86 protein-coding genes and 12 pseudogenes are annotated in these 85,393 nt (G+C 68.5%); 63 read left to right on the top strand and 35 right to left on the bottom strand.

Going from position 1 to position 85,393, the window contains the following annotated elements:
* Together ACFYO0_RS09490 and ACFYO0_RS09485 are read right to left on the bottom strand one after the other, a co-directional pair.
* Positions 1-327, bottom strand: a pseudogene (locus tag ACFYO0_RS09490) (hypothetical protein); the annotation flags it as partial.
* Between the two features lie 720 nt (positions 328-1,047).
* Positions 1,048-1,254 (bottom strand): IS3 family transposase, encoded by a 207-nt coding sequence (locus ACFYO0_RS09485; protein WP_388672950.1) that lies wholly within the window; start codon positions 1,252-1,254, stop codon positions 1,048-1,050.
* Between the two features lie 199 nt (positions 1,255-1,453).
* Between ACFYO0_RS09485 and ACFYO0_RS09480 the strand changes: the two genes are divergently transcribed.
* The 3 genes and pseudogenes from ACFYO0_RS09480 to ACFYO0_RS09470 form a co-directional block, all read left to right on the top strand.
* Positions 1,454-1,999, top strand: a complete 546-nt coding sequence (locus ACFYO0_RS09480) for a winged helix-turn-helix domain-containing protein (RefSeq protein WP_388672948.1) — start codon at positions 1,454-1,456, stop codon at positions 1,997-1,999.
* Positions 1,924-2,559: a transposase gene (locus ACFYO0_RS09475; protein WP_388672946.1), complete on the top strand. Its 636-nt coding sequence runs from the start codon at positions 1,924-1,926 to the stop codon at positions 2,557-2,559. The genes ACFYO0_RS09480 and ACFYO0_RS09475 overlap by 76 nt, the downstream gene beginning before the upstream one ends.
* Positions 2,559-2,940, top strand: a pseudogene (locus tag ACFYO0_RS09470) (transposase); the annotation flags it as partial. The gene ACFYO0_RS09475 and the pseudogene ACFYO0_RS09470, both read left to right, overlap by 1 nt.
* 69 nt (positions 2,941-3,009) lie before the next feature.
* Here ACFYO0_RS09470 and ACFYO0_RS09465 read toward each other — a convergent pair.
* Entirely contained in the window at positions 3,010-3,438 is a 429-nt protein-coding gene (locus ACFYO0_RS09465; RefSeq protein ID WP_388672944.1) for a VOC family protein, read from the bottom strand.
* A 59-nt stretch (positions 3,439-3,497) separates the two neighbouring features.
* Here ACFYO0_RS09465 and ACFYO0_RS09460 point away from each other — a divergent pair.
* A pseudogene (locus ACFYO0_RS09460) lies at positions 3,498-3,788 on the top strand (zinc ribbon domain-containing protein); the annotation flags it as partial.
* Positions 3,789-4,141: 353 nt separating this feature from the next.
* Here ACFYO0_RS09460 and ACFYO0_RS09455 read toward each other — a convergent pair.
* Positions 4,142-5,036, bottom strand: a pseudogene (locus ACFYO0_RS09455) (helix-turn-helix transcriptional regulator).
* Between the two features lie 138 nt (positions 5,037-5,174).
* On the opposite strand from ACFYO0_RS09455, the gene ACFYO0_RS09450 reads away from it, so the two are divergent.
* A complete protein-coding gene (locus ACFYO0_RS09450) occupies positions 5,175-5,954 on the top strand; it encodes an NAD(P)H-dependent oxidoreductase (RefSeq protein WP_388672942.1) in 780 nt (259 codons plus the stop codon).
* Here ACFYO0_RS09450 and ACFYO0_RS09445 read toward each other — a convergent pair.
* From ACFYO0_RS09445 to ACFYO0_RS09435, 3 genes are all read right to left on the bottom strand, one after another.
* The gene (locus ACFYO0_RS09445) at positions 5,951-6,085 is read right to left on the bottom strand and encodes a hypothetical protein (protein WP_388672940.1); all 135 of its coding nucleotides are present in this window, start codon (positions 6,083-6,085) and stop codon (positions 5,951-5,953) included. The genes ACFYO0_RS09450 and ACFYO0_RS09445 overlap by 4 nt on opposite strands.
* A gap of 234 nt (positions 6,086-6,319) precedes the next feature.
* Entirely contained in the window at positions 6,320-6,697 is a 378-nt protein-coding gene (locus ACFYO0_RS09440) for a VOC family protein (protein ID WP_388672938.1), read from the bottom strand.
* A 206-nt stretch (positions 6,698-6,903) separates the two neighbouring features.
* The gene (locus tag ACFYO0_RS09435) at positions 6,904-7,173 is read right to left on the bottom strand and encodes a hypothetical protein (protein ID WP_388672936.1); all 270 of its coding nucleotides are present in this window, start codon (positions 7,171-7,173) and stop codon (positions 6,904-6,906) included.
* A gap of 220 nt (positions 7,174-7,393) precedes the next feature.
* Here ACFYO0_RS09435 and ACFYO0_RS09430 point away from each other — a divergent pair, with 220 nt between their 5' ends.
* Complete coding sequence (locus tag ACFYO0_RS09430; protein ID WP_388672934.1) at positions 7,394-7,588, top strand: hypothetical protein; 195 nt, start codon at positions 7,394-7,396, stop codon at positions 7,586-7,588.
* Positions 7,558-7,755: a hypothetical protein gene (locus tag ACFYO0_RS09425; RefSeq protein ID WP_388672932.1), complete on the top strand. Its 198-nt coding sequence runs from the start codon at positions 7,558-7,560 to the stop codon at positions 7,753-7,755. The genes ACFYO0_RS09430 and ACFYO0_RS09425 overlap by 31 nt, the downstream gene beginning before the upstream one ends.
* Positions 7,756-7,766: 11 nt before the next feature.
* Here ACFYO0_RS09425 and ACFYO0_RS09420 read toward each other — a convergent pair whose 3' ends face one another.
* Positions 7,767-8,180: a GNAT family N-acetyltransferase gene (locus ACFYO0_RS09420; protein ID WP_388672930.1), complete on the bottom strand. Its 414-nt coding sequence runs from the start codon at positions 8,178-8,180 to the stop codon at positions 7,767-7,769.
* A 41-nt stretch (positions 8,181-8,221) separates the two neighbouring features.
* On the opposite strand from ACFYO0_RS09420, the gene add reads away from it, so the two are divergent.
* Complete coding sequence (gene add / locus ACFYO0_RS09415; protein WP_388672928.1) at positions 8,222-9,262, top strand: adenosine deaminase; 1,041 nt, start codon at positions 8,222-8,224, stop codon at positions 9,260-9,262.
* Between the two features lie 728 nt (positions 9,263-9,990).
* Here the strand turns inward: add and ACFYO0_RS09410 are convergent.
* The gene (locus ACFYO0_RS09410; protein WP_388672926.1) at positions 9,991-10,941 is read right to left on the bottom strand and encodes a LysR family transcriptional regulator; all 951 of its coding nucleotides are present in this window, start codon (positions 10,939-10,941) and stop codon (positions 9,991-9,993) included.
* 622 nt (positions 10,942-11,563) lie between these two features.
* Here ACFYO0_RS09410 and ACFYO0_RS09405 point away from each other — a divergent pair.
* The 5 genes from ACFYO0_RS09405 to ACFYO0_RS09385 all read left to right on the top strand — a co-directional run bounded on the left by ACFYO0_RS09405 (position 11,564) and on the right by ACFYO0_RS09385 (position 15,766).
* Positions 11,564-12,577, top strand: coding sequence for an ArsR/SmtB family transcription factor (locus ACFYO0_RS09405; protein WP_388672924.1), 1,014 nt, complete (start codon positions 11,564-11,566; stop codon positions 12,575-12,577).
* Positions 12,578-13,141: 564 nt separating this feature from the next.
* Positions 13,142-13,339: a hypothetical protein gene (locus tag ACFYO0_RS09400; protein ID WP_388672922.1), complete on the top strand. Its 198-nt coding sequence runs from the start codon at positions 13,142-13,144 to the stop codon at positions 13,337-13,339.
* A gap of 84 nt (positions 13,340-13,423) precedes the next feature.
* Complete coding sequence (locus ACFYO0_RS09395) at positions 13,424-13,861, top strand: GntR family transcriptional regulator (protein WP_388672920.1); 438 nt, start codon at positions 13,424-13,426, stop codon at positions 13,859-13,861.
* Positions 13,862-13,865: 4 nt separating this feature from the next.
* The gene (locus tag ACFYO0_RS09390) at positions 13,866-14,795 is read left to right on the top strand and encodes an ABC transporter ATP-binding protein (RefSeq protein ID WP_388674204.1); all 930 of its coding nucleotides are present in this window, start codon (positions 13,866-13,868) and stop codon (positions 14,793-14,795) included.
* Positions 14,792-15,766, top strand: a complete 975-nt coding sequence (locus ACFYO0_RS09385; RefSeq protein WP_388672918.1) for an ABC transporter permease — start codon at positions 14,792-14,794, stop codon at positions 15,764-15,766. Before ACFYO0_RS09390 ends, ACFYO0_RS09385 begins: the two co-directional genes overlap by 4 nt.
* 442 nt (positions 15,767-16,208) lie before the next feature.
* Here the strand turns inward: ACFYO0_RS09385 and ACFYO0_RS09380 are convergent.
* Both ACFYO0_RS09380 and ACFYO0_RS09375 read right to left on the bottom strand, forming a co-directional pair.
* Positions 16,209-16,442 (bottom strand): annotated as a pseudogene (locus tag ACFYO0_RS09380) (helix-turn-helix domain-containing protein); the annotation flags it as partial.
* A 253-nt stretch (positions 16,443-16,695) separates the two neighbouring features.
* Positions 16,696-16,887 (bottom strand): hypothetical protein, encoded by a 192-nt coding sequence (locus tag ACFYO0_RS09375; protein WP_388672916.1) that lies wholly within the window; start codon positions 16,885-16,887, stop codon positions 16,696-16,698.
* 442 nt (positions 16,888-17,329) lie between these two features.
* On the opposite strand from ACFYO0_RS09375, the pseudogene ACFYO0_RS09370 reads away from it, so the two are divergent.
* From ACFYO0_RS09370 to ACFYO0_RS09355, 4 genes and pseudogenes are all read left to right on the top strand, one after another.
* Positions 17,330-17,676, top strand: a pseudogene (locus ACFYO0_RS09370) (SDR family NAD(P)-dependent oxidoreductase); the annotation flags it as partial.
* A 127-nt stretch (positions 17,677-17,803) separates the two neighbouring features.
* The gene (locus ACFYO0_RS09365) at positions 17,804-18,070 is read left to right on the top strand and encodes a hypothetical protein (RefSeq protein WP_388672914.1); all 267 of its coding nucleotides are present in this window, start codon (positions 17,804-17,806) and stop codon (positions 18,068-18,070) included.
* Positions 18,071-18,467: 397 nt separating this feature from the next.
* On the top strand, positions 18,468-20,126 hold the full coding sequence (locus ACFYO0_RS09360) for an alpha/beta hydrolase (protein ID WP_388672912.1): 1,659 nt from the start codon (positions 18,468-18,470) through the stop codon (positions 20,124-20,126).
* A gap of 784 nt (positions 20,127-20,910) precedes the next feature.
* Positions 20,911-22,101 (top strand): DUF5685 family protein, encoded by a 1,191-nt coding sequence (locus ACFYO0_RS09355; RefSeq protein ID WP_388672910.1) that lies wholly within the window; start codon positions 20,911-20,913, stop codon positions 22,099-22,101.
* 132 nt (positions 22,102-22,233) lie between these two features.
* On the opposite strand, the gene ACFYO0_RS09350 is transcribed toward ACFYO0_RS09355, so the two are convergent.
* Positions 22,234-22,476, bottom strand: a complete 243-nt coding sequence (locus ACFYO0_RS09350) for a transposase family protein (RefSeq protein ID WP_388674202.1) — start codon at positions 22,474-22,476, stop codon at positions 22,234-22,236.
* 155 nt (positions 22,477-22,631) lie between these two features.
* Positions 22,632-23,543, bottom strand: a complete 912-nt coding sequence (locus tag ACFYO0_RS09345) for an alpha/beta fold hydrolase (RefSeq protein WP_388672908.1) — start codon at positions 23,541-23,543, stop codon at positions 22,632-22,634.
* A gap of 113 nt (positions 23,544-23,656) precedes the next feature.
* On the opposite strand from ACFYO0_RS09345, the gene ACFYO0_RS09340 reads away from it, so the two are divergent.
* Positions 23,657-24,277: a TetR/AcrR family transcriptional regulator gene (locus ACFYO0_RS09340; protein ID WP_388672906.1), complete on the top strand. Its 621-nt coding sequence runs from the start codon at positions 23,657-23,659 to the stop codon at positions 24,275-24,277.
* Positions 24,278-24,477: 200 nt separating this feature from the next.
* On the opposite strand, the gene ACFYO0_RS09335 is transcribed toward ACFYO0_RS09340, so the two are convergent.
* From ACFYO0_RS09335 to ACFYO0_RS09325, 3 genes and pseudogenes are all read right to left on the bottom strand, one after another.
* Positions 24,478-24,942 carry an LUD domain-containing protein gene (locus ACFYO0_RS09335; RefSeq protein WP_388672904.1) on the bottom strand — a complete coding sequence of 155 codons (465 nt, stop codon included), beginning with the start codon at positions 24,940-24,942 and terminating at the stop codon, positions 24,478-24,480.
* Positions 24,860-25,447 carry a nuclear transport factor 2 family protein gene (locus tag ACFYO0_RS09330; RefSeq protein WP_388672902.1) on the bottom strand — a complete coding sequence of 196 codons (588 nt, stop codon included), beginning with the start codon at positions 25,445-25,447 and terminating at the stop codon, positions 24,860-24,862. The genes ACFYO0_RS09335 and ACFYO0_RS09330 overlap by 83 nt, the downstream gene beginning before the upstream one ends.
* A 356-nt stretch (positions 25,448-25,803) precedes the next feature.
* Positions 25,804-25,959, bottom strand: a pseudogene (locus ACFYO0_RS09325) (transposase); the annotation flags it as partial.
* Positions 25,960-26,098: 139 nt separating this feature from the next.
* On the opposite strand from ACFYO0_RS09325, the gene ACFYO0_RS09320 reads away from it, so the two are divergent.
* On the top strand, positions 26,099-26,536 hold the full coding sequence (locus ACFYO0_RS09320; protein WP_388672900.1) for a glutaredoxin domain-containing protein: 438 nt from the start codon (positions 26,099-26,101) through the stop codon (positions 26,534-26,536).
* A 204-nt stretch (positions 26,537-26,740) separates the two neighbouring features.
* Here ACFYO0_RS09320 and ACFYO0_RS09315 read toward each other — a convergent pair whose 3' ends face one another.
* Positions 26,741-27,781, bottom strand: a complete 1,041-nt coding sequence (locus tag ACFYO0_RS09315; protein ID WP_388672898.1) for an LLM class F420-dependent oxidoreductase — start codon at positions 27,779-27,781, stop codon at positions 26,741-26,743.
* Positions 27,782-28,022: 241 nt separating this feature from the next.
* On the opposite strand from ACFYO0_RS09315, the gene ACFYO0_RS09310 reads away from it, so the two are divergent.
* The 13 genes from ACFYO0_RS09310 to ACFYO0_RS09250 all read left to right on the top strand — a co-directional run bounded on the left by ACFYO0_RS09310 (position 28,023) and on the right by ACFYO0_RS09250 (position 42,583).
* Entirely contained in the window at positions 28,023-28,835 is an 813-nt protein-coding gene (locus ACFYO0_RS09310) for an ABC transporter ATP-binding protein (RefSeq protein ID WP_388672896.1), read from the top strand.
* Entirely contained in the window at positions 28,832-29,644 is an 813-nt protein-coding gene (locus ACFYO0_RS09305; RefSeq protein WP_388672894.1) for an ABC transporter ATP-binding protein, read from the top strand. The genes ACFYO0_RS09310 and ACFYO0_RS09305 overlap by 4 nt, the downstream gene beginning before the upstream one ends.
* Positions 29,644-30,534, top strand: a complete 891-nt coding sequence (locus tag ACFYO0_RS09300; RefSeq protein ID WP_388672892.1) for a branched-chain amino acid ABC transporter permease — start codon at positions 29,644-29,646, stop codon at positions 30,532-30,534. The genes ACFYO0_RS09305 and ACFYO0_RS09300 overlap by 1 nt, the downstream gene beginning before the upstream one ends.
* Positions 30,527-31,624 (top strand): branched-chain amino acid ABC transporter permease, encoded by a 1,098-nt coding sequence (locus ACFYO0_RS09295; RefSeq protein ID WP_388672890.1) that lies wholly within the window; start codon positions 30,527-30,529, stop codon positions 31,622-31,624. The genes ACFYO0_RS09300 and ACFYO0_RS09295 overlap by 8 nt, the downstream gene beginning before the upstream one ends.
* Positions 31,625-31,734: 110 nt before the next feature.
* Positions 31,735-32,976: an ABC transporter substrate-binding protein gene (locus ACFYO0_RS09290; protein ID WP_388672888.1), complete on the top strand. Its 1,242-nt coding sequence runs from the start codon at positions 31,735-31,737 to the stop codon at positions 32,974-32,976.
* Positions 32,977-33,087: 111 nt separating this feature from the next.
* Positions 33,088-33,765, top strand: a complete 678-nt coding sequence (locus ACFYO0_RS09285) for a TetR/AcrR family transcriptional regulator (protein ID WP_388672886.1) — start codon at positions 33,088-33,090, stop codon at positions 33,763-33,765.
* 203 nt (positions 33,766-33,968) lie between these two features.
* Positions 33,969-34,733, top strand: a complete 765-nt coding sequence (locus ACFYO0_RS09280) for an SDR family NAD(P)-dependent oxidoreductase (RefSeq protein ID WP_388672884.1) — start codon at positions 33,969-33,971, stop codon at positions 34,731-34,733.
* A 64-nt stretch (positions 34,734-34,797) separates the two neighbouring features.
* Positions 34,798-35,565: a crotonase/enoyl-CoA hydratase family protein gene (locus tag ACFYO0_RS09275; protein WP_388672882.1), complete on the top strand. Its 768-nt coding sequence runs from the start codon at positions 34,798-34,800 to the stop codon at positions 35,563-35,565.
* A gap of 7 nt (positions 35,566-35,572) precedes the next feature.
* Positions 35,573-36,763, top strand: a complete 1,191-nt coding sequence (locus ACFYO0_RS09270; protein WP_388672880.1) for a CaiB/BaiF CoA transferase family protein — start codon at positions 35,573-35,575, stop codon at positions 36,761-36,763.
* Between the two features lie 64 nt (positions 36,764-36,827).
* Positions 36,828-38,591, top strand: a complete 1,764-nt coding sequence (locus ACFYO0_RS09265; protein WP_388672878.1) for a class I adenylate-forming enzyme family protein — start codon at positions 36,828-36,830, stop codon at positions 38,589-38,591.
* A 1-nt stretch (position 38,592) separates the two neighbouring features.
* Entirely contained in the window at positions 38,593-39,762 is a 1,170-nt protein-coding gene (locus ACFYO0_RS09260) for a thiolase family protein (RefSeq protein WP_388672876.1), read from the top strand.
* A 147-nt stretch (positions 39,763-39,909) separates the two neighbouring features.
* Positions 39,910-41,055: an acyl-CoA dehydrogenase family protein gene (locus ACFYO0_RS09255; RefSeq protein WP_388672874.1), complete on the top strand. Its 1,146-nt coding sequence runs from the start codon at positions 39,910-39,912 to the stop codon at positions 41,053-41,055.
* Positions 41,056-41,392: 337 nt separating this feature from the next.
* Positions 41,393-42,583 (top strand): CaiB/BaiF CoA transferase family protein, encoded by a 1,191-nt coding sequence (locus ACFYO0_RS09250; RefSeq protein ID WP_388674200.1) that lies wholly within the window; start codon positions 41,393-41,395, stop codon positions 42,581-42,583.
* 444 nt (positions 42,584-43,027) lie between these two features.
* Here the strand turns inward: ACFYO0_RS09250 and ACFYO0_RS09245 are convergent, their stop codons facing one another.
* Positions 43,028-43,207 carry a hypothetical protein gene (locus tag ACFYO0_RS09245; RefSeq protein ID WP_388672872.1) on the bottom strand — a complete coding sequence of 60 codons (180 nt, stop codon included), beginning with the start codon at positions 43,205-43,207 and terminating at the stop codon, positions 43,028-43,030.
* Between the two features lie 330 nt (positions 43,208-43,537).
* Between ACFYO0_RS09245 and ACFYO0_RS09240 the strand changes: the two genes are divergently transcribed.
* Positions 43,538-45,658, top strand: a complete 2,121-nt coding sequence (locus ACFYO0_RS09240) for a molybdopterin cofactor-binding domain-containing protein (protein WP_388674198.1) — start codon at positions 43,538-43,540, stop codon at positions 45,656-45,658.
* A gap of 22 nt (positions 45,659-45,680) precedes the next feature.
* The gene (locus tag ACFYO0_RS09235; protein WP_388672870.1) at positions 45,681-46,136 is read left to right on the top strand and encodes a (2Fe-2S)-binding protein; all 456 of its coding nucleotides are present in this window, start codon (positions 45,681-45,683) and stop codon (positions 46,134-46,136) included.
* A 112-nt stretch (positions 46,137-46,248) separates the two neighbouring features.
* On the opposite strand, the gene ACFYO0_RS09230 is transcribed toward ACFYO0_RS09235, so the two are convergent.
* Positions 46,249-46,839 (bottom strand): hypothetical protein, encoded by a 591-nt coding sequence (locus ACFYO0_RS09230; RefSeq protein ID WP_388672868.1) that lies wholly within the window; start codon positions 46,837-46,839, stop codon positions 46,249-46,251.
* Positions 46,811-47,827, bottom strand: a pseudogene (locus ACFYO0_RS09225) (flavin monoamine oxidase family protein); the annotation flags it as partial. The gene ACFYO0_RS09230 and the pseudogene ACFYO0_RS09225, both read right to left, overlap by 29 nt.
* 234 nt (positions 47,828-48,061) lie before the next feature.
* Here ACFYO0_RS09225 and ACFYO0_RS09220 point away from each other — a divergent pair.
* Positions 48,062-48,541 (top strand): helix-turn-helix domain-containing protein, encoded by a 480-nt coding sequence (locus tag ACFYO0_RS09220; RefSeq protein ID WP_388674196.1) that lies wholly within the window; start codon positions 48,062-48,064, stop codon positions 48,539-48,541.
* Between the two features lie 285 nt (positions 48,542-48,826).
* On the opposite strand, the gene ACFYO0_RS09215 is transcribed toward ACFYO0_RS09220, so the two are convergent.
* Positions 48,827-49,402 carry a TetR/AcrR family transcriptional regulator gene (locus ACFYO0_RS09215; protein ID WP_388672866.1) on the bottom strand — a complete coding sequence of 192 codons (576 nt, stop codon included), beginning with the start codon at positions 49,400-49,402 and terminating at the stop codon, positions 48,827-48,829.
* A gap of 101 nt (positions 49,403-49,503) precedes the next feature.
* Between ACFYO0_RS09215 and ACFYO0_RS09210 the strand changes: the two genes are divergently transcribed.
* Positions 49,504-50,355 (top strand): SDR family oxidoreductase, encoded by an 852-nt coding sequence (locus ACFYO0_RS09210; protein WP_388672864.1) that lies wholly within the window; start codon positions 49,504-49,506, stop codon positions 50,353-50,355.
* A gap of 110 nt (positions 50,356-50,465) precedes the next feature.
* Here ACFYO0_RS09210 and ACFYO0_RS09205 read toward each other — a convergent pair whose 3' ends face one another.
* Complete coding sequence (locus ACFYO0_RS09205; protein ID WP_388672862.1) at positions 50,466-51,998, bottom strand: ISL3 family transposase; 1,533 nt, start codon at positions 51,996-51,998, stop codon at positions 50,466-50,468.
* Positions 51,999-52,720: 722 nt separating this feature from the next.
* Between ACFYO0_RS09205 and ACFYO0_RS09200 the strand changes: the two genes are divergently transcribed.
* The 6 genes from ACFYO0_RS09200 (at position 52,721) to ACFYO0_RS09175 (ending at position 58,578) form a co-directional block, all read left to right on the top strand.
* Positions 52,721-53,284: a DoxX family protein gene (locus ACFYO0_RS09200; protein ID WP_388672860.1), complete on the top strand. Its 564-nt coding sequence runs from the start codon at positions 52,721-52,723 to the stop codon at positions 53,282-53,284.
* A 47-nt stretch (positions 53,285-53,331) separates the two neighbouring features.
* Positions 53,332-53,691, top strand: coding sequence for a response regulator transcription factor (locus tag ACFYO0_RS09195; RefSeq protein ID WP_388672858.1), 360 nt, complete (start codon positions 53,332-53,334; stop codon positions 53,689-53,691).
* Positions 53,692-53,836: 145 nt separating this feature from the next.
* Positions 53,837-55,837, top strand: a complete 2,001-nt coding sequence (locus tag ACFYO0_RS09190; RefSeq protein ID WP_388672856.1) for a sensor histidine kinase — start codon at positions 53,837-53,839, stop codon at positions 55,835-55,837.
* A complete protein-coding gene (locus ACFYO0_RS09185) occupies positions 55,828-56,472 on the top strand; it encodes a response regulator (protein WP_388672854.1) in 645 nt (214 codons plus the stop codon). The genes ACFYO0_RS09190 and ACFYO0_RS09185 overlap by 10 nt, the downstream gene beginning before the upstream one ends.
* A gap of 159 nt (positions 56,473-56,631) precedes the next feature.
* On the top strand, positions 56,632-57,321 hold the full coding sequence (locus ACFYO0_RS09180; protein WP_388672852.1) for a hypothetical protein: 690 nt from the start codon (positions 56,632-56,634) through the stop codon (positions 57,319-57,321).
* A 1,014-nt stretch (positions 57,322-58,335) separates the two neighbouring features.
* Positions 58,336-58,578 (top strand): DUF5302 domain-containing protein, encoded by a 243-nt coding sequence (locus ACFYO0_RS09175; protein ID WP_388672850.1) that lies wholly within the window; start codon positions 58,336-58,338, stop codon positions 58,576-58,578.
* Positions 58,579-58,694: 116 nt separating this feature from the next.
* Here the strand turns inward: ACFYO0_RS09175 and ACFYO0_RS09170 are convergent, their stop codons facing one another.
* Positions 58,695-59,252: a helicase associated domain-containing protein gene (locus ACFYO0_RS09170; RefSeq protein WP_388672848.1), complete on the bottom strand. Its 558-nt coding sequence runs from the start codon at positions 59,250-59,252 to the stop codon at positions 58,695-58,697.
* A gap of 238 nt (positions 59,253-59,490) precedes the next feature.
* Complete coding sequence (locus ACFYO0_RS09165; protein ID WP_388672846.1) at positions 59,491-60,105, bottom strand: ester cyclase; 615 nt, start codon at positions 60,103-60,105, stop codon at positions 59,491-59,493.
* 92 nt (positions 60,106-60,197) lie between these two features.
* Between ACFYO0_RS09165 and ACFYO0_RS09160 the strand changes: the two genes are divergently transcribed.
* From ACFYO0_RS09160 to ACFYO0_RS09135, 6 genes are all read left to right on the top strand, one after another.
* Entirely contained in the window at positions 60,198-60,659 is a 462-nt protein-coding gene (locus ACFYO0_RS09160; protein WP_388672844.1) for a MarR family winged helix-turn-helix transcriptional regulator, read from the top strand.
* Between the two features lie 252 nt (positions 60,660-60,911).
* Positions 60,912-61,169 carry a hypothetical protein gene (locus ACFYO0_RS09155; RefSeq protein ID WP_388672842.1) on the top strand — a complete coding sequence of 86 codons (258 nt, stop codon included), beginning with the start codon at positions 60,912-60,914 and terminating at the stop codon, positions 61,167-61,169.
* A complete protein-coding gene (locus ACFYO0_RS09150) occupies positions 61,166-61,537 on the top strand; it encodes a fic family toxin-antitoxin system, toxin component (protein ID WP_388672840.1) in 372 nt (123 codons plus the stop codon). Before ACFYO0_RS09155 ends, ACFYO0_RS09150 begins: the two co-directional genes overlap by 4 nt.
* A gap of 779 nt (positions 61,538-62,316) precedes the next feature.
* On the top strand, positions 62,317-63,753 hold the full coding sequence (locus ACFYO0_RS09145; RefSeq protein WP_388672838.1) for a carboxylesterase family protein: 1,437 nt from the start codon (positions 62,317-62,319) through the stop codon (positions 63,751-63,753).
* Between the two features lie 112 nt (positions 63,754-63,865).
* Positions 63,866-64,888 (top strand): alcohol dehydrogenase catalytic domain-containing protein, encoded by a 1,023-nt coding sequence (locus tag ACFYO0_RS09140; RefSeq protein WP_388672836.1) that lies wholly within the window; start codon positions 63,866-63,868, stop codon positions 64,886-64,888.
* Between the two features lie 307 nt (positions 64,889-65,195).
* Positions 65,196-65,375 carry a hypothetical protein gene (locus ACFYO0_RS09135; RefSeq protein ID WP_388672834.1) on the top strand — a complete coding sequence of 60 codons (180 nt, stop codon included), beginning with the start codon at positions 65,196-65,198 and terminating at the stop codon, positions 65,373-65,375.
* Positions 65,376-65,403: 28 nt separating this feature from the next.
* Here the strand turns inward: ACFYO0_RS09135 and ACFYO0_RS09130 are convergent, their stop codons facing one another.
* Positions 65,404-66,234 (bottom strand): helix-turn-helix domain-containing protein, encoded by an 831-nt coding sequence (locus ACFYO0_RS09130; protein WP_388672832.1) that lies wholly within the window; start codon positions 66,232-66,234, stop codon positions 65,404-65,406.
* Positions 66,235-66,470: 236 nt separating this feature from the next.
* Between ACFYO0_RS09130 and ACFYO0_RS09125 the strand changes: the two genes are divergently transcribed.
* The 4 genes from ACFYO0_RS09125 to ACFYO0_RS09110 all read left to right on the top strand — a co-directional run bounded on the left by ACFYO0_RS09125 (position 66,471) and on the right by ACFYO0_RS09110 (position 69,210).
* Positions 66,471-66,866: an MmcQ/YjbR family DNA-binding protein gene (locus ACFYO0_RS09125; protein WP_388672830.1), complete on the top strand. Its 396-nt coding sequence runs from the start codon at positions 66,471-66,473 to the stop codon at positions 66,864-66,866.
* On the top strand, positions 66,863-67,231 hold the full coding sequence (locus tag ACFYO0_RS09120; protein WP_388672828.1) for an MmcQ/YjbR family DNA-binding protein: 369 nt from the start codon (positions 66,863-66,865) through the stop codon (positions 67,229-67,231). Before ACFYO0_RS09125 ends, ACFYO0_RS09120 begins: the two co-directional genes overlap by 4 nt.
* 496 nt (positions 67,232-67,727) lie before the next feature.
* Entirely contained in the window at positions 67,728-68,483 is a 756-nt protein-coding gene (locus ACFYO0_RS09115; protein ID WP_388672826.1) for an SDR family oxidoreductase, read from the top strand.
* Between the two features lie 40 nt (positions 68,484-68,523).
* Positions 68,524-69,210: a TetR/AcrR family transcriptional regulator gene (locus tag ACFYO0_RS09110; protein ID WP_388672824.1), complete on the top strand. Its 687-nt coding sequence runs from the start codon at positions 68,524-68,526 to the stop codon at positions 69,208-69,210.
* A 218-nt stretch (positions 69,211-69,428) separates the two neighbouring features.
* Here the strand turns inward: ACFYO0_RS09110 and ACFYO0_RS09105 are convergent.
* Positions 69,429-69,653, bottom strand: a pseudogene (locus ACFYO0_RS09105) (TetR/AcrR family transcriptional regulator); the annotation flags it as partial.
* Between ACFYO0_RS09105 and ACFYO0_RS09100 the strand changes: the two are divergent.
* The 4 genes and pseudogenes from ACFYO0_RS09100 to ACFYO0_RS09085 form a co-directional block, all read left to right on the top strand.
* Positions 69,628-69,747 (top strand): annotated as a pseudogene (locus tag ACFYO0_RS09100) (TetR family transcriptional regulator); the annotation flags it as partial. The pseudogenes ACFYO0_RS09105 and ACFYO0_RS09100 overlap by 26 nt on opposite strands.
* Positions 69,748-69,815: 68 nt before the next feature.
* Positions 69,816-69,938, top strand: coding sequence for a hypothetical protein (locus ACFYO0_RS09095; protein WP_388672822.1), 123 nt, complete (start codon positions 69,816-69,818; stop codon positions 69,936-69,938).
* 23 nt (positions 69,939-69,961) lie between these two features.
* Positions 69,962-70,225, top strand: a pseudogene (locus ACFYO0_RS09090) (hypothetical protein); the annotation flags it as partial.
* 73 nt (positions 70,226-70,298) lie between these two features.
* The gene (locus ACFYO0_RS09085; RefSeq protein ID WP_388672820.1) at positions 70,299-71,324 is read left to right on the top strand and encodes a cation:proton antiporter; all 1,026 of its coding nucleotides are present in this window, start codon (positions 70,299-70,301) and stop codon (positions 71,322-71,324) included.
* A 410-nt stretch (positions 71,325-71,734) separates the two neighbouring features.
* Here ACFYO0_RS09085 and ACFYO0_RS09080 read toward each other — a convergent pair whose 3' ends face one another.
* The 4 genes from ACFYO0_RS09080 to ACFYO0_RS09065 all read right to left on the bottom strand — a co-directional run bounded on the left by ACFYO0_RS09080 (position 71,735) and on the right by ACFYO0_RS09065 (position 73,706).
* The gene (locus tag ACFYO0_RS09080; RefSeq protein ID WP_388672818.1) at positions 71,735-72,019 is read right to left on the bottom strand and encodes a hypothetical protein; all 285 of its coding nucleotides are present in this window, start codon (positions 72,017-72,019) and stop codon (positions 71,735-71,737) included.
* Between the two features lie 139 nt (positions 72,020-72,158).
* Positions 72,159-72,566 (bottom strand): helix-turn-helix domain-containing protein, encoded by a 408-nt coding sequence (locus ACFYO0_RS09075; RefSeq protein ID WP_388674194.1) that lies wholly within the window; start codon positions 72,564-72,566, stop codon positions 72,159-72,161.
* Positions 72,567-72,598: 32 nt separating this feature from the next.
* The gene (locus ACFYO0_RS09070) at positions 72,599-73,069 is read right to left on the bottom strand and encodes a hypothetical protein (protein ID WP_388672816.1); all 471 of its coding nucleotides are present in this window, start codon (positions 73,067-73,069) and stop codon (positions 72,599-72,601) included.
* Positions 73,070-73,145: 76 nt separating this feature from the next.
* Complete coding sequence (locus tag ACFYO0_RS09065) at positions 73,146-73,706, bottom strand: hypothetical protein (protein WP_388672814.1); 561 nt, start codon at positions 73,704-73,706, stop codon at positions 73,146-73,148.
* A gap of 498 nt (positions 73,707-74,204) precedes the next feature.
* Here ACFYO0_RS09065 and ACFYO0_RS09060 point away from each other — a divergent pair, with 498 nt between their 5' ends.
* Complete coding sequence (locus ACFYO0_RS09060; RefSeq protein WP_388672812.1) at positions 74,205-74,621, top strand: SgcJ/EcaC family oxidoreductase; 417 nt, start codon at positions 74,205-74,207, stop codon at positions 74,619-74,621.
* Positions 74,622-74,901: 280 nt separating this feature from the next.
* Positions 74,902-75,267, top strand: coding sequence for an MFS transporter (locus ACFYO0_RS09055; RefSeq protein ID WP_388672810.1), 366 nt, complete (start codon positions 74,902-74,904; stop codon positions 75,265-75,267).
* A 126-nt stretch (positions 75,268-75,393) separates the two neighbouring features.
* Here the strand turns inward: ACFYO0_RS09055 and ACFYO0_RS09050 are convergent, their stop codons facing one another.
* Together ACFYO0_RS09050 and ACFYO0_RS09045 are read right to left on the bottom strand one after the other, a co-directional pair.
* Positions 75,394-75,558: a DUF6233 domain-containing protein gene (locus ACFYO0_RS09050; RefSeq protein WP_388674192.1), complete on the bottom strand. Its 165-nt coding sequence runs from the start codon at positions 75,556-75,558 to the stop codon at positions 75,394-75,396.
* Positions 75,559-75,637: 79 nt separating this feature from the next.
* On the bottom strand, positions 75,638-76,285 hold the full coding sequence (locus ACFYO0_RS09045; RefSeq protein ID WP_388672808.1) for a TetR/AcrR family transcriptional regulator: 648 nt from the start codon (positions 76,283-76,285) through the stop codon (positions 75,638-75,640).
* 116 nt (positions 76,286-76,401) lie between these two features.
* On the opposite strand from ACFYO0_RS09045, the gene ACFYO0_RS09040 reads away from it, so the two are divergent.
* Complete coding sequence (locus ACFYO0_RS09040) at positions 76,402-77,412, top strand: hypothetical protein (RefSeq protein WP_388674190.1); 1,011 nt, start codon at positions 76,402-76,404, stop codon at positions 77,410-77,412.
* 537 nt (positions 77,413-77,949) lie between these two features.
* Here ACFYO0_RS09040 and ACFYO0_RS09035 read toward each other — a convergent pair.
* Positions 77,950-78,495 (bottom strand): thioredoxin family protein, encoded by a 546-nt coding sequence (locus ACFYO0_RS09035; RefSeq protein ID WP_388672806.1) that lies wholly within the window; start codon positions 78,493-78,495, stop codon positions 77,950-77,952.
* Positions 78,496-79,084: 589 nt separating this feature from the next.
* Between ACFYO0_RS09035 and ACFYO0_RS09030 the strand changes: the two genes are divergently transcribed.
* Positions 79,085-79,705 carry a hypothetical protein gene (locus tag ACFYO0_RS09030; RefSeq protein WP_388672804.1) on the top strand — a complete coding sequence of 207 codons (621 nt, stop codon included), beginning with the start codon at positions 79,085-79,087 and terminating at the stop codon, positions 79,703-79,705.
* Positions 79,706-79,799: 94 nt separating this feature from the next.
* Here the strand turns inward: ACFYO0_RS09030 and ACFYO0_RS09025 are convergent, their stop codons facing one another.
* Positions 79,800-80,057 carry a hypothetical protein gene (locus ACFYO0_RS09025; protein WP_388672802.1) on the bottom strand — a complete coding sequence of 86 codons (258 nt, stop codon included), beginning with the start codon at positions 80,055-80,057 and terminating at the stop codon, positions 79,800-79,802.
* A 963-nt stretch (positions 80,058-81,020) separates the two neighbouring features.
* On the opposite strand from ACFYO0_RS09025, the gene ACFYO0_RS09020 reads away from it, so the two are divergent.
* Positions 81,021-81,764 carry a nucleotidyltransferase domain-containing protein gene (locus tag ACFYO0_RS09020; RefSeq protein WP_388672800.1) on the top strand — a complete coding sequence of 248 codons (744 nt, stop codon included), beginning with the start codon at positions 81,021-81,023 and terminating at the stop codon, positions 81,762-81,764.
* A gap of 522 nt (positions 81,765-82,286) precedes the next feature.
* Positions 82,287-83,594 carry an MFS transporter gene (locus tag ACFYO0_RS09015; RefSeq protein WP_388672798.1) on the top strand — a complete coding sequence of 436 codons (1,308 nt, stop codon included), beginning with the start codon at positions 82,287-82,289 and terminating at the stop codon, positions 83,592-83,594.
* Between the two features lie 158 nt (positions 83,595-83,752).
* Here ACFYO0_RS09015 and ACFYO0_RS09010 read toward each other — a convergent pair.
* Positions 83,753-84,199: pseudogene (locus tag ACFYO0_RS09010) on the bottom strand (transposase); the annotation flags it as partial.
* Between the two features lie 209 nt (positions 84,200-84,408).
* Between ACFYO0_RS09010 and ACFYO0_RS09005 the strand changes: the two are divergent.
* Positions 84,409-84,996 (top strand): DinB family protein, encoded by a 588-nt coding sequence (locus tag ACFYO0_RS09005; RefSeq protein WP_388672796.1) that lies wholly within the window; start codon positions 84,409-84,411, stop codon positions 84,994-84,996.
* Positions 84,997-85,393: the final 397 nt, after the last annotated feature.

Here is an 85,393-nt window from a genome sequence, read left to right as displayed (position 1 = left end):
GACGTTCTCGTCGCCATAGCCACCTTGATCAGTGGCGGGCGAGGACGGCTTTGTCGCCGGCGGTGCGGTGGAGGGCTGTGTCGACGGCGTATCGCCGTAACCTTCCGGCGTGTCCGAGTCGCCGCCATAGCCGCCGTCGTCCCCGAGCTCGCGGTCATCGCCAGAGGCGGAGCCGTGGGGAGCACCGTGCGATCCCTGCGTGCTCGCACGACTAGTGTTCACGGGAACCTCGGCGAGCGAATCCGCCAACGCCGGAATGCCATACAGGGGCACGATGCCCGTCGCGGCGACGGCCAGGACCAATCCCCTGCTCAGTTTCTGTCGCAATCTCGTCGTCTTCCTGCTCGTAGATAGGGCAAAAGCCGCCCGGAGTCGAAGGAACTGGTCCAGGACCGGACCGGGCCACAGCCCGTCGGCCGGTGCACTGACAACGGCTGATCGCTGCCGGACCGGCAGGTGCTGTGCGGGATCTGTACGTGTTGTACGCCGGGGATCGAGTGGGAACGCATGCCGCAGGAGTTGGGCCTCGGGTCGTGCATCACATGCCCGCGCCGGCTGCAGGGTTCCTCGTCAGCTCTTTCCCCTTCTCTTACGGTTCTGTCTCGTAATGGCTTCCCTTCTCCCATAGCCCGCCCTCCGCTTGATCTTCTGGCTGGTCCAGTGATGGGATCCGGTGAAGTGCCAGTACCGGCAGGACGTGCAGCGGTAGATACGGTTCGGGATTTTCTCCAGCAGTGGCTGCTCGACCAGCCAGAACCTCGCCTCGAATTCAGCACGGAACGCGCTTTACTGTCTCAGAGCATCGCGGCAAGATGATCATATCAGCCACGTTCCCTACGAGGCGCTATTAGAATCACATTTTCTCTTCACCAGAAGGGGGTAACCTGATAGTGCATCAGCAGGAATACCATCAAGCAGGTGACGCCCTTACGGATGAGTGATCGTCTGCTTTCATCCGCATGACGCCGGGCAGCGACTGACATGAATTGCGCTGATCGGGTGATGGTCCCGCACTTGGTCCGTGGCGCCCCCATTGGAGGAGCTGATTTAACGGGGTTTCAGGTTCGCTCGTTCGGCCGCTGCCTGCTCGGCGTGGTGCTTCTCCTCGGACTCGACAGGGCTGAGGAGGCCGAGCCGCTTCTCGATGCGCCGGCTGTTATAGAAGCCGTCGATGTACTCGAAGAGCGCGAGGTTGGTGGCCTCGGCGTGGGTGGCGAAGACGTGGCCGCGGACGCACTCGGTTTGGACCAGCATCCACAAATTCTCGGCGAGGGCGTTGACATTCACCGCGAATGCGCTCGTTCCCCGCGTTGACGATGGATGTGTGCGGTTGATCATCCGTTTCATCCCCGGTGCGGTGAGGCTTTCGAGTTCCTCGAGCGGCTTACTCAGGTTGAACTCGCGGAGCCTGGTAGCCCGTGACGGTTCTTGATCGTTGCGGTACGACGTCGTCATGCGGTACGCGCATGGGGGCGGGCTGACGCCCAAGCAGCAGGAAAGACGGGAGCGGTTGCGCCTTGAGGCGGCCGAGCGGTTCGCTCGCGGTGAGAGGACCGAGGCCGTTGCGAGGGAGCTTCGGGTGACCTCGCGGTCGGTGCGACGTTGGCGGCGGGAGTGGGAGCAAGGCGGCGTTGACGCCCTGCTCTCGAAGGGGCCGGCCTCGGTGGAACGTCTGAGCCGGTCCCAGTGGGAGCGGCTGGAGCGGGAGTTGAAGCGGGGCCCGCTCGCGCACGGCTGGGACGACGAGTTCCAGGGGTGGACGCTGAAGCGGGTCAAGCTGCTGATCGGGCGGATGTTCCACGTCGGGTACACGATCCAGGGCGTGTGGAAGCTGTTGCGGCGGCACGGCTGGTCCGCGCAGGTACCCCTGCGGCGGGCGATCGAACGCAACGACGAGGCGATCGAGGTGTGGAAGGCCGAGGTGTGGCCGCAGGTAAAAGGACCGCGGCGGACCTGGGCGCCCACATCTGCTTCGAGGACGAGGCAGGCCAGGGGCTGAGGCCGCCGAAGGGACACACCTGGGCACCGCGCGGAGCCCGGCCGGTGGTGCAGGTGCGCGGCCGCAACCGGGGACGGGTCAACATCGCCGGCGTGGTCTGCTACCGGGCCGGGCCCCGTTCCCGGTTCTTCTTCAAGCTGCACATCTGGCACGGACGCCGGGGCGGGCCGAAGGCGTTCTCCTGGCGCCAGTACCGCGATCTGATCGTCATGACCCATCTGCAGCTCGGCACCCCGGTGGTGTGGTGCAGGGACAACCTGAACGTGCACCTGGTCAAGGAGCTGGCCGACTTCGCCGAGGAGCACCAGGACTGGTTACAGATCTTCCAGCTGCCCTCCTCCGCTCCCGAGCTGAACCCGGCCGAGGGGATCTGGTCGCTCCTCAAGCGGCATCTGGCCGGCTTCGCCGCCGCCGACCTCCCACACCTCACCCGCGTCATCAAGCGGAAGCTCAAGAAGATCCAGTACCGGCCTCACCTGGTCGACGGCTGTCTACCACCCACTGGTCTGACCATGGACGACGACGCGATCAGATCATCGGACTCCGCGAGTTCAACCTGAGTAACCATCAGGTCGTCATCGACGTCGCCCCCCCGACTCATCGTCGTAGTCGGCCGGCCTCTGCCGGGCAACCGCAGCGACTGCAAGGCATGGGAGGAATTCGAGGCAAAGGCCGCAGTCGGCAACACCCTGACGATCGCCGACGGCGGCTATCCGGGCACCGAACTCGTGATGCCCCACCGCTGCCGCGCTGGCGAAGAACTATCCGACTGGAAGAAGGAACATAACCGCTCGCAGAAACACGTCCGTGCCCGCGTCGAGCACACCTTTGCCCGAATGAAGACCTGGAAGATCCTGCGGGACTGCCGCCTGAAGGGCAACGGCGTGCACCACGCCATGCTCGGCATCGCCCGGCTGCACAACCTCGCCCTCACGAGGTGACTCCCGCCCCATGCGAGATCAGAGAGGTCCAAGGGAAGCAACCTCCCACCTCGCCTGCTCGAAGGAGCCTCAGTCGATGCAGAACTCGTTGCCCTCGATGTCCAGCATCGGGATGCAGGCATCGTTGCCGTCGTACAACGTCTGCACGTGTACTGCGCCGAGCGGCTCCAGACGCGCGCGTTCAGCCTCAAGCGCGGCGAGACGCTCTTCACCCACGAGTCCGGTGCCGACCCGTACATCAAGATGCACCCGGTTCTTGACAGCCTTCCCCTCGGGGACACGCTGGAAGAACAGTCGCGGGCCCACCCCTGAGGGATCTATACAGGCGAACCATGAATCCCGCTGCTCAGGGGGCTGCGAACGCTTGAAATCGTCCCAAGTCGCAAACCCTTCCGGTGGCGGCGGTACGACGTACCCCAACACCTCGCACCAGAAGCGAGCGAGGCGCTCAGGTTCCGCGCAGTCAAAGGTGACTTGGAACTGCTTGATCGATGACATCGGCGCACCCTACCAAGGGACGCTGGTCCTCATTTTTCCAGGCGGACCTGCATGCTGTCGAAGCATGGGGCCGCACCGTGACACTGCTGACGTACAAGGCCGGCCGATACGGCGGCACCCTGGTCAAGGTTCCCGCTTCCGCGTGCGGCTTCATCACGCCCGGAAGCCGGGAGGACCAGGCCACGTTCGTATGCAAAAGCGCGGACTGCGGATGGTCGGGCAACGCCGACCACAACGCGGCCCGGAATATCTTGCACCTGTACCGGATCGGCCACACCGTGGTTATCCCGGCTGCTGGGAGAGCAGTCGTCAGGTGCACTCGTGGCGTCAAGCCCGCTGCTGCAAAGTAAGCGGGAATCTCCCTCCTGAGCTTGCGAAGGGGGAAGGGCACTTCAACGGATCGAATGCCTGGCCGAGGATGAATCCGCCCTCACAGCCGGCGAACACGTCAGCAGACCGGCGGCCGACGCCTACCGCAGCCGCGTTGCCGCCGCGAGCCGCGAGTTCACCGGCCGCGTTCTCACGAGCGAGCGGCAGGCCACGGACATGATCGGCAACCCGCTTCTGCAGATCCACCACGGCGACGGGTGGACCTGCGTTCTCAACCCCGCGACCGCCGCCTGCCAACTCAGAGGGGACGCGGACGACCCGATGGTAACGCCGGACACCGACGACTTCCCGGCGGTGGGTGGGCGTCGTTGAGTTACTCGCGGATCTGAGCGTTCACTGTGGGGTGCGCGTCAGGGTGTCCGAGCCCAGGCTCGCGAGCAGGTGCAGCCCGTCCTCGGCGGGGCTGCCGGGGGTCGCGGACAGCACCAGTAGCTCCATGCCTGATTCGTCCGGTAGTGCGAAGTTCTCCTGGTGCAGTTCCAGCAGTCCGACCAGCGGGTGCCGGTAAGCCTTGCGTCCGTGGGCGCGGGCGCGCACGTCCGCGCGGGCCCAGAGGCGGCGGAAGCGCTCACTGCCCATCGCCAGCTCGCCGATGAGCGAGGCGAGGCGGGGGTCGTCGGGGTACTTGCCGGCGGCCAGGCGCAGGTGCCCGACCACGTCGAGGGTGCATTTCTCCCAGTCCGCGTAAAAGCCGCGCTCGGCCTCCTCGAGGAAGATGTGCCGGGCGGTGTTGAGGCCTGGCATCGGCCGGCCGTAGAGGAGTCCGGCCAGGCGGTGTTGAGGCCTGGCATCGGCCGGCCGTAGAGGAGTCCGGCCAGGCGGTTTCCGGCGAGCACGTCCAGGCGGTGGTCCATGATCAGCGCGGGTGCGTCGGCGACCAGGTCTAGGGCGCGCAGCAGCTCTGGCCGGACCCGCCCGCCGGGCGCCTTGGCGCGGCGGCGGCGCTGCCGGGCGAGCCGGTAGAGGTGCCCGCTTTCGGTCTCGTCGAGGCCGAGGACGCGGGCGAGCGCGTCGAGGACCTGCTCGGAGGGCTGGGTCGCGCGGCCCTGCTCCAGGCGTACGTAGTAGTCGACGCTGACTCCGGACAGGTGCGCGACCTCTTCGCGGCGCAGCCCTTCGACCCGGCGGCGGCTGTCGGTGGGGATGCCGACGGCGGCCGGGTCGACCCGGGAACGCCGGGTCCGCAGGAAGCCCGCAAGATCGTCCATGCCCCCAGTATCGCCTCGGCGGCGCGCGTGAAGGTGGTCCTGCCGGTACCAGGAAGTCCCGTCCGACGGAAGAGGCGCCCCTGAACGCCAGGCGCCGCGGCGCCCAGAATCGAAGGCACCCGATCCGAAGGAGTCCCCATGAAGACGCTGATCGTCTACGCCCACCCGGAGCCGAAGTCGCTCAACAGCTCGCTGAAGGACCTCGCGGTGTCCACATTGGAGACCGCCGGGCACGAGGTACGGGTGAGCGATCTGTACGCGATGAACTGGAAGGCGGTCGTGGACGCCGCGGACTACGGCCCCGACGCCTCAAGTCCGCTGAAGGTCGCCCTGGATTCTGGTCGGGCCTTCGACGCCGGGACGCTCACCGGGGACGTCCTCGCCGAGCAGGAGAAGTTGCTGTGGGCCGACACGGTCATCTTCCAGTTCCCGCTGTGGTGGTACACAATGCCCGCGATCCTCAAAGGCTGGGTGGACCGGGTGTTCACCTATCACTTCGCGTACGGCGTCGGCGAGCACAGCGACACCAGGTACGGCGAGCGCTTCGGCGAAGGCACCCTCGCGGGCAGGAAGGCTCTGCTGTCGGTGACCGCCGGCGGCCCAGAGTCGCATTACGCCGCTCGCGGGATCAACGGCCCCATCGACGATCTGCTGTTCCCGATCCACCACGGCATCCTCTACTACCCAGGCGTCGAGGTGCTGCCGCCGTTCGTGCTGTACGGCACCGACCGGATGACCGGCGAGGACTACCCGGACGTCGCCAAGGCCTGGGAGCGGCGCCTGCTCACCCTGGATTCGACAGAGCCGATCGCGTTCCGGCGGCAGAACTTCGGTGACTACGAGGTCCCCTCGCTGCACCTGAAGGAGGGACTGGAGCCCGCGGGCCGCACGGGTTTCGGGCTGCACGTGCGCGGCTAACCGCCGGCGATGGACAGGACGAGCTGGGGCGCGAACCCAAGGAGCAGCCCGAGGGCCGTGGCGGCGGTGAGGGTGAGTGCCGCCGGCCCGGGGTGTGCGGGCGGGTTCCTCGGGCGCGCGATGGGCACCACGCGCGGGACGCCGATTGCTCCGCCCGTCTCCTCCGGCCCTGCCTCGCCGCTTACGGCACGTCCCGCGTCGGCTCGGTGGTGCGGGACGGGGCGCGGGTGCCGGTCAGCCTGGTGACGCCGATCCGGACGCCGGCCGTGAGCAGTCGGCGGCAGGCGCGGACTACGTCCGGGCCGATGCTGGAGACCGCCGCCCCGGCTCCATTCGGAGCCGGGGCGGTTTCTCATCGTGTGCGGTCAGGACCGGGGAGGGTTGCGGCACAGGCAGAACGGATGTCCGGCCGGGTCGATGTAGACCTGCCAGCCGTAGCCGGACTCGCCGACGAAGCTCTTTTGGAGGGTGGCGCCCAGCTTGATCACCCGGCGCTGCTCAGGCTCGAACTCGTCCACTTCGAAGTCGAGGTGAAACTGCTGCGGATGCTCCTGTCCCGGCCAGCCGGGCCGCTGGTAGTTCTCCACCCGCTGAAACGACAGCTCGACGCCGTCGTTGCGCAGGTTGACCCAGTCCTTCTGGCTGATGTCGGTGTTGATCTCCCAGCCCAGCAGCTCAGCGTAGAACTTGGCCAGCTTCCAGGGGTCGGGGCAGTCGAGAATGACATCGGTGAACGTCAGCATCCGATCATCATAAATCGCGGCGCTTGACGCCCGCGATGCATTAGTCGGTGCACCCCAGGGCTTAGTTCGGAGAAGTCGATATCCCGATCACCCGCCGCCGCGCGACGAGGCCGGCCGACGAGTACCGCGCCGTCACCCCGGAAGCATGGACGAATTCCTCAGCCACTTCGAACGCAGGAAACTCGCACTCGGGAATGTGGGCGGGCCTACGGAACGGATTGCCGCCACGAACACCCTTGCGTAAGCTGCCCTGTTCTCGTCTTGAACCCCATTGAACGACCCATCGCCCCGAAAAGATCCGGCACAACCTGAGCGATCGGATCGCCGAAGCCGAACACGAAGGCTGGTTCGGCGAAGCCGAAGGTCTCCGAGTCAGCCTCGCGGCTGCGGAGATCGCGCAACTCGATGCTCGGGCGGCGGGCAAGTCCCCTGTCTTCCTGGGGATTCCTGTAATCGACCAGATCTTCAGGCCGCACGAGCTGACGGTTCGTTTCGTCCGATCACCGCAATCAGCCCCACAGACTCGAGGCGGGTTACTGATCAGGGGGACCTACTTGGTCGGCTTACCGTGCCGAGCATCTGTGGGCGCTAATCGACCGGGGGAGCGCCAGCCTTCGATCGCCGTCGTGATCAAGACTGGGCAGTGCGATCTTCGTCATCCAGTTCGTGCGCGATGGCCGCGGCATCAAGGCCTTGATGGCCGCCGCAGAGCCGGCACCGCTTCAGCAGGGCGCGGGCAAGGTCTCGGGCCGGTGGGACGGCTACATGTACCTGCCCAGCGACCTGAACCCGCAGGACCTGCTCGACAGCAGGTACGGCGCCCCGTGCACCCTCGTCCTCGAGGGCTTCACCGATCCGACATGCTCGACTCGCTCGCCGGCTGGGGCATGAGGCCGCCGGTCGTGGTGGCCGACGCCGCCTACGGCACCGTTCCGGGGGACTGGCACCACCACGTCCCCCTCGTGACCGCCGCCCACGCCTTCCTCACCGAACAGCGCCTGCATGCGGGCTGGCCTGTGGTATGCCTTGCTTACGACCTGGGGAGCGATTACCGGTGACGGTTGGTGGGTCAGGGCCGCGAGACGTTGAGCGGCAGATCTCGGTGGAAGACGGCCATAGCCTGGCCGGGGCCGTTGTAGTCGTCGACGATCTTCGTATCGAAGCCGAGGCTGCGATGGAAGGCGATTGAGCCTGTGTTCTCGATTGACGTGATCGCCTTCAACTTCCGTGCACCGTGACGTTCCGCTGCTTCAGCGAACGCCGCGTACAGACGACGCCCGAGACCGGTGCCACGGGCGTCGTCCCGCGTGGCGATCAGATGCACGTACCCGGTGCCGTCTGGGGTGACGAACCCGAAGATGTACCCACGGATTCCGTCCTCGGCCCGGGCAACCAAGCACGTGGAACCGAACTCCTGCACCAGGGCCAGAAGGTGCAGCGACCGAAGGTCGCGTTCGCCCCAGCCACATGGGGATCGTCGCACTTCACATGCTCACCATCGGCATGGCCATAGAGTGATGCGCCATGCGAAGCCTGGCCGGTCTGCCGAAGGCCCATCTCCATTTGCATCTCGAGGGCGCGATGCGCCCTGCCACCCTCGCGGAACTGGCCGGTGAGCATGACGAACAACCGCCGGACCTGCGCGGCGACTTCGCGTCGTTCGAGGACTTCATGCCCTTGTACCGTGTCGCCGCGCGGCTGGTCCGCGAGGGCCCACGGGAGAACCTGCTGCGGCTGGTGCGGGAGGTAGTCGAGGACGCCGCCGCGGACGGAGCGGTATGGATCGAGCCACACGTGAACCCCCTGACTTATGAGGCCGATCCGCACGCCGCGCTCGACGTGTTGGACGCGGTGATCGACGAAGGCCGCCGAACAGCTGCCCGGCTGGGCATCGGCTTCGGCGTCGTGGTGTTCGCCCGGCGTAACGCCGATCCTTCCGAGGGCATCGAGACCGCCCGGCTCGCGGCCCGCCGGGCAGACAACGGGGTGGTCGCCTTCGGCCTTGCCGGGGACGAGGCCCGATATCCTCCGGAGCCGTTCGCCAGGGCCTTTGCCATCGCGCGGGACGCCGGGCTGATCTCCGCCCCGCACGCAGGCGAACTCGCCGGCCCGGCCAGCGTACGCGCCGCACTCGACGTCCTCAGCGCGCGACGCATCGCCCACGGCGTACGAGCGGTGGAGGACCCGGCACTCCTCACCCGCCTGGCTGCGGAAGGCGTAGTCCTCGACGTCTGCCCCACCTCAAACGTCGTCCTCGGAGTCGTGAAGTCCCTGTCCGCCCACCCCCTCCCACTGCTGCTGCAAGCCGGCATCCGCTGCACCCTCAACGCCGACGACCCCCTCCTGTTCGGCCCCGGCTTGCTGGAGGAGTACGAAACGGCACGCGCCGCCTTCGCCCTCAGCGACCACCAACTCGCCGCGATAGCCCGCACATCGATCGAGTCCTCCGGTGCCCCGTCCACCATCGTGGACCAAGCCATCACACTCATCCGCGACTGGCTGAACAACCCTGACCGTGCGAATACACCTGAGGGCCAAGAGGCGCTACGACTGACGCGCCCGTAAGCAGCCATCGGAACAAGCGGCCCGAGATTGCGCGACAACCTTTAGTGAGCTGGTCCGGACTATGTTCATTTCAGGTGCTTCCTTTTCCTCTGGCTCAGCCCCGCACCGCAGCTTGCCGACCTGGGGCGAATTCCGCGCCTCCTTTCGGTCTGGGCCGAACCCGGTGGTGGAGGCCCGACGATGCGGCCGTGTGGGGCGGGCGGCGGTCGGTGTCCGCTGCATTTGCCGGTGCTCGTCTTTCGGCCACATCCCGCCACATTGAGGCAAAGTCGCGTCCACGCTCGCCCGCCTGTCGCCGGAGCGGCTGGTCAGCAGCTACCGGGGAAGACCGCCACCCATGCGCCCGGTCTGCGGGCCCGCAGACGTCTTCGTGTACGCCGCCACCTGGCATGGTTCGCGCCGCGCCGACGGCGTCGGCCGCCCTGGACCCGGGCACAGCCATCTGGACGTGGGCGGCGGTGCGGGCATGGTCGTCTGGGCGGCCGACACGACCTGGCACGATCGGCGGGGGAGCGCCACCGGGAGGCCACCGTCGTGGACAGGGCTGGGCCTGCCTCCCTCGGGGATGCGAGCCGGCCGGGCATCCGGCTCGGTCGTGATACGGCAGCCCCCGTTCGCCCCTGTGAGCTCCTGGTCGTTCCTCAGCGTGCCAGTGCCGGGGGCAGTTGCGAGCACGCTTGCGTCCCAGGCCGAGAAGCTCTCTTGGCCGGGGAACGGGTCGGCCATGCTCAGCGGGACGGGCCGCGCTCCCAGCCGGGGGCGGCCATGGCGGCGGCCGCGGTCTCCCGCATGGCTTGTACGCCAGGGCGGTGGCGGTGCTGGGCCAGCCAGCCGAGGGCTGACACCGACGGGGACAGATCCACCACGTCGAGGTAGCGGACCCCCGGGCGGGGGAACAAGTCCCGGGCTGCCGCAGGCAGGAAGCACATTCCCTCGCCTCGGGCCACCGCGAGCAATAGCCCTTCCATGTCGGAGACGACGGGGCCGTAGCGCACGCGTGTGCCGTCCGGGCGCGGGTCCACCGCCCAGAAATCCCACCATTGCCGGGGCACCTCCGGGGGGACGTCCACGAAGGCGCGGTCGGTGAGGTCGGAGAGGGAGACTTCGGCCCGGTTCGCCAGGGGGTCGGTGGCCGGCAGGCAGGCGACGCGGGGTTCGGTGGCCAGTTCCAGCAGCTCGATGGTCGGCGGCACCGGCGGCCGGAGGAAGGCGACATCGATGTCGCCGGAGAGCAACTGCGCCAGGTGCTCGGTGAAGTTGAGAGTGCGGATCTCGACGGTGATGCGGGGGTGGTGGGCGTGGAGGTGCTCAAGGATCGCGTGGGTGTAGGGCATCGCCGCCTCCGCGCCGATCGTCCCGACCACCACATGCCCGGCGAGGGTACGAGCCCACTGGTCGGCGCGAACGCGCAGCTGGCCCATCGCCTCCACGGTGGCACGCGCCTCCACCGTCAGGGCACGGCCCGCATCTGTGAGGAACACCGTGCGACTGTCCCGCGAGAACAGGTCGACGCCCAGCCGCCTTTCCAGGTCCTGTATCTGACGGCTCAGCGCCGACTGGGTCATGTGCAGCCGCGCCGCCGCCCTGCCGAAGTGCAGCTCCTCGCTCAGCACCAGGAACAACCGCAGCTGATGGATGCTCGGCTCCGCTTGTCCCACCGAATCAGGCACAGCAGACATCCTCCACCTGCGGCCATAGTGACCACTGCATCGATCATGCGGATTTTCTCATCACTCGCCTCCCTGACAAACACGATCTCCCCGTATGACTCTGTGGGGGCCGCTCCGCCGACCGGGTTGACCACCGAGACGGGCAGAGTGGTCGCAGCTGTGGACCGAGGGGGGACGGAATGAAGACACGCCTGTTTTCTGGTGTGAACCGTGTGCTGCCCGCCGGCTTTCTTCCGGCCGACGGCGTTTGCGCCATCGTCGCGTCGGTGCCCTTGTTCCTGCCGGCCTTGCCGTCGGGCCATGATGACTGCGCCAAGGGCGACCCGGCGATAAGGCTGGTACGAACGCCGCCCAGCACCCGCGCACACCCGGCTCTTCACCAGCAAGGGCCCCTGGGCGGGCGGGACCGGAGACGACGTCCCGCCGGAGTGACGGCCGCTGCCGGACCGCACGGCCCGTAACTTCCGCTCTCGCGAGTCCGCACCGGCGGTCCATCGCCACGCCCACCACACAGGCGGCGAACACCGCTGTCCACGCAATCCGTTCCTTACGGCGACGGGCAGCCCGCGCCACCCAGAACACACCGGCCGGAAAACGTATCCCAACAGCGACCAACACACGGGGAGACAAGGTGCTGCGCATTCATTTCACGGACGGGGACCTGGCCCGCGTCCATCTGGCCCGGGAGCCGGATCCGGTCTGGGAAACCTTGCTGGGCCTGCACCAGCTGACCGCGCCACGTCGCGGTCTGCCGGTCTTCGCCCCCTGGCGGCGCAGCGCCCTCGCCAGGCTGGCCGAGGATCACCTGGCGGGCCCGGTCCGGATGCTCTCCGCCCTGGCACCCGCTTCGGCGGGCTACTGGCCAGACTTCCTGACCCCCGGCGCCTCGGCCGACGGCCTGGAAACCGCGCTGGAGGCATTGCAAGCCACCCCCCAGCTGCAGCTACGCCAGGAGATGAACCGGCTGGCCGGTACCCACCCGCTACCGCGCTGGGCACACCGTCTGGCCCGGGGCGAACGGAACCGGATGGAGGAGGTCGCGACGGCATTCCGGCTGGTGCACCGCACGATCATCACGCCTGACTGGACCGGGACGGCCAGGACCACCGAGGCCGACCGGGCCCTGCGGACACGCATCCTGCTCGATCGCGGCGTCCACGGACTGCTGGACTCCTTCCGCCCCCTGATGGACTGGCGGCCGCCCGTGCTGCACGTGCGCTACCCGGAGGACCGGGACGTCCACCTCGGCGGACGCGGCATGCGACTGATCCCCTCGCACTTCTGCTGGAACACTCCGATCGCCCTGGCCGATCCCACCCTGCCGCAAGTCCTGGCCTACCCCGTCGCCCACCCCCCGGCCTGGGCACCGGCGGTCACCCGCGACCGCCGCCCCGAGGCTCTGGCCACCCTGCTCGGCCGGACCCGCGCACGCGTGTTGGCCGCCATGGACACCACCGCCACCACCGGAGAACTCGCCCAACGCCTGAATATCTCTGCCCCCTCGGCGAGCGAACACATCGCTGCCCTCAGAGAGGCCAACCTCACGCACAGCCAACGCGCCGGCGCCCAGGTCATACACACCCTCACCCCCTTGGGCACCGCCCTTCTCCAGGGCGAACTCCCACCTCACGCCCCGGCCGGTTAAGAGGTCGCTTTTCCCGATGTTTCATCCCGGAATCGCTGTTTGGTCCCGGGATGCCGGATCGTGCCAGGAGACGGTCGCCTCGCCGATGAGGCAACGGGCCATCAGGTCGGACAGCAGCCCCACCACCAGATCCCGGCGCAGTTCCGGCACCGTCCCCCACGGACCGCTCTGGGGAGCTCAGCGCGGACGTCTTCGCACACCGCGACTCACCGTCCTCAACGACCCCAGCCTGCCGCTCCAGCAGCCGACACACGACGGCAGCAGCGTCCAGCAAGCCATCAACCCCGATGACCGGGACATTCCCTGCCGTCAACTCGTCTATGTGTGCAGTACGGCTTGCTCCTTGAACGCTGCATAAACCGGCTCAAAGGCTTCCGTGGAATCGCCACCCGATACGAGAAGACCGCCACCTCCTACGAAGCAGCCGTCACACTCGCGTCATTCCTGCTCTGGGCAAGATCGGTTTGAAGACGGACCCTAGAGGTCCACTCGGTGGTGAAGGTCCTCGGTCGGTGCTCCCGCACCTCCGGGGACCGTTCCATACACGATCGCGTACGGAGTGTGATGCCGCGGTCACCGTACGGCACCGATCGCGTAACCCGCCACATCGCGCAGCAAATCCTGCACAACCCCGCCTCCACGAACGGCGCTTCGGGCGTCGGCGCCGACTTCTGCTTCAACGGCCAGGTCAACGCGCACTCCCGCGACGCATACGGCGTCGAAGTGGACGCTGACGTGACGGAGGCCGCGGCCGGCGGCTGAAATCCTGCCCAGGAAGCCCTTCCGATTGCTGTTGACAACCACCCGCGCACCCCTCCATCATCATTCCACTAATCGAGTAGTGAAATGGTGGTGGTAATCGTGGAGTTCCGCATCAACAGGCGGAACGGAGTCCCCGCCTTCCAGCAGATCGTGCAGCAGACCAAGCAGGCCCTGCGGCTGGGCGTACTGGTGCCGGGCGACCGGCTGCCGACCGCCAAGGACGTCGCCGAGGTCAGCGCGGTCAACCCGAACACCACCCTCAAGGCGTACCGCGAGCTGGAGCGTGAGGGCCTGGTCGAACCGCGACCCGGCCAGGGCACGTTCGTACGCCGCACACTGGCCCGCCCCTCGGCAAGTACCGACTCACCGCTGTACGGGGAGCTGGTGGCGTGGGTGTCCCGGGCGGCCGAGGCGGGTCTGGAGCAGGAGGACGTGGCCGCGTTGGTCGCCTCGGCCATGGAGAAGCAGTACGCCGCCGGTAGTGAGACGGCGGCCACGACAACTAGGAGCACTGGTGAGTGACGGTATGTACGCGGGGGAGTCGGCACTTGAGGCGCACGGCCTGGGGATGCGCTACCGGCGGGGATGGGCACTGAAGGACTGTTCCTTCCGGCTCCCGGCGGGACGGATCTGCGGGCTGGTCGGCCCCAACGGGGCGGGCAAGACCACGCTGCTGAGCATCATGGCCCACGTCCTGGAGCCGACACAGGGCACGCTCAGCGTGTTAGGCGCGGCACCGGGCTCGGTGGACTCGGGGCGCACCTCGTTCCTCGCCCAGGAGAAGCCCCTGTTCCGCCGGTTCACCGTGGCCGAGACCCTGCGGCTGGGGCAGGAACTGAACCCCGGCTGGGACCAGCGCGCCGCCGAGGACATCGTCCGCGCGGGCAATGTGCCCTTCGACGCGAAGATCGGCACCCTGTCCGGCGGCCAGCACACCCGCGTCGCCCTCGCCGTCGCCCTCGGCAAGCGCCCCGACCTGCTGCTGCTCGACGAGCCGATGTCGGACCTCGACCCGGTCGCGCGCCAGGAACTGATAGGCACCCTCCTCGCCGAGGCTGCCGAGCACGGCACCACCGTCCTGATGTCCACCCACGTCCTGGCCGAACTGGAGAACGTGTGCGACTACCTCGTCGTCCTCTCCGACGGCGGAGTACGCCTCGCCGGAGACGTGGACGAGCTGCTGTCCGTACACACCATGGTCACCGGCGCCAAGGACGGCGAGGGCCTGCCCGCCTCCCTCGCGCACCACCCCCTCGTCGAGTCCCGGATCAGCGGACGGCAGTTCACCGCCCTGATCCGCCCCGATGGCCCGGCCACCGGCCCCTGGGAGACGGACAGCCCGAGCACGGAAGAACTCCTGCTCGCCTATCTCCGCTCACCCGACGCACCACCTCTGATCACCCCCACCGCCCAGGTCCAGGACCAGGCGTACAACACCCGGACGGTGGCAGCATGAGCTCTCTCACCAGCACCTCGACGACGACCAAGTCCACGGCCCCGGGCACCACGGGCACCGGCCGACTCCCCCAACTCCCCCAGCCCCTCAAGGGCATGACCTGGCTGGTCTGGCGCCAGCACCGGGCCGCGTTCTGGACCATCCTCGGCGCCTCCGCGCTCGCCGTGGCGTGCATCGTCTTCCAGCGCTCCCAGCTGCAGATCGACGGGTACACCCACATATCCACGGGACTCCGGCTGATACCGATCCTGCTCGGTGTCTTCCTCGGTGCCCCGCTGTTCGCCAGCGACCTGGAGAACGGCACCGCCAAGCTGGTTGTCACCCAGTCCGTGAGCCGGACCCGCTGGCTGACCACGAAACTGGCCCTGACCGCGCTGGTGGTCGTGGTGAGCACGGTCGCGCTGTCGGTCGCGTTCGGCTGGTGGTGGAGCCTCTACAAGTCCGAGGTCACGGCCACGGAGTGGATCTCCGAATCCACCTTCAACAACACGGGACCCGTGCCCGTCGCCCTCGCCCTCCTCTCCGTCTTCGGCGGGGTGGCGATCGGTGTGGTGCTGCGCCGCACGCTGATGGCCATGGTGGTCACCCTCGGTTTCACCGTCGTCGTCCAGCTCGTCTGGTCCCACTTCCTGCTGTCGCTCGGCAACGTCGTCACGAGCACGACGAGCAAGGGTGTCATGGCCGAAACCGCGATCCAGACGTTGCCCACAGGCGCGCACCGGATGGACGGGTCGAACCCGTACCTCACCGGCGACGGGAAACTCCTCGGCTGGGGCACCTGTGCGGACGCGCAGACGGAACAGGCACGTGAGCTGTGCCTGCAGAAGGCCGATGTCGTGGGCTGGTCGGTCGACTACCTGCCGATCTCCCAGATGAACGGCATGCAGTGGTTCGGCGCGTCGATCCTGCTGGCCCTGACGGCCGCCGTCACGGTGTTCCTCTTCTTCTGGGGCCGTAAGCGCCTCGCCTGAGACCCGCCCCCGGTCTGTGCGGGAGCTCGGACGGCTCGGGCGTACCGAGAAGTCACCGTGTGGTGGGCTCGCACCACCAGCACCAACGAGTGGCCAAGGCAAAGGGCGTTGACGCTCGACGGCGCCGGGCATCGCCGCTCTGCACGGAGGCATCGTGGCCAGGTAGAGCACAGGCGTCCGCCCGGCGCCCACGAGCGGCAACCCCTCGCCTTACCGTGGTGGCCGTAGGACGCCGAACACCACCGCTCTGTTGTGAGACGTCGAGGCCAGGGCCTCTTGAGGCGTCCGTCCGACAGCCCACGCGACCACCACCATGAACATCGGGGCCCACACCGCTCTCAGCGGAGGCCTCAACGGCCAGGGTCCAGAAAGGCGTCGCAGCCCTCACTCGAACAGTCCGGCGCGGTGTGGTCCCCGCTACTGGAGCTGTTAACAAGGAATTAGGGTCCAGGCAGGCCAGGCCGATCTCGTTGAACCGGTGGATCACGTCCCGGACGGTGTCCTCGCCGGCCTGCACCAGCTGCGCGATCACTGGCACCCGGTTCCCGTCGGCCGAGGCCAGCAGCATCATCGCCCGCCGGTAGCGCACAGAATTCGTGCTGCCCCGGCGCACGATCTGCTGCAGCTTCTGCCCCTCCTGGTCGGTCAGTCCGCGCACACGGACAGGCTCGGCCACCGCACCTCAAGCGGTCGGAACGGACATCACCACACATCCAACCGCCACGACCACCGACCCGGCGAACCTATACGGTCACAGCACTAGCTAGGTGGATCATTCCTTCGCGGCGTCGGTGCCCTGGCCGACTGCCGACGGAGTCAAGCTTATGGAATACCGGCCAGAATCCGGTGCGCCTGTGCACGCGTTCACGCAGCCCGTGGCCATGCCGGACGCTGTCCGGCATGGCCACGGGCTGGGCGGTTCGGTGATATCAGAAGTCCCGGTTGTCCGGGGTGTCGGTGATGCGAACGCTGCCGGGCTCGTCGGCCAAGGGCTCGCCGGTGATACGGACGCTGCCGGGCTCGTCGGCCGGCGAGGCGGCGGCGGGCCCCGCCGAGGCGAAGAAGCCCACGGCCAGCGCGGCGGAGGCTAGCGCGACAGACAGTTTCCTATGGGTGGCCATTTATTTCTCCTTGCACGGTGAAGGGTGTGGTCTGCGCGCTCCGCGGAAGTGCGCCAGGCACGTGTGCGGCCGTCCGTGCCCAACATCGGCTGGACCGTGGCACTTCGCCCGGTCCCGGACCGCGCCGCTCCGGCCTGGACGGCCGGCGCGTTCTCTCCTGGGCCGCCCACCGTCACGACACGCCCCCGCGCGTGTGCAGAACGCACGGTTGCCTCTCAGGGTGCGGGAACCCTGGCCGCCTGACACCACCTTTCGGACTCACCCGAAAACCGCTGGTCAGAAGCCATCCGACGAGACCGCTCATGGCTGAGGGTTGGGAGCTGCTGGGATTTGACTGAGTACGAGTGCGTTCTGGTGTGCGTGAAAGAGCACTCATGGCGGCTGGGTGCCCCCGGGCGGGGAATCGAAGTTCGTCCGTCGAGTATGTGACCGGGACGGGCGCGTCATCGTCAACAACTCATCCGTCGGCAGCCTGAGGGGCAACCCCGAACTCCCCGCGTACGGCGCCATGAAGCGGGCGGTCAACAGCCTCACCGAATCAGCCGCGGTCACCTACGGCCCGGAGGGCATCCGCGTCAACGCCATCGCCCCCGGCCACACAGCGACCGAGATGATCCGGACCTGGGAAGCGGATTCGCCCGGACTCGTCGAGCGGCTCAAGGCACACACCCCGCTGCGCCGCGGGCCGACCCCGACGAAATCGCCCAGGCCGCCGCCTGGCTGCTCAGCGACCGCTCCTCCTACGTGACCGTCACGGTCCTGCGAGTCGACGGCGGCGCGCGAGCCTGAGCCGACGATGCGACCGCACCCTCGTCAGCCTTAGCGTGCTCAGTCACACGACCTCGTCAGTTTGGGTGGTCAAGGCGGGTTCCCAGATGGGGAATCGGCTGGTGGCGAAGACTTCGAGCGTGGTGAGGTGACCGCGAAGTCCGACGGGAAGCCCCGTCCGAAGCGCCCACCGATCCGCCCCGGGGAGATCAAGACTGGTCGAGTCGTCAATCGACTGCGGGATCTGCATGAGTTGGGCGGGCATCCGGCGTACAAGCGGTTCCCGGCCTCGGAGGAGCTGTTCCTTGTGCTGGAGCACGCGCAGACGTGGGCTGGGAAGCTGAAGCAGCCGAAGGACAGCCTGGTCAACGGGGTTGGCGAGGCCGCGGTGTCGCGCGCGAAGTTGTGGCGGTAGCTGCGTGTTCGGGTCGGGGCAGGTCACGGCGGCGGCGGAGGCTCCAGCAGACTCGGCGCGGGGTGGCTGCGATGCAACCGGGGGAGCAGGCTGAGTGCCCGGTGTGCGGGCGGTCGTGGGCGGTGAGGGTGGAGCGGTCGAGGGCGGCGGTGTACTACTCGGACCGCTGCCGGGTACGGGCCCGCCATCAACGGCGGGTGTAACGGAACGGCGTTACGGAAATGCCGTAGCCGAACGCCTCGCTAACGCCTCGAGCATCCCGTTCTTTCGAGGTGTCCGCTGCCCGCCTCGTCGAACCTCTCTGGCTCTTTTCCCCTCTACTCAGCTAGACACTCTTCGACCCCACAGTGACCAGTGGGTTCTCGGGGATTCGACCGCTCAGGGGGGAAACACACCCATGACCACGTATCACCACACACCGAGACGTCCCAGGCGTCTCAGACTCGTCGGTGCCGCGGTGACCGCGCTCGTCCTCGCGGCGACGGGGACCGCGACACAGGCGATGGCCGCGCAGGATACGGTGCGGAAGCCACAGTCGGCCAAGACACCGCCGCCGCCCGTGCCGACGCTCACCTGGTCCGACTGCCAGGGTGGCTTCGAGTGCGCCAACGCCGATGTTCCGTTGGACTACCGGGAGCCGCAGGGCCGCACGATCACGCTCGCGGTGGTCCGCAAGAATGCGGCCGACCCGGCGAAGCGCAAGGGCACGCTCTTCATGCAGCCCGGCGGGCCCGGCAATTCCGGGGTGGACTTCGTCCGCAACAACTACGAGAACCTGCCGGCCGCGCTGCGCGACTCGTTCGACGTCTTCGGCTACGACGTCCGCGGTGTCGGCCGCAGTGCGGCGCTCACCTGCTTCGACGACGCCCGCTACACCAAGGCCGTCACCGACGCGAAGGGTGTTCCCGGCTCCGACGCCTTCGGCGCGGCGGTGCGGGAGGCGGCCGAGTTCAACCAGGCCTGCCTCGACAACTCGGGCCAGCTGCTGCCGTACGTCGGCACCGAGTACGTCGCCCGTGACATCGACCTGCTCCGGCAGGCGCTCGGCGAGGAGCAACTGACCTACTACGGGCGGTCGTTCGGCTCGTACATCGGCACCGTCTACGCGGCGATGTTCCCGAAGCGGGTGCGGGCGCTGTCGCTCGACGGGGCGTACGACCCGTACAAGTACGCCAACCGTCCCTACGACTACGACCGGGCCCAGTACTTGGCGCTGGACGGCACGATGAGCCGCTTCCTCGACTGGTGCGCCGCCGACCAGGTCACCTGCGGCTTCGGCGACGGCGACCCGCACGGGGCGTTCGAGAAGCTGAAGAGCGACCTCGATGCGAGGCCGGTGCCGACCGCGAACGGCGGGCAGGCCAACGGCTACACCCTCGTCTACCGGCTGATGTTCAACATCAATGAGGGCAAGGTCATCTGGCCCTCGCTCGGCGCGGCGCTGAAGAAGGCGCAGCTGCGGGACAACACCTCGTTCCTGCTGCGGCCGCCGTCCCCGGCCTCCTACGACTTCCTCGGCCCGAACGTGGTCGTCGAGTGCGTCGACAAGGACTACCAGAAGAGCCTGCGCAAGCTGCAGCGGAACGTGACGGCCAACGCGAAGGACGCGCCGCTGCTGGGCCCGGCCATGGCGTACGGTCCGCCGACGTACGACCACCAGCACGCCACCGCGTGCGTGCAGTGGCCCGCCGAGAAGGTCAGCCGCTACGACGGCTCCTACCGGGCGAGGGGTTCCGCGCCGATCCTGGTCATCGGCACCACCGGTGACCCGGATACCCCGTACCGGGACGCGGTCGCCCTCAGCCGACAGCTGGACAACGCCTCGCTGCTGACCTTCCAGGCCGAGGGGCACACCGCCTTCGGCCGCAGCGCCTGCGCGACGGACGCGGTCGTCGGCTACCTGGTCGATCTCAAGGTGCCGGCGGCCGGCACGACCTGCGCCGACGAGACCCAGCCGCCGTCCACCACACCGAAGACGGCCCCGCCGGGCACGACCCTGGGCGAACTCCGCAACGGCGTCAACGAGCGCGTGGAGCGTATCGGCGACGTGAGCTGACCGGTTCGGTGAGCTGATCGGTTCCATTCCTGATCGGCTGGCACGAGTCCCGGGGTGCCCGCCCCCACACGGCGAGCGCCCCGGGGTTTCGCACGTCCTCAGCACGTTGGGTGGCACGTCGCACGGCACGGAAAGCGCCGTTCCTCTACATGGCATGAGCTTGACTCACTCCCGGCAGTACCGCCGAGCCGTTCCGTCAGCCCCCACAACTCAGATCATCCAGGCGTACGCACCACAGGGCCAGGGATCAAAACACCTGGTGAGAGATCGTTCTCTCCTGGTTTGCTTCAACTCGCCCGTTTCAGTGGTCGACTGACGCCTCGGGTGTGACAGGTTCGGCTGTGGTGCGGCAACCGGTAATCACCGAAAAGGTATCTCTTGGGATGAGACAGGCTTCGCGAATATGAAACTGGCAGAGAGGGTAAACGTCCATGCTCGTCGGCCTCGTTGATGTACGAAAGCCTCGGAAGTCTTATCTCGGCACATCCCCGAGCAGGTTCCGCGTTCCCAGTCTGGGAACCCAGCGCGGCGCAAGCGCCGACGAACACGCGGCGGCCGTCCGGCCCGCTGACCCCACCCTGGACATTCCGTCACCCCACGAGCCGCGTTTCGTCGGTTGGCCCATGGGTCCCAAGGATCGGTCCGCAGACGGCTGCTGACTGTGAGTGAAATGTAATCTTTCATGGAGTATTGGGTGATGGGGGGTGCGTACGGTGAACGCGGGGATCGGTACGATGCCGCAGCTCACCGCAGTTCAACGCCGCACGTACCACGGGGGATCGTCGTGTTCGGAATCCTCAGGCCCTGCCGTCACCGGCTCGGAGAGAGTCTCAAAACCCAGTGGATGGCGCATTTGTGCGGGCTGTGCCTCGCGCTGCGCAAGGACCACGGACAGTTCGCGAGAGTGGTCACGAACTACGACGGCTTGCTGATATCCGTTCTGACGGAGGCTCAGGCCGAGAAGGACGGCGGCGGGTGGCGCACGGCGGGACCGTGTCCGCTGCGCGGAATGCGTAGCGCGTCCGTCGCACATGGTGAGGGGCCGCGGCTCGCGGCCGCCGTCTCGCTGGTGCTCGCCTCCGCCAAGGTGCGCGACCATGTCGCCGACAAGGACGGGCTGCTGGCCCGCAAACCGGTGGCGCTCGCCGCGCGCCGGGTCGCCGCGAGCTGGGGCCGGGCCGGGGAGCGGACCGGCTCGGACGTCGGCTTCGACACCGTCCTGCTCGTCGACGCCGTGGACCGGCAGGTCGGCATCGAGGCACTCGCCGGGCTCGGAACGCCCCTTCTCACGGTCACCGAACCGACCGAGACCGCGACCGCCGCCGCCTTCGCCCACACCGCGGTCCTCGCCGGACGGCCGGGCAACGCGGAACCGCTCGCCGAGGCCGGGCGCCTCTTCGGGCGGCTCGCGCATCTCCTGGACGCAGTGGAGGACAAGGAGGCTGACGCCGCGTCGGGTGCCTGGAACCCGCTCACCGCGACCGGGACGCCGCTCATGGAGGCCCGGCGGCTCGCCGACGACGCCGTGCACGGGATACGGCTCGCGCTGCGGGAGGCCGACTTCACGGACCCGAAGCTCGCGCACCGGCTGCTCGCGCACGAGCTGCGTACCTCCGTGGACCGGGCCTTCGGCACCGCCGCCTGCGCGCACGGACCCGCGCCGACGGGAGCGATGCCGGGCGGACCGTACCCCCCGCCCGGCGGCCCGTGGGCCCCGCTGCCCCCGGAGCCGCCCCGCCGCGACCGGCGAGGGCTGCTCGCCGGGTGCGCGGTGTGGATGGGGCTCGCCTGTACCTGCCAGATGTGCTGCGGAGGGTTCGACGACCCGTGGAGCCGGGAACGCAGGGAAGGACTGTGCGCCAACACCGACTGCAGCGGCTGCGGTGACTGCTGCAACTGCTGTGAGTGCTGCGGGAACTGTTGCGGCGACGACGGCTGCGGCTGCGACGGGTGCGACTGCGGCTGCAGTTGCTGAGCCGCTCCCGGTCAGTCCTTGAGCTCCGGCAGCGAGATGCGAGGTCGATGGCCGAACCTGACCCCGCATCCTCGCGCGGTCTTCAACGAGGCCACCGGCCCCTCCGACGGTGAAGAACGGCGACGTGTTCGGTCAGCCCCTCCACCTGTTCCACGAACGTCCGGCGTGGGCACTGGATCTGATCACAGAAGACCGACGCACGTGCAGACGGACGATCAACCCCCGCCCGTCGACGGGTAACGCGGATATCTGACGCCAATATCGGCTGTGAACCTGCGTGGCGGGATCCGCGCACTGCGGACACCTGCCCCGCGGCCCGCATCCCGCTGCGTCGACCACCAAGTTGCCATCGACGGTCGTGAGCTGCCACACCATGAGGTTCGGGCCCGGCAGAAGGAGGTCTTTAAGCGTCTCCACTCGCATGACGCAGGGATTCCCTGGTGGAATTGTCTGCAGTCCGGGCGCTGCCGGCCCAGGCTCTGGCCGGCCATCCCTCGGCACTGTCCTGGCCCCGTCGGCGTGGGCGGTTGTCAGTCGACGGAGGCCATGAAGTTCAGCATCCTGTGGTTGGTCTCCTCGGCGTGGTCAATCTGCGGCCCGTGGCCGGTGTTGGAGATGATCTCGGCTCGGGCGCCGGGGACCAGGCGCGGCACACGCTCCGCCTGCCTTTGCGGGTGCACGAGGAGGCTTCGCTTGCCGAGCACCAGATAGAGCGGAGTCCGGATGGTGGACAGCTCCTCCTCGGACAGAGGAAGCGGCGCCGGGCGGCGTATGCGGTAGGCGCGAACCGCCGTTCTGATCATAGTGCGCAGTTCCGGCACGACGAGGACCGGCTGTTCCAGCCAGGCCGCCAGCCGCGGGCGCAGCGCCTTGGGCGCGAAGGTCGCGAAGAGGCTGACGAAGATCCAGACGAAGAAGCGCAGACCCACCTTCTCCAGGCCACCGGGGTCGAGCAGAGTGACCGAGGCGAGGCGGCCGGGCTTGCGGTGAGCCTGGTCCAGGGCAAGCCAGCCACCGTAGGAGGAGCCGACGAGATGGACGCGGTCGCACCCGAGCCCGGCGAGCGTCTCGTCCAGCCACTGCGCGGCAAGTTCGGGTTGATGGATGGGTGCGCGCTGCACGCTGCGTCCGGGATCGCCTGGGGTGTCGATCGCGTAGACCGGGCGGTTGGCGCTGAGGGCGGGGGTGTTCGGGTACCACATGGCGGAGCAGGAGCCCGCCCCATGCACCAGGACGACGGGGGTGCGTGATCGGGCGGCCTCGTCCGCGGGGCCGTAGCGGTAGACGTGCGTGGTGCCGAAGGACGTCTCCACGTCCTCCTCCGCGAGCGCGGGCGCCCCCAGTGCGTAGACCGCATCGCAGGCCGCGAAGTAGCGCTCCCGCCAGGCATCACTCACGTAGCGGCCGACATCGGCCTGGGTGCGGGCAGCGGTCTCGGGCATGGACACCTCCGGCATCTCGGTTTGGTGATACGAACGTACCACGATGTTGGTACAGCCGTATCATCAAAAGGACCACGGAAGCCCAGCAGGAACGACGAGCGGAGAACCGGCCGATGCCCAAGCGCGTGGACCACGCAGAACGGCGCACCGAGATCGCCGAGGCGCTCATCCGGATCGCCGGCCGACGCGGGCTGCATGCCGTGGGGATGCGCGATGTGGCAGCGGAGGCGGGCGTCTCACTGCGCCTGGTGCAGTACTACTTCCAGACCAAGGAGAAGTTGATGCTCTTCGGGCTCGAGCATCTCGCCGAGAGATTCGGGGAGCGGGTCTCCGCCCGCGTACGGGCTGCCGGGGACAGCCCTGGTCCGCGCGCGATGGTCGAGGCACTGCTGACGGCGGCGCTGCCGACAGACGCCGAGAGCCGCACCTTCCACCACCTCTACACGTCATACGCAGTTCTGGCCATGACGGACCGGGCGCTCGCAGCTCAGCCCTTCATCAAGAACCCTGATGCCGCCGAAGACACCCTGACCGAACTCCTCCGGCAGGCGCAAGAAGCGGACCTGCTTGAGCCCGGTGTGGACGCACAGTTGGAGGCAGCCAGCCTGCTTGCCATGTCTGCGGGACTCGGCACCAGCGTCCTCGTCGGCCAGCGCAGCCCGGAGTGCGCGACCACAGTGCTGAACCACCACCTGAACCGCATCTTCCGCACCGGTGATGCGGTCTTGACATGAGTGACCGGAGCCCAGCAACTGTGGAGCTGCAGACCGATCGGCTGTTGCGAAGACGCCCGACCACAGCCGATGTCGACGCGATCTTGGCCGTCCACCGCGATCCTGAGACCTGTGCCCACAACCCGTCCGATGCACTCGCCCGGTTTGAGGAAGCAGAGACGCGGCTCTGAGCCCGTGAGTCAAACGGGCCGTGGGCCAGGTCAGTATCCGATGGCCGCTCGGAGGAGTAGCACCGTGCCGCGCCCGGGGCGGGGTTCCGCGTTGAGGATGAGCAGGCGGTTGACGGCGCTGGGCATCCCGTACACAGCCTGGGCGCGGGCGTTCTCCAGCGGGAGGGCGTGCTCCTCGACGCGGCGCAGCGCTGTGCTCAGGTCGGGCACCACCTTCTGCACGCCGACGATCCAGACCCCGTGGGCGGCGCCGCCCGCGTTGGCCGGGAGTTGGCTGCCGCTACCCGAGGCGGGGACGAGGGAGCCGGTCTCGGTGGCCGCGGCGACGCTGTTGATGACGAACTCGGGGCTGGCGACCAGCCTTCGGATCTCGTCGGCGCCAGTGGCACGGTCGATGGCCAGGATGCGCGGCCTAATGGCGTCGTACTGGCCGCTGGCGTTGAGGTCGTCGTCGATGCCGGACAGCCGGAGGGTCTCGCTGGCTCCGGTGAGCACGCAGGCGCCCTCGGGTACCAGGTCCTTGGTGCGGGCGCGCTTCTGCGGCGTCGTCGAGGATCTCGGCGGCGAAGCCGTTGGCACGCAGCGCGGCGGCCACTCGCTCCAGTTGTTCGGCCGATGCAGGATCGGCGAAGGACGCGGCCGGAGCCGGGGTGGCCGTGGCGTGTGCCGGGCCGGTCCCGGAGCCCTGCGCCCCGCGGGGAGCCGTGCCCGCCAGCGGGGAGGTGTCGAGGTACCTGACCTCGTACACTCGCTCGGCGAACTTCCAGCCCTCCGCAGTGCGCTGGTAACGGTCGTGGCAGACGGCGTAGTTCAGACCTTGTCGCCCGTCGAGGGTGCGCGCGAGGTCTTGCATGTAGGCGCGGCCGGTCGCGGTGTCGCCATCGAGCAGGATCATGCCGGGGTGCGTGTTCTGTACGAAGAAGCCCCACTGGCTCTGCAACCGCTCGCCCCCGGCAAGGATCTCCTCGCGGCCGATCTGCTCGACGGGGATGTTGGGCATGCGCAGGGCACCGTCCGGTGTGAACAGCGACGCCAAGCGGGGTCGGTCGCGCATCATCACCTGAGGTGATAGCTGCCGTGGACGCCGGGCACGTCGGACTTCCTCGTATGGCATCTCGATCGCTTCGCGCTCGCAGTAGCGCTTGAGCCGAACCCGGCCACCTCCCTACCGGGTGTGGACCTGGTGCAGGGGGACCGGATGCGGCGCGGTGGCAGCGTGCACGGTCACGGGGACCACCAGGCCCCAGGAGATCGCCAGTCGCGCGGTGGTCTGCGACATGATCCCATCGCACTCCTGACCAGCAGCGATCGCACATTGAGGAACCGCCGGGGACGGCCGGTACCCGGCGGGCTACATAAGGGGTGTGCTCCAGGGGCCTCAGGAGCCAGCAGCGTATCCGTGAGGTCGAACAGTTCGTCCCCGCGAGCGGTCAGACAGTCGAATAAGTCCTCCCGGAAGCGTGACGCTTTCGCGAACGCTTCCTCCGGAACATGATCAGGCAGCAGGCTCACCTTCACGGCCTTCGTCGTGGTCACGTGCATCCTTGGCCGGAGCACCTGATCAGACGAAGGCCGCCTCAGCGTCCGGCGAACACCCAGGTGAGCGGCCTAGTTCGAGGAGTATTGCGACTCATCGATAGCCTGCATCACCATGATGCGTGCTTGGATCCTGCCGATGCTGCTTGTGCTCAGCGGCTCAGCCGTCGCGACTGGGCAGATCTTAAAGGGGAGCCCCGGCACAGCCGCAGCGCTCCTGCTGGCGTTCCTGGCGCTCGCCGGCGTGAACTCGCCCCTGATCTTCCCGAGGTCGATCGGTGCGCAGGAGGCACAACGCCGCAGCGCGGTCGACGGCCGACCGGTCGTCTTCTGGCGGCCGGGCTGCAAGTACTGCATACGACTGCGCATCCGGCTGGGCCGCAGCGCCCGCCAGTTGCATTGGGTCAACATCTGGCGCGACCCGGCAGGAGCGGTAGCGGTGAGAGCAGCCAACGACGGCAACGAGACCGTGCCGACCGTCGTCGTGGCGGGCCAGCCACACACCAACCCCGATCCCGAATGGGTGCGCGAACAGCTCTCCCCTTCCGCGTGATCAGAAACCGCGCCCTACGGAGAGGCACCCGCAGACACAAGCGCACAGAGGTTAAAAGACAAGCTCAGAAGCTGTTCCTGATGCCTGCATGGCAAGGCGAACGACGCACCTCTCCCGCTGGTTCGGGAAGCCCGCCAACTGATTTCGCCTGAGCAGCCATGCCCTCTGAGGGCTCCCCGCCCGCATCGTGCTGTGCGCGTGGCGTCAGCCCAGCATGTCGTGCAGTCGCTCGACGGCGTAAAGGCGTTCCCTGTGCGTGTCGGCCAGCGGCTTCACGCACAGGGTCGTCACTCCGGCGGCAGCGAAGGCATCGAGCTGTCCGCCGATCTGCTCCTTCGTCCCCACGAGGGATATGGCCCTCAACAGTCCCTCGGGAACGGCGGCTTCGGCCTCCTGCTTCTTTCCTGACAAGTACAGGTCCTGGATGCGCGCCGCCTCCCGTTCGTAGCCGTACCGACCGGCGAGCCGGGCGTAGAAGTTCTTGTTCCTCGCGCCCATCCCCCCGATGTAGAGGGCCAGTTGTGGCCGAGCTCGGTCCAGCAGGTGTTCCACGTCGTCGCCGACGGCCAGAGGCGCCGTCACCGTGATGTCGAGTGTGCCCAGTGCCGCATCGCGCCGGGCCAGCCCCGCGGTCAGTGCCGCTCCCCACACCTCGGCGGCCTTTCCGGGATGGAAGAACACGGGCAGCCAGCCCTCGGCGAGTTCGGCCGTCAGCTCGACGTTCTTCGGTCCGATCGCCGCCAGGGTGATGGGGATGCGGGAGCGGACCGGCTTGTTGAGGAGTTTCAGGGGCTTGCCGAGCCCGGTGCCCCGCTCGGCGGGAAGCGGAAGCGGGTACTTCGGCCCCGGGTGCACCACCGGTTCGCTCCGCCACACCTGACGGCAGATCTCCACCACCTCGCGGGTGCGGCTGAGTGGCGCGTCGTACGGCACCCCGTGGAAGCCCTCGATCACCTGCGGTCCCGACGCTCCGAGGCCCAGCGTGAACCGGCCGCCGGAGAGATCGTCCAGACCGGCGGCGGTCATCGCCAGGAGCGACGGCGTACGGGTGAAGACCGGGAGGATCCCGGAGGCGATCTCCAGGCGTTCGGTACGAGCCGCGAGATAGCCCAGTCGGCTGACGGCGTCGAACGAGTAGGCCTCCGGTACGAAGGCGATCTCGACTCCTGCCGTCTCGAAATCCCTTACGTCGCGGACCGATTCGATGAAGTCGCCGCTGTAATCCAGTGTCATACCGATGCGCATGCGAAGGCCCCTCGTCTTCTGACCGACTGACATTTTATCGAACGATCGTTTAATACCGTACCGGCCTTCCTGTCCAGGCGGAACAGGGCGACCTCACAGCTCTTCACCCCGTGTTGTTTCAAGCGATCATGTGCAGGGACCTTGACCGAGTGACGTGGCTCACCCTACGTTCGCGCTGGCCTTAACGAACGATCGATGAGTGAACGCATGGCGTCGCTTCAGGGCGGCAAGGGAGGCCGAAGTGCTCGAAATCGATGGACTCGTCGTCCGGTACGGCGCTCGCGCACCCGTTCTGCGGGGGGTGTCCCTGGACGTCGGCGGCAGCGGCGTCGTCGCGCTCCTCGGCAGCAACGGCGCCGGCAAGACGACGCTCATGCGCGCCGTCTCCGGCACGCTCGGCCTGTACGGCGGCGGGGTCACCGAAGGCTCCGTCCGGTTCCGTGGCGCACGGATCACCGGTGCGGACACGGCTCGTACCGTGGTGCAGGGGCTCGTACAGGTGCCGGAAGGACGGCACATCTTCGCCGGTCTGACGGTGGAGGAAAATCTGAACGCCGGTGCGCTGACCGTGCGGTCGTCGGCGGTGCGTGAGCGCACACGTCGCCGGATGTACGAACTCTTCCCGCTGCTCGCCGAGCGGCGACGCGCCCGTGGCGGGACGCTGTCCGGCGGCGAGCAGCAAATGCTCGCCATCGCCCGGGCGTTGATGGCGCAACCGAGACTCCTGCTTCTCGACGAGCCGTCCCTCGGCCTCGCACCGCGGCTGGTGCAACTCGTGGGCGAGACCATCCGCGAGATCAGCCGGGAAGGGGTCCCCGTCCTGCTGGTGGAGCAGAACGCGGCGATGGCGCTTTCGGTCGCCGACTCGGCCTGTGTGCTCGACCTCGGCCGGGTCGTACTGAGGGGACCGACGGACGAGCTGGTGCAGAGCGACGACGTGCGACGCCTCTACCTGGGCGCGGACGCGCACGCCGGCCAGGGCGCCGGCGGATCCGCACCGCGGCCCGGGCCCGGAACCGGAAACACGCCGACGCTGAGCAGGTGGTCCGGATGACGACGACTCCAACGGCAGCGGAACTGCGTGTCGAGGACGTGAGCGTGGTGTTCAGCGGACTGCGCGCGCTTGATGGTGTGTCATTCACCGTTCGGCCCGGAACGATCCATGCCGTCATCGGTCCCAACGGTGCCGGGAAGACAACGCTGCTCAATGCCCTGTCGGGGATCTACCGTGTCGCCTCCGGCCGCATCATGGTGGACGGTCAGGAGGTGACGGGCCTGCGTCCGGACCGGGTGGCACGGAGGGGAGTCGCCCGCACCTTCCAGAACATCGTCGTGTCACCGGTCGAGTCCACACTCGACAACCTCATGGTCGGCCGACATCGGCTGACCCGGTCCGGCATCGCCGCGACCGCCCTGGGACTGGGCCGCGGTGAACAGCGTGTCCACGAAGCGCGGGTGCGCGACATCGCGGAGTTCGCCGGCTTGTCCGGCGTTCTGGACCGCCCGGCGGCGAGCCTCGCCTACGGGGATCTCAAGCGCCTGGAGTTCGCGCGGGCGCTGTGCCTGGAGCCGCGGTTGCTCATCCTCGACGAACCGGTCGCCGGGATGAACACCGCGGAGAGCGCGGAACTCGCCCGGCTGGTCTCCGCGGCACGTGACGCGCTCGGTCTGACCGTGGTGTTCGTCGAGCACGACATGGGAGTGGTCATGTCGATCGCCGACCGCATCACCGTCCTCGACTTCGGCAAGGTCGTCACGGACGGCACGCCGGAACACGTAAGGCAGCATCCGGAAGTGATCAGCGCCTATCTGGGAGCGCCCATGGAATCCGGAAACGACCAGGTGGCGGAGAGGTTGTCGTGATGATCCGCGGAGTCGAAATCCTGTTGAGCGGTGTGTCTTTGGGATTGTTGTACGCCCTGATCGCACTGGGCTTCGTCATCGTCTTCAAGGCGACCCGCACGGTGAACTTCGCGCACGCCTCGTTTCTGCTCTTCGGTGTGTGGGTGGTGGCGCAGACCAGCCCGCACATCGGCTTCGCGGCCGCCGTGGCGCTCGGCCTGGTCGCGGCCGGGACGCTGGGACTGGCGGTGGAGCGACTGCTGCTGTCCCGGGTCGACGGCCGCAAGCATGATGCGCTGGCGATCCTCACCATCGGGGTCAACGTGGTGCTCACCGCGGAACTGAGCTGGCGCATCGGGGAGAGCGTGCTGCCACTCGGCGCTCCCTGGGACGGAGACGTGGTCCACTTCGGCTCAGTGGTACTGCCCTTGTCCGTGATCATCACCATCGTCACCGTGCCGCTGCTGATCGCCGGTCTCGCCGCGGTCCTCCGCCACACCGGCTGGGGCCTGGCCATGCGCGCCTCGATCGAGGACCGCGAGGGCGCGGCGCTCGCCGGTGTCCGGCTGAAGCGGGTCTCGGCAGGTGCCTGGATCGCGGCCGGCATCCTCGCCGTCGCGGCCGGTATCGGTCTCGCGTCGTTCCCGAGCCCTGGCGTGGCCGTGAGTACCGGGACCGCGGCCATCAAGGCGCTCCCCGCCGCGATCATCGGCGGCCTCGACTCGCTCGGCGGGGCGATCGCGGGAGGCCTGGTCATCGGCATCGCCGAGGTGACCGTCGCCGAGTACCAGGACGCTCTCTCCTTCCTCGGGCGAGGGCTGGGGGACGTCGTGGCCTACGTGATCATGATCTGCGTTCTGCTGTGGCGGCCCTCGGGCCTGTTCGGCGCGAAGGAGGTCAGCCGTGCCTGAGACGTCCCGGCTCCCCATGGCAGGGCGTGTGCCGGCCCTGTGCGCGCTGACCGCCGCCCTGGTGGTCCTCCTGGCGCTGCCCCTGTATGTCTCCGCGTTCTGGCTGAACATGGGCCTGTTCGCGATGGCGGCGGCGGTCGGCGCGATCGGCCTCACCATCCTGCTCGGCGCGGCGGGGCAGTTGTCCCTGGGACACGCCTTCTTCGTCGCTGTCGGCGCATACGGCTATGCCTTCCTGGCCGGAGAAAGCGGCGGTGGGGTGTCCGGTCTCGGCCTCCCCCCGGTTCTCGCCGCGGTCCTGGCCGTCCTGCTGGCGGGCGTCTGCGGCCTGCTGTTCAGCCCGGTCTCCAGCCGCCTGCGCGGCATCTACCTGGGCATCGCCTCCCTGGGCCTGGTGTTCCTCGGCCACCATCTGCTGCAGAACATGAAGCCGGTGACCGGCGGCTTCGAGGGCCGGACCGTCGTGCCGCTGTCGATCGGCGGGTTCTCCTTCTCCGACCAGGCGGACGTCACCGTCCTGGGCGTTCCGTTCGGTGCCGCCGAGAGCCAGTGGTATCTGTTCCTCGTCGTCACCGTCGGGGCGGCGCTGCTCGGCCGTAACGTCCTGCGCGGCCGGCCCGGCAGGGCGCTGAGGCTCATGAGGGACAGCGAGATCGGCGCGAGCGCCATGGGCGTCGACATACGACGCACCAAGGCAGCCGTCTTCGTACTGTCGTCGATGTATGCCGGCGCTGCCGGTGTGCTCACGGCACTGGCCTTCCAGCGCACCGTCCCCGACTACTTCAGCCTCCACCTGTCGGTCAGCTATCTGGTGATGGTCATCCTGGGCGGCCTCGGATCCGTGGGTGGCGCGATCGCCGGTGCGGTCTTCGTCGTGACGCTGCCCCTGCTGTTCTCCCGCTACGCGGATTCACTGCCGTTCGTCACCGGGGCCGGCGGGCAGGGACTGGACGCGTCGACAGCGGCACAGTTCGTGTACGGCGTGGTCGTCATCGTGGCCGTGATCGCCCAGCCGGGCGGTCTGGCGGCGCTGGCCGGCGCCGTTCGACCTCTACGAAGCCGCCGCCCCACCGCGGCCGCCGCTCCCTGAACCCCCGCTCCGCAAGCGTCCGTCGCCTCAGACACTCCAGACCCGCCCCCCACCTTGCCGGACGTGTGCTGTCAACCACCTCATCCACTTCTCAACGAGGAGACACACCGATGCACAAATCGCGCACGCTCGGCCTGGCGGCCGCGGCCCTGGCCTTCACGCTGGCGGTTGCCGGCTGCTCCACCAAGGCCGAAACGGCCGGGACCGCCGCCGCGCCCGGGGTCAGCGACTCCACCATCAAGCTCGGGGTGCTGATGGATCTGTCGGGCCCGTTCGCGGGCACTGGCAAGACGATTCTCGACGCGAGCAACGTCGCAGTGAAGGAGATCAACGCGGCAGGCGGTGTCTGCGACCGGAAGCTGGCACTGGTCACCCGCGACCACGGCTACGACCCGCAGAAGGCCGTCGCCGCGTACGACGAGATGGATCCGCAGGTCCTCGGCTATCTGAACATCCTCGGCTCACCGGTCGTCACGGCACTGCGGGAGAAGATCGAGGCGAAGGACGAACTCGCCGGCCTGACCACGTTCGCGTCGACCCTGCTCGGGGACGAGCACCTGATCGTCCTGGGCGCCACGTACGACATCCAGACGATCAACGGCCTGGACTGGCTCGTAAGGAAGGGCAAACTGCGCAGCGGCGATTCCGTCGGGCACATCTACCTCCAGGGAGAAATCGGCGAGAACAGCCTGCGGGGCAGCAAGTTCGCTGCGGGGGAGCTGGGGTTGAAGATCGTCGGCCAGCAGATCGACCCCACCGCGACCGACCTCACCAGCCAGGTCAACGCGCTCAAGTCGGCGAAGGTGAAGGCGATTTTGGTCGACTCGACGCCCAAGCAGGCGGCTTCGGTGGCGGCAGTGGCGCAGGCGGCCGGCATGGAGGTGCCGATCATGGGCGGGGTGTCGACCTTCGCCACCAGCCTGCTCACGACGTCTGCGGCGCCCGCGCTCACCAAGCACTACACCAGGCTCTCCGGGCTGGGCGCACTCGGCGCGGACAACGCCGCCGCTCGCAAGCTGGCCGCTGCCTGGAAGGACCAGTACGGTAAGGCACCGGAGGCCAGCAGCGGAGTCGTCCACGCCTATGCCATGACCAAGCTGTACGCCGAGATACTCGGCAAGAGCTGCGAGGACCTCACCCGCCCGGGCGTACTCAAGGCACGCAGCGCTGTCACCGACTTCAAGCTACCGGGCCTGCTCCCGCCTCAGGACTTCTCCGATCCCGCTGAGCCCAGTTCGCGCGAGGCCCAGGTGCTGGGTGTGGACAAGCGTGTCTTCGCCGGAGTCGAAGCACTCGGTGACTTCTTCGCATCGGACCTGGCGAAGGAGTACAAGGTTCCGTCGGCCGGATGACACCGGGGACTGTGCCCGGAGGGCCGGCGGTAGCGGTGCGCCGGCCCTCGGCTCCGCATGGCAGGGGGCCCGGCTTTGTCGATCGTTCGTTCGTTCTGGGAGGCTGGGGCCATGGATGCGATGAGCGGCAAATCGGCGGGCAAGAGCGGCAAGGCAGCGGGCAAGAGCGGCAAGGCGGCGGACAACGGTACCTCCAGCCCCCGGGGAAACGGCCGGGACGCCATCATGGCCGCCGCACGAGAGGTCTTCGCGGAGCGCGGCTACTTCGGCGCCTCCATTCGTGACATCGCCAAGCGGGCCGACATGAGTCTGTCCGCCCTCTATTACTACTACTCCGGCAAGGCGGAGCTCTTCCACGCCCTGATCGAGGACTCGCTCGACGACTACTTCCGTCACTGCGAGAAGGAACTGGCCCAGGCCGGTGACGACCCTGCCGCGCGGCTGGCCGCCCTGGTCAGAGTGACGGTCGACTACCGGGTCCGGCGGCGGGTCGAGAGTCTGCTGACCCTCCAGGAACTCCGTTACCTCGAACCCGAGTACCGCAACCCCATCATCGAAAGGCGGCACGCAGTATCGGGACTCTTCCAGAAGGCCATAGACGACGGCATGGCCGGCGGAGTCTTCCGGACCCCGCACCCGGACGACGCCCGCCGGGCGGTCATGGCCATGTGTAACGCCGTCGCCCAGTGGTACGACCCGTCCGGCGACCTTGGGACGACGGAGCTGTGCGACCGGTACGTGCGTCTGGCGTTCGCACTGGTCGGGCACGGCGAGGCGCCGGCCCGGTAGGTCGCCCGCACTTTCGTCGCGGTCATTGACAGTTGGTGAGACGGCGACCTAACTTAACGATCGTTCGACAAGTTCCTCTTCTCCATCGGCTGCGGTCCCGACCGCAACGGCCGGGCCCGTGGCCCGCGTACGACGGCAGTCGCCGAGCCTTCGCGGCGCCTGCGGCGGCAGATCCGACACCGACTCGACCGACTGGAGCGTCCATGCAGACCAGCGGAATATCCGCAGTGGTGACCGGCGGCGCGTCGGGGCTCGGCCTGGCGACGGCACGGCGCCTGCTCAAGGCCGGCGCCCGCGTCACCATCGCGGACCTGCCCTCCTCGGCCGGCGACCGCGTCGTCCGCGACCTCGGCCCCGAGGCCGTCTTCGTTCCCGCCGACGTGACGAGCACCGAGGACATGACCGTCGTCCTCGACACCGCCGAGCGGACAGGAGCGCTGCGCGCGGTCGTCCACTGCGCGGGCCGCGGCGGTCCGCTTCGCGTGGTCAACAAGGACGGCACCGCCGGTGATCTCGACCATTTCCGCGCCGTGGTCGACGTCAACCTGATCGGCACCTTCAACGTACTCCGGCTCGCCGCCGCCCGAATGGCCTGCAACGAACCACTCGACGGGGACCGTGGAGTGGTGGTCATGACAGCGTCCATCGCGGCGTTCGAGGGGCAGATCGGACAGACCCCGTACGCGGCGTCGAAAGCCGGAGTGGCCGGCCTCACCGTGTGTGCGGCCCGGGATCTGGCGAGCAGGAGCATCCGGGTCGTCACCATCGCGCCCGGCTTGTTCGACACACCGATGCTCGGCAGAAGGCCGAAGGAGAAGCTCGACGCGCTCGCTGCCGCGGTGCCGCACCCTCCGCGCCTCGGCGCGGCGGACGAGTACGCACAACTCGCCCTGCACATCATCGACAACCCGATGCTCAACGGAGAGACCATCCGCCTCGACGGCGCGATCCGCCTGGCCCCACGCTGAAGGTTGGCGCTCTACCGCTACTCCCAACCCGCGACCACCGCTTGGCCACCGAAAAGGAGCTTCCGTGGCAGACGAAGTACTGGTCGAGTACGGCGACGACGGCATAGCCGTCATCACCATCAACCGGCCCGAATCCCGCAACGCGGTCACCCGAGCCGTCGCGGAGGCGATCGCGTCCGCGCTGGACGAGTTGGACGAGCGTGACGACCTCGCGGTCGGCATCATCACCGGCGCGGGCGGCACCTTCTGCGCGGGCATGGACCTCAAGGCGTTCCTGCGGGGCGAGCGCCCCCACGTGGCGGGGCGCGGTTTCGCCGGACTCACCGAGACCCCGCCGCGCAAGCCGCTGATCGCCGCCGTCGAGGGCTACGCCGTGGCGGGCGGATGCGAGATCGCCCTCGCGAGTGATCTGGTCGTCGCGGCCGAGGACGCCAAGTTCGGGTTGCCCGAGGTCAAGCGCGGTCTGGTGGCGGTGGCCGGGGGACTGCTGCGACTGCCGGGCCGGGTCCCGTACCAGATCGCGATGGAACTCGCCCTCACCGGCGATGTCCTCACCGCGGACCGGGCCTACCACTACGGACTGGTCAACCGGCTCACTCCACCCGGCGGCGCGCTGAAGGAGGCGAGGCTGCTGGCCTCCGCCATCGCCGCCAACGGTCCGCTCGCCGTACGGGTCACCAAACGTGTCCTCGTGGAGTCTCCCGGCTGGCCACGCGACGAGCTGTTCGACCGTCAGAAGCCGATCACCGAGCTGGTGTTCAACTCGGAAGACGCTCGGGAAGGCGCGTCGGCCTTCACCGAGAAGCGGGCTCCCGTCTGGCGAGGCCGGTGAGCGGCCGGTGAACGAAGAACAAGACCAGAAACGTGCGAACGGCGCCGTACCCGATGCGGGCCCCGGGCCGCTCACCGGGCTGCGGGTCATCGAGCTCGGGGGCATCGGGCCGGGGCCGTTCTGCGCGATGCTCCTCGCCGACGCCGGTGCGGACGTGATCCGTGTCGAGCGGCCGTCGGACGTGGCCGGCAGGCCCGATCCCGTCCTGCACCGGGGCCGGCGCTCGGCCGCCATCGACCTCAAGCACCCGGAAGGCGTCGGCGCCGTCCTCGACCTGGTGGCGGATGCCGATGTCCTCCTGGAGGGCTTCCGGCCGGGGGTGGCCGAACGGCTCGGAGTGGGCCCCGGCCCGTGCCTGGGCCGCAACCCGCGCCTGGTCTACGGACGGATGACGGGATTCGGGCAGGACGGGCCGCTCGCGCCGCGGGCCGGACACGACATCAACTACATCGCCCTGTCCGGGGCCCTGGGAGCCATCGGACCGGCCGACGGCCCGCCGGTCCTGCCGCTCAACCTGCTCGGCGACTTCGGCGGCGGTGGCGCACTGCTTGCCTTCGGTGTGCTGTGTGCGGTCGTGCAGGCACGCGCCACCGGGAAAGGCCAGGTCGTGGACGCCGCCATGGTGGACGGGTCGGCTCAGCTGCTGGCCATGATCTACAGCCGTCTGCACCAGGGGCGGTGGACCGACCACCGGGGCGTCAACTACCTGGACGGCACAGCCCCGTTCTACGGCGTTTACCGCTGCCGCGACGGCGAGTACGTCGCGGTCGGCGCGATCGAGGCGCCCTTCTTCGCCACCCTCCTGGAACGGCTCGGCCTGGTCGCGGATGCCGACTTCACCGGGCAGTGGGACCGTTCCCGCTGGCCGGTCATGCGGCGGCGTCTGGCGGAGGTCTTCGCCGCCCGGAGCCGCGACGACTGGGCCGCCGTGTTCGCCGACGCCGACGCGTGCGTCACCCCCGTGCTGTCGCTGGTGGAGGCACCGCGCCATCCTCACAACGCCGCACGCGGCACCTTCCTCACCGACGGCACGGGAGTCCTCCAGCCCGCCCCGGCCCCCCGGTTCGGCTCCTCCACCCCTCGCCGGCCCGCCCGGCCGGCCCCTCTTCCGGGCGAGCACACAGCGCAGGTCCTTGCCGAGACGGGCCGGAACCCCGAGCAGATCAAGAAGCTTTTCGACGCGGAGGTCGTGCGATGAACCGGCGTACCGCGCGAAAGCCCTGCATGGCCGGCAGCGGGTCGGCGCGTGAAGGGAGCGGCACATGACCGACTACTGGCCCGCGGGACTGCCTCGCCGTCTCGACTACCCCGATGTCCCGCTCGGCGCGGTGCTCGCCGGCTCGGCCCGCCGCTACCGCGACCGGGCGGCCATACGGGACGGCGACCAGGTTCTCACCTTCACCGGCCTGTACGAACAGGCTGCCGCGTTCGCACGCGGCCTCAGGGCGCGCGGCATACGGCAGGGTGACGTGGTCGCCCTTCACCTGCCCAACACCCTGTGGTTCGCCGTCGCCTACTACGGCATCACGCTCGCGGGCGCGACAGCCTGCCCGGCCAACCCCGCCCAGCCGGCCAGGGCCCTGCGCGCCCAGCTCGCCGACTGCTCCGCGGCGGCCGTGGTGACCCATCCGGAGCCGGCACCGGTGCTGGCCGAGGCGATCGACGGGCTGCCGGTCCGGCTGGTCGTCATCGTGCCGCCCAGCGCATCGGCCCCCGCCGACAGGCCGGATGACTGCGCAAAGCTCTTCGGGAAGGCGGGCACCGCCCTGGAGGCCCTCGTCGCAGGCCAGAGCAGCCACCCGCCAGAGGTGCTGGTCCCCACCGACTCCGTCGCCCAGTACGGGTACACGGGCGGAACCACCGGAGCACCCAAGGGAGTGCGCATACTGCACCGCAACATCGTCGCCAACACCATCCAGGTCGCCTGCTGGCGCTCCGGGGCGCTCCCCGGGCTCGACAGCGAAGGCGGTGTGGTGCTGAACCCCTTGGAGACCTCCGGAGACTACGCCCTGGCACCGGGCAGCTACGCCACGCTGTGTGTCTCGCCCTTGTTCCACGCCCTTGGCCTGATCAGCCTCAACTTCTTCCTCCTGTGCGGCGCCACCACCATCCTGAGCGGCCGCTTCGATGCGGAGTCGTACCTGGAGCAGGTGGAACGGCACCGGATCGCGTACATCCCGGGCGCCCCGGCGCTCTGGCACGCCCTGCTGGCGACACCGGGCATCCGCACGCGCGACCTCAGTTCGGTCAAGGCCGTGGTGTCGGGCGGCGCCCCCATAGACACGTACTCGTTGGAGAAGTTGACAGCGGTCTTCCCGGGCGCCGCTGTCATCGAGGGTTACGGCCTGACGGAGGCGACAGCGACCGTGTCCAGCGGCCCCATCGCGAAGGCCGGGCTGCGCAAGCCGGGCAGCCAGGGACTTCCCCTGTTCGACACCGAGCTGGAGATCCGGGACCCGCTGCATCCCGGCCGGAAGGTGCCGCCGGGCGAGCGCGGCGAGATCTGGGCGCGGGGCCCTCAGGTGGCCTCGGGCTACCTCGGCCGCCCGGACGAGACCGCCGCGCAGTTCGTCGACGGCTGGCTGCGCACCGGCGACACCGGCCACCTCGACGCGGACGGCTTCCTGTACGTCTCCGGCAGGTCGAAGGACATGCTCATCTACAAGGGCTACAACGTGTACCCGCGCGAGCTGGAGGACATCCTCGGGGGACACCCCGCAGTGCTCCAGGCGTCGGTCGTCGGGAGGGCGGTGCCTGCCGTCGGCGAGGTCCCCGTCGCCTTCGTGGTCCCCGCCGCTGAGCCGCGAGCGATGGCCGAGGAGCTGATGGAGTACGTCGCAGAGCGCGTGACGCCGTACAAGCGGATCAGAGAGGTCCGTTTCGTCGAGGAACTTCCTCTGTCCCCGGCCGGAAAGGTGTTGAAAACCGAGCTCCGCCGCCTGGCCCGGACGACTCGGGGCCCGGGCGAACCCCCCTCGAGCACACAGGAAACCGGCGCGCCGGACACGGCGGAAAGGCAGGTCTGACATGCGTGACGCGGTCGTCGTGGACGCCGTCCGTACACCCGTGGGCAAGCGGAACGGCTCGCTCAGCGATGTGCACCCGGTAGACCTGTCCGCCGTGGTGCTGCGGGCCCTGGCCGAACGCAACGACCTGGACCCGGCGTTGGTCGAGGACGTGCTGTGGGGCTGCGTCTCGCAGACCGGTGAGCAGGGCGGCTGCGTCGGCCGTTTCGCCGTCCTGGCCGCCGGATGGCCTGAGGAAGTGCCGGGCGTCACCATCGACCGGCAGTGCGGATCCTCGCAGCAGGCGGCGCAGTTCGCCGCCGCGGGAGTGATGAGCGGTCAGTACGACATCGTGGTCGCGGGCGGCGTGGAGTCGATGAGTCGCGTACCGCTGGGCTCCGGCCGCGAGCGGGGCCCCGGCGAGCCGTTCGGTCCGGCCGTGCGGGCCAGGTACGGCGTCTCGCGGTTCAGCCAGGGGCTGGGCGCGGAGGAGATCGCGCGGCGCTGGCGGCTGAGCCGGGAGCAACTCGACGCGTACAGCCTCCGGTCGCACGCCAACGCGGCGGCAGCGATCGACGAGGGGCGGTTCAAGTCCCAGATCGTGCCGGTGGACGTGACGGACGAGGACGGCTCCGTACGCACCGTCGACACGGACGAGGGAGTACGGCGGGGCGGCACGGCCGCCACGATGGCGGGTCTGAAGCCCGCGTTCACCGAGGACGGCGTGGTCACCGCCGGCAACTCCTCGCAGATATCGGACGGCGCCTCGGCGCTGCTGGTCATGAGCGGCGAGAAGGCGCGTGAACTCGGTCTGCGCCCGATCGCCCGCTTCCACTCCTTCGCCGTCGTCGGAGTCGACCCCGTGACGATGCTGACCGGCCCCATCCCGGCCACCGAGAAGGTCCTGAAGCGCGCCGGTCTGGGCATCGAGGACATCGGAGCCTTCGAGATCAACGAGGCGTTCGCCAGCGTGACCGGCGCCTGGCTCGCCGAGACCGGTGCCGATCCGGACCGGCTCAATCCCGATGGCGGCGCCATCGCCCTCGGCCATCCCCTGGGAGCCTCCGGCGCACGGCTGACCACGACGCTGCTCCACCACATGCGAGCCGCCGGTGTCCGCTACGGCCTGCAGTCGATGTGCGAGGGCGGCGGCATGGCGAACGCCACCGTCCTGGAACTCCTTCCCCGCTGAGCCCGAGCAGCCGAAGCCGCCGGAGCAGCCGAAGCAGCCGAAGCAGCCGAAGCCGCCGGAGCGGCCGGAGCCGCCAAACGGCCCAAGTAGCCCGAGCCCTGGGGCCCGCTCGACAAGGCGCCCACAACCGAGGAGTGCGAAAAGCCAATGGAACCAGACGAGTTCGACGCCGTTCTGGCGGCGGTGCGGGCCTTCGTGCGCGAGAAGGTCGTCCCGCGCGAGAACGAGATCGAGGAGAAGGACGAGATCCCGGCGGACCTCCGCGAGAAGGCCGCGGTCATGGGCCTGTTCGGCTACGCACTGCCCCAGGAGTACGGAGGGCTGGGCTTCTCCATGACGGAGGACGTACGCCTCTCCCTGGAGATCGGCTACACCACGCCCGCGTTCCGCTCGATGTTCAGCATCAACAACGGGGTCGCCGGCCAGCTCCTGGCGAGTTCCGGCACCGAGGAGCAGAAGCGGCGCTATCTGCCGCGGATGGCAGCCGGGGAGTTGATCGCGGCGTTCACCCTCACGGAGGCGGAGGCGGGCTCAGACCCCAGCGGTATCAGGACCCGTGCCGTACGCGACGGGGACGGCTACGTCCTCAACGGCAGTAAACGGTTCATCACCAATGCCCCGCTCGCCGGTGTCTTCATGGTGTTCGCCCGCACCGGGCCGCAGAGCACGGGCGCCGAGGGGATCTCCGTCTTCGCCGTCGACGCGGACAGCCCCGGCGTCACCGTAGGACCGAGGGACCACAAGATGGGCCAGTCGGGGGCCTTGAGCGCGGAGGTCTTCTTCGACGACGTACGCCTTCCGGCGAGTGCCCTCGTCGGAGAACGCGAGGAGGAGGGATTCCGCACCGCCATGCGGTCGCTGGCAAGGGGACGTCTGAGCGTCGCGGCGATGTGTGTGGGGCTGGCCGGGCGCATCCTGGACGAAAGCGTCGCGCACGCCTCGGTCACCCGGCAGGGCGGACGTCCCATCGGCGAGTTCCAGCTCGTCCAGGCCATGCTCGCCGACTCGCACGCTGAGATGTACGCGGCCCGCGCCATGGTGCTGGAGGCGGCCCGCGCGTACGACTCGGGCGAGGACCGCAGGCTGGCACCGTCCTCCACGAAACTGTTCTGCAGCGAGATGGTGGGCCGGGTGGCCGACCGTGGCGTCCAGATACACGGGGGCATGGGATACATGCGCCACGTTCCCGTCGAGCGCTTCTACCGGGACGTGCGACTGTTCCGCATCTACGAGGGGACGAGCGAGATCCAGAAGCTCATCGTGGGCAGGCAGTTGCTGCGGGAGCAGGCGTGAGGAACGACGCCGTATCGGCCGAGGAGGTACGGGCGCGGCCGCGACTGCTGGCAGGTGCGGACTTCGCCGAGGGCAGCGCCGCGTTCTAGGCCGGACGCGCTCCGCGGTTCACCGGACCGACCACGACGGAGCGGGCATGAGGCGGGCGGCGCGGGCCACAGCACCGACGCGCCACCGGCACAGCAGGCACGACAAGGTCGAGGAGAAACCTATGGCGAGGCCCGGCTTTCCTCCCCGGACACTGACGGGTGATCGGGTAAACGTGGCGGACACCGAGGGGTCGGAACGCTCCGACCCGAGGCGAACCGCTCGTGACGCGGCCAAGCCGGCCGGGCCACTGGCGGGCATCACGGTGGTGTCCCTGGAGCAGGCGGTGGCGGCTCCCATCTGCACCCGCACCCTCGGTGACTTCGGGGCTCGGGTGATCAAGGTGGAGAACCCGGAAGGCGGTGACTTCGCCCGGCACTACGACGACGTGGTGGGCGGCATGGCGGCGCACTTCGTATGGGTCAACCGGGGCAAGGAGTCGGTCACGCTGAACCTGAAGGATCCGGCCGGGATGGCGGTACTCCACCGGTTACTCGACCGCGCCGATGTGATGGTCTCCAATCTTGCTCCCGGTGCCACGGCGAGGCTCGGTATCGCGCCCGCTGACCTGGCCGTCAGCCACCCGGAACTCATCGCCGTGGAGATCGACGGCTACGGGCCGGGAGGCCCGCTGTCCCACAAGCGTGCTTACGATCTGCTGGCCCAGGCGGAGTCGGGCGCATGCGCGATGACGGGCTTTCCGGGCGCGCCGGCCAAGCCCGGTCCGCCGATGGCCGACGTGTGCACCGGCCTGTATGCCGCGTTGTCGGTTCTGGCGCTGCTCTGCGGCAAGGAGCGTGGCCATGGTCGCGGCGGCGCCGCGGTCGCGGTGAGCCTGTTCGACACGATGACGGAGTTGATGGGGTATCAGCTCACCTACACGCTGCACACGGGTGTGGACCAGCAGCCGGTCGGCATGGGCTCGCCCGCGGTGGCGCCGTACGGCGCCTACCGCACAGCGGACGGTCAGACCGTCGTCCTGGGCACGACGAACGACCGTGAATGGCGGCGATTCGCGCGTGACCTTCTCGGCCGGCCCGACCTGGCCGACGACGAACGCTTTCGTACGACCTCCGGCCGGGTCGCGCACCGTGAGTTCCTGGACGCGGAGATCGCCGACTGGTGTGCACGCCATGACCTGACGCAGGTGCAGAGCGACGCGGATGCCGCAGGGATCGGGAATGCCCGGTTCAACACACCGAGCGAGGTCATAGCCCATCCGCATCTGGTGGCCCGCGACCGGTGGCGCCGGATCGACACACCTCACGGTCAGGTACCCGCTCTGCTTCCACCTCCGGTCATCGCCGGCTACGAGCCACCGATGGGTGGGATCCCCGCACTCGGTCAGCACACCGACGCTCTGCTCGCCGAACTCGGCGTCACCGAGGACGACATCGCTGTGCTGCGCGCACAAGGCGCGGTGGTCCCCACCCCTCGCTGAGGTGCCGACCATGCCTCGACGGGGAGCGGCGGGGTCTGCGGCGCAGACGTCGGGCCCGCCTGAAGGCGGCTGAACTTGGGGATTCGAGGGGCCGGTTGACCAGTAAGGTCCATCTCGCCGCCGTCCGGCGGTGTCGGTCGCTGTCCTTCGTCCTCACCCCCGGGCAGGCGTGCCGGCAGTCCCCGCTTCACCGCCGTCATCGAGAAGATCAAGCGAGGGCACACGAAGCAGCCGAGTGACTGCGCATCACCCCGGGGGACTGGCCCCGGGGTGATGCCGGCGCCTCAAACGGAGCCCAAGAGTGGTGACGTCTCCCCGCAGGCACAGGCTGGCGTACGCAGTGCCCGCCCCGACCATGCGGCGGCGGGCGGAGCCACGCGGTGTCGTCCCGGTCGGGGCGGTCGAGTAGGTCAGAGAGACAGGATCACATGACGGAACAGGGCATCAGTTCGGGTTGCCTGCCGTCCGTTCGCGGGAGAGCCAGGACCGTACGAAGGGGGACGCTACACCGTACGTACGGCGACGTTCCCGGCGGGCGCTCACCACGGCATCGAGGAGTGACGGCATCACCACGACAAGCCCGCCCCCACCGGGTGCGGGCTTCTCGTCGTCGATGACGCTCAAGGGGCAGACAGAGGCAGACAGGGGCCCGTGGGTCCGAGTCTCATCGCCCCACCAGGCAGGTCTCTGATCTGCGGGGAGGTCTCAGGCGGCGTGGTCAGGCGGGTCTCTGACCTGTGGAGAGGCCTCAGGCGGCGTGACCAGCCAGGTATGTGACCGGCGGAGACGTCCCCGGCGGCGGCGGACGCTCCGGCGGCCACAGGGCGGAACGCACTCCGGCAGCTCGGCTCCCGCAGGCAACCCCGAAGGGTGCTGACCCCTCATACCAGTCGAACCATCGGGATACTCGAGGAGGAGCATCCGTTGGCCCGACAGTTGTCCCGCCGCAAGTTCGTGGTCTACTCGCTCGCGGCCTCCACGCTGACCGTCGCCGCGCAACTCGGCTGTGACGCGGCGACGGCGGAAGACGTCGAGCCCACCGTGGCTACGATGCGCCGGCCGTCCGACGTCCTGGTGACCGGCGCCGACGAGGAGATGCTGGTCCTCGAAGTCACCGAGGCCAACAAGGTCGTCGTACGGCTGCCGCGCGTCGAGGTCGGCCAGGGCGTCACCACCGCGGTCGCCATGATGATCGCAGAGGAGCTGGATGCCCGGCTCGTCGACGTCGACATCCCGCTCGCCGACGCCCGTGCCAAGGGCAACCAGTTCACCGGCGGTTCGAGCTCGGTGAGTTCGCTGTACGGCCCGGCCCGTGAGCTTGCCGCCTTGGCGCGTGCCAAGCTGGTGACCGCGGCGGCCAGGCGCTGGAACCTTCCCGCGCGGTCCCTGCGCACCCGGAACACGAGGGTGATCGCACCGGACGGGCGTTCGGCCACCTTCGGTTCACTGACCGCGAGCGCCGCCCCGATCCGCCGGCCCGCCGTGTCGAGCAGACCCAAGCCGGCGTCCCGGCACCAGGTGATCGGGAAGCCGACGACCCGGATCGACGCCCTGGACATCGTCACCGGCAAGGCCGAGTACGCCGGGGACCTGGCGGTGGCCGGAGCGAAGCCGACCGTGATGGCCCGACCGCCCACGCTCGGCGGGAAGCCCGTCACGGTCGACTCCCGGGTCGCGCGTGCGATGCCGGGCGTCCACGCCGTCGTCAAGGTCGCCGGCGGGGTCGCCGTGGTGGCGGAGACCTTCCACCACGCCTTCAAGGCAAGGGAGGCCCTGCGGATCAGCTGGGCCTCCGGTCTGCTCGCGTCGCTCTCCGATGCTGAGATCCGCCGGCGACTGCGGGCCGCGGTCCCACGGCTCGGCAACCCCCCGCGTGGATCGGCGCAGACGGAGGGCGAGTTCGAGTTCGCCTTCGTCAGCCACGCCCCGATGGAGGTACTGACCGCGGTGGCGGACGTTCGTGCGGACCGTGCCGAGATCTGGTTCTCCTCCCAGACGCCGATGGGCGCGCAGGAGAGCATCGCCTCGGCGGTCGGGTTGCCCAAGTCGAAGGTGAAAGTCCATGTCATACGCGGCGGCGGCTCGTTCGGCCGGCGGCTGAACCACGACGCCGCGATCGAGGCGGCCCTCATCTCGAAGGCGGCACGCCGACCGGTCAAACTGATGTGGAGCCGCGCCGACGACATCCGGCACGGCCGGATGCGCCCTGCCAGCCACCACCGGATCCGGGCCAGCCACGCACGGGGCAGGGTGGTGGCGTTCACCCACGCGATGGCCTCGGTGAGCGAGTCGTACGAGGGGCAGGGGCTTTCCGCCCAGGGAGCCGTTCAGGGGGCCGCTCGGAACGGGGTGACGCCGACCGTCGCACGCGCCTCCGGCCCGCTGCCCAGCGACAGCGGCCTGTACAACTTCGGCCGTGTGTCCGGGAACTCGAGATCGGTCGAACTGGCCATCCCCCTCGGCGCCTGGCGGTCGGTGGACTCCGGGACGATGCGGACCGCGGAGGAGATCGTCGTCGACGAGGTCGCCAGGAGCCTGGGCAAGGACCCGGTCGCCTTTCGGCGTACCACACTCAGGAACAAGGCCGTCAAAGCAGTGCTCGACAAGGTCGCGGACGCCGGTGACTGGGGCCGGACCCTGCCGGCGGGCCAGGCGCAGGGCGTCGCCGTCCACGAGGAGTACGGCTCCTGCGTGGCCTGCCTGGTCGAGATCGACGCCACCGACCCGAAGAGCCCCCGGGTGACCAAGGTGGTGATGGCGGCCGACGTCGGAACGGCCGTCAACCCGCGCGGCCTTGAGGCCCAGCTCATGGGCACGGCGATCGACGGCGTCTCCACCGTCCTCCAGGCCGGCCTGCACATCGACCGGGGCGCCGTCCGCGAGGGCAGCTACGCCGACTTCCACTACGCCCGCCAGCGGCACGCCCCGTTGCGCTTCGAGGCGCACATCATGCCCTCCCGGCGGGAACCGGGCGGGGCGGGCGAACTCGGCGTCCCGGCCGCTGCCGGCGCCGTCGCCAACGCCTATGCCCGGGCGACCGGTTCCAAGCCCCGCCGCATCCCCCTCAACTTCTGACCCGACCTCCGAGAAGGTGCCGATGCCCTCCTACTCCTTCGTCCTCAACGGGAAGCCGGTCACTGTCGAGGCCCCGTCCGACATGCCACTGCTGTGGGTCCTGCGGGACATGCTGAACGTCACGGGGCCCAAGTACGGCTGCGGCGTGGGCGTCTGCCGTGCCTGTACGAGCCACCTCGACGGCGAGGAGATCCAGCCCTGCGTCGTGCGGGTCGCGCACTGCGCGGACCGCGAGGTCACCACGATCGAAGGCCTGGCCGACGGCGACAGGCTGCACCCCGTGCAGCAGGCATGGCTCGACCGCGATGTCGCGCAGTGCGGTTTCTGCCAGCCGGGCCAGATCATGGCGGCGGTGGCGCTGTTGAAGAGGACGCCCCGGCCGACGGACGCCGACATCGACGACATCGAGAACGTCTGCCGCTGCGGTACGTACTCCCGGATCCGCGAAGCGATCAAGAAGGCGGCGGCGAACGGCTGACGACCGCCGCCGTCGGGTCGGCGGCGACGGCTCTGCCGCGGGCCCTCGGTGAGGAACCTCTTGGCTTGCTCAAGGGGAGATTGAAGTCGCCGGGGCGTGGGGCATGGTCCGGTCAGCCGGTGCGTACGGCCCGGTGGAAGGGGGACATGATCATGACTGCTTTGGTCGTGGTGGCCGCTGCCGTGCTGGGGATGGCCGTGCTGTGCGCCTGGCTCGTGCGTCGGGCTTGGCGGCGTGCCTGGGACGATCTGGGCCGGCAGGCGTCCGGGTATGGACGGGGGAGTGGGCAGCGGTCCAGGACGTGGCTGACGAGCAGCGGTACGGGTGCGGCGGCAGCGACAGGAGGCGGCGCCGACACTTCGTCCAGCTGGTCGTCCTGGTATGTCACGGGTGACGCCTGCGACGGCTCGTCGTCCGGTTCTTCCTGCAGTGGTTCCTCCTCCTGCTCCGGCAGCAGCTCGTCCTCCTGCGGCAGCAGTTCTTCGTCCTGCGGCAGCAGTTCGTCCTCCTGCGGCAGTTCCTGTTGACGGCTGCGGCGTTCAGAGGCGAGCTGGTCGCACCGCGAGAACGGACGGCCCGGCGCCGGTGCGCCGGGGCGTGCGCATGCCTCTGCGTCTGCGCAGGCGTCTGTGTCTGTGTCTGTGTCTGTGTCGTGGCTCAGCGGACCGCGCGGCTCACGCGGTGTGGATCTCCAGGGCGGCACGCACGGCGGACTCCACGGCTCCCTCGATCCACGCCGGCATGACGCACGTGTGGTCCCCGGCGAAGTGCAACGGCCCTTCGCGTACGGGGATGGCGGGCAGCAACTCCGTGTGCTGCCCGGGCAGGAGCACGGACGCCTCCCCGTACGCGTACGGGTCGCGCAGCCAGCTCTGCGTGCGGCCCGCGCCGGTGTAGAAGACCTCGATGCGCCGGCCGTAGACCTGCTGGAGGCCGCACAGAGCGTGCGGGTACCGTGCCTCGTCGTCCAGCGAGTCCCAGCGCAGCGCGTCGTCCGCCCAGCTGTAGGAAGCCAGGACGACACCCCCCCGCGCTTCCCGGAACAGGATGGGAGGGGTGGAACATGAACCGGTTGGCGTTGTCCGACACCGAGCCGCCACCCACAACGCCGACCGCCTCCGGCTGGCGCGTGATAGCGCGGTTGGCGGCGTAGTGAGTGCGCTGACCGGCTGTGATGAGCGCTCCGGGCACGGAGAGACGGGGCCTAGCAGGCTGCCGTCCGTGGCGGTGCGGTCGGTGCGGCCGGCGTCGTACAGGCGCGGGTCGACGGCGTTCAGCTCGCGCTTCCAGTCGGCTCGTCGAACTCCCACCAGCGGCGGCTGAACTCCAGCAGCACCTTGGTCGCGCAGTCGTAGTGCAGTTCGCAGACCGCGCGGCGCTGGCCGTACGACATGGGCGGGACGATCTGTACATGGCGCAGTCCGGAGAACGGCACCGTGACCACGGCGGCGTCCGCGGTGAACTGCTCGCGTACGACGGGACCGTCGCGGCCTCGGACGCGGTGTCCACCCACACGTGCGGGCCCTTGCTCCGGACGTGCTCGGTGTCCGGCGAAGGGCATCGGGGTGGTGATACTCGATGCGCGTGACACGGCGGTCGAACCGCACGTCCCCGCGTACGCGTTCCAGGAGGGCGTCCGGCAGTGCGGCCGTGCCGCCCTCCAACTCGTGGAAGGGCGTGTCGGGGCACAAGGACCTCTGGGTCGCCACGTACTCCTACAACCGGAACATCTGGGCCTGGAACGAGATCAGCGGGTGACCCGCCCAACGCTGCCGGCTCGTTGACCCGATACGCCCCACCGCTGTGAGGGCCCGGAACGCGGAAACCGTTCCGGGCCTCACAGCCGTCCCCGCCGTATGATGAACCGTCAGAAAATCTGCCGATGGGGCTGCTTGGACGCTTGACCAGCGTTGCCCGGCCTCTCGGTGGTACCGGAGGGGGGACACGGGACATTGGGGCGTTCGCCTGAGCAGCTCGGGATCTGGCTGCGTGACCGCCGTGTGCACCTGGGCCTGAGCCAGGCCCAACTCGCCGAAACCGCCGGGGTCAGTACCCGCGGCATCCGCGAGATCGAACGCGGGCGGGCAGCGTCACCGTGCAGCCTGTCGTTGCTGCGGCTGATCGCGGCACTGGGGCTGGAAGCCGGGGCGGAACCCGGTGCCGCGAGGCGGGGACGTTCTCCGCGTCGCGGTGCTCGGTCCGCTGATGCTGCGGGTGGCGGGGGAGACCGTGGACGTCGGGGCGGCCAGGCAGCGAGGTCTGCTCGGCCTGCTGGCCCTTCAGTCGGGACTGTCCGTGGGGCAGGACGAGATCGTCGACGTCCTGTGGGACGGCAGCCCGCCCGCCACCTGTCTGAACCTGGTCCATACGCGTTGCCCGGCTACGCCGCCTGCTCGCCGCGGTGAACAGGGCGGGGCAGGCATCGGACGGGTGCTGCGCCGTAGCTCGACCGGCTACCCGCTGCACCTCGCCGAAGGCCAGTCGGACGCCGTGGAATTCACCGACCTGGCGGCACGGGCCTCCGCCGAGGCGTGCCGTACGGGTGCCCTTGAGCCCTTAGAACCACTAACAGATTGCGCTCGGAGCTTGGTGTGCGTCATGTGTCCGGCGCCTCATGGGTGTTGGTCCAGCAGCTCGATGAAGGGCCGCACTTGCGTGCGCATTCGACGCGCCGGTCCGGCAGCTTGGGTTCAACTCGCGGTCGAGCCTTTGGCCAGCGCGTCCATGAGGAGGTCGACGAGCCGACTGGCCTGCTCTTTGGTGCCGTGCTGCACGGCATAGGCGATGCCGCCCATGAGGAGTAGGACATCGTCGGAGGTGACGTCGGTTCGCAGGCTGCCGTCTCGGGCGCCGGCCTCGAGGAGGGTGGCGACGGCGTCGGTAAGGAGTGCGCGGCTGTCGGCGTATGGGTCGACTCCGGAGGCGATGACCGCGTTGAGTGCTGCGGACATGCCGCTCTTGGCCGTGGCGTAGTTGAGGAAGTGTTCCATCCACATCCGAGTGGCCGCGGCGGCCGGATGCTGGGCGAGGAGGTCTGGTGCCTTCTCGCACACGCGGGTGAGTTGGTGTCGGTAAGCGGCGTCGATGAGGGCTTCTCTAGTCGGGAAGTGTCGGTAGAGCGTGCCGACACCGACGCCCGCCTGCTTGGCGATGGCGGCCGGCGCGGCGTCCAGCCCCTGATCGGCGAAGACCAGCGCCGCGACCTCCAGCAGACGCTCCCGATTATGTAGCGCATCGCTCCTGGTCCGGCGGGGGGTGGCGGGCATGCGGGTTCCTCCGGTGCCTGTCTCCAGTTGCATTCCGGAATGCGTTCCGCTTAACTTCTAACCGGAATACGTTCCGGTAGCACTCTACTCCAGGAGACTCCATGCCCACCCCCTCCGACAAGGCAGTACGTCACTGGTTCGTCACCGGAGCCTCCGGCGGCCTGGGCCGCCACCTCACCGAGTACGCCCTCCAGCGCGGCGACCGCGTCACGGCCACGGTCCGCCGCCCCGCAGCTCTGCAAGACCTGCGCGAGACGTACGGCGACCGGCTGACCCTCGAGACCCTCGACATCACCCGGTCACCCGACATCGACAAGGTGATCGGCAAGACTCTCCAGTCCGCACCGGTGGACATCGTCGTCAACAACGCCGGATACGCAGTCGTGGGCGCCGCCGAGGAGATGACTGTCGAGCAGATCCGCGACCAGATCGAGGTCCTCCTGCTCGCTCCGATGCTGATCACCCGGGCCTTCCTGAAGCCGATGCGCGAGCAGGGCGGAGGCCGAATCATCCAGATCTCCAGCATGGGCGGCCAGATCGGCACCCCCACACACAGCTCCTATCACGCGGGCAAATGGGGGCTGGAAGGCTTCACCGAGAGCGTCAGCCGCGAAGTTGCCGACTTCAACATTCACCTCACCCTGGTCGAGCCCGGCGCCACCCGCACCGGCTTCGCCTCGGCCCTGCGCTACACCACCGAATCGACCCCCTACCGCGACAACGCCGTCGGCCAGACGCGGCGCTACCTGGAGACCGCCGACGAGAGCGTCTTCACCGGCGACCCGGCCAAGCTCGCCGCCGCCATCTACGACACCACCCGCCACCCGAACCCGCCCCTGCGCCTGGCTCTCGGTTCCGACACCTACAACGCCATCCACACCGCACTCACCGAACGTCTCACCGCACTCGAAACCCAGAAGGAACTTGCTGCATCCGTCGCCTTCGCCCACTGATCCACCCACCGACACGAGACGTCAGAACACCCCGGCCGCAACCACCGAGCCACGCATGGGACTGTAAATCGTTCGGCCCTGTCTCACTTCGGTGGTGACGGAGCGTGCTGTTATCCGAGGAGGATGCGGTGCCGGAGCAGGGTGAAGCCTGCTCGTCCGTGCATCTGGCGCGCGATCCGTTTGGTCTTGGCGTTGACGCCCTCGGTGGGGCCGTTGCTGTACGGAAGCGTGAGCGCGGCGATCACTGCGTCGCGGTCTCGGTCCAGGCCCCGGGCGAAGGAGTGCAGATGGGGCAGATCGGTCGCGCGGACCTGGACGATCCAGCGTGAGAGCCCGTCGGCGTTTTCTTCGCGAGGCGTCAGGAGCTGGGCGAAGTCCGCGATGTGGGCGGCCAGTTGGGTCATCTCGGGGCAGGCGGCGGTGAGCTTGGCCAGGAACTCGTGCTGCTCGGGCTTGAGGTTGTCGGGCCTGGTGAGGAGCATCCGGGCGAGCCGGCGTGGGGAGATGTGGCTGCGGTCGGCGTCCGCGCGGCCTTGGTTGATGTACTTGTGCAGAAGGTTCAGGCAGCCCGTGAAGCCGAGGGTCTTGATCTCTTCGAAGAGGTGCTGGACGGGGACGCCGGGGTCTTCACTTCGGCGTTTGCGCAGGTGCTCGCGGTAGGGGTCGACGAGGCCGGCGCGGTATTTGGGGACGCGGAGCATGCGCTCGGGCCGGTCGGCTCGGGCGTAGCGTTTGACGGTGTTCAGGGCCAGTTGCAGGCGGCGGGCGCATTCGAGCAGGCCCACGCCCTTCTCGAGCAGGCCATGAACCTGATGCCAGCGTTCGAGGGTGGTCTGAGCGCGGGGCCCGTCGTAGATCGGCGCGTCCAGTACGGTGGCCCAGCAGGCACTGTGTGCCTTCACCTCGCTCAGGGCGGCTTCGCACAGGTTCTTCCATAAATGCCAGCGATCACCGACTTGCACCGCGTCAGGCAGAGCACGGCGGATGGCCTCGGCATAGGTCGCCGAGCCGTCACGGCACACGACCTCGATGCCCGGATGCCCGCGCAGCCACGCTTCCAGCGTGTCGGCCGTGCGGTCGGGCAGCACGTCGATCCGCTCATGTGTCTCGGCGTCGATCACCACGGTGGCATAGCGGTGCCGTCGGCGCAGGGCGAAATCGTCGACGCCGATCACGCGGGGCACCCGCCCGGTGGGCAACGGGATGCGCAGCAGGGTGCGCAGGGCCGTGTGACGGGACAGCCCCACCGCGAGCATCGCCAGCAGACGTGATCCCGCCCGGCCCGCTAACTCTTTGACCACGGCCTTGACCTGCCTGGTCAGACGGGCGGTGCGTCGCTGGTATCGCTCCAGCACCCCGGGCACCTGTTCGCGGAAGGTGTGGCGGCAGCCTCGCGTGGGACACACCAGACGCCGCACCCGCACACGGACCACCACCCGTCGCCCGTCGACCGGAACGTCGGCCACCGTCCGCCAGTGATAGCCGTGCACCCGTCCCGACGAGGCCCCGCACAACGGGCAGACCGCGGTGTCCAGCGACGTCCGTGCCCGCACCACGATCCGCTCACCCTCGTCGACCACATCCTCCATGACCAGCGGGGACAGACCCGAAAACACCGTCTGCACAAGCTCGTTGACATCCATCACACGAAGGTCAACGACCCTCGCAACTCTCCGTCACCACCGAATGTGAGACAGGGCCCGTTTGACAGACCCTGACTGCACCACACAAGTTTGACCAGAGCCCATTCTCGTGGACGAAGCCATCGCATCCACCGCCTTGCGCCGGTGGCACGTCTGTGACGTGTATGGAGTACTGCCAGTTGTCGGTGTTGACCCGAGAGCCCTCGGCCCCGTTGAAGTCGTCGGTGAACACTTCTGTCCAGCCCGACGAGGGCGGAGGCGGCGAGGCGTTCGCGGGCAGGGTGACCGCCGCGGCGGCGCCCGCGCCCAGGCCCAGTGTGCTCAGTACGGCGATGAGCACACGCCGACGAGGTGTGCGTTTGCTGTGAGTTCCGCTCATGGGTGCCTCTTCACTGAGGGTGGGGGAGGAGTGCGAGTGCGCTGAGACTCCTCTCAATACAGCTGCCACGGACAATGCGCTCGCTGTGACTCCGGCCGTCGAGAGGTAAACCGAGAAACTGCTTACGGGGGAGGGGAGTTCATGTCGTGAACGATGGGCGGGCCCGGGGCGGTGACCGGTCTCGCGGCGATGGGAACGCTGCGGGGTGCCAACCACCTGTCGGTGCGAGGACGTGCGCAACTTCCCCGCACCGATTGCACAACACCCTTGCCTTGAGCCGCGAGTGAAGGGAAAGGATCGCCTCCGCAACCCCGAACGCACTTGCGGAGAGGCAGGTGGACGGATGTCCCTGGCGGAGCGAATGGGCGGCGAAGGCGGCGGCCCGAAGGCGATCGACGGCTTCGGCGGCACCTCGAGCGGTGGAGGAATCAGGACCACGGCCGGGCGTCATGCGCTCCTGCCGCTACGGATATTCCTGGGCATCACCTTTGTCTACGCCGGTTTGAACAAGCTCGCCGACTCCGCCTTCTTCGCCGACGGCGGTAACGGCTCGCTCGCCTCGACGCTGGAGGGCGCACACCGGACGGCGGCCGCGCCCTGGCTGATCGACCTCGCACTGAACAGCCCGCAGGGCTTCGGCTATGCCATCGCGGCGGGCGAAATCGCGGTGGGAGCGGGGACGTTGCTGGGGCTGTGGGCCCGCCTGGCCGCCTTTGGCGGGGGGCTGCTCTCGCTCATCTACTGGCTGACGGTGAGTTGGCAGACCGAGCACTACTACTACAGCAGCGACCTCGTCCTTCTGATGGCCTGGCTGCCGCTGTTGCTGTCCGGGGCGCCGTCGTACTCGCTGGATGCGGTGTTGGTGGTGCGGCAAAGGCGGAGGGGGCAGCAGATCTTCGGCCCTTGAGGGTTAACCCCGATGTCCGGATCGCCGCACCGTGTCACCATGGGCCGGTGGCGCGAACGGCCGTGATCGTGGACGACCACGCCGGCTTTCGGGCGCAGGCGAGCGAACTGCTCCGGGCGGCGGGGTACGAGGTGGTGGGTTCCTGCCCGGACGGACAGTCCGCGCTGGACTCGATCGCCGCGTTGCGCCCGGATGTGGTGCTCCTCGACGTTCAGTTGCCGGACATCGACGGGTTCCGTGTGCTGGCGCGGGTCGCCGCGCTCGCCGACCGGCCGGCCGTCGTGTTGATTTCGACCCGGGAGGCGGCCGACTACGGCAGCCGCGTGCCGCGCAGCGGGGCGGCGGGGTTCATCACCAAGGCGGACCTGTCGGCCGACACTCTTGCCAGAACGCTCGCATCGCCATGAACGGGGTGGCCGGGGTCGCGGCGGGTCTGAGCCGGTTGCCGACAACGGTGCCGGTGATGCTCGTCGGGCGGACGCGCGCAGGGCGCCGATCCGGCGGGCACAGGCGGTCGCCCTGGGGGCGTTGGCCCTGTGCTGTGCCCTGCTGGTGACGGTCGGGTTCAGCCTCGGCCTCTATCTGCCCAACCTGCACAACGGGCTCATCGCGGCGTCGTTCGCGGCGGTCGGCCTGTTCGTGGTCGGCAGGCGGCCTGGCAATCGGGAAGGCTGGTTGTTCGTCGCCACCGGGCTCGCCAGTGCTGTGATGTTCTCCGGCCGCCAGTACGGCTTCTTCGCCATGAGGCGACCCGATGAGGACTTGCCGGGCGTGGCGTGGGTGACCTGGCTGGGCGTCTGGCCGCTCGCCCTGGTGCTGGTACTGACCGGTGTCACCCTGATGTGCTTTCCGGACGGGCGGCTGCCGTCCCCCCGCTGGCGGCCGGTCGTGGTCGTGATGGTCGCGGTCGGCATCCCGGTGGCGCTGATGTCGGCGCTGTGGCCGCTCGAGTTCGCGGAGAACGGGCTCGCCGTGCCACATCCCTTGCAGGTGGGCGGGTACGAGTGGGCGCTGCGGCTGTGGAACGTCGCCGGCCCGGCAAGCTACCTGGCGTTCCAGATCGCCTGGGTGGTCTGTGTCATCGCCCGGATGCGGCGCGCCGAAGGGGACGAGAAACGCCAGTTGCGCTGGTTCGCCTACGCGGCGGTCGTTGCCGCCGCGGCCATGGTGGTCGGTCTGCTCGCCTTCGGCTCCCCTGCGCTCGGTGTGCTGACGGTGCCCGTGGTTCCCCTCGCCGCCGGCGTGGCGATCGTCAAGTACCGGCTGTACGACATCGACGTTGTCATCAACAAGTCGCTCGTGGTTGGTGCCATGGCGGCCGTCGTGACCGCCGGCTACGTCGCCGTCGTCGTCGGAGTGGGACGCCTTGTCGGCATCGCGCCGGATACGAACCCGGTGTTGCCCATCCTGGCGACCGCGATCGTCGCGGTCGCCTTCGAACCGGCCCGACGCCGCGTACAGAGGCTCGCCGACCGCTTCGTCTACGGCAACCGGCCCTCCCCGTACGAGGCGCTGGCGCAGTTGTCGACCCAGCTCAGCCACAGCGGCCGGCACATCGACCTGTTCACCGGGCTGGCCTCGACCGTCGCCGACAGCGTGGGAGCCACCGATGTCACCCTGTGGATCGGTGCCGAGGAGAAGCTGGTGGCGGTGGCGTCGTGGCCCCCGGCGACCGACCGGGTAGCGGACCTCATCACCCCACACGCACTGGCGTCCCTGAGCGTTGGCGGACGCGTCCACGTGCGGCCCATCGTCCACCAGGGAACACTGCGCGGAGCCGTCACCCTCACCAAAGCGCGCGGCGAGGCACTGACCCGCGCGGAGGACCGGCTGTTGCACGAGCTCGCCGCCCAGGCCGGCCTCGTCATCGACAACGCCGGTCTCGGAGCCGAACTGCAGCAACGCCTGCAACAGATCTCGGTCCAGGCCGCCGAGCTGCGGGCCGCGGCCAAACGCATCGTGGGCGCCCAGTACGAAGCCCGCCGACGCATCGAACGCGACCTGCACGACGGCGCCCAACAGCGGCTGGTCACACTGGCGCTCACCTTGCAGGTGGTCTCCGCGCGGGCGGCCGCGACCGACGACGCCGGGCTCGCCACCAAGGTCGAGGAGGCACGGGGCCAACTGTCCCTGGCGCTGGCGGAACTCCGCGAGATGGCCCGGGGCATCCACCCCGCCATCCTGACCCAGGAAGGACTCGAGGCCGCTCTGGGCTTCCTCGCCGAACGTGCCGCGCTGCCGGTGACGATCGACGTCAGCCTCGGCCGCCGCCTCGCGCAGGACGTCGAAGCGACGGCCTACTTCGTGGTCAGCGAGGCGTTGACCAACGCTGCCAAGCACAGCGGGGCCTCCAGGATCACGGTCGCCGGGCGGCTCGACGAAGGCCTGCTGTCGATAGACGTGTCCGACAACGGACGTGGCGGAGCGGACGGCCACTGGGGCAACGGTCTGCAGGGCCTGGTCGACCGGCTGGCTGCCCTGAACGGACGACTCACGGTGCACAGCCCGGTCGGCGGCGGCACCCTGCTCACCGCGGAGCTCCCATGCGGGTGATCGTGGCCGATGACGCGCTGTTGTTCCGGGAAGGCACCGCTCGCATCCTCAGCGAGATCGGGTTCGAGGTGACCGGCCAGGCCCGCAACGCCAAGGAGTTGCTCGACTTCGTCCGTCACGATCCACCCGATGCCGCGATCATCGACATCCGGATGCCGCCGACCCATCGCGCGGAGGGCATCGACGCAGCCACCGAGATCCGCCGTGACCATCCCGACGTGGGGCTCCTGCTGTTGTCCCAGCATGTCGACACCCACCACGCCATGCGGCTGATGACCGAGTTCCGCACCGGCGTGGGTTATCTCCTCAAGGACCGCGTCAGCGACCTGACCACCTTCGCAGGCGACGTACGACGCGTCGCTGCCGGCGACTGCGTCATCGACACCGAGCTCGTCACAAGGCTGGTCAACAAGAAACGCGAACGCGACCCACTCGCCAACCTCACCGGACAGGAACGCAAGGTCCTCTCCCTCATGGCCCAGGGCCGCTCCAACAGTGCGCTGTCCGCCGAACTTCACCTCAGCGGCAAGACGATCGAAGCCCACGTCCGCAGCATCTTCAACAAGCTCGACCTCGCTCCGGACCCCGGCGACCACCGGCGTGTGCTCGCCGTGCTCACGTTCCTCCGGTCCTGACCAGGGAGTCCGTGGGCCTGGCATGTCGGCTTAGGGCTAGCCCTTATGAGGGTCGAGGGTCTGCCCCGATGAACGTGGCCGCGCACACACCTACGGTCATGCGTAGCCCGAACCGTCCGCCGTGGCGCCAGGGACGCAGCTTCCGGAAAGGAAGACCGAATGGCATCCGTACCCGTGACACAGAAGCCGGCGCTCGCCCGCCGCACAAACCTCCTGACCGCGTGGTCGCTCGTGACCGGCGGCGTGTTCTTCCTGGTCGGTGGGGCGATGCACCCCACGGAGGACCTTCCCGACCTGAGCATGGCGCAGCAACTGCGGGCCATGTACGAGGATCCGGCCTGGTACCCCGGGCACGGGGCGATGTTCATCGGCATGGTCCTCATCACGGCAGCACTCTTCGCGCTGGACCGGGATCCCCGCATCGCCAACGTGCCGCGCGCCCGGACCGCGACCAGGGTCACCGCCCTCACCAGCATCGCGGCAACCGTCGGTGCGTTGCTGCACCTGGTGGCCGCGACCGACGCGGACCGGATCGGCCAGAGCGACAGCACGCCGCCGCTCTCCGACGTCTACCTCGTGGTGGAAACCATCAGCGTCCCGCTGTTCAGCTTCAGCGTCGCGGCACTCGCCGTCATCGGCGCGCTGACCGGCACCCTCGGCAACCGGCTCACCGCCGTCCTCGGCGTGGTCGGCGGCATCGGGTACGGGCTGGCCGGGGGCACCGCCGTCTTCACTCCCATCTTCGACTTCCTGTTCCCCACCGCACTGGGCGTCGCCTTGTGGATGACCGCCGCAGGGATCGGGCTGCTCCTTCGGCGGCGATCCGCCGGCGCGGAACAAGCGGAATAGACAATTCCCCGCCTGGAAGGCGACCGCCGACCGGGCCGGGAGCCTGCCGGCATACGACCCTCAGCGGGGACCGGGCATTCTCCGGTCCCCGCTGTTCTCGGTTGCACTCACTGAGCTTGGGCCGCGACGCCCGGGTCGCTGGGGCGAGGCGGCGGCGAACAGGGCCGGCGAGGCGAGCGCCGTGTCGACGGCGTACGGATTCGCCCTGCAGGCGTGCGCGAGCGTGCGCAGGCGCACGACGGCAGGCGTGATCCAGGGCCGAGCGGACATACGCGGCTCCTCTGAGCAAGGGCCGACCCTGCGCCCGGCCGGGGAGGGTGCCTCACTGGTGCGAGGGATGTCGCTCGCACGGACACGAAGGCATGAATCCGATCAGCGGGCGGGCGAATCAAGTCGTAACCAGAAGGCACGGAACCAACGGCCGCGTTCCCCATCTTCCAGTACTCCAGTTGCAGTTCGCTATCGCCGCTGGTCAGAACCGGGTTTCTGAGTGTACTCGGCTGATGTGCCGTCAGATTGCGGAAGTTCGCGACCGCGGGTGCGGCGGGCCGTTGTGCTTGTCGTGCAAGATGATGTGCAGCCTGATGTCTGGTCCGCGGAACTGGAAGAAGTGTTCGCGCGGATTGGCCACCGGTTCGGTCGGGTGGATCTCAGCAATTCCTTCGGCTTCTGTGGGCAGAACGTCTCGCTCATCGTCACCGGCGCACGGCACCATGCGTCCCGTACGGCCTCGACGCCACCATGACCCACGCGAACGCACCGTTCGCCGAGCCAACTCGACATCGAGACCCGCTACGGCGTCCGCGAAGGGCGCCGGCTTTGGCTGGCGCCCCGCACCGTGCCTGCTCCATATGCGCCGGTGGCTGTTCCCCGAGGCCGGTGCCGGGGCGGCCTGCCCGGCCGCCTGCGTGACAGCCACGAGCGACGGTCGCTGGCGATGCCGACCGCGGGCGTCTCATGCGGTGCCCGGCATGACAAGCTGTGCTCTCCACTGCCCGAACCCAGGAGGTCACCATGACCGCAGAGTCTGCATCACAAGAAGGTTCGGAGTCAGCTGACGTCGAGAGCCCTGTCCTCTCGCCCGACGATGACGGCCAGTACGACCTGAAGCGCAAGTTTCGGGAGGCCCTGGCGCGCAAGCGCGGTATGCAGGCGGATGCCGCCGACATCGCTGCGAACACCGATGCGTCAAAGGTCCGCGGCGCGCACGGCCCGGCTGCGAACCAGCGATCGTTCCGACGCAAGAGCGGCGGCTGAGTCCAAAACGGCCGCTGGATGGGATTCGGCAGGACACGGCCCGGCAGTGATGCCGATGAGTTGGGCTGGGTCCTGCCGGGTGACGAGGGAAGGTCCGTTCAGGCGGTGCGCAGCGGCTAGACGATCCCGAGGACCTGCTCACACATCCACTGCTGCACGGTCGTGAGCTTGTCCCAGCCGAAACGGACCGACTTCACCCACCGACCGAGGTCCTCGCCCTGGTGCACGACGTCGCCCGGTTCGGTGGGCTGTTCGCCGTCCTGTTCGATGTGCTGGCGGGTGAGGTGGAAGGCGCGCTGCCATTCCACGGGCCATACGGGGCACCAGGAGGGGGCGATGTCCTCCAGCTGTTCGCGCCGCTCCTGCGACAGCGCGCCGGCCGACGATTCGACCGGGACCCCTCGGCACGCCGCTGCTCGATCTCGGCAGCCTTCCACGCGGCGGCCCGCGCGTTCGTCAGAAAAGATGCCCACCTTGGTGCCCTGGTAGGTGGCGTCCAACGACGCCAGGAGGTGGCCGTGCTCGGCAGCCCACCCGCGCGCCGCCGCCAGGCCCTCCTCCCACGCGACGTCGAAATACGACCATTCGGGCGTCTGCTGTTCGGTGCGGACGCGGACCTGCACGGACTGCGCCGGCCGGACCGCGCCGGTCCTCGCGATGGCGACCACGGACACGGCATGCGCTGCTGCCGCTACCGGGGCCGGCCGAAGGCGCACCTGCAACACATCCTCACGGCGATCGCCGTGAACAGTGAGCGCCTCAGCGGCCTGCCACCGGCCGGCGAAGCACCCCCACCCCGGCCGCCGACCGCCTTCCAGAACTTCCTGGACCAGCACGGGATCCCCCGGTTGAACTCCTGGCGAGCCGCCAGCGGCTGACCTCGACGGCTCCAAGATCCCCGAAGAGTCAAGCTCAGGCCAGGCCGACCTGTCGTTGCATGGTCAGCTGGTCGAAGAAGAGGAACTCCTTTTCCATGACGCCGCCCTTGTTCAGGACGCCGATGGTGCACATGTGCAGGGCGAACGGCTTGCCTGTCGGCTGGATGACACCGCCCTTGCCGTCCGGCATCGGGCCGGTGAACGTGCCCTCCCACACGCCGGTCACCGCGACGAAGTTGCCCTTGGCGATGCGGACGGGGTGCACCTCGATCTTGATGTCGGGTGCCCACAGGAACTGGGCCTTCATGTCCTCGATGTGGATGTCCAGGCCGTCGGTGTAGTGGCCGTCGGGCCAGTGGACGCGCACGTCCTGGTCGTGGCTCTCGTCGAAGCGGTCCCAGTCCTGGTGGGAGTAGACGTCGAAGTCGGCGACGTCGAACATCTCCAGGTTGCGGCGCTCCTCACGGGTGAGGTGCCTGGGCCACGGGTACTCCTCGCGGGTCTTGACGGGGTCGCCCATCTTGAAATCGCTCAGGTGGCGGTAGTGGTCCGCGGCCTCGGCCGGGGTACCGCCGTCGAGGACTGTGGTGAGCGCCAGGGCGCCGAAAGCGGCTCCGGCGCCGCCCCTGAGTACGGCACGACGATCCATGAGTCATCACTCCCTAATGATCCGAAAAAACTTGCCTGCGCACACAATTACAGAACTTGGTTGCGCACACAAGTAATGCCTAGGATGGGGGCATGACCGACGACAGCGACAGGCCCGTCCCTCTCACCGCTGACGAGTACGCCCTGGTCAAGGCGCTCCGTCCCGCCATGGCCGCCCTGACCCGCGCCTTCGACGCGAACCTGCACCCCCTGGGCCTGACACATGCCGAGTACGTCGCGTTGATGTTCCTGTCCGAAGCCGAAGGGCGTGCTCTACGCCTGGGCGACCTGGCCGAGCTGTGCCATCAGTCCGCCTCCCACATGGGGCGTACCGTGCAGCGGCTCCAGGCCGAAGGGCTGGCCGTACGGGAGCAGTGCAGCCAGGACGCCCGTTCCTTCCGGGCGGTCCTCACCGACGCCGGTCTGGCCCGCCTGGAACGGGCCTGGCCGGTCCATATCGCGGGCGTCCGCAATCAGCTGTTCGACCAGCTCGAAGGCATCGACCTGGGCAAGCTCGCGGCCGCGTTCCAGCGCATCGTCGACGCAGCCGACTGACCGCGCGCCACGGAATGCCCGCCGGTGAAAGGACGACAACGAGAACGAAAGCGGTGCCTGATGGCCGTTGTGCGTGGCACACCCGTTTAAATCCCCACTCCGGACGGCATCGCCTACGCCTACCTGGCATGACCTCCTTGAGAGCGCTAAGACTTGCTGATGGTGAAGCGGCCAGCGGCCGGGATCTCGCAGGCGCGCGCGGCGGCACTGTGCAACAGCCCCCTCCTGCTACCACCCTGCTACCATGCGGGTGTGACTTCCACGAAGAAGCAGACTCAGGTCCGGCTGGACGAGGACGTCCTCGCAGCCGGCAAGGGCGCCGCGCATGCTCGCGGGCTGGACTTCAACAAGTACGTGGAGCGGCTCATCATCGAGGACACCACCGGCGCCCGCGCCGCTGGTATGACGGCCGCCCAGCGGTTCATCGATGAGCACGGCACGTTCCTCGACGACCTGGAGCAGCAGTTCGACGCCCCGTACGCCGAGCCGCAGCCGGGCGCCGCCGCGTGATCCTGCACGTCGACGAATCCTGGATCCTCGAAGTCGCCGAACGGGCCGGCCACCGTGACCCGGCCGCCGACGACTACGGCGTGCCCCTCGCCGCCGTCGCCCGCCACCGCGGCGAACTCATCGACACCCCCGTCTACGACGGCCCGTACGCCCGCGCCGCCGCCCTGGTACACACGCTGGGCCGCTGCCGCTGGCTGGAGCGCTCGAACCTCACCGTCGCCTGCGCCGTCGCCGTCATGTACCTCGAGGCCAGCAACATCCCCGTCAACCCCACCCGCGAACAGCTCACGGCACTCGCCCACGAGTTGAGCAACCCGCGCTGCACCGCCGCCCGAATCGCCTCGTTCCTGCGCACCTGGAAACCCTGATCCCGGACCGGGCGTTGATCACCTCAGGCCAAGCGGTGCGGGCGATGAAGTGGTGGGGTGCGGCGTTCTGGAAGTCGGTGAGCCCCTACTCGGTCAGGCAGTTCAGTAACTCCCTTGATCGCCAATCGCTGCTGCGGCTGACCGCTCTCGCTCCGTCACGGGCGTGAGCCGAGGTGGGAGGCGCGGCAGGCCAGGGCCTTTGAGGGCGACGGCATGGGCGGGGATGGTGACGACGGCGAGGACCAGGGCGGGAGGAAGTCGAAGTCCTTTGTCCGCTAGGGGCCCCGGAAGCCGTGTCCGGCGATGTCCTCGGGGTCCTCGTGCAAGCTGGTGTCCGCTTGCAGGGTGGGGTGGGCGATCTTCGCGCCGACGTAGTCGACGGGGATGACGGGGTCTCCCTTGGAGTAGATCTCGCCGAACCAGGGGTGATCAGGTCCGGTGGTGGACCTCGTAGTGGATGTGGGCCAGGTAGAGGCTGCGGCCCAGGGCCGCAGCGATCCCCTTCACCGGTGGCGCCGTGCTGTGCCTGCACGGCTGGCTTCCCCTGGCCAAGGTCCCCGGGCGCGCTGACGGCAGGACCTCAGACCGTCCAGGCCACCGCCGCGGCCTGGCTACGAGAAGGAGGTACAGAAAAGTGTCACCTGATGACCACCGGGTGACTGCTGTCCGCTCGGCGATTTACCGGAGTCCAGGGAATGCTTGGACAGCGTCACCGCGAGCGATCAGCCGCCGACACGCCGCGCGAAACACCCCGACCGCACCGGAAGGAATCTCACGCCATGACCGCGACCGCGCCCAAGGCTCCGACTGCACCAGGGGTGCGGTCCTGGTGGGGAATCCCGTTCGCCACCGCCGAGCGATACCGCCGCCCCGTGGTCGCGGATTTCGATCCGGACCGCCCCTATGACCGCAAGGGCGTCGTCTCTGTCCAGCCCGACAGCGGCGACTGGCTCGAAGCGGACAGCGGGACGGGCGAGGACTGCCTGAACCTGAACGTGTGGGCTCCCGAGCAGCCGGCCGGGAAGGCGCTCCCAGTCGCCGTGTACATCCATGGCGGCGGATTCGAGTACGGCGCGAACACGCAGATCACCTCGAACGCCGCCGGTCTCGCCGCGTCGGGGCGCGTGGTGAGCGTGTCGGTCAACTACCGGCTCGGCGCACTGGGCGCGCTCTCGCTGTCGCAGTACGGCGGGCGGCTCGCCGAGGCCAGCAACCTCGGCCTGCAGGACGTCATCGCCGCGCTTGCCTGGGTCAAGCAGAACATCGCCTCCTTCGGTGGCGACCCCGACGACGTCACCGTCTTCGGCCACAGCGCCGGCGCCTACTCCGCCCTCGGGCTGCTCGGAGCCTCCTCCGCGGACGGCCTGTACCGGCGACTGGCCGGATTCTCCGGCGCGCCCTCGCGTCTCGTCCCGGCCTGGTGGGCCGAGGAGCTCGCGGAGCGGTTCGTCACCGAACTCGGTGTCGCGGGCAACCCCGACAAGCTGATCGATCTCGACACGGCCTCCCTGGTGGCCGCCCTGCGCAAGGTCTGTCCGACGGATCTCGGAGTCCGGGGCGGGATGGACAACCAGAGCCTCGGCGTCGTCCTGGACGCCGAACAGCCCGGCTCGGTGCTGCACGCCCACCCCCTGGAAGTCCTGGCCTCGGGCTCGCACCGGGACGTCGACGTACTCCTGAGCACGGCCGGCGACGAGATGGGCTGGTGGGTGGCGAACGACCTCGACCGGTTCGACCCGCACACCGTCGACCGCGTCACCGACGAATTCGCGGGGTGGCGCATTCCCCGCTCCCGCGCCAAGAGGATCGTCGACATCTACGACCAGGGCGGCCGTACCCCTGCCGAGGTCCGCGCCGCGCTCCTGACGGACTACATTTTCACGCTCCCCGCCGCTCGCGGCGCTCTGGCCCACGCCGCCGCGGGCGGCAACGCCCATCTCCTCGCGATCGGGCCCGCCGAGGGCGCGCCCGCCGTGCACGGCACCGAGATGTACGCCCTGGTCGGCCAGGAACAGCCGGGCCGCAGCCCCGAACAGGCCGGCCGTGACACGCGTATCCGCGACATCGTGCTCGACTTCGTCACCGGCGAGCAGACCCGCCTGTGGCCCGCCGTCACGGACCGGCCCACCTCGGGAAGTGTCGGCAACCCTCCCTCCGAGCCCAGCGCCCACTACCAGGCGGTCCTCGACCTGTTCGAGAACATCGCCCGCCCCTGACGGCCGTCGGACGATACGGAACAGCGCAGGGCCACGGGCTGATCACCTGGGTTCCTGCGCCTGGAGCCCCGGCTGGGCCTTCCCACGGGGCGAGCACAGTAAGGAGCTCGGTATGAGCCAGCCGACAGCAGGCGGTGACGCCGCACCGGGGACGATGCGGGCCGTCGTCGTCACCCGGCCCGGCGACCTCGACGCACTGGAGATCAAGGATGTGCCGGTGCCCGTACGCAAGCCCGGCTGGGTGCGGATCAAGGTGAAGGCGTTCGGCCTCAACGAGTCAGAGGTCACCACCCGCAAGGGTGAGTCGGACGCGGTGGTCACCTACCCGCGTGTGCCCGGCATCGAGGGCGTCGGCGTGGTCGATGACGTCGACGAGAACGGTTCGCTGCGGCCGGGACAGCAGGTGGCCACGATGATGGGCGGCATGGGGCGCTCGTACGACGGCGCGTACGCCCAGTACGTGACTGTCCCCGCGGCACAGGTCATCCCGTTCGAGACCGGCCTGCCGTGGGAGGTCGTCGGTGCGCTGCCGGAGATGTTCCAGACCGCCTACGGATCGCTGACCACCGGCCTGGACCTCAAGGCCGGGCAGACGCTGCTGATCCGCGGCGGCACCTCCACGGTCGGGCTGAGCGCCGCCACGATCGCGAAGGACCTCGGAGCCACCGTGCTGTCCACCACCCGCAGCCCGGAGCGGGCCGGGGGACTGCGGGCCGCGGGCGTCGACCATCCCCTCGTCGACACCGGCACGATCGCCGACCAGGTGAGCGAGCTGATGCCGGAGGGTGTCGACGCCGTACTGGAACTGGTGGGCTGCTCGGTCCTCGCCGACACTCTCCGCATCGTTCGCCGGCACGGCACGGTCTGCTTCACCGGAGCCCTGGACGGCCAGTGGACGATCCCCGATTTCACCCCGTTCATGATCCCCAACGGGGTGCGCCTGACGTCCTACGGCGGTCAGGCCGCCGACCTCCCGGCCGACGTCTTCGCCCGCCAGCTCCAGGCCATCGCCGCAGGACGTCTCAAAGTCCCGGTCGCGAAGGTCTACCACGGCCTGGAACAGGTCCGTGACGCCCAGGCCGACCTCGAGTCCGGCACCACGCCGGGCAAGCACGTCGTCGTCCTGGACGACTGAGACCTGGGCAACTGAGAAACGACAACCAACCACCCACGATGCGCGACGGTCGACAACGGCCGGCCACAGCATCCGTAAGAGGAACTGGCAGAGGAGTGGGAGAAGTCCTTCAACGAACGGTGGAGCGTCGGCGACAACCACGGCTACCTCGACAACTACCCCGAGGAGATCAGCTACTTCGACCCGATCCTCAAGGAACTGGTCGTGGGACGCGACAAGGTCATCGCACACCTCGAGTCGATCTACTCGAACCCGCACATCGTGCGCAGTGAGTACCTCTACCCGGCGGTGAGCGTCGCCGACAGCGGTGACTTCGCGGTCCTGGCCCTACAACCTGAACACCTGTGTCCGCGACGGCAACGGCAGCGAACGGCAACGGCGCGCCTGGAACGCCACCGAGGCGTACCGGCTGTTCGACGGCGAGTGGTGCATCGTGCACTCCCATTGGGCGTTCACGCAGACCGCGAAGGGAGCCCTCGCCTCCTGACGGGCAAGGGGTCTCCGCCGCGTTTCCGTCACGCGTCGGTCCTCGCTGCGCGGGCCGCGAAGGCGGCCGGGGTGAGACCGCTGCGGTCGCGGAAGAAGCGGCCGAAGTTCGCGGGATCGGTGAAGCCGAGGTGGACGGCCACAGTCCGGGCATCCCACCGGGCACCTCCCAGCAGGCGCCGGGCTTCCAGGAGGCGCCGCTCGTCGATGAGTTCGCGTACTCCCTTGCCGGTGGCGTCCCGGGTGGCGCGGCTGAGGGTGCGGACCGAGCAGCCGAGCAACTCGGCGTAGTCCGCGGCTTGGTGCAGTTCGCGGAAGTGCAGCTCCAAGGCGTCCAGGAACCGCCCGTACCTGTCGGCACGGCCCGTGCCGGCCGTGGCCGTGCCGATGGGAGCGATGCCCGGGGAGTTGGCCAGGCGCAGCAGCAGCGATTCGAGCAGGCTGCGCCGCAGGGCGTGGTGGGTGTCGAGGGGGCGGCGCCCCAGTGCGCGGTGTTCGTCCAGGAGTTGGAGTGCCGTCTGCTGGAGCCAGGCGGTGTCGTCGGGGTGCGGGGTGAGCACGGCAGGGGCGTCGTGCGCGGTGAGCGGGGCCAGGAGACGGGCGAGGTCGGGCCGCAGCACGTCCGGTTCGAACAGGATGAACGGGCCGTGGGCCGCGCCGGGCGGATGCCAGCGCTGCGCGTGCCCGGGACGCACCCATAGCCACTGGCCGGGGGCGACGGTCCGCGTGACGTGGTCGACGTCGTGCCGCAGCTCACCCTCGGTGACCCCGATGAGGTAGTGGAAGGTGGCACGGCCCGGACGGGGCGGGTTCCACGGCCAGTCGTCGTGCTGGGCGAAGAAGTCCTCGACGGTACTCACCTCAAGGCCGTAGGGAGTACCGACCGGGGGCTGGAAACCGTACAGCGGAACCGCAGCTGGTCCGGCCGCGGTTCCGCCCGGCCCGGAGTGTCGCTTGTCGACCATCACGTGTCCGCAGCCTACCGCCCTTCCAGTCGGCTTCGACGGAAGGATGGGACGTGCCACCGCGCCCGCGCGGCGCGCCCTCCGCCTCCTTCGATGCCACGTCCGTCACCACTTGAGAAGGCGCACCACCCATGAACGGATTGGCCCTGCACAAGACCGCCGCCGACTGCGCGGAGGAACTCCCCGGAGCCCGGCTGGAGCATCCCTTCGGCCCGGACTGGGAGGTCTACAAGGTAGGCGGCAAGGTGTTCATGCTGATGACCGACGTCCCGGGGCGGCCCGTCGTGATCCTCAAGGCGGACCCCGGCGAGGCCCACGCCCTGCGGGAGCAGTACAGCCACATCACCCCCGGCTACCACATGAACAAGAAGCACTGGATCACGCTGGAGAGCGGAGAAGGTGTCGACAGGGAGCTCGTCGTTGAGCTCGTCACCGACTCCTACCGGCTCGTCGTCGCCCACCTGCCCAAGGCCGAGCGGCCTGTCGACCCGCACACCTACGGCACCGGCGCACGGGCGGCCCGGTGAGCGCGGCCGGTGACCGGCTCCAGGACACCGCCCGCCAGGCGGCCCTGGCCCTCCCCGACGTCAGCCACGGATACCCCTTCACCCCGGGACTCGACGTGTACAGGGTCGCGGGGAAAATGTTCCTGATCGTCACCGACGACCCGGACGAGCAGATCATCACGGTCAAGTGCGAACCCGAACACGCCCGCGCGCACGTACGCGGCTACGCCTCGATCACACCGGGCCGCTACCTCGACAAACGCCACTGGATCTCACTGGGGCCGGGACCCGGCATCACCGAGCGACTGATCACCGACGCGGTCGAAGATTCCTACGGCCTGGTCGCCGAGCGGCTGCCGCGACGCGACCGCCCCAGTGCCCGATGAGCGCCGCGAGCTTCCCTGCGAACGGCTGAGCCCTCGCTCGTCAGTGTCCCGTGCAAGGGCTCGCCCCGTCCGCACACGTTTCGCCTGCGACCCGAGAGACCGATGGAACCGACCGTAGTGACCCTGGCGCTCTTCGACGAGGAGCCCTCCCGGCCAGTCGCCGACCGCCTGCGCCCCACAAAGCTGGAAGACGTCGTCGGGCAGGACCACCTCCTGACCGCGGACGCCGCAGCTGGGCCCGCATGCTCGCCCAGCAGCGCCTCAGCTCCACCCACCTGCGGGGCCGCCCGGCGTCGGGAAGACCACCGTCGCCCGGCTCCTCGCGGACGGCAGCGACAAGGCCTTCGAGCCGGTGTCGGCCACCTTCTCCGGCGTGGCCGAACGGCTCCATGCCACCAATGGTAAGTGGATCGACTTGCCTCAAGGGTGGTGCGGGAGTTACCTTCGAGTGGTGAGTCCATCGACTTACCTTACGCCTCGGCAAGGAACAATGAACATGAATCGTCTTGCGGGCAAGCGCGCCCTCATCACCGGCGGCACGAGTGGGATCGGTCTGGAGACCGCGCAGCGTTTTGTCGCGGAGGGGGCCGACGTGCTGGTCACAGGTGTCACACCGGCCAGCATCGACAAGGCGCGGCAGATCCTCGGGGACAAGGTGCCAGTGGTGCAGGCCGATGCGCGCGATCTCGATGCGCAGCGCGGTCTGGCGGAGCGGGTGCGTGAGCACTTCGGGGAGCTGGACGTGGCGTTCCTGAACGCCGGAGTCTCGGACTGGCGGCCGTTCGAGGACCACACGGAGGACAGTTTCGACCGGCTCTTCGACATCAACGTCAAGAGCGTCTTCTTTCTCACACAGGCCCTGGTGCCCGTGCTGGCCAACCCGTCCTCGGTCATCCTCAACGCGTCCAACAGCGCGCACGGCGGCTACGGGCAGTCGAACGCCTACGCCGCGACGAAGGCGGCTGTCGGCTCCCTGATGCGGTCGTGGAACGCGGACCTGCTCAGGTCGCACGGCATCCGGTTCAACGCGGTCAGCCCCGGTCCGGTGGACACCCCGCTGTACTCCAAGCTCGGGATCGAGGACCCCGCGGTGCAGGCGGCGGTCCTGGAGGGGATCAGCTCCGGCATCCCGCTGGGTCGCATGGGTATGCCCGAGGAGGTCGCGGAAGCCGTCGTGTACCTGGCCTCCGATGTCTCCGCCTTCGCTGTGGGCCAGGACCTTATCCTGGACGGAGGCCAGACCGTCCTCTGACATCGAGGATGCGGCTGGGAGACGGGCGAGGGGCGTGGGTATGTCGGTGGCCGACCGAGCGGAAGCCGGTGGCGATACGTGCCGGGCCGGGTATCACGCGCAGATCAAAGCGGAGAACCGCGCGCGCATCATCCGCGCCGCCCGCGACCTCTTCCTCGCCCAGGGATACGACAAAACCTCCCTTGCCCAGATCGCCAAGGAGGCCCGCGTCTCGACCGGCACCCTCTTCAAGCGGTACCCCTCCAAGGCTGCACTGTTCGCGGCCGTCACCTCCGAACAGTGGCAGCTGGATGTGCAGTACGCCGAACCGCCCCCGCCCGGTGATCCCCGGTACGGGCTGGACCACATCGGCCGTGACTACGCCTGCCTGGTCTCGCGGCCCGGCACGGCGGCGCTGTGCCGCCTCATCATCACCGAACTTCCCCAGATGCCGGAACTCGCCGACATCGTCGGCACCGGCTTCGCCATCGACCGCGGCCCCTTCTTCGACCGGCTCCGCGACTACCTGGAAGCCGAAGCGCAGGCCGGCACACTCGACTTCCGTTCGGCCGACGGACAGCCACAGTCGGCATCCGCAGTGGCCGAACAGTTCCTCGGCATGATCTGCAGCCAGTTCCTGTGGCCTCAACTCGTACGGACCGACTTCGTCCCGCCCGACCCCACCGACGCCGCGATCGTGGACGAAGCCGTCGCCCTCATGCTCACCCGCTATCGCACCGGATCCTGAACCCCGGACTATCAGTTCACGCTGCCAGGACCCCGACACGTCGCCCTGCGGAACATCCCTTGGTATCCGATCGCTCCGTGGGCTGCGTGACGTGTTCCGGCACACCATCAGCCGCGCCTGATGCCAACTCCTGTACCTACCCCGGTCCCTCGGGGCGCGAGCGGCGGCAAGAGTGGGGCCCCACGGTCAGGATGAGCGCAGAAGAGAGGCGTGAGAGCAATGCCCTTGGCGGCCTCCTCGAAGGTGCGCCCGGTGTCCTCCATGCACCGCTGAGCCGCCGCGAGGAAGATCGCCTTCTTGCCTGGGAAGAGCCGGAAGAGACACGGCTGCGAGACACCGACTCGCTTGGCGATCGCCTCGGTCGACGTGCCGTGGTAGCCACCGCGGGCGAACTCGGCGGTCGCCGCCCGGATGAAGGACGGTGAAGAGGCCCCGCACGCCATGGCGAACGCGTACACCAAGGTTATCGCCGATCAGCCTGAGCGCCTGATGATGCAGATGCAGACGTGCGTCGCGGTGGCCGAGAAGGAGGGCGACCGCATGCGCCGCCTACTGCCCGATTCAGCGTTCGACGCTTTCATCACCAGGCAGTTCCCTTCACCGCCATGACCTACCCGAACGTGTTCGCGGTGGTCGTAGCGCCGGACGACGCGCGCTGGCCGACCGTCCTCGGTCCCTCCGCGTACCGCGCCTTGCGCGGCCGCCTCGCCGCCGACGGCCCGCACTAGCCCTCCGTCCCCGCACGTCCCTGATGTCTACGGGAGTTGTTGTGCACCACACGACCTTTCTGGCCGCCACGACGGACAAGAACCTCGAACTCGTCCTACGGGTCCTGCCCGCGATCGTGGTCATCATGGCGGCCTCGGCCCTCTGCGGACGCCTCGCCATGCTGGTCAAACAGCCGCGGGTGCTCGGGGAGATGGTCGCCGGCGTCCTGCTCGGTCCCACCCTGTTCGGCGTGCTCTTCCCCGCAGCGCAGAAGGCGGTCTTCACCCCTGAGGTGAAGCCCATCCTCTACGTCCTGAGCACCATCGGCCTGACGCTCTTCATGTTCCTGGTCGGCGCCGGCCTCGATCACGAGGGCGGCAATGGCAAGAAGGACACCAAGAACGCCGCCGACCGTCTCCGGCATCGTCCCGTCCCTGCTGCTCGGCGCCGGAGCCGCCCCCCTGCTCTACGACCGGCTCTCCCGCCCCGACGTCACCCCCTTCGAGTTCGCACTATTCGTCGGCGGTGCCCTGTCGATCACGGCCTTCCCGATGCTCGCCCGCATCCTCTACGAGCGGCGGCTGCAGAACTCGCCCATTGGCCGCATGACCCTGCTCGGCGCCTCCCTCGACGACGCCGCCGCCTGGTGCTTCCTCGCCGTGCTGTCGGCCATGCACACCGGAGCCGGAGCCCTGCACGTCCTGCGCACCATAGCCCTCACGGCACTGTTCGCCCTTGTCATGCTGACCGTCGTAGCCCGCCTGCTGCGCCCGATGGGCGCACGGGTCGAGCGCACCGGCCACTTCGGCTTCGACCAGATGTACGTCATCGTCGGCATCGTCCTGCTGGCCGGACTGTTCACCGACTACATCGGCATCTACTCCGTCTTCGGCGGCTTCATCGCCGGACTCGCCATGCCCCGCAACCCCGCCTTCCGCGAGGCCGTGCACAGCCGCATGATGGACCTCGTCTGCGTCCTGCTCCTGCCGATCTTCTTCGCCTTCTCCGGCCTCAACACCGAACTCGGCGGAATCGCCGGATGGGCCATGATCGGCCCGTTCCTGCTGATCTTCGCGGCGGGCTTCATCGGCAAATACGCGGGCTGCGCCCTCGCCATGCGGGGCGTCGGTTTCTCCTGGCGCGAGTCCTGGGCGGTCGGCGGGCTGATGAACGCTCGCGGCCTGATGATCCTCAACTTCATCAACATCGGCCTCGCCCAGGGCATGATCACCAAGGACGTCTTCTCCATGCTGGTTCTGGTCGCGGTCATCACCACCGCCGGCGCCATGCCGCTGTACCGCTGGGCGCTGCCCGAGCGGCTCGAACGACAGATGTCCCCTCCGGCACCGGAGTCCAAGGTCGCCTCCGGATCGATCTCGCCCGAGGCAGAGCCCGCTCAGGCCTGAACCACCGACCGGCCGAACGCGGAGGCGTGCGGCCAGCTACCGGAATTCATCCGTAGTGCACCGGGGTTCAGCCCGGTGGTGAAGCAGGTCTTGTCGTTGCGCCTCGGAGAGGCGCGGTTGTCACTCCTTCATTCACAATGTGAATTCCTTTAATGTGCGGGTCGATGCCAAGGCCGCCAACATGTCAGCTCGCTCTGCATCCGCCGACCGCCCCGGGACCGGGAAATCAGCCCCCTATCACCACGGCGACCTCCGACGGGCGCTGACCGACGCCGCCCTGGACCTGATCGGCGAACGGGGACCGAAGGGCTTCACCCTCACCGAGGTTGCTCGGCGCGCGGGCGGTACGCCGAAGCCCTGGGGCTTACGTGACTACGGAGCGGCATCCCACCGGGACTCTGCCCACCGGCCTACTCGCCCGGCGGGACTCGAACGAAGCCCTCGGTCCAATCGTCCTCATCGAGCTCGCAGGCGTCGAAGTAGAAGCACTCCGGTTCATCACGGAAGCCTGGTAGCAGTCGAGCCTGACGCACACGTTCTTCAACCCGTTCTTGGGTTGAGTAGATACCGAGCAGCTTTACGTCGTCGCCGTCCGCCTCGTCGCAGAACACGCCGCTCTCATCGACGTGCACTGTCGAGCCGTCGTCGCCAGCTTCGTTCTGGTGGCCGACATGCCACAGGGGATACACGATCACGGACCAGAAGCTATCAGCACGCGAGTTCGTGGGGCCTGCGAGGCTCGGCGCCCCTCACCTCCTGGGGCCTCACGAACAGAAACCGGGCATCAACACGACTTCGCCGAGGCCCTGATCGGCCCCCGCTGACGAATCGAGGCTAATGCGGGCCTTCTCCAGATGGAGCCGGAGGGGCTACGCCTTTGGATTGGGTGCCTGCTTGCTCAGCGCGATATCGTCCTGGCGTGAAACCAGCATAGCGCGAGAATCGAGTCGTGAAAGTTCCGACGCTGCTGTAGCCAACTCGTCGTACGATTTCGGCGACACTTAACGTCGTAGACTCAAGCAAATGCATCGCTTGCTGTATTCGCACGCGACCAAGGAATTTGACGGGAGTTACACCGATCTCACGCTGGAAGATTCGACAGAAATGAAACTTGCTCAATCCGGCTATCAGTGCCAACTCGTCAAGAGATAGAGGCTCGCAATAGCGAGTTCGAATTGCTGCAAGTGAGCGTCCTACTGATTCGTTGACCTCTTCAGCTGCTATGCCGCCGTGTACTTCCATACAGCGTCCCGTTTTGTTCCTGTCCATCGCACTCAATGATTCCTCAGCGTATGTGCTATCCCCCGCGAAGCGGTCAGACCTAGCGGGTCTCCAGATGACGACTGGGGTGAGGCGCGGCGTGGCGCAGGAGGGGGCATCAGCTCGCGTTTGGCGACGAGAACGAGGAGGGCATAGCCGGACAGCAGTAGCGCGACGGTAAAGATCCACTCGTAGGAGTTCGAAGGGTCGTAGACGCGGCCGGGGCTGCCAAAGTCGACGGCCTTGATCTCCTGGCCGTCCGTGAGGCTGCCGCGGCTGCCTCCGGAGAAGGCGACCGGCGTGCGTGTGAGCGCACCTTCAGCCGAGCGGAACGTGCCGGACCACGAGCACGTCTCGTGGCCGGAATGGCGAACGCAGGACAGTTGTTCTGCGGTGAAGATGCCGGCTACACCCTCGGTGGTCGCCGCGCGCAGGGCATTGCCCATGTTGGGCAGCGTCACGCCCAGCAGCAGGAGCGCCGTCATGAACAACACAAGGGACACCACCCCGGATTGCCGCCTGGGCTGTCTGCTCTCTGCCCCGTTCATTCGGCTGCGCCGCTCAGGCCGGCACGGCGCAGGTGCACTGTGCCGTCGCATTGTCGGCGCGGTGGCTCCGCGTGTGCAGCATCATGGCGACCACCATGGGCAGAGTCACCACTGTGTTGTAGAACAGGTGCAACTCCACCCGCGGCACGAACAGTTGGATGACGCTGGCCGGCGCGGCCTTGCCAAACAGGTACGACCCGGCGAGTGCCTGCACCAGCAGCAGCCCGTGCTCGAAGTGGTGCCACACCTGAATACCTAGCGCGGTGTTCCACCAGGTACGTGACGCTCCCGTGAACCCCGGCCGTAGCAACACGAAGCCGCCGAGCATGATCAGCGCGTAGCCGTAGTGCATCCACTCCGACGTGACCAGCCAGGGGAAGGGAACGCCGAGGACCCCCCTGGCGTCCGGAACCGGCCAGCCCAGCAAGTAGACCTGTATGGCCTGGGCCATATGCTCCGCCCAATGGGCGAGGACAATGACGAGGAAAACCCTCAGCCCTGTCTGGTGATGCCTGCTGTTGAGCGTGTCGATGCCGCTTCGGATCCCATACGACACCGTGGTACCAGCTGACATGGGGCACCCTCCGTAGTCCGGCTTGGATACCTAATCCCAGCAAGCGGTGTACACGGCGGTCTTCTTGCAGCGTGCCCAGTTGCCGCCCGAGTGCAGCGCCGGGCTTTGTCATCGGTGGAAATCCTGACCGGCCTCGGCGCCAGTTCGCTACACACGGGGGACGTCTTCGGTCCTCATGGCTGGCCGACGCATGCTTCTCCCGTCGTGCCGGCGTGGTGGTCTGCCGTCCCCGAAGTCGTCATGCTCCGCAGGCTCCGGGGCGGCTACGCCGCTCTCTGCGACTCCTACACCTCCAGGCCCGAGGTACCCGACCAGACAGGCAAGCCCGCCAGCTGCGAATCGCTGCCGTCCGGGCGCTGCCATACCGCCCAAGAAATGTCTCGGTGGGCGCGATGAGTTCTGCCCCCGCCGCCGGTATGTATCCGTGGAGCCGCACATGACTCCCGGTGAGCCGCAGGCCGCGGTGAGCCGCACCAGCACGACGAAGCGAGGCAAACCTTGACTGCGAACCAGACGCGTGCGGCTGATGAGACCGCCATCCTCAAGGTACTCAAGGGTGTCTACGAGGCCTGGAACGCGAACGACGCTGACGCGTTCGTGGCCGAGTACACCGAGGACGCCAGCGCGATCCTGCCCGGGTCCTACCGAAAGTCCCGGGACGAGATTCGCGCGAGCATGGAGGTCGGGTTCAGCAGCTTCCTGAAGGGCTCCACCACCACCGACAAGGTGCTGAACGTCCGCTTCATCAACGACGACGCCGCCGTGGTCGTCAGCGAGACGGGCGTCCTCTTCCCGGGCGAGACCGAGGTGCCGGACGAGCGGCTTGTGATCGCGACCTGGGTGCTCACCCGCCAGGACGGTAGTTGGCTGCTTGCGGCCTACCAGAACTCCCCATCTGTCATGAGCATGCCCTGAGACTGTTATCGGGCCCGGTGCCCCGTCGTCCGTCGTCGCGGAAGCGGGGCGCCTGGCCGGCTGGGCCCAGCCAGGCGGAGGCGAGCCCCCCGACCGAGGACCAGGCTTCGAGCGCCTCACTCCAGTCCGCGGCAACGCATCACGAGCCGGGAGCCCCCAGCCCCCATCACCTTGATGAGCCACCGTCTCCGCCAAGTTTTCGTGACGGGCACGCCAGTGCGCTCTTGAATCTGGATAACCCATGTTCGAATAAGGCACCGCCGGGAGAATGGAGATAAATATGAGCGCCAAAGAGACGGTTTTGCCAACCGTCACTCCGCTATCGACCGGAGCGCGCACGGGCCGGATCATGCTCATCGTGCTGTTGCTTGGCGAGTTTATGACCGTGATCGACGTATTCATCGTGAACGTGGCTATGCCGCAGATTGAGTCAGAACTGAACGCTTCAGGCGCTGCGCTTCAGATGGTCGTCGGTGGGTACACGATCGCCTTTGCGATGCTCTTGATTACCGGGGCTCGCCTCGGTGACCAATATGGTTATCGCCGTATGTTCCTGCTGGGCGCGGCCACGAGCCCGCCCTGGACGGCCTGCGGGATACCGCGCGGGCGCTCAGCGGTGGCGTTTTCCACAGATCAGGAAAAGTGACACAGCTTTTCAGGCGCTGCACAGGCCGAGGGAGGCAGAGCCCTCACCTTCTGGATGAAGGGTGGCCCAGCCGGCCTCGGCGTCGTCCAGGTGACCGGAACCGCCGTGCGCCCCCACCGGTCGCTGTTAAGTCGAGGATGCGCAGCTGGACGTCGGGCTGGCAGTGGCGGCAGCGCGTAGCCCGGCGGCGAGCAGGCGGCGGGCTTCGTCACGACTGATCGTGCGGCGTCGTGTGCCTGCCATGTAGCAGTCGCCGGCGTGAACCTGGACAGGAGGTCGGCCCGCGTCGATGCCGAGTTCGACGATCCAGTCCGGTATGGGCGGGCGTGGGGGCCGCTGGAAGACGTCACGCCGGGGCCGCTGGACAACGTCACGGCCACTCGGCGGCGTCGAACGCGGGCGCGAGTGGGGCCAGTGCCGCGCGGAGTTGGTCGGGCAGTGAGCCGGAGGGCACGACCAGTCCTCCGGCGCCGAAACTCCCGGCGGTCCCCGCGTTCCCGGTCGGCTGGAGCCAGCCTTCCAACGCGATGCGAACCGCCGCGGCCACGCTCGCCGCGAGAACGCGGGCTGTGTGCGCTCCGGCGTCACCTAGGCGTTCGGCGATCACCGCCGTGAGAGGGGGCTCGATGTCGGCGGTGGTGTCGAGGAACGCGTCGCGCAGCGCGGGCCGGGTGGTGATCAGCAGCAACGCCTCGTGTTCGCGCTCACCGGTGTTCGTGTACTGCTCGACCACTGCTTCGGTGACGGCGTCAGCCAGGCGCACTCCTGCGGGCCGGGCCGCGACCGCCGCCGCGATCCGCGCCTCCCGGTCCGCGGTGACAGCGGAGACGATCGCCTGCTCGCGGCTGGCGAAGTAGTTGTTGTAGGTGCGCGGCGAGACCCCGGCCGCTTCGGCGATGTCCTCGACCCGCACCTGGTCGGGGCCGCGCTCCACGGCCAGGCGCAGGGCTGCCTTGCGAAGCGCCTCGCGTGTGGCCTGCTTCTTCCGCTCCCGCAGCCCTGGTGGTGGTGTCGACACGGTGTCAGCGTTCCACACAGGGCTGCGTGCCCGCAAATTTGCGTGCACGCACTTTTCCTGTCAGCCTCGACCCGACCGGGACCGACGGAGAGGACGTCACCATGCGAGCAAGAGGAATGACCTACGACACCGGATTCGTCGTGCACGGCCAGATATCCCGCGAGCACTTCGACCCCGCGGTGGTCCGGCGCGAGCTCGCCATCATCCGCGACGACCTGCACTGCAACGCGATCCAGATCATCGGCGGCGACCCGGACCGACTGGAGCTGGCCGCCGGTGCCGCCGCCGAACTCGGCCTGGAGGTCTGGTTCTCGCCGTATCCGCTGGAGCTGGATCCGGAGCAGATCCTCACGCTCTTCCGCGACTGCGCCGAGCGGGCGGAACGACTCCGGCAGCAGGGGGCCACAGTCGTGTTCGTCGCAGGGGTCGAGCTGAGCGTGATGAACCGCGGGTTCCTGCCCGGAGAGAGCCCCGAGAAGCGGGTCGAGCAGCTGATGGGCCGACCCGGGCGGCGCGCCGAAGCGATGCGCGAGCTCGGCGTGCGCATCAACGCATTCCTCCGCGACGCCGCGGCCACGGTCCGCGAGCGCTTCCAGGGCAAGCTCACCTACGCATCCATCCAGTTCGAGCAGGTCGACTGGACTCCCTTCGACATTGCGACGTTCGAGCTGATCCGCTCCGCCGAGGTCGCCGACCGGTTCCGGGACGCGGTGGGCATCCTGGCCCAAGGCCCCAAGCCGCTCGCCATCACCGGGTTCGGCACCGCGGCCTACCGCGGCGCGGGAGATCGCGGTGGGCGGGTGCTGGAAGTGGTCGAGTACGACCCAGAGACCAAGGCCCCTGTACGACTGAACGGCACATACGAGCGTGACGAGGCCGGCCAGGCCGCATATCTGAGCGAACTGCTGGAGATCTTCGAGACCGAGGGCGTGGACAGCGCGTTCGTGTTCTTGTTCGCCCTGCCTGGCTACCCGCACCGCCCGGGCGGCGACCCCAGGGACGATCTGGACCGGGCCGGCCTGGGCATCGTCAAACTCCTCGAAAGGCGCCGGGGGCAGACCTACCCCGACATGGAATGGGAGCCCAAGGCCGCCTTCGCGGCAGTGGCGCAGCGGTATCGGAGGTGACAGGCCCCGCACACGGTGACCACGGCTCGGGATCTGCACTGCGCCGCTGTGCAGATCCCGAGCAAGTCTGGTAAAAGCCCAGGGCCTCGGACAAGGCGGAATCGTCCGTTTCGGCACCCTCGAACGCGGCGCTGCCCAGGTGTGCCCAGCAGTCAATCTGCCGTGGGTCCTCGCGCACGGCTGCGAGCAGTACCTCCCGGTAAGCTGCGTCGTTCCCTGTGCGCTCCCGCAGACCAAGTGCGCGGTCAACAGGCGGTGATCCTTCCCCGACATACGGATCGGGCATCCGGTAGCACGGCCGCGGCCCGGCCTCGCGCACCGCACGCCACCAGGCCCACGTCGGCTTGCCGACGGAATCGGCGGCGGCTGAGGGGCGCGCGCCCCACCCACACTCCGAGCGTGGATCGTAGTCCTCGCCGCCGAAGGCCGGGCCGGCCAGGCCCGTGCCGACCGCATGCGGCACGGACCCTTGCATGGCGTCCTCGCGGCTACGCCGTCGCCCGCTCCAACCCGAGGGCGGCCAATTCGTGGGGGCGGTCACTGTCGCCATTTGATGGAGCAGCCCAGGCTTGGCCGGTGGGGCTCGGGTACCGGTTCACCGGCCAGGACGTGCCTGATCGCGTTGTCCAGCAGTGCACCAGTGACCGGCTTGCCGCTTCCGGGTGTGGAGTCGTCCATTGCGCCGCGGTAGGCCAACCGGTGCTGGGCGTCGTAGAGGAAGAAATCCGGTGTGCAGGCGGCCCGGTAGGCCCGGGCGACGGTTTGGTCTGTATCCACCAGGTACGAGAAGCTCCACCCCGCCCGCCGGGCCTGCTCGGCCAGATGCTCGGGCCGGTCGTCCGGATACGCGTCGGTGTCGTTGGCACATACGCCCACCACCGCCAGGTTGGGGTGGCCCTCGAGCAGCCTTCCGAGTTCGGCCTCGATGTGGCGTACGTACGGGCAGTGGTTGCACAGGAATGCGACCAGCATCCCAGGTGCAGCGGCGAAGTCGTCCCGGCGGACCGTTCGACCTGACAGGTCGGGCAACGCGAAGTCCGGCGCGGGTGTACCCAGGGGCACTATCTGTGAGGAGACGGCCATGCAGGCGATCCTACGGAGCTTGCGGCCGCGACTTTCGTTCCGGCTCGCCCACCTTGGCGACTTCACCAGGACTCTTCGGCAGGGAGGAAGGATGACCTGTACGCCCACGGCTGGGTCCGCGCCCCACAGCCCGCAGCGCCCGCCAGCCAACCGGCCCGAGCTGAATCGGACCACGCTGCAGGCACTATGGGGCGTCTTCACCCGCCCAGTGCGATGGCGTCCCTATCACCACGGCTGGCCATTTCGCTGGGTGTAGTGCCGTGACCGAATAGGTCCACCGGGTTGGGAGCGTAGGAATCCGCAACACGCCTCTCCTCGAAATCCAGTGGTCACGTTGGCTTGGGGCAAGAAGAGTCCCTGGTCATGACCCCGCTAACCCCCTGGTTGCTTGCGGGCCTTCGGTTGACCACGCCGCGCCTGGAGCTGCGGTTGCCGAACCTGGATGATCTCGCCGCGTTGGCTTCATTGGCCGCCGATGGTGTGCATGACCCGGCGGTGCAGCCGTTCACCGTGGCATGGACCGATGTCGGGCCCGAACAGCGTGCTCGGAGTGTCATGCAGTACCACTGGCGCTGCAGGGGGGAAGCCGGTGCTGACGGAGGCCGTCGCCGGGGCGATCCTCAACCACCCGCGCTTCGTGGTCGCTACCCCGGACTCGCCGCGCGAGGACACAATCACCGTCCAGAGCCGGTGCGGGATCCGCTACCGATTGACCCTGGACCTCGACCTCGTTGACCCCGGCTCTCAGGAGCCGTCGACCCCGGCTGCGGACGTCGCGTCCGCCGTCGACCGGGTCCTCATGCGCAACCCCAGCGATGCCGAGCGCGCCACCGCCGAACTCCTCAACTACATCTCCGCCACGTGGCAGAAGCAGGACATTCCGCTGCGTGAGCACCACAGGGCGTCACCCGCTCCCTCACGACCGCCGGGAGCCGCAATGGCCGTGACCCAGCTCCCCGCGCCCCAGCCGTACTTCACGTCCTGGCGGGACGTCCCGACCGGGATCTGTGCGACCGCCGCCCAGCTCAAGACCATGGACCTGCCCCGTCAGCCGGGCCCGCCCGCCGCCACCGTCGACGGCCAGGACGGCATCGGCCGGAGCATGACGATCACCCTGTACCGCATCGACCAGCCGCTGCCGACCGCGTCCACGGCCGCCCAGCTGGTCGCCGCCCGCGCCCGGTCCCTGAACATCACCTGGCTCGGATAGCCACCCGTCGACAACGCCCCGGCTCCGGCATTGCAGCTGCCGGAGCCGGGGTGTTTCGCATCGTAGGCGTGGCCGTACCGCTTCAGCTTTTCATTTAACCCCCCTCGGGGGTGATGTAGTCGCCCCAGCCGAAAGTGGCGACGTAAGTCAGTCGAACGACTTCTCCGCCGTGTCCGCCCCTGATGCGGATGATGGTCAGCGCGAGGATGAACCAGGCCGTGAAGCACCCCGCGACGATCAAAGTCCAGCGAGCTCCCGAGAAACTGGCAATGACGACCAGGGCAATGGTCGTGACGACCAGTCCGATGTGGCCACCGCCGAAATCCGTGCTGGACCTGCGACCGCCTGTCATCAGAGCCCCCCGAAGATCACACCGGTCTGCGTCAGAGCAGACTACGGGGCTCTGCTATCTCACTCGGGTCGCCTATGTACGGTCAGGGATGAGGCGCGTGCGATACGGCGATGGCGGTGGAGTCGGGCCGCAGGCCCCCGCCCGGGCGGGCAGGGGAGCGGCGCCTGTCGTCGACGGGTTGGATGCGGTGTTCACGCGATTCCTCTCGCCCGTGGTGTGCCGACCACGGCCACGTCATCAACACCGAGCCCGAACGATCGCCCACCCCGGCACGGACGTTCTGATCGAGGGCCCTTGCACAGGGACTTCATTCGGCTGAGTCATGACCGCCTGCGCGTCTAGAAGACCCGCAGGCGGCAGGTCTTCCCCCACGCAGGATGTTCAAGAGTCAGCAGTCGGTTGACCGAAGGAGTTCACCTGAGTTGGCACGCCCGTCTTCTCTTCCACCACGCCACCCCGGCCACCCTTCGACCCTGAACTGCCCCCCGCGCTCGAAGCGATGGGCGCGGCGCCGGGCGGATCGGCGACTGCCCTGTCCGTGGCGACGCTGCCAGTGATGCGGAGCATGCTCGGTGAGAGCCCCGTTCCGGGGCAACCGGAGGCAGACCTGACGGCCGGTAGGCTGGTCACCGTCGAGGACCGTCAGGTGCCCGGTCCCCCCGGTGGGCCCGACCTCACTGTGCTCATCCTGCGTCCTGCTGAGGCCCAGGGACCCGTCCCGGGCATATATTCAGAGCCCAAGACCAGCGATCGCGGGTGAGCTCGCAGGAGCCGCAGGGCTGCGCCCCGGAACCCCTTGTTCGGACTACGGGGGGGGCGCACGTACCCGTGCGGCGGGCGTGCATCATCCACGCGAGCGATCTCTCGACGACCCGGCGTCAGTGCGTGTTTGAGTACATGATGGTGGTCCCAGATTGCCTGGAGTCTGGAGACGAGGTCTCTGGCCTGGCACGATGAACGCCTATGAGTGATCAAGAAGCTGCGCTAGCTCAGGCTGGTCGCCTGGTAGGAGAACTGTTCCCACAGGCGCTCGGGGCTGTTCTCGGCGGGTCAGCTGCCCAGGGCTGTTCCACTCCGACCAGCGACCTCGACATCGGTGTCCTCCTCGCAGACTCCGCCGGAAGCGGCCGGGAGGTGATCCGCCACGAAGGACGCCTTGTGGAACTGTTCCTCAACTCCGTGGGGGATTTGCCCGAGTTCTTCGAGTGGGACCGTGCTCGCCGCCGGGCGACCGTGGTCTTCATCTATGCCCAAGGGGTAACGCTGACTGACCCTGATGGCCACGTGGCCCGCACTTGTCAGCTCGCACAAGAGATTGTCGCCCTGGGGCCACCGCCCCTGACAGCAGAGCAGTGGCGCCACGGCCGATATGTGCTGACCTGCTACTTCGACGACCTGGTTGACACCCCGCCCTCAAGCCGCCATGAGCAGCTTGTCATCGCTGACCACGTGCTTCGGGAAGCTGCCGAACTCCTCACTGCCCACCATGGTGCGTGGACAGGAATCGGCAAGTGGCTGCCCCGCCGGCTCGTGGCGGCGGACCCAGATCTGGGAACGGCGCTGTTGGACGGATACCAGGCTGTGGCAGAACGGGCCGATCCAACCCGATTGGCAGCCAAGGTTAAGGAGCTCCTGGGTCTGATCGGCGGGCCACTGCGAGAGGGGTACTCGCACCGGTGGCAGGCATACGAAGCAAGCGGAACCTGACGCCGTTCAGTGCTTCCTCGTCCAGTCTGAGCGGGTGTTTTTCTTCCTAGCGCGTTGAAGCACGGCGCCGCTCCGGAGACGCTAGACAGGCGTGGACGACGAGCCGACTTCGCCTGGTGGCAGCGGCAGCGGCGGCGACAGCTCGGCCGGGACGACCCTGCCCCGTCGAGGACACCGACGGATTTCACTGATCAGCGCACACGGACGCGGGTTTCCGTTGAGGCCGGTGCCGCTCCGAGATCCAGGTGGTCAGCAGATCTGTCTTCATCCGTGCGACTCGGTCAATTCCCTGTGCCAGGCCACCCATTGCGAACGGATCGTCGTGGCGGAGGGCCGGTGCCCGAGGGGACGATGCGTGGAGGTGCCGGGTGGTCATCCCGGCGAAGTGTTGGAGGCGCTGCTTGTGAACACCGCATCGCGGTGCGCCTCGCTATGCGCGCCAGACGCTGACCACTTCGCTTCGCCCACCGGCTGACGTGCTTCGTTCGCGGTGGGCGCTTCCCCTTATGGGAGACCACCGTAGTGCCCGAAGACTTCTCGACGGGTGATCGCCGTCCTCTGACAACGGTTCTTGCCGCCAACCTCGTTTCGATCACTGGGAATTGCCTCACGTACATGGGCGTGCCGTGGTTCGTGCTGCAGAGCACGGGCAGTGCCGCCAAGGCCGGGATCGTCGCGTTCTGCACACTGCTGCCCGCAGTGCTCGCTGCGCTCGTCGGCAGTCCGGTCATCGACCGGATCGGGCGACGGCGGGTGAGTGCTGCCTCGGATCTCGCCTGCGGAGTCGCCGTTGCCACGATCCCGCTGCTGCAGTTCGCCGGCATCCTGCAGTTCTGGATGCTGGGCGTGCTGATGGCGATGACAGGGCTGTTCCGTTCGCCGGGTGAAACTGCCCGCGGCGTGCTGTGGCCCACGCTCGCCGAACGCGCCGGAATGCCGCTGACCAAGGCTGCCGGGTTGTACGACGGTGCAGCACGCTGTGCGGCGCTGACTGGATCCGCTCTCGGAGGTGTGCTCATCGCCGTACTCGGTGCCGTACTCGGTGCCGAAAACGTCCTGTTGGTGGATGCCGCGACCTTCGCCGTGTCCGCGCCGCTGTTCGCGTTCGGGGTGCGCGGCCTGCCCGAGGCGCAGGCCCAACAGCGGGCGGAGCCGGCGTCGCTGCGTGCCTACCGTCGTGAACTCGCGGAAGGGTATCGCTTCGTGGCGGCCACGCCGTTGCTGCTGAGCCTGTGCCTGATGACGATGGTCACCAGGGGCCTCGACCAAGGGTGGAGCGCCGTGCTCCTCCCCGTGCATGCGCGTGAGGAGCTTGATGGTTCCATCGATCTCGGTCTGCTGAACGCGGCATTCGGGGTCTGCGCACTCACGGGGGCGCTGGTCTATGGGGCGGTGGGCAGCCGCTGGTGGCCAGTGTTCACGCTCGCGTTTCTCATCGTGGGCCTACCGTGCTTCGTGGTGGGCGCCTTCACCGACACCTTCACGCCGCTGGCCGTAATCATGGCGATTGAGGGCCTCGCCTGCGGGGTGCTCAACCCGATCATGGCCACAGTGACGTATGAGACGGTGCCGGAGGAACTGCGCAGCCGCGTGCTGAGTGCGACGACGGCCTCGGTCCAGCTGGTCACTCCGCTGGGCGGACTGGCTGCGGGTTTCCTCGTGGATTCGGTCGGCCTGTCCTCCCCCCTGCTGACGGTTGGCGGTGTGTATCTGCTCGCCACGTTGTGCCCGGTGATCTTCCCGGCCTGGAGGCAGATGGACAGGACCGGTACACCCCACGACAGGGCGGAGGGCTCGTTGCCGCAGGGTTCGGGGTCGAAGCGGGTGTAGTCACGCTGACGGCCGTTTCGGCGCTGTTCACAAACACTTGACGTCGGTGCTCCCCGTCGCCTGATCAGGCGACGGGCCTGGTCTATCTTCGTCCGGCTGTCGGTTCGGGGGCCTGTGCGGGTCAGGCGCCGGGTCATGAGGGTGATGAATGCCCGGTTCAGGCGTGCCTCGGCGTGCTGCGGAAGCCGTTCGTAGTCCCTCACGTTGCGGCGGGCGTTCATGATCCAGCCGATCGACCGCTCGACTTTCCAACGGCGGGGCAGCACGACGAAGCCCCTGGTCCCCTTGGGACGCAGGACGGGCCGCAGGGACAACCAAAGGTGATCGGCGCTCCAACTGGGCAGCACGTCACGGGCGTAGGCCGAGTCGGCCCAGATCTGAGTGATCTGCGGGTGGGTGAGCCGCAGGCTCCAGAGCAGGTCTCTGGTCATGACCTCGTCACGGGCGTCGCCGGCGGTGACCGTGATCATTACAGGCAGGCCGAGAGTGTCTACAGCGATGTGTCTCTTGCGGCCGTTGATTTCCTTGCCCGCGTCATAGCCTCGGCTGTCCTTGCCGACGGTGGAGGCCGCCTTCACGGACTGGGAGTCAACGATCAGTGTCACCGGGAAGGGGCAGCGGCCCTTGCCCCGTGCGTATCCGTCGCCGCAGCTCGTCGCGGATGAAGGCCACCGCTCCGGCCCGGTTCCACCGCCAGAAGAACCCGCAAACGGTCTGCCAGGGCGTTCTGTGGAATGAGATTTGTCAAGGTTGCAGCCCTTTTACCGTGAGAAAAAGCAGTGCACGGTGATCACGCGAACGGGACACTGGTTCGATGACCGAGTCAGACGCGAAGGCGGATCTCCGTCTCTACTTGCAGGACGCCCGTGACGCGCTGTTGTGGAAGCTGGAAGGCTTGTCGGACTACGGCATCCGCCGACCCATGACTGCGACAGGTACGAACCTGCTGGGGCTGGTCAAGCACCTGACCGGTGCCGAAGCGGCGTATTTCGGCGAGACCTTCGGCCGGCCGGTTGAGGCGCCGCCGCTCTGGATCGTGGGGGCTGCCGAGCCGAACGCTGACCTGTGGGCGACCGCCGACGAGACACGTGAGCAGATCGTCGACGATTACCGCCGGGTGTGCGCTCACTCGGACGTGACGATCGAGTCGCTTCCCCTCGACGCTGTCGGCCAGGTGCCCTGGGGTCCGCGGCCTGAGCTGCCACTCCGCCGGATTCTTGTCCACATGATCGCCGAGACTCAGCGGCATGCTGGGCATGCCGACATCGTCCGTGAACTCATCGACGGGACCACCGGACAGCGGCCCGGGAGCGACAACACGGCGCCCGGCGACTTGGCCTGGTGGGAGGAGTACCGAAGCCGGCTGGAGCAGGTGGCCAAGGAGTCAGACTCAGGCTCGTAGCTCAATTCCGATAGCGGGTCTGTACGGTCCCCTCTGCATCAGGTGTCATCCCCTGATCGGGATCGCCCGTTGAGACAGCCGCAGCCGCGTGGGGTGCCGCGCAGCGCGAAGAGCCGCTGATGGAGGTTGCGCGCCCGTATCGGTCCCTCCTGTGGGGCGGTGAAGAGGCCGGTCTGATCACGGCTGAAAAGTGACGGTGCGGTGCTACAGTCAGCCAGCCTTTCGGTCCCCACTTCGAGAGGGGGCGTCGATGACCGGAAGGAAAAGGAGGGGTTTTCCTTTGCCAGGAAGACGTTTGCGTAAGAAGCCGTATCTCAACCGATCTTGGAACGTGTGGATCGAACGGAGTTCCTGGTCGGGTGATCTTCCGTCGGTACGCGCATGAAGGCAGGGCCTC

Origin of the sequence: Streptomyces sp. NPDC006365, from assembly GCF_042870755.1 — a bacterium.
GTDB classification, from domain to species: Bacteria; Actinomycetota; Actinomycetes; order Streptomycetales; family Streptomycetaceae; genus Streptomyces; species Streptomyces xiangluensis.
Note: the sequence above shows the minus strand (reverse complement) of the source record. Positions and strands in the feature narration are given on the sequence as shown.

Bases quoted from the DNA above. Each gene is read 5' to 3' on its own strand.
- ACFYO0_RS09485 (WP_388672950.1), bottom strand. From the start codon at position 1,254: ATGCTGGTCCAAACCGAGTGCGTCCGCGGCCACGTCTTCGCCACCCAC.
- ACFYO0_RS09480 (WP_388672948.1), top strand. From the start codon at position 1,454: ATGCGGTACGCGCATGGGGGCGGGCTGACGCCCAAGCAGCAGGAAAGA.
- ACFYO0_RS09465 (WP_388672944.1), bottom strand. From the start codon at position 3,438: ATGTCATCGATCAAGCAGTTCCAAGTCACCTTTGACTGCGCGGAACCT.
- ACFYO0_RS09450 (WP_388672942.1), top strand. From the start codon at position 5,175: ATGAAGACGCTGATCGTCTACGCCCACCCGGAGCCGAAGTCGCTCAAC.
- ACFYO0_RS09440 (WP_388672938.1), bottom strand. From the start codon at position 6,697: ATGCTGACGTTCACCGATGTCATTCTCGACTGCCCCGACCCCTGGAAG.
- ACFYO0_RS09430 (WP_388672934.1), top strand. From the start codon at position 7,394: ATGGCCGCCGCAGAGCCGGCACCGCTTCAGCAGGGCGCGGGCAAGGTC.
- ACFYO0_RS09425 (WP_388672932.1), top strand. From the start codon at position 7,558: ATGCTCGACTCGCTCGCCGGCTGGGGCATGAGGCCGCCGGTCGTGGTG.
- add (WP_388672928.1), top strand. From the start codon at position 8,222: ATGCGAAGCCTGGCCGGTCTGCCGAAGGCCCATCTCCATTTGCATCTC.
- ACFYO0_RS09410 (WP_388672926.1), bottom strand. From the start codon at position 10,941: ATGTCTGCTGTGCCTGATTCGGTGGGACAAGCGGAGCCGAGCATCCAT.
- ACFYO0_RS09400 (WP_388672922.1), top strand. From the start codon at position 13,142: ATGCCGCGGTCACCGTACGGCACCGATCGCGTAACCCGCCACATCGCG.
- ACFYO0_RS09395 (WP_388672920.1), top strand. From the start codon at position 13,424: ATGGTGGTGGTAATCGTGGAGTTCCGCATCAACAGGCGGAACGGAGTC.
- ACFYO0_RS09390 (WP_388674204.1), top strand. From the start codon at position 13,866: ATGTACGCGGGGGAGTCGGCACTTGAGGCGCACGGCCTGGGGATGCGC.
- ACFYO0_RS09385 (WP_388672918.1), top strand. From the start codon at position 14,792: ATGAGCTCTCTCACCAGCACCTCGACGACGACCAAGTCCACGGCCCCG.
- ACFYO0_RS09375 (WP_388672916.1), bottom strand. From the start codon at position 16,887: ATGGCCACCCATAGGAAACTGTCTGTCGCGCTAGCCTCCGCCGCGCTG.
- ACFYO0_RS09360 (WP_388672912.1), top strand. From the start codon at position 18,468: ATGACCACGTATCACCACACACCGAGACGTCCCAGGCGTCTCAGACTC.
- ACFYO0_RS09350 (WP_388674202.1), bottom strand. From the start codon at position 22,476: ATGGTGTGGCAGCTCACGACCGTCGATGGCAACTTGGTGGTCGACGCA.
- ACFYO0_RS09345 (WP_388672908.1), bottom strand. From the start codon at position 23,543: ATGCCCGAGACCGCTGCCCGCACCCAGGCCGATGTCGGCCGCTACGTG.
- ACFYO0_RS09340 (WP_388672906.1), top strand. From the start codon at position 23,657: ATGCCCAAGCGCGTGGACCACGCAGAACGGCGCACCGAGATCGCCGAG.
- ACFYO0_RS09330 (WP_388672902.1), bottom strand. From the start codon at position 25,447: ATGCCCAACATCCCCGTCGAGCAGATCGGCCGCGAGGAGATCCTTGCC.
- ACFYO0_RS09320 (WP_388672900.1), top strand. From the start codon at position 26,099: ATGATGCGTGCTTGGATCCTGCCGATGCTGCTTGTGCTCAGCGGCTCA.
- ACFYO0_RS09315 (WP_388672898.1), bottom strand. From the start codon at position 27,781: ATGCGCATCGGTATGACACTGGATTACAGCGGCGACTTCATCGAATCG.
- ACFYO0_RS09305 (WP_388672894.1), top strand. From the start codon at position 28,832: ATGACGACGACTCCAACGGCAGCGGAACTGCGTGTCGAGGACGTGAGC.
- ACFYO0_RS09300 (WP_388672892.1), top strand. From the start codon at position 29,644: ATGATCCGCGGAGTCGAAATCCTGTTGAGCGGTGTGTCTTTGGGATTG.
- ACFYO0_RS09290 (WP_388672888.1), top strand. From the start codon at position 31,735: ATGCACAAATCGCGCACGCTCGGCCTGGCGGCCGCGGCCCTGGCCTTC.
- ACFYO0_RS09285 (WP_388672886.1), top strand. From the start codon at position 33,088: ATGGATGCGATGAGCGGCAAATCGGCGGGCAAGAGCGGCAAGGCAGCG.
- ACFYO0_RS09280 (WP_388672884.1), top strand. From the start codon at position 33,969: ATGCAGACCAGCGGAATATCCGCAGTGGTGACCGGCGGCGCGTCGGGG.
- ACFYO0_RS09265 (WP_388672878.1), top strand. From the start codon at position 36,828: ATGACCGACTACTGGCCCGCGGGACTGCCTCGCCGTCTCGACTACCCC.
- ACFYO0_RS09260 (WP_388672876.1), top strand. From the start codon at position 38,593: ATGCGTGACGCGGTCGTCGTGGACGCCGTCCGTACACCCGTGGGCAAG.
- ACFYO0_RS09255 (WP_388672874.1), top strand. From the start codon at position 39,910: ATGGAACCAGACGAGTTCGACGCCGTTCTGGCGGCGGTGCGGGCCTTC.
- ACFYO0_RS09235 (WP_388672870.1), top strand. From the start codon at position 45,681: ATGCCCTCCTACTCCTTCGTCCTCAACGGGAAGCCGGTCACTGTCGAG.
- ACFYO0_RS09215 (WP_388672866.1), bottom strand. From the start codon at position 49,402: ATGCCCGCCACCCCCCGCCGGACCAGGAGCGATGCGCTACATAATCGG.
- ACFYO0_RS09210 (WP_388672864.1), top strand. From the start codon at position 49,504: ATGCCCACCCCCTCCGACAAGGCAGTACGTCACTGGTTCGTCACCGGA.
- ACFYO0_RS09205 (WP_388672862.1), bottom strand. From the start codon at position 51,998: ATGGATGTCAACGAGCTTGTGCAGACGGTGTTTTCGGGTCTGTCCCCG.
- ACFYO0_RS09200 (WP_388672860.1), top strand. From the start codon at position 52,721: ATGTCCCTGGCGGAGCGAATGGGCGGCGAAGGCGGCGGCCCGAAGGCG.
- ACFYO0_RS09185 (WP_388672854.1), top strand. From the start codon at position 55,828: ATGCGGGTGATCGTGGCCGATGACGCGCTGTTGTTCCGGGAAGGCACC.
- ACFYO0_RS09180 (WP_388672852.1), top strand. From the start codon at position 56,632: ATGGCATCCGTACCCGTGACACAGAAGCCGGCGCTCGCCCGCCGCACA.
- ACFYO0_RS09175 (WP_388672850.1), top strand. From the start codon at position 58,336: ATGACCGCAGAGTCTGCATCACAAGAAGGTTCGGAGTCAGCTGACGTC.
- ACFYO0_RS09165 (WP_388672846.1), bottom strand. From the start codon at position 60,105: ATGGATCGTCGTGCCGTACTCAGGGGCGGCGCCGGAGCCGCTTTCGGC.
- ACFYO0_RS09160 (WP_388672844.1), top strand. From the start codon at position 60,198: ATGACCGACGACAGCGACAGGCCCGTCCCTCTCACCGCTGACGAGTAC.
- ACFYO0_RS09145 (WP_388672838.1), top strand. From the start codon at position 62,317: ATGACCGCGACCGCGCCCAAGGCTCCGACTGCACCAGGGGTGCGGTCC.
- ACFYO0_RS09140 (WP_388672836.1), top strand. From the start codon at position 63,866: ATGAGCCAGCCGACAGCAGGCGGTGACGCCGCACCGGGGACGATGCGG.
- ACFYO0_RS09125 (WP_388672830.1), top strand. From the start codon at position 66,471: ATGAACGGATTGGCCCTGCACAAGACCGCCGCCGACTGCGCGGAGGAA.
- ACFYO0_RS09115 (WP_388672826.1), top strand. From the start codon at position 67,728: ATGAATCGTCTTGCGGGCAAGCGCGCCCTCATCACCGGCGGCACGAGT.
- ACFYO0_RS09110 (WP_388672824.1), top strand. From the start codon at position 68,524: ATGTCGGTGGCCGACCGAGCGGAAGCCGGTGGCGATACGTGCCGGGCC.
- ACFYO0_RS09095 (WP_388672822.1), top strand. From the start codon at position 69,816: ATGACCTACCCGAACGTGTTCGCGGTGGTCGTAGCGCCGGACGACGCG.
- ACFYO0_RS09085 (WP_388672820.1), top strand. From the start codon at position 70,299: ATGGCAAGAAGGACACCAAGAACGCCGCCGACCGTCTCCGGCATCGTC.
- ACFYO0_RS09075 (WP_388674194.1), bottom strand. From the start codon at position 72,566: ATGGAAGTACACGGCGGCATAGCAGCTGAAGAGGTCAACGAATCAGTA.
- ACFYO0_RS09070 (WP_388672816.1), bottom strand. From the start codon at position 73,069: ATGACGGCGCTCCTGCTGCTGGGCGTGACGCTGCCCAACATGGGCAAT.
- ACFYO0_RS09065 (WP_388672814.1), bottom strand. From the start codon at position 73,706: ATGTCAGCTGGTACCACGGTGTCGTATGGGATCCGAAGCGGCATCGAC.
- ACFYO0_RS09055 (WP_388672810.1), top strand. From the start codon at position 74,902: ATGAGCGCCAAAGAGACGGTTTTGCCAACCGTCACTCCGCTATCGACC.
- ACFYO0_RS09040 (WP_388674190.1), top strand. From the start codon at position 76,402: ATGACCTACGACACCGGATTCGTCGTGCACGGCCAGATATCCCGCGAG.
- ACFYO0_RS09035 (WP_388672806.1), bottom strand. From the start codon at position 78,495: ATGGCCGTCTCCTCACAGATAGTGCCCCTGGGTACACCCGCGCCGGAC.
- ACFYO0_RS09025 (WP_388672802.1), bottom strand. From the start codon at position 80,057: ATGACAGGCGGTCGCAGGTCCAGCACGGATTTCGGCGGTGGCCACATC.
- ACFYO0_RS09020 (WP_388672800.1), top strand. From the start codon at position 81,021: ATGAGTGATCAAGAAGCTGCGCTAGCTCAGGCTGGTCGCCTGGTAGGA.
- ACFYO0_RS09005 (WP_388672796.1), top strand. From the start codon at position 84,409: ATGACCGAGTCAGACGCGAAGGCGGATCTCCGTCTCTACTTGCAGGAC.